Origin of the sequence: Sphingomonas hankookensis (assembly GCF_001619955.1) — a bacterium.
In the GTDB taxonomy this organism is placed as follows: Bacteria; Pseudomonadota; Alphaproteobacteria; order Sphingomonadales; family Sphingomonadaceae; genus Sphingomonas; species Sphingomonas hankookensis_A.
The window spans coordinates 1-110,993 of the sequence record NZ_LQQO01000056.1 but is presented as its reverse complement, the minus strand read 5'-3'; the positions used below and the strand labels follow the sequence as shown (position 1 = coordinate 110,993).

The window sequence follows — 110,993 nt, the reverse complement described above, 5'->3', positions numbered from 1 at the left end:
GTGAGCACGGCCGGACTGTGCCGTGCCGTCCGCTTACCGACAAGGCGTCAGCGCAGCAGGCCGGCGGCGCGCAGGGCCTTTTCGATCGTCGCCTGGACGCCGTTGCCCGGCACCGCCGGAGGTTCCGGCGTCAGGCGCTCGAGCCTGGGCGAGGGTGGCGCGGACGCCTGTGTCGGTTCGGCGGCGACCAGTCCCCAACTGCGCGCGATCTCCAAGGTGCTCGACAGGCCGACGTCGAGCATGAACGGGCCGGTCGCGCCGATGCCGCTGCGGCTGTCGACGGGGACGCCGTGCCCCATGCCGGTGATGCGCCATTCCTCGACCAGGGGATTGCCGTGCGGATCGCACCATGCGCGGTGCGACCAGTTGGGGCCGTTTGCGCCCTTGCGCGGTTCCGCCGGCAGCGCGTGGACGTCACGCCATTGCCGGACCAGCGCGTCGCTGTTGGCGATCACGACGGTCGGGTCGGCGGTGCCATGCCAGATGGCGACGCGCGGCATGCGGGGGCCGGGGGCGATGGCGAGCGTATCGGCGGCGGCGATCCCGCGCATCCGCTCCAGCGCGGCACGGACGCCGAGGGCGGTGCCATAGGGCAGGCCGCCGATGATCGCGCCCGCCGCGAATGTTTCGGGCCAGGTCGCGAGCATCACGGCGGTCATTGCACCGCCCGCCGAGAGGCCGGTGATGAATATGCGGGCCGGGTCGATGGCGTGGGTAGCGACCATGTGCTCGATCATCGCTGCGATCGATTCCGCCTCTCCGCCGGTGCGGGCGATGTCGGCGGATTCGAACCAGTTGAAGCACAGGTTCGGGTTGTTGGCGCGGCGCTGTTCGGGGAGCAGCACGGCAAAGCCTTCGCGGTCGGCCAACGTCGACCAGCCGGTGCCATGATCGTACACCGCCGCATCCTGCGTACAGCCGTGGAGAGCGACCACCAGTGCCGCGCCGGGACGCAGCGTTTCGGGCACATAGGCCCGCGCGCGCAGATTGCCGGGATCGGGGGCAAAGCCGGTCAGGTCGTGCAGCCGGTCGGGAACCGTCGGTCTGCCATGGGCGGCGCGCATCCGCTGCAATTGCTGGATCGTATCGGACAGGGCCGGCATGGCGCGAAACCTCTTCAACCGCGACGTCGATCGGCCGCTGTTGGAGAATGGGGCTTCATGCTGCATTGCACAATGGGTTTCAGGCGAATCCTGCCGGTTGCAGGACCAGACGCACCGTCGACACGGGCGCGCCGGTGGCGAGACAGTCGCCCATTTGCCGCCCGGTCTCCACGAAACCGAGCTTGGCCAGCACGCGGCCGGAGGCGGGGTTCGCTTCGAAATAGCCCGAGGTGATGGTGGACAGGCCGAGCGTGTCGAAGCCGTAGCCGACGACGGCACCGGCGGAGCGGGGCATGATGCCGCGCCCCCAGTGCTCGCGTGCCAGCCAATAGCCGAGTTCCGCCGAGGCCGGATCGTCCCCTGGCGTCAGGCCAACCACGCCGATCAGCGTATCGTCGCCGTCCAGCGTGATCGCCCACACCCATTCGTGCGGCACGACATGGTCGAGGAAGAAGGCGGCGTCGGTCGCGCCATAGGGATGCGGCACCCGCGCCAGCCGCCGGGCGATCTCCGCATCGCCGCAGATGCGGACGATGGCATCGCTGTCGCGTGGCTCCGGACGGCGCAGGATGAGCGGCGGGGCATGGAGGACGGGGCGATCGAACGGGCGCGTCATGGCCGACATCGTACCGGACCGGACGGCGGGCCGCCAGCGCGGCGAAATATCGATATGTGACGATCCAATGGTCGGGGAGAGAGGATTCGAACCTCCGGCCCCTGCCTCCCGAAGGCAGTGCTCTACCAGGCTGAGCTACTCCCCGACGGAGTATCGGCCGGGCCGTTCGGGGCGCCTGCCGTTGCTTGGAGGCGCGCCTATAGCGCTCGGATTCGGGGTCCGCAAGCGGGATTCGTATGTCGTGCTGTTTGGCTTTGGCGGGGAAGCTGCTAGGGGCGCTGCAATCCTACTCTTTTCGAATGTGTGACCGTGGCCACTCCGCTCGACAAACTGCGTAATTTCTCGATCATCGCCCATATCGACCATGGCAAGTCGACGCTGGCCGACCGGCTGATCCAGCGGACCGGCGGCCTCGCCGAGCGCGAGATGTCGGCACAGGTGCTCGACAATATGGATATCGAGAAGGAACGCGGCATCACCATCAAGGCGCAGACCGTGCGCCTCGAATGGAAGGGCCATGTCCTGAACCTGATGGACACGCCGGGGCATGTCGACTTCGCCTATGAAGTGTCGCGGAGCCTTGCGGCGTGCGAGGGCGCGCTGCTGGTGGTCGATGCGGCGCAGGGAGTCGAGGCGCAGACGCTGGCGAACGTCTATCAGTCGATCGAGCATGACCATGAGATCATTCCGGTCATCAACAAGATCGACCTGCCCGCCGCCGAACCGGAACGGGTAAAGACCGAGATCGAGGATATCATCGGCATCGACACGTCGAACGCCGTGCTGGCATCGGCCAAGTCGGGCATCGGCATCGACGAGATCCTCGACGCGATCGTGGCGCATATCCCGCCGCCCAAGGGCGATATCAATGCGCCGCTCAAGGCGATGCTGGTCGATAGCTGGTACGACCCGTATCTGGGCGTGGTCATTCTGATCCGCGTGATCGACGGGTCGATCCGCAAGGGCCAGCAGATCAAGTTCATGAATGCCGACACGACGCACCTGGTCGACCGGGTCGGCGCGTTCCGGCCGAAGATCGAGCAGCTGCCCGACCTGGGGCCGGGCGAGATCGGCTTCATCACCGCGCAGATCAAGGAAGTGGCGCAGACGATGGTCGGCGACACGATCACCGACGCCAAGCGCCCGACCGCCGAACCCCTGCCGGGGTTCAAGGAAGTGCAGTCGGTGGTGTTCTGCGGCCTGTTCCCGGTCGATGCCGCCGATTTCGACAAGTTGCGCGAATCGATCAGCAAGCTGCGGCTGAACGATGCCAGCTTCACCTTCGAGATGGAAAGCTCGGCGGCGTTGGGCTTCGGCTTCCGCTGCGGGTTCCTGGGGCTGCTGCATCTGGAGATCATCCAGGAGCGGCTGACGCGCGAATACGACCTCGACCTCATCACCACCGCGCCGTCGGTGGTGTACCAGATCGAGCTGACCCATCCCGATCCGGCGGGCATCACGCAGATCGACCTGCACAATCCGGCCGACATGCCCGACGTCAACAAGATCAAGACGATCAGCGAGCCGTGGATCCAGGCGACGATCTATGTCCCCGACGAGTATCTGGGCGGTATCCTGAAGCTGTGCCAGGACCGGCGCGGCATCCAGATGAACCTGACCTATGTCGGCGGACGCGCGCAGGCGGTGTACGAACTGCCGCTCAACGAGGTCGTGTTCGACTTCTACGACCGGCTGAAGTCGCTGTCGAAGGGCTATGCCAGCTTCGATTACGAACAGATCGGCTATCGCGAGGGCGACCTCGTCAAGATGAGCATCCTGGTGAATGAAGAGCCGGTCGACGCGCTGTCGATGATCGTCCACCGCAGCACCGCCGAGACGCGCGGGCGCGGCATGGTGGAGCGGTTGAAGGAACTGATCCCGCGCCACCTGTTCAAGATCCCGATCCAGGCGGCGATCGGCGGAAAGGTGATCGCGCGCGAGACGATCAGCGCGATGCGCAAGGACGTGACCGCCAAATGCTATGGCGGCGACGCCAGCCGCAAGCGCAAGCTGTTGGACAAGCAGAAGAAGGGCAAGGCGAAGATGCGCGAATACGGGTCGGTCAGCATCCCGCAGGAAGCCTTCATCGCCGCGCTGCGCATGGGTGACGACAACTGAGGCGACAGCGGCGCGGAACCGGCGCCGTTCGTCCAAACGAAAAGGGCCGGCGCTATGGCAAGCGCCGGCCCTTTTTGTGTCGGGAAGCGACGCCCTTAGGCGAGGATGCGCATCACCATCTGAACGGTCAGCGCGACACCCGCCCAGCCCAGCGCGGTCATGCCGGCGAGGGTGACGATCGTCGTACGACCCGAATACTTGCTGTGCATCCTCTCAACCCTCCTGTTTTTCTCTTGCGACAAACTGTCCCAAAAAAACGACGATTGCAAATTTATGAAAGGCGCAAATCGGACGAAACCTGCTGCGATCAGGCCATATTTCGTCACAATTCCGGAAGCGTTGCTGCGGTGCAAAATCGTTGATGTGGAGGGCATTGTTCTAAAATGGTACAAATGCCGACAGGTCATTTCGCAGCTGCGATGTTGCGTTTTCCGTACGGGACGAGCCGAAACTATTTTTTCACGGCAGTCAGGAAACTGACAGAATCGGCGCTCCGCCAGCCGATCTGCGCACGGAATCGTGGGAATCGGGAAGTCGGTCAGGAACTTCCGGGCACTACGAGGGTTGGGCGCTAAGGAAAATTTTATCCATAGCAGGAGCAGCCGATGGCCGAATCCGATTCGAATCCCGCCGCCGCCGCGACCGAGCGGATGCGTGTCGCCGGCAGCGCGATGACCGAGCAGGGATCGCAGCTCGGCCTGACCATCTTGTCGCAGGCGGAAGCGAATACGCAGGAGGCATTCCGCGCGATGCGCGCGGCGGCGCAGGCCAGCGACCTGAACGAGGTGATGCGCATCCAGTCGGACTATCTGCGCGACCAGGGCGCACGATCGATGGCCCAGGCGCGCGAAGTGAGCGAGATGATCGCCAATTTCGGCCGCAACGCCATCGGGCAGATGACCGGGCGCAATTGATCGCCGGCCCCGGGCGGGCGGTGTGATGAAGGGGGGACGATGATCCGGCGATTGGTATTCGCGCTGGCGGGCCTGTTGCTCGCCGCGCCGGCGAGCGCGCAGTCGCGCCCGCCGATCGTGCTGGCGGCCGCCAGCCTGCAGGAATCGATGAACGCCGCCGCCGATGCCTGGGCAAAGCGCGGCCATGTCCGCCCGACGCTGTCCTTCGCCGCCAGTTCGGCGCTGGCGCGGCAGGCGGCGGCGGGGGCGCCCGCCGACCTGTTCATGTCGGCCGATGTCGAATGGATGGACGATCTCGACCGGCGCGGGCTGTTGGCGAAGGGCAGCCGGGTCAATCTGCTGGGCAACCGGCTGGTGCTGATCGCACCGGTCGACAGCCGGGTGCGCGTGACCTTGCGGCCGGGCGTCGATCTGCGCCCGGCGCTCAGCGGCGGGCGGCTGGCGATGGCCGATCCCGATGCGGTGCCCGCCGGACGCTATGGCAAGGCGGCGCTGACCCGGTTGCGGGCATGGGACGGCGTGGCGCCGTCGGTGGTGCGGGCGGAGAATGTCCGGGCGGCGCTGGCGCTGGTCGAACGCGGTGCGGCACCGCTCGGCATTGTGTACGCGACCGATGCGAAGGCGTCGACCAAGGTGCGCGTGGTCGGCGTGTTCCCGGCCGCCAGCCATCCGCCGATCACCTATCCCATCGCCCGGCTGAAGGCTTCGCAGAATGTCGAGGGCGAGCGGTTCCGCCGCTTTCTGGTCAGCCCGGCCGGCAAGGCGATCTTCGTTCGGTACGGATTCAGCCCGCGCTGATGCCGGATGGCGCCGAATGGGCGATCGTCCTGCTGTCGCTCAAGATCGGTGGCGTGGCGATGCTGGCGGCATTGCCGGTCGCCTATGCGCTCGCCTGGGTGCTGGCGCGGGGGCGGTTTCCGGGCAAGGTGCTGATCGACGGGATCGTCCATCTGCCGCTGGTGCTGCCGCCGGTCGTCACCGGTTGGCTGCTGCTGCTGGCGTTCGCGCCGGCCGGACCGGTCGGCCGGTGGCTGGAGGCGTGGTTCGGGGTCAGCGTGCTGTTCCGCTGGAGCGGGGCGGCGATCGCGGCGGCGGTGATGGCGCTGCCGCTGATGGTACGCGCCATCCGCCTGTCGATCGAGGGCGTCGATCGGCGGCTGGAAAGCGTGGCGCGGACGCTGGGCGCCAGTCGGGCGCGGGTGTTCTGGAGCGTGACCGCGCCGCTCAGCCTGCCCGGCGTGCTGGCGGGAATGGTGCTGGGGTTCGCCCGCGCGCTGGGCGAGTTCGGCGCGACGATCACCTTCGTATCGAACGTGCCGGGCGAGACCGCGACGCTGCCGCTGGCGATCTATAGCGCGTTGCAGGTGCCGGGCGGCGAGGCGAGCGTCGTGCGGCTGGCCGTCATGTCGGTCGCGCTGTCGCTGATCGCGCTGGTCGTGTCGGAATGGCTGGTGCGGCGGGGCGGGCGGAGGGTCCATGTCCTTTGACATCGACGTGACCGTCCGGCTGGGCGAGGCGGTGGTCGGTGCGGTCGTGCCCGACGACGGACAGGATAGCGGGCTGACGGTGTTGTTCGGCCCGTCGGGCGTGGGCAAGTCGAGCGTGCTGAACATGGTCGCCGGGCTGCTGCGACCGGCGGCGGGCCATGTCCGGGTCGGCGGCGTCACGCTGTTCGATGCGGCGGCGGGGATCGACGTGCCGGTGCCGGTGCGGCGCTGCGGCTATGTGTTTCAGGAGCCGCGGCTGTTCCCGCACCGCCGGGTCGCGGCCAATCTACGCTATGGCATGGGGCGCGGCGCGCCGCCGATCGGCTATGACGACATGGTCGCGCTGCTCGGGTTGAAGGACTTGCTTCACCGCTGGCCGGCGACGCTGTCGGGGGGTGAGGCGAAGCGGGTGGCGATCGGGCGGGCGCTGCTGTCGGGCGCGCGGTTCCTGTTGATGGACGAGCCGCTCGCCTCGCTCGACCGGGCGCGGCGCGAGGAGGTGATGGCGACGATCGAGCGGCTGCGCGACGCGCTGCGCCTGCCGATCCTGTACGTCACCCACGATGCGGCGGAGGCAGAGCGGCTGGCGACACGGATCGTCGCGATGTGACCATCATGCCGCCGCAATCCCGAAGCGATATCGCATCCGTAACGATCGGGAGTGCGGTGATGCGGTTGGTGATGGCGGGCATGGCGTTGTCGGTAGCGGCTCCGGCGACGGCGCAGGACGTCCAGCCGGACGGTCCCGATATCGTCGTCACCGCCGGCAAGCCGCTGAAGCTGGATGCGAAGGTGTTGCGCGCGGGGCAGCGCCGCTTTGCCGAGGATCGCGCGATGCTGTCGCCCGAGGGAAGCCTGCGGTTCGAACTGTGGCGCGGCGGGCGGCGGATACCGGCGGGGATGGTGCCGATCGTGCTGAGCGACGGCAAGGGGCACGACCTGCCGGTCACGATCGACGGCGACGGGCGGATGGTGTTCGCGAGCCTTCCCGAGGGGCGCTGGTTCCTGACCGCACCGGCGCAATCGCAGGGGATGCATCTGCGGCCGATCGTGCTGTCGCGCGGCACCACGACCGAGGACCGGCGGCTGGGCGATATCCGGGCGCAATGCCATGTGATGATATCGATGGGAAAGGCGCAGGCCACGCTGCTGGAATGGCCGCTGATCGGCCTGTTCGAGGCGGTCGGCGCCTGCGAAAGCAAACGGTTCCATATGTTCCATCAGGCCGAGCATCCGATCGCCAGCGCGAAGGCGATGACACCGCACGGCGAACGGGAACTGCGCCTTTCCGAAAAGGGTACGTCCTATGTGCCGCCCATGTCCGATCGGACGCTCGGCAACGATGTGCGGGTGCGGATCGCCTATCGCTGATCGTCGCTGCCGGGCATCGGCACGCGGGCGCTTTGCCCGCCGCGGGTGAAATAGGCGGCGTCGATGGCGAGGCTGCGCAACTGCCAGCCGTCGATGCTGTCGCCCGGCGACAGGGTGCGGGTGCCGTCGCTACCGCGGACCATTGCCACCGCGTCGCGACCGAGGCGACCGACCACGCCCAGCAGCTCCGGCGTATCGGCGGGGAGCGCGTCGGTGGCGGGCGGCGCGAACAGCGTGCGGGCAAAGGCGGCACGGAGCGGCGGCGGGGGCGCGGGGGCGGCGAGCGGGGCGAGCGCATTCGTCGGCGAAGCGGTCGGAGCCGGTTCGCGCAGCAGCCAGAGCGGCACGGTCAGCGCGACCAGCGCCGCGCCGGCCAGGAGTGCGTGCTGGCGCAGGGTCAGCCCCGCCATGGTGCCACCAGCGTCGCATCGAGCCGCACGCCGCCCGGCGCACTGGTCAGCCGCCATGCCCGCATCCGGATCGCCGGGTGCGTGCGCTCCAGCGTATCGGCAAAGGCGACCACCGCCTTCTCGGTGCCCGACGCGCGGAGGGACAGTTGGGTGAGCGGTGCGGGCGCGGCGGGATCGGGGGCGAGCGTTTCGATCAACACCCCGCCGCGGGCGGCATCGGCACGGACCAGTGCGCCGAGGCGCGCGCGGGCGTCGGCGGCGCTGTCGGCCGGGAAAGCGGAGTCGGCGGTGGCGAGCGGCGGGATGGTGGCGCCTGCGTCGATCCGGGCGGCATTGCGCGCGGCGCGGGCGGCGGCGAGGTCGCCCAGCGCGCCATAGGCGGGGATGGCGAGCAATGCGGCGACGCCGGCTGCGATCAGCGGCAGGCGCGGAGTCATGGGCGCTGCTCCAGCGTGACGCGCATCCGCCCGTCACCATCGGCGCGCGCCTGCGCGGTGGCGCGCAGGCCGGTGAGGACCGGATCGCGCCGTAGCGCGGCGAGCAACCGGTCGGGATCGGGGGCGGCGACCTCGATCGCGATCATGCCGGCCGCATTCCGCTCCGCCCGCAGCAGCGCGGCATCCGGTGGCAGGGCGCGGGCGAGCGATTCGAGCGTGGTGCCAAGCGGCGCCCCGCGCCATGCCTGTTGCAGCAGGGCGCGCGTCTGCTGGGCCGCCGCCTGTTCCGCCATCACCGGGGCGGCGCGGCGGGCGATGGCGCGGCCTTCGTCCTGCGCCCGTGCCGTCAGTATCGCCGCGCCGCCCCAGGTGATGAGCGGGGTGGCGACGATCGCGACGGCGAGCAGGGCGGACACGCGGTCGATCGGCGGGCGGGGTGCGCGCGGGGCAGGGGGCGCGGGGGGCGGTGTCGGATCGCGCCGGGCCGCCTCCACCGCGCGATCGAACAGGCTGGGCCGGATCGGCGCGCTGTCATTGGCGGGGCGGGGGTCGGCGGCCATGCCCTGTCCCTACGCCCGCCGTCGCATGCGGCACAAGCCAGTCATCATATTGTCGTCGTTTCGCCATGCCGCTTTCATCGAACCGCAACCGCCCTGTCGCAGCGATGCGCCAACGACAGCCGCAGGGAGGGTGCCGGCACGGTCGGCGTCCAACGAAGCGGGGAATCTCCATGGCGAACAACGACCTGACCATCGGTTATGACGATGGCGATATCGAAACCAATCCGAGCACCGGGCCGAGCCTGCAGGACCTGGTCGACCAGCGTTATTCGCGGCGCCAGGCGCTGCGCGGCGGCGCGTCGACTGCGGCGGTCGCCGTGTTCGGCGGATCGCTGCTCGCCGCATGCGACGACAAGGTCCAGGGCATCGACAATACGCCGCCGGTCGTCGGCGGCACCTCGACCGGCGCGACCAGCGCGGGCCGGGTCGTCACGCTGACCGGGACCGCGACCGACGACAATGCGATCGTCAGCCAGACCTTTACCCAGGTGTCGGGCCCGACCGTCGCCCTGTCGAGCACGACGCCGGGCACCGCGACCTTCATCGCGCCGGCCGTATCGGCGGCGAGCAACCTCGTCTTCCGCTACACCGCGACCGACGTGAAGGGCGCGAGCAGCAGCAGCGACATCACCGTCGCGGTATCGCCGCCGGCGCTGGGCTTCACCGCCGTCGCCAAGAGCCTGGCCGATGTGGTCAGCATCCCGTCGGACTATACCGCGACCGTGGTGTACCGCCTGGGCGATCCGATCAACGCCGCCACGTCGGCCTTTGCCAATAACGGCACCGACAGCGGCTATTCGGCGCGCGCGGGCGATCATCACGACGGCATGAGCTATTTCGGGCTGGCGGCCAGCGGCACCACGCCCGACGCGAACAATTCTACGCGCGGCCTGCTGGTGATGAACCACGAGAATATCTCGGAACAATATCTCCACGTCGCCGGGCAGACGGTGGTCAACGGCGCGCGGCCGACGTCCGAAGTCGTCAAGGAAATGGAATGCCACGGCGTGTCGGTCATTGAGGTGACGCAGAGCTCGGCCGGCTGGAGCTATGTCCAGGGATCGTCGCTGAACCGCCGCATCACCCCCTATACGCCGATGGTGTTCAGCGGCCCGGTGAAGGGCAGCGCGCTGCTGTTCACCGCCTATTCGCCCGACGGCACGGCGGGACGCGGCACGATCAACAACTGCGCCAACGGCCATATGCCGTGGGGCACCTACATGACGTGCGAGGAAAACTGGGCGGGTTATTTCCGGCGCGACAGCGGCGACAATGCGCAGCGCACCGCGCTGGTCGGGGCCAAGTCGACCCAGGCGTTCACCCGCTATGGCCTGTCGCAGCGCAGCGGCAATTACGGCTGGACAACGGCGGCCGAAGCGACCGCCGGCGCGACGCTGATCGGCAAGTTCAACGCGACGATCGACCCGACCAAGCCGGTGAGCGGCACCGGCGATTTCCGCAACGAGCCGAACCAGTACGGCTGGTGCGTCGAGATCGATCCCTATGATCCGACCTCGACCCCGCGCAAGCGCACCGCGCTCGGCCGCATGAACCATGAGGGCTGCTGCCCCGGCCGCGCCATCGCCGGCGTGAAGCCCGCCTTCTACATGGGCGACGACGCGCAGAACGAATATATCTACAAGTTCGTGTCGAACACGGCCTGGGTCGCGGCGGATGCGACCGCCAGCAACCGGCTGGCCATCGGCGACAAATATCTTGATTCGGGCACGCTGTACGTCGCCAGGTTCAATGCCGATGGTTCGGGCGAGTGGATCGCGCTGGTGTTCGGGCAGAACGGCCTGACCGCCGGCAACGCGCTCTATCCCTTCGCCGATCAGGCCGATGTGCTGACCCATTGCCGTCTGGCGGGCGATGCGGTGGGCGCCACCCGGATGGACCGTCCGGAATGGACCGCGGTCAATCCGGCGACCGGCGAGATGTACTGCACGCTGACCAACAACTCGTCGCGCTCGCCGGCGCAGGTCGATGCCGCCAACCCGCGGTCCTATATCGACCCGAAGGTCAACAGCACGTCGCGTTCGACCGGCAACGCCAACGGCCATATCATCCGCCTGCGCGAAGCCGGCGACACGACCGAGGCGACGCGCTTCACCTGGGACGTCTATGCCTTCGGTGCGGGATCGGACCTCGACCCGACCAACATCAACCTGTCGGGCCTCGACGCCACCAACGACTTTTCCAGCCCCGACGGGCTGTGGTTCGGCAAGCCGTCGAACGCGTCGGGCCAGGTCACGCCGGTGCTGTGGATCCAGACCGATGACGGCGCGTACACCGACGTCACCAACTGCATGATGCTGGCGGCGATGCCGGGCAGCGTCGGCGATGGCGGCACGCGCACCATCACCAATACCGGCGTGTCGGCGACCAGCACCGCGACGACCCGCATCGGCAAGGCGCCGGGCACCGCGCTGCGCCGCTTTCTGGTCGGACCGGTCCAGTGCGAGATCACCGGCATCGAATCGACGCCGGACGGCCGGTCGCTGTTCGTCAACATCCAGCATCCGGGCGAAGGCGGCAATTTCGACAAGCCGACGAGCAACTGGCCGGCGCTCCCGACCAGCGGCAGCAGCGTGATCCCCGCGACGTCGGCCGGCACCGCGGGCACCCGTCCGCGTTCGGCGACGATCGTCATCACCAAGAAGGACGGCGGCGTCGTCGCGCTGTAACCGACCTGCCCAGCGCAGTCGGGACGGGCGGTGGTCTGAGGACCGCCGCCCGTTTTGCGTTCAAAGTTCACTAAGTTCACACTCGTGACGTTTTGCGCGTCGGGCGGGTTCTGGTTGGTTGGGTGCGGGCGCGGGCAGGGGATGCATCGTGCCAGCGGCGCGGCGTGTAGGAAAGTCCGGGGGGGCGGGGGCGCGTCTCAACGCCCGGATTTATCCGGGGTCCCGCTTCTTGGCGGCCGAAGAAGGAGAAGCGGGACCCCGGGTCTAGCCCGAGGTGACGGTTGGTGCGGTGGTTCCGCTCAGTAAATTCCGTCGATTTCCATCGTCAGGCGCGGGGCAGGGGGATTAAGGAGCAGGCTGCGCTTGTCGCCCTGCAGCACCTCGTCGCGACGCAGCCGGTCGTAGCGCGCGCGCGCCGCTGCCGACGCATCCGCGCCGTCGCGCAGGATGGTCGGTTTCAGGAACACGAACAGGGTGCGCTTCTGGCGGCTTTCGGTGCGGCCCTTGAACAGTTCGCCGATCACCGGAAGGCTGCCGAGGATCGGCACCTGGCTGCGGAGCCGCTGATAATCGTCGCTGGTCAGGCCGCCGAGCACGATCGTCTGGCCATTGTCGGCTAGGACGGTGGTGTTGGCTGAGCGCTTGTTGGTGATGATGTCGGCCGCACCACTGACCTGGGTCGGGGCGATAGAGGATGCTTCTTGGCTCACCTCCAGCCGGATCGTGTCGCCGGCATTGATGCGCGGCAGGACGCGGAGGGTAATGCCGACGTCCTTGCGTTCGATGGTGGTGTAGGGGTTGGCGGTGCCGTTGCCGGTCAGGATCGAACCCGTCACGAACGGCACTTCCTGCGCCACGACGAACTCGCCGAGCTTGTTGTCGAGCACGGTGATTTGCGGGGTCGAAAGGAGATTGGCCTTGGTCGAGGTGCTGAGTGCCTGCACGAGGATCGAGAAATCGTTGCCGATGCCGATATTGGCGGAGAGGCCGCCGCTCAGTAGGCCGGCGGCGGGTACGCCCAGCACGCCGAGGATCCGGCCGAGCGATGCGCCGCCATTGTCGAACGATGTGCCGGCGCCGCTCACCTGCGTCAGTGCTGCGCCCGCCGTACCGATCTGCACCGCCAGTTGTTCGGCGTCCTGCCCGGTGATCTCCGCGATCGCGGCTTCGATCAGCACCTGCGGGCGGCGGACGTCGAGGTCGGGGATCAGGCGTTCGATCTGGGCGATGGCGGTCGGCGTGCCGCGTACGACGACGGCGTTGATGTCGGGCGCGGGCTGGACGGTGATGTCGGGAGTGGTGAAGCCCTGCGCCGGGGTCGTCTGCTGATTCTGGCCGACGGTGCTGATGCTGCCGCCAACCCCGGTGGCGCCCAGGCCACCCGCGGCACCGGCCAGCGCGCCGGCATTGGTGCCGCCGCTGGCGATCAGGCCCGACAGCGCCTGCCCGGCATTGTTACGCTGGCTGACGGTCGAGAGGCTGCGCGCGACCGGATTCGTCGCCGACTGCTGCTGGCCGAGAATGCCGCGCAACACGTCGGTCACGCTTTCGGCATCGGCGAAGTTCAGGCGGAAGACGCGGGTCGACATGGTCGCGCTGCCGCCGCGTGCGTCGAGCGACTGGGCGATGCGGCGCGCCTCCGCGACGCTGGCGGGCGTACCGCGCACGAGGATGGTGTTGCTGCGCGGATCGCCCGCGACGCGCGCGCCGCCTTCGCCCAGCACCGCCTGCATCGCGGTGGCGATGTCGGCGGCGTTGCCGTTGGTCAGCGTGATGGTGGCGAAGGTCGATCCGCCGCCGCCGTCGAGCGACCGGGCCAGCGCCTCGATCCGGCGGACATTGTCGGCATAGTCGGTGACGACGATCGCATTGGGCTGGGTCAGCGGCTCGACGCTGCCGAAGCTGGCGACCAACGGCCGCACGATCCGCGCGGCATCGGCCGAGGGGACGTTCGAGAGGCGCACCATCCGCGTGGTCAGTTCCTGCCCGCCGACGCCGCGCGTGCGCACCCCGCCGTCGCGCACCGCATTGGCCTGCGGAATGATGCGCCATGCCGATCCGGAGCGGACGGCGGCGAAGCCGTTGGCGCGCAGCACCGACTGGAACAGCTCCCACACGCCCGCCGGGGACAGCGGTTCGGCGGAGGTGACGGTCACCTGCCCCTTGACGCTAGGGTCGAGGATCAGCGTGCGGCCGGTGATGCGGCTGATCTGATCGGCGACGTCGGCGATCTCCACGCCGCGCATGTTGACGACGATGTCGGCGGCCTGGGTCTGAGCGATAGCCGGCGACAGGCTGGTTGCGGCGAGCGCGAGGGAGAGGAAGGCGGAGGCGAAGCGGTGGCGCACGGGGAAGACCCTAACGGATGGGAATGGAGACGGTGATCGGCTTGCCGTCGCGAAGGATGGTGACCTGCGCCTGCCCCGATGCGGCGGCGCTGGCGATGGCCGCATTGACCGCCGACGGGTCGGTCATGGCGGCGCCGTTGACCGACTGGACGACATCGCCCTGCCGCATGCCCGGCGGGGCGTTGGCGCCGATGGCATAGCCGCCCGCGACCGGCGTGGCGTTGAGGCGCGAGAGGACCGCCTGCGCCGATGGCGGCGGCGGGGCGGCGGCGGCGGGTGCGGGCGGGGCGAGCGGCTGTCCGGGCGCAGGCGCGGGGGCGGTGCCCGGCGTCGGCGTCGCCTGACCGAAGGGATCGGGGAAGGCGAGATATTCCAGCCGCCCGCCATTGTTCAGGATGATGCGGTCGCGGCGGATTTCGGTCACCTGCGCGCCAGCCAGCGCGTCGCCGACCTTGTACGGCTTGGCCGGTTCGTTGCCGAGCGACACGAACGAGATCGACAGTTCGGCCGGGCGGGCGAAGACGACGCCCTTCAGGATCGCCTGAATGCCGGTCGGCGAGGTCGCATCGGCGGCGGTCGGGCTGCCGAAGGGCGACCAGGCGATGGCCGGGCCGCTGTCGACCGTCACCGCACGGGCGCGCGCTTCGGAAGGCACGGTGATCGCGCCGGTATCGGCGTGGCCCGCGATCCGCCAGACGAGGCCGGCGAGCGCGAAGGCGACCGACACGATCGCGGCGGCGGCGAGCCAGTCGACCCAGCGTTCGCGGAAGCGAAGGCGTTCGACGACGATCATGCCGCGTCCTTGCGCAGGAAGCCGTCGAGCCGGGCCATGGGCGCAGCTTCGCCGACGGGGGCGACGGTGATCGTCACCCGGTCGAGCGCGGGGTCGCTGGTCGCGGTCCGGTTCACGCCCACGCTCCATTGCCGCCCCAGCATGTCCACCGTTTCCCCATTCGCCTCCGGCGTCCCCACTTCCAGATCGGCCAGCCGGTTTTCGGCGACCCACATCGCGATCGCGCGCCGTTCGACGCCACGGGTCGAATCGATGTGCTGCTCGACCGCGCCGATCAGCCCTACCGTGGCGATCGCCAATACCGCCAGCGCCACCATTGCCTCGATCAAAGAAAAGCCGGCTTGTGGTTCCTCCCCGCTGCGCGGGGAGGGGGACCGGCCGCACGCCGGTGGAGGGGCGTCGCGGCGCAACGCGACGGTTACGCGGGCGGACACCCCCCTCCACCATGCTGCGCATGGTCCACCTCCCCGCGGAGCGGGGAGGATCATGGGGTCACCTTCGTGGCGCGGGCGGTCACGCCGTCATACTGCACCCGCCAAGTCTGGTCGCCGCCGGTCACCGTCGCGCCGAGCGGTTGCCCGGTGCCGTCGACGCCCAGGATCACCGGTGGCGCGGTGTCGAGTGCCATGACCATGCCGCCTGGCAGGGTATGGAATGCCAGCGCGTCGTCGGTGATCGGCGTCAGCCCGCGCGGGCCGACCCGGGCGAAGCCATAGCCATGGGTGTCGGTGGTCAGCGCGATGAGCTGGTCGCCGAGCATCGCATCGTCCGCCGCCGCTTGCAGCCGGACGGCGAGGCGGCGGGCTTCCGCTTCAACGTTCGGCGCGCGGGTGGCACTGCCGATGCCGAGGCTGACCGCCCCCGCCGCTACGCCGATGATGGCGAGGACGATCAGCATTTCGATCAGGGTCATGCCGGATTCGGAATCACGGTCCGTCACGCCCGCGCAGGCGGGGGGCCATACACACCGACCGTGCGACTCTATCGCAGGCGTCGGCGGCAATGGATTCCCGCCTGCGCGGGAATGACGGAGGAAGGACTGACTCAGCGGGTCGTCCCGTCGATATCGGCGTCCAGCCCCTCGCCACCCGGCTTGCCGTCCTTGCCGAGCGATTTGATCGTAAAGCGCCCGCCGGTCGATTCGTAGACGTACGGATTGCCCCATGGGTCCTGCGGCATCTGCGACAGATAGCCGTCGGGCGGATAGGCGCCGGGGACGGGCGGCTGTGTCGGTTTCTCGACCAATGCCTTCAGCCCCTGTGTCGTCGTCGGGTAATCGCCATTGTCCAGCCGGTACATTTTGAGCGCGGCGGAAATCGACTTGATGTCGGTGCCGGCGGTCGTCACCCGCGCCTGATCGGGGCGGTTGATGACGTTGGGCACGATCAGCGCGGCGACCAGCGCGATGATCGCCAGCACGACGATCATTTCGACCAATGTCAGCCCCGCCTCGCGGTCGGGGACAGAAACCTTGCGGGCGGCGGGGTTCGCGGCCAAGGTGTCACGAAACTTTCGGAATAAGATGCGCATCCACGCCCCAATGCGTCCACACGATGAAGCCATTGTGACAATCGAACCCGCCCCCGCCGGTCCGGCCGCCGGCGTGTGGGCTGTCGCGGGCGGCGAAGCCATATTAGTCGATGGGACGGTGGCGGCAACAACCTTGCTCGTGCCGTCCGAATCGGTCCTTCTCCTCGCCGTCGACCTGCCGCTGCCCAACCGGGCGAAACGGCTGGCGGCGTTGCCCTTTGCGATCGAGGACCGGATCGCCGACCCGATCGACGCGGTGCATCTGGCGCTCGGCGATGCGGCCGGCGACAAGCGCTATCTGGTGGCGGTGGTCCGGCATGGGGTGATGGCCGAATGGCTCGCGTTCGCTGAGGCGGCGGGTATCGCCGGGGCGGCGTTCGTGCCCGATGCGCTGATGCTGCCGGTGCCGGTCGAGGGGTGGAGCGTCGATGTGACGGCCGGGCGCGCGCTGGTCCGCGCCGCCGACGGCACCGGATTCGCGCTGCCGCTCACCATGCTGGTGGCGGCATGGGAGGCGGCGGGGCGGCCGAAGGTGGCGGCGTCGGGCGATCCCTTGCCCGAAGCGATGGCGGGGGATGGCGCGGCCTTTCCGCTTGCCTCGCTGGCCGACCGGGTCGCGGCGGCGCCGATCGATTTGCGGCAGGGGGCCTATGCCCGCCGCCGGACGGCATGGCCGAGCACGACGCGCAAGGTCGCGATGATCCTTGGGCTGGCAGCGCTGGCGCATGGCGTGATCGCGGTGGCGGATACGCTGATGCTGCAACGGATCGCCGAGCGGCGTTACGACGCGCTGCAGCAGCTGGTCGCGACGACCGCGCCGGCGGTGCCGACCGGGGGCGATGATTTCATGGTGCGGGTCGCCGACCTGCTGCCGCGCCCGACCGGCACCAACCGCTTCGTGCCCTTGCTGTCGCGCGTCGGCGGGGCGCTCAGCCCGATCGGGCCGGTGCTGGTGGTGCGGAGCATGAATTTCGAAGGAAATGCGCTGACCATCGACTGTGAATCGCCCGAAACCGGCATGGCCGACCGGGTCCGCGCCGCCCTGTCCGCAGCGGGCGTCGCGGCGCAGGTCGTCGTGGCCCCCGGCGGAACGCTGCGCATCGTGGCGCGCGGCGCATGATCGTGCTGCTCAAACGCAACGCCCGGATCGAGGCGGCGCTGGGTCGCTTCGACAGCTGGTGGCAGGGGCTGTCGACGCGCGAGCGGGTGCTGGTCGGGACGCTGGCGGCGCTGCTGGCCGGGGTCGTGCTGGTCTATGGCGTGGTGAAGCCGGTGCAGGCGGCGCGGGCGCAGGCGCGAGCCGATATTCGCCAGGCCGAGACGCTGATGGCGCGGGTGCGCGCCGCCGGGCGGCTGGAAAGCGCGCCGCAAACGATCGCCGCCGGGCCACCGCAGGCCGTCATCAGTTCGACCGCCGCGACCGCCGGGTTGCAGCCGGTCGTGGCGGAGGCGAACGGTGCGATCACTGCGACGCTGACCGATTCGCCCTATCCGGCGGTGGTGACATGGCTGAGTTCGGTCGCGTCGACCAGCACCATCGGCGTGCGGCGGGTGTCGATGCAACGCGGCGCGACGTCGGGCCGGGTCAATGCGAGCGTGGAGTTCCAGCCGTGACCGACACGCTGCTCCATGCCGAACCGATGCGGCTGCCCTATGGCTATGCGCGCAAGGGCGGCGTGCTGATCCGGCTGGGCAAGGCGGGCATGGAATGCGTCCACCGCGCCGACGCGACGCTGGACGCGATGCTGGAGGTGCAGCGGGTCGCGCCGGGCATCCCGTTCGTGGCGCTGGACGACGGTGCGTTCGATGCGGCGTTGCAGGCGAGCTATGGCGGCAGCGCATCGACCGCCGCCGACATCGAACTGGCCGAAACCGATCTCGCGGCACTGGCCGACAGCGCCGCAGCGGTCGACGACCTGCTCGACGCGCGCGACGACTCGCCGGTCATTCGCCTGATCAATGCGCTGCTGCTGGAGGCGATCAAGGAAGGCGCGTCGGACGTGCATGTCGAGACGCAGGAGAAGCGCCTGGTCGTCCGTTTCCGCATCGACGGCGTGCTGCGCGATATCGTCGAGCCGCCCCGCGCGCTCGCCCCGCTGCTGGTCAGCCGGATCAAGGTCATGGCGAAGCTCGATATTGCCGAGCGCCGCACGCCGCAGGACGGCCGCGTGACGCTGCGCATCGGCGGGCATGACGTCGACGCCCGCGTGTCGACCATGCCGACGCAGCATGGCGAGCGGGTAGTGCTGCGCCTGCTCGAACGCGGGGGTATGATGCTCGACCTCGCCGGCCTTGGCATGTCGGAGCGCGACGAGAGCGTGTTCGCACGGTTGCTCGAACGGCCGCACGGGTTGCTGCTGGTGACCGGGCCGACCGGTTCGGGCAAGACGACGACGCTCTATACCGCGCTGACCCGGCTGAACGATCGTCGCCGCAACGTGATGACGGTCGAGGACCCGATCGAATATGAGCTGGCCGGCATCGCGCAGACCCAGGTCAATCCGCGCACCGACATGACGTTTGCGCGGGGACTGCGCGCGATCCTGCGGCAGGACCCCGACGTCATTATGGTCGGCGAGATTCGCGATCAGGAAACGGCGCAGACGGCGGTGCGGTCGTCGATGACCGGGCATTTCGTGCTGTCGACGCTGCACACCAACACCGCGATCGGATCGGTCACGCGGCTGATCGACATGGGGGTCGAACGCTATCTGCTGGCACCGATGCTGGTCGGGCTGGTCGCGCAGCGGCTGGTGCGGCGGTTGTGCGTCGAATGCCGCTGGCAGGATCGCGCGACCGAGGCGGACAGCGTGCTGCTGGGCGGGGCGATCAAGCCGGGCAAGAAATTGTGGCGCAAGGGCGGCTGCGAGGCGTGCCACCACGAGGGCTATCGCGGGCGTGCCGGGCTGTACGAGGTCGTCGCGGTCGACGACCGGTTGCAGGCGATGATCCATAACGGCGTGGCCGAGGCGGAACTGGAGCGGGCGGCGCGGGTGGATAATCCGGCGTTGCTGGATGATGGCGTGGCGAAGGTGCGGGCCGGGGTGACCACGGTCGAGGAGGTCGCGCGGGTCGTGCGGGATGAGGGGTGATTTCCAACACCCTTAGTCTCACCCGTTTGGTTCGAGTAGCGATCGAGTTTGTCGAGAGCGCGTATCGAGAACGGGGTCCTGCTGGGCAGGAGTTCTCGACGGACGCTTCTCGACAGGCTCGAAGCTGCTCGAACCAAACGGGAATTTTGACGGGGGTAGGCCGGTGACAGCCTACACCTACCGCGCCGCCTCCCGCACCGGCGCCACCGTCAAGGGCGTCATCGAAGCGTCCAGCCCCGCCGCCGCCCGCGCGCTCTTGCGCGAGCGCGGCGAACTTCCGCTGTCGGTCGAGGAAGCGGCGGAAAAAGGTCCGAAGCTCGGCAGTGTCCAGCTGCCCCGGCTGTTCCGGCGCGGCGTGTCGGCCAAGGCGCTGGCGACGCTCACCCGGCAGATCGCGACGCTGGTCGGCTCCGATATCTCGATCGAGGAATCGCTGCGCATCGTCGCGGGGCAGGCGGACAATGCCGCGGTCAATGCGCTGCTGCTCGACGTGCGCGCCGCGATCCTTGACGGGCGCAGCTTCGCGCAGGGGCTGGGGCGGCATCCCAAGGCGTTTCCCGAATTTTACCGCGCGTCGGTGGCGGCGGGGGAACAGTCGGGGCGGTTGCCCGACGTGCTCAACCACCTCGCCAATTTCGTCGAGACCCGGCAGGCCAATGGGCAGAAGATGCAGCTGGCGTTGCTGTACCCGGCGCTGCTGGCCAACGTCAGCTTCGGCATGATGGTGTTGTTGATGGTCTATGTCGTGCCCGACATCGTCCGCGTGTTCGTGTCGCGCGGGGCGGAACTGCCGTTCCTGACGCGAGCGCTGATCGCGCTGTCGGCGTTCATCCAGAAGTACGGGCTGGTCGTCGCGGTCGCGGCGCTGGTGCTGTTCCTGATCGGTGCGCGCTGGTTGCGGGTGCCGGCCAACCGGCTGCGGGTCGACCGGCGGCTGGCGACGCGCCGGCCGTTCCGCCGGTTCAGCCGCCAGCATAATGCGGCGCGCTTTGCGGGCAGTCTCGCCACGCTGGTCGGCAGCGCGGTGCCGCTGGTCGAGGCGCTGCACGCCGCCGCCGCCGTCACCCCCAACCGCTTCGTGCGCGACAAGGCGCTGACCGTCGCGGCGCGGGTGCGCGAAGGCTTGTCCTTGCGCGCGGCGATGGCGGAGGCGGAGATTTTTCCGTCGATGCTGGTGGCGATCGTCGCTTCGGGCGAGACGTCGGGCAAGCTGGCTTCGGCGCTCGACCGCGCGTCGGGCGAATTGGAGCGCGAACTCGACGCGCTGGTCGCGACGCTGGTGGCGCTGGTCGAACCGATGGTGCTGCTGCTGATGGGCGGGCTGGTGCTGATGATGGTGCTGGCGATCCTGCTGCCGATCATCAACCTGAACAATCTGGTGTCGATCTGACAGCCCTATCCCCGTGCAGGCGGGGATCCAGGGTCGCCGGCGCGGCCGTTTGTGGCTCTGGACCCCCGCCTGCGCGGGGGTACGGTTCGCCTTTGGCAGGTGCGCGTGCTACCCGGTGATCGTATAGCAACAAGGAACTGCCATGACCGACCTCGCCCGCATCGTCGCCGAGGTGACGGAGGAGATCACCACCAACGCCGCCGAGATCGAGCAGGCGGCCGATGCCGGTCTCGACTATCCGCCCGACTGGTTCGGCATGGCGGTGGCGACGCCGGATGGTGGGCTGTTCCATGGCGGCTATTCGCATATCCGCTTTCCGGTGCAGAGCATCGCCAAGGTCTTCGCGCTGGAACTGGCGCTGGAGGCGTGCGGGGACAAGGTGTTCAAGCGGGTGGGACGCGAGCCGTCGGGCGATCCGTTCAATTCGATCGTCGACCTCGAACGCAACAAGGGCGTGCCGCGCAATCCGTTCATCAACGCCGGCGCGCTGGTGGTGTGCGACATTCTGGTCGAGCATAAGGGCGACGATGCCTCGGCACGGGCGGTGGTCGAGTTCGTGCGGCGGGAGGCGGGCCTTGGCGAGGTCGTCCTGAACGACGACGTGCTGGAAAGCGGGCGCAAGGGCGGCGACCTGAACCGTGCGATGATGAGCTTTGCCAAGCATCACGGCAATCTGCATTGCGACATCGACGAGGTGATGGAAGCCTATGTCCATCAATGCGCGATCGAGCTAAGCGCGCAGTCGCTGGCGAAGGCGGGGCTGTTCCTGACCCGCACCGCGCGCACCGGCGATGCAGAGGACGACAAGCGCGCCAAGCGGACGCGGCGGTTGCTGTCGCTGATGACGACCAGCGGGCAATATGACGGGTCGGGCGACTTCGCGTACCGCGTCGGGCTGCCGGCGAAGAGCGGCGTGGGTGGCGGTATCCTCGCCATCGTGCCGCAGGTCGCGTCGATCGCGGTGTGGTCGAACAATCTCGACCGGCAGGGAAATTCGATCCTGGGGGTGAGGGCGCTGGAGTTGCTGGCGGACAAGGCGGATTGGTCGGTGTTTGGGTGATCATATCCGTTCGTCCTGAGTAGCCATTGAGCTTGTCGAAAGGGCGTATCGAAGGACCGCGACAGGTACTTCGATACGGGTTTTCGACTTCGCTCGGCCCCTACTCAGCACGAACGGTTGTGTTTACGCTTCCGCCCGTCCGCCCCCCTTCCGTTTGCTTCGAGCGGAGGTTCGAGCCTGCCGAGAACCGTAGTCGAGAAGGGGGTTGTTCCAGGCAACCGGGAGTTCTCGACGGACGCTTCTCGACAGGCTCGAAGCTGCTCGAACCGAACGGGGTAAGGAGCAGGTCAGTTACCCGACTGCGGCCCCAGCAAATCCAGCACCGCTGCGGTCATCGCGATCGTTCCTGTCACGATCGATGGCTCCGGCGCGACCTTGAACAGTGGCGAATGGTGCGACGGCACCGGCGCCCCGCCATTCCGGGCCGCGACGATGTCCGCCATCGGCGTGCCGCCGACCGCGAAATAATAGCCTTTTACCTTGGAATCGGGCTGGACCAGATAGGCGAAGTCCTCCGCGCCCATGCCGGTCTGTTCGAACGGCACGACATTCTTCGGGCCCAGCGTCGCCGCCATCACCGCGTTGAGGCGGCGGGCGAGGGGGCCGTCATTGATCGTGGTCGGCGTGCCCTCGATCACCTTGGCGGTCGGCATCTTGTCGGCGGGCATGCCGTTCAGCGTGCCGATGCCGGTGGTCACACGCTGGATGCCGTCGAGCAGTTGCTTGCGCGTGCCCTCGTCATTGGCGCGGACGGTCACCTGCAATTTGGCCATGTCGCTGATGATGTTGTGCTTCAGCCCGGCATGGAACGAGCCGACGGTGATGACGCCCGGGTCGAGCGGCTGGCGTTCGCGGCTGATCAGGCCCTGCAAAGCGATCACCAGCTGCGACGCCATATAGACCGGGTCCTTGCCGGCATGCGGACTGGCGCCGTGCGCGCCGATGCCGGGGACGTCGATGTCGACCGAGTCCGACGACGAATACTGGATGCCCTCCGACGCCGACACCATCCCCGCCGGCAATCCGGCGGCGACGTGGAAGGCGAGCGCGTAATCGGGCTTGGGAAAGCGACTGTAAAGGCCGTCGGCGAGCATCGCCTTCGCCCCGCCGACGCGTTCCTCGGCAGGCTGGACGATGAAGACGATCGTACCCTTCCACCGGTCCTTCAGCGCCGCCAGCCGGCGGGCGGTGCCGACCATCGCGGTGATATGGGTGTCGTGGCCGCAGGCGTGCATCACCGGTGCCTCGACCCCGTCGACGCCGACCTGTCGCGCCTTGCTGGCATTGGGCAGGCCCGATTTCTCCTCGACCGGCAGGCCGTCCATGTCGGCGCGGACCAGCACGGTCGGCCCGGGGCCGTTCTTCAATACGCCGACGACGCCGGTGCCGCCGATGCCGGTGGTGACCTGCATCCCGGGCACGGCGCGCAGCTCGGTCGCCATGCGTTCGGCGGTCTTCACCTCCTTGAACGACAATTCCGGATTGCGGTGGAACCAGTCCCACATGCTGCCCAGCGACACCTTGTAATCGGCGCGCACCGCTGGGGCCCAATCGGGTTCGGCCATGGCCGGCGTCGTGGCGAACAGGCAGGCGGCGGTGGCGATCAGTTTGCGCATGGTTCGGGTCCCCTTTGGGGCGTCAAGCTATCGGGTTCGGGGCGGGTGTCGAGAGGGTTTCGGTTCGGGCGAAGGTTGCGAAGAAGAAGGTCGTTTTCGCGCGGAGGCGCGGAGGCGCGGAGCAGGTTTCGTGACCGGCCAGCGCTTGTCCCGCCCCGAACGTCACCCCAGCGCAGGCTGGGGTCTCCTGGTTGTGAAGCGCGCGCCTCGCCGCGCAGATGCCAGCCTTCGCTGGCATGACGATATCCGGCGTTCGGCGGCGCAACGAGGGACGGTTCCACCAGCGCAACCCCTCCGCGTCTCCGCGCCTCTGCGCGAACCAGTTCCTTCTTCTTCGCGCCGTCGTGTGAATCGCAAAACCGGCCACCCCGAATGTTGCCGTCCCGTTCTGCGACACCCATATTCGGACCCATGGCGATCATGATCCGCACCGACCTGTCCGAGCCGGAAACCGGGCAGACCTTCATCCCCCACCGCCCGGCCCGGCCGGAGAAGGTGGATGCGGGCAAACGCTTCGTCATCAAGTCCGATTACCAGCCCGCCGGCGACCAGCCGACCGCGATTCGGGAACTGGTCGCGGCGGCGAAGGGGGGGGAGAAGGATCAGGTGCTGCTTGGCGTTACCGGGTCGGGCAAAACCTTTACCATGGCCAAGACCATCGAGGAATTGCAGCGCCCGGCGCTGATTCTCGCGCCGAACAAGATACTTGCGGCGCAGCTGTACGGGGAAATGAAGTCGTTTTTCCCCGACAATGCCGTCGAATATTTCGTCAGCTATTACGACTATTACCAGCCCGAAGCGTACGTTCCGCGTTCGGACACGTACATCGAGAAGGAAAGCTCGACCAACGAGGCGATCGACCGGATGCGCCACTCGGCCACCCGCTCGCTACTCGAGCGCGACGACGTCATCATCGTCGCGTCGGTGTCGTGCCTGTACGGTATCGGATCGGTCGAAACCTATTCGGCGATGATCTTCGACCTGAAGAAGGGCGATGTCGTCGACCAGCGCGAGATCGTGCGCAAGCTGGTCGCGCTGCAATACAAGCGCAACGACGCCGCGTTCCAGCGCGGCAATTTCCGCGTGCGCGGCGACAGCCTAGAGCTGTTCCCGTCGCACTATGAGGACAGCGCGTGGCGTATCACCTTTTTCGGGGACGATATCGAGGAGATTACCGAGTTCGACCCGCTGACGGGCAAGAAGATCGCCAATCTCAATTCGATCCGCGTCTATGCGAACTCGCACTATGTCACCCCCGGCCCGACGCTGAAACAGGCGGCGGAGGCGATCAAGCATGAGCTGGCCGAGCGGCTGAAGGAACTAGTGACGGAGGGCAAGCTGCTGGAGGCGCAGCGGCTGGAACAGCGCACCAATTTCGACCTGGAGATGATCGCCGCCACCGGTAGCTGCGCGGGGATCGAGAATTACAGCCGCTTCCTGACCGGCCGCCTGCCGGGCGAGCCGCCGCCCACTTTGTTCGAATATCTGCCCGAGAACGCGCTGCTGTTCGTCGATGAAAGCCACCAGACGATCGCCCAGATCAACGGCATGTCGCGCGGCGACCATCGCCGCAAGATCACGCTGGCCGAGTACGGATTCCGCCTGCCCAGCGCGATCGACAACCGCCCCTTGCGCTTCAACGAATGGGACGCGATGCGCCCGCAGACGGTGTGCGTGTCGGCGACGCCGGGCGATTGGGAAATGGAGCAGACCGGCGGCGTGTTCAGCGAACAGGTCATCCGCCCGACCGGGCTGATCGATCCGCCGATCACGATCCGCCCGGTCGAGGAACAGGTCGACGACCTGATCCACGAGGCGAAGGAGACGGCGAAGCTCGGCTATCGCACGCTGGTCACGACCCTCACCAAGCGCATGGCCGAGGATCTGACCGAGTTCATGCATGAGGCGGGCCTGAAGGTCCGTTACATGCACTCGGACGTCGAGACGCTGGAGCGTATCGAGCTGATCCGCGATTTGCGGATGGGGGTGTACGACGTGCTGGTCGGCATCAACCTGCTGCGCGAGGGCCTCGACATTCCCGAATGCGGGCTGGTCGCGATCCTCGATGCCGACAAGGAAGGGTTCCTGCGCTCCGAAACCTCGCTGATCCAGACGATCGGCCGCGCGGCGCGCAACGTCGACGGGCGGGTGATCCTCTATGCCGACCGCATCACCGGCAGCATGGAGCGCGCCATCGCCGAGACCGATCGCCGTCGCGAAAAGCAGCGGGCGTATAACGAGGCGCACGGCATCACGCCGACCACGATCAAGCGCCAGATCGGCGACATCATCGCCGACGTCGCGTCGCGCGATCAGGTGACGGTGGAGATCGACGAAGAACGGCCGCATATGGTCGGCCATAACCTGCGGTCCTATATCGAAAGCCTCGAAAAGCAGATGCGCGAGGCGGCGGCGAACCTGGAGTTCGAGACTGCCGGGCGGCTGCGCGACGAAATCCGTGCGCTCGAAAGCGAGGAACTCGGCCTGCCGGCGAGCGAGCACAAGGCGCCGGTCATGGGGCGGTCGAACGAGGGCAAGCCGGGGACGCGCAAGACGCGCTATGGCAAGCAGAAGGCGATGCGGATGGCCGGCGGGGGCGGGCGGCGGCGGTAGTTCGCCTGTCGTTCGCGCGAAGTCGGGAATCCATAAACGTCGTCGTAGCGGCTGGAATCGCAATGCCAGCGCATCTGGCCACCCGCCTTCGCCGGGGTGACGACGGAGCAACTGTCCTCATCCCGGCGAAGGCCGGGATCCATTGTGTCGGGTGTTCTCGGCTCCATCGCGACGTTCCGTGACCATGGATTCCGGCTTTCGCCGGAATGACGAAGGGGACGAAGGACGGCGCAGGGCGGCCCCATCCCCGGTTGAGGCTGCCGCCCGCATCGCCCATAAGGGGGGCATGCGTATCCTGTTCCCCCTTTCCGCCGTCATCCTGCTGGCCGGGTGTGTACCGCCCGGTGCGCCGCCCGGGACCGAAGAGGTGCCGGCGCCCGCACAACGTCCGGTGCCGGTCCGGCCGACTCCGGTGGCACCGGTCGCCGACTGGCGCGACCTGCCGCGTACGCCGGGCGACTGGCAATATCGGGGCTTAAGCGGCGGATCGGCGGCGAGCTATGGCGTGCGCGGTGCCGCGCCGCTGGCGACGCTGACCTGCGACCGGGGGGCGGGTCAGGTGACGATGCTCTTTGCCACCGCGCGCCCCGTCGCCGGCCCCGTCACGATCCGCACGACCAGCACACAGCGGACACTGAACGTCCAGCTGATGGCGGGCGGGGTCGGGGTGGCGCTGCCCGCCAGCGACCGGTTGCTCGACGCGATCGGGTTCAGCCGGGGGCGGTTCGTGGTCGAAGGGACGCCGGTCGGGCGCCTGGTCCTGCCCGCCTGGGCCGAGGTGCTGCGCGTGACCGAGGATTGCCGCCGCTGATGCGGGGGCGGGCGCTGGTCGCGCTGCTGGCGCTGGCAGGCTGTTCGAGCGAACCGCCGCCGCCTGCGCCCAAGCCCACTGCCCGCGCGACACCCGCACCCCGCCCGACTCCGTCGCCGCGTGTGCTCAGGCCCGGGCAGTTGCCGACGCCCGAACTGGACGGGGCGGTGTCAGTGACCGGAACGTGGTCGGCGAAGCCCGGCGCGGCGACCTTTTCCGACGAGCAAGGCATCGTCTTCGCGATTCGCTGCGACCGGTCGGGCCGGCAAATCCTGCTTTCGCGCGGCCCCTTCGAGGGCGATTCGATCCGCCTGTTCACCGATGACGCCGCTGCGACCTTTCCGGCACAGATGGTCGACGGCGCGTTGGAGGCGGCGGTCAGCACCGGCCAGACCTTCCTCGACGCGCTGGCCAAGGCGGAGCGGTTCGGGATCACGTCGGGCAAGACCCCGGTGCTGCAGGTGCCCGGCAACAAGGCGATCGGTGCGGTGGTGCGGGGATGTCGCCCGGCGGGGCGCTGAACGCGGCCCGGGCGGTCGAGTATGGCGGAAACATCGTGCAATACAAGTCTTGTACGCAGGCCGCGGATGCCCCACGTTCGGGATGCGCACCGGTCGGTGCGTAACGGCTTTAACTAGCGAAAGGAGGTGATCCGATGTCTCATGGTTCAGCAATGGGGTCGGTTCAGTTCGTTCGGGAGACGCGCCGCTAAAGCGGGTCGGCCGCGTGCGGGGGGTATCCTCCCCCAGTCAACGCCGTGGCCCCATGCAAGCGGCTCGCATGGTCTCCCGGGCTGGAGCTTCCGGCCGCTGACCATGCTTGAGGTCGCCGGGCGTCGAGAGACCCCGGCGGCCTCTTTCATATTTGGGCGCGGGCGATCGTAACGGTCGCGACCGACCAACGACAGGTGGTTACCGTTCTCGTCATCCCGGACTTGATTCGGGGGGCCGCTGTATCGCCGACGTCGCAGAAGAAGCGGGACCCCGGATTAAGTCCGGGGTGACGGTGGAGCGGTTTTCCCGACGTCCCACAGACGTCGCCCCAGCGAAGGCTGGGGCCTCGAGCGGCTCTTGTCCCGTACGGTCATGGGGAGATTTGCCGGGGCGGGCCGGCGACGGTTACTTCGCCAGCACCCGATGCCCCGCCGCGAGGGTGATCGCCACCAGCGACCCGCCGACGATATTGCCCGCCGTCGCCAGTAACAGATTGCCGAGCAGCGGCCCGACCGGCACCGCCGCATGGTCCAGCGCCCAGGCGATCGGCAGCAGCGTCATGTTCGCCACCGAATGTTCGAACCCCGCCGCGACGAACAGCGTGACCGGGCCGATCACGGCGGCGATCTTGCCCGCGACGGTCTTGGCCCCCGTCGCCATCCAGACCGCGAGGCAGACCAGCATGTTGGCGAGCACGCCCGATGCGAGGAGTTCGCCCCAGTCCTTCGCCAGCTTGGTATCGGCGGTCTTCAGCGCCGCCTGTGCGACCGCGCCGTCGATCGCCTGCGGAGCGCCCGATGCGACGAACAATGCCGCGATGGCGAGGCTGCCGATCAGGTTCGCGACCCACACCACGCTCCAGTCGCGCAGCGTCTCGCCGATGCCCAGCCGATCCTGCGCGGCGGGCAGGACCAGCATCGTGTTGCCGGTGAACAGCTGCGTGCCCGTGACCATCACCAGCATCAGCCCGACCGAAAAGGCGATGCCCGACAGCAATCGCGTCCCGCCACCCGGCGTCATCCCGGCCTGCGCGACCAGATAGCCGATCGCACCGAAGCCGATCTGCGCCCCCGCCGCGATGCCCAGCAGGACCATCGCGCCGAGCGGCGGGCTGGTCTTGGCCAGCATGGCGTCGTCGACGCTGTCGGCCAGCGTGTCGGCGGTTGCGTCGTCCTGCGCCATGGCATGTCCTCTCCTGTTATCCAGCGGACAACGACCGGACGCCGCGCCGGCTCCGGATCAGCGCAGCAGCGGCATCACATCGACGATGCGGACGTCGTGCATCTGGTGCAGATACGCCTCCAGATACGGCTTGTGCGACGCGCCGACGATGACCAGCGCGCGCATCCCCGGCGCCTCGCCCAGCATGTCGCGGATGTTGGCGGCCATGCGCAGGTTGCGGGTTTCCCAATAGGCGACATATTGCCGGCCGAAACGCTGGGGGGAGGGTTCCTCCAGCGCGGCGCCGAAGTCGCTGTCGAACGCGATCTGCCCCTGACCTGGCGCGTTATAGCCGCGATAGGTGGTCAGCACGCCTGCGCTCGTGGCCAAATCGCCCTGCATCGCGTCGATCGCCGCCATCCGCCGCTTGAGCACCGGATTGTCCCATGCGGCTTGCATCGCCTTGCCATAGGCGGCTTCCTCCGCCTTCGGCATCGCGCGATCGGCGCTATGGTCGTCCATCGCATAGACGCGCTGGAGGCCGAGCCGCACGGCCAGTCGTGCCGCGATCATCAGGCTTTCGTCGCGGCGGGTCTCCAAGGTGGTCAGTCGCGCGACCAGCACGGCGTCCAGCCCGTCGCCGGCCTTGCGCTCGGCGACCGGCAGCCGCAGCCACTGCACCAGCGCCGATGCCGGTTCGCCGCCGGCGAGGAACAAGGCCGCCAGCTTGCGCCGGTCGGCCGGCCTGGGCGTGGCCGGCAACGTCGCCAGCAACGCTTCGAACTCCGCATTGGCGGCGGGCACATCGAGCCCCGTCGCGGCTCTGGCCGGTGCCGGGTCCCAGCAATAGTCCGGCACGGTATCGGCATAGCGATAGGGGTAGCGGCGCAGTTGATCGCATTGCGCGCCTGACAGCGCCTCGATCGCAATCGCCTGCGGCTTCCACGCCGCCAGCCGGTCGAGCAGCGGGGCGAGCGCCTCCGGGCGGAACCGGTCGGGCAGTTGCGACAGATGCGGCGAGCCGAGCACCATGACGTCGTTGGCCGGGCCGGAGCGTGGCCCCTTGTGCGCCGATGGGTCAAAGTCGGTGCGATAGGTCTGGGCGGCCGCCGGCGCGGCGAGCAGCAGGAGCGCGAACAGGATGCGGTGCATGGGTCCCCCTTGGTTCGCGGCAGGGTAGGACGCGCGCGCGGGGGAGGGAAGGTGGCGCCGAACCACCGTCACCCCGGACTTGATCCGGGGTCCCGCTTCTTCTTCACGGCGGCAGGAAAGAAGCGGGACCCCGGGGCAGGCCCGGGGTGACGTGTTGGTGTGTGCGGTGCCTTGCTCCCCAAAACGAAACCGCCGCCCGGTTGCCCGGACGGCGGTTCGTTCAACGCACGAAGACCCGAACGATCAGTCGTTCAGATACTCGCCCGCATCGGCGTCGGTGCCGGTGCCCGAGGGCACGACATCGGCCAGCGGATCGCTGACGCCCTGGCCGTCGCGGGGCGAACGGGCCAGTTCGGCGGCATGTTCTTCCTCGGCCGAGTTCGGCGCGATGAAGCCCGCCAGCGCCCGCTGCTGGGCACGCAGTGCCGCATCGCGCGACGAGGCCGCGACGCGCAGGCGGTTCATGCCGGCACCGGTGCCCGCCGGGATCAGGCGGCCGACGATGACGTTTTCCTTCAGACCGTTCAGGCTGTCGATCTTGCCCTGCACCGATGCTTCGGTGAGGACGCGGGTCGTTTCCTGGAACGATGCGGCCGAGATGAAGCTGCGGGTCTGCAGCGACGCCTTGGTGATGCCGAGCAGCACCGGCTTGCCCTGTGCCGGGGCCAGACCCGGCGCGAGCTTTGCATTGGCTTCGTCCATCTCGTCACGGTCGAGCTGTTCGCCGGCGAGCAGGGTGGTGTCGCCACCGTCGGTGATCTCGACCTTCTGCAGCATCTGACGAACGATCGTCTCGATGTGCTTGTCGTTGATCTTCACGCCCTGCAACCGGTAGACGCCCTGGATTTCGCTGACGAGATATTCGGCCAGCGGCTCGATGCCGAGCGTTTCCAGAATGTCGTGCGGGTTCGGCGAACCCCCGATCAGGTTGTCGCCGCGCTTGACGTAATCGCCTTCCTGAACGTCGATCACCTTCGACTTCGGGATCAGATACTCGACGACCTCGCCGCCATCCTCGGGCTGGATGCCGATCTTGCGCTTCGCCTTGTAATCCTTGCCGAACACGACGCGGCCCGAAACCTTGGCGATGATCGCCGCCTCCTTCGGGATGCGCGCCTCGAACAGCTCGGCGACGCGCGGCAAACCGCCGGTGATGTCGCGGGTCTTGGCCGATTCACGGGCGACACGGGCGAGAACGTCACCCGCCTGTACCTGTGCACCGTCCTCGACCGACAGCACCGCGCCCGGCGCCAGCATGTAGCGCGCGGCCTCGCCCGAATTCGCGTCGAGCAGGGTCATGCGCGGACGCAGATCCTCCTTCGACTTCGACGTCGCGCGATATTCGATGATCTCGCGCTGGGCGATACCGGTCGCTTCGTCGACGCGCTCGGTGACCGTCTTGTTCTCGATCAGGTCGATGAACTTCACGGTACCGGCGGTTTCGGTGATGACCGGGGCGGTGAACGGGTCCCATTCCGCCATGCGGTCGCCCTGCGAAACGATGTGACCATCGTCGAACAGCACATACGCACCATAGGGGATGCGGTGGACCGACAGGTCGCGGCCGTCCATGTCGACGATCGCGATCTCACCCGAACGGCTGAGCACCACCCGGCGCCCGCGCTGATCCTCGATCAGGCGCAGGTCGCGGAACTCGACCGTGCCGTCGACCGGCGCTTCGAGGTTCGACTGTTCGTTCAGCTGTGCCGCACCACCGATGTGGAAGGTACGCATCGTCAGCTGCGTGCCCGGCTCACCGATCGACTGCGCCGCGATGACGCCGACCGCTTCGCCGATGTTCACCGGCGTACCGCGGGCGAGGTCGCGGCCGTAGCAGGTGCCGCAGACGCCGACCTTGGCTTCGCAGACCAGCGGGCTGCGAATCTTCATCGCCTGAAGGCCCATCGCCTCGATCTTCGCGACCATGGCTTCGTCGAGCAGCGTTCCGGTCGGGAACACGACTTCGCCGGTCTTCGGATCGACCACGTCCTCTGCCGTGGTCCGGCCGAGGATGCGTTCGCCGAGCGACGCGATGGTCGCGCCGCCTTCGATGATCGAGCGCATTTCGAGCGCACGCTGGGTACCGCAATCGTCCATGATGACGACGCAGTCCTGCGACACGTCGACGAGACGGCGGGTCAGGTAACCCGAGTTCGCCGTCTTGAGCGCCGTATCCGCAAGGCCCTTGCGGGCGCCGTGGGTCGAGTTGAAATATTCAAGGACGGTCAGGCCTTCCTTGAAGTTCGAGATGATCGGCGTTTCGATGATCTCGCCCGACGGCTTGGCCATCAGCCCGCGCATGCCGGCCAGCTGCTTGATCTGCGCCTGCGAACCGCGGGCACCCGAGTGGGCCATCATGTAGATCGAGTTGATCGGCTTCTCGCGACCCTTCATCGGACCTTCCTCGTAGCGGCGGACCGCCTTGATTTCGTCCATCATGCTGGTCGCGACCTGATCGCCGCAACGGCTCCAGGCGTCGATCACCTTGTTGTACTTTTCCTGCTGCGTGATCAGGCCGTCCTGATACTGCTGCTCGAAGTCCTTCACCTGATCGCGGGTCTCGTCGACCAGCTTGTCCTTGTCCGGCGCGATCAGCATGTCGTCCTTGCCGAACGAGATGCCGGCACGGAACGCGTGGCGGAAGCCCAGCGCCATGATCGCGTCGGCGAACAGCACGGTCTCCTTCTGACCGGTGTGGCGATACACCTCGTCGATGACGTCGCCGACGTCCTTCTTGGTCAGCAGGCGGTTGACCGTGTCGAACGGCACCTTGTGCGACTTCGGCAGGCATTCGCCCAGCAACATGCGACCCGGGGTGGTCTCATAGCGCTTGAGATACTGCTGACCATTCTCGTCGGTTTGCGGAACGCGGCTGACGATCTTGGTGTGCAGCGTGACGGCGCCGGCGTGCAGTGCCTGATGCACCTCCGCCATGTCGCCCAGCAGCATGCCTTCGCCCGGCTCGCCGGTCTTTTCCATCGACAGATAGTAGAGACCCAGCACCATGTCCTGCGACGGCACGATGATCGGCTTGCCGTTGGCGGGCGACAGGATGTTGTTGGTCGACATCATCAGGACGCGCGCTTCCAGCTGCGCTTCGAGCGACAGCGGAACGTGCACGGCCATCTGGTCGCCGTCGAAGTCGGCGTTGAACGCCGAGCAGACCAGCGGGTGCAGCTGGATCGCCTTGCCCTCGATCAGCACCGGCTCGAACGCCTGGATGCCCAGACGGTGCAGCGTCGGCGCGCGGTTCAGCATGACCGGGTGCTCGCGAATGACTTCGTCGAGGATGTCCCAGACTTCCTTGCGTTCCTTCTCGACCCACTTCTTGGCCTGCTTCAGGGTCATCGACAGACCCTTGGCGTCCAGACGCGCGTAGATGAACGGCTTGAACAGCTCGAGCGCCATCTTCTTCGGCAGGCCGCACTGGTGCAGCTTGAGTTCCGGGCCGGTCACGATGACCGAACGACCCGAATAGTCGACGCGCTTGCCGAGCAGGTTCTGGCGGAAGCGGCCCTGCTTGCCCTTCAGCATGTCGGACAGCGACTTCAGCGGACGCTTGTTGGCGCCGGTGATCGTGCGGCCGCGACGGCCGTTGTCGAACAGCGCGTCGACCGCTTCCTGCAACATGCGCTTTTCGTTGCGGACGATGATGTCCGGCGCGCGCAGTTCCATCAGCCGCTTCAGGCGGTTGTTGCGGTTGATGACGCGGCGGTACAGGTCGTTCAGGTCCGACGTCGCGAAGCGGCCGCCGTCGAGCGGCACCAGCGGACGCAGTTCGGGCGGAATGACCGGCACGACGTCGAGGATCATCCATTCGGGACGGTTGCCCGATTCCAGGAAGCTCTCAACGACCTTCAGCCGCTTGATGATCTTCTTGGGCTTCAGTTCCGACTTGGTGACGGCCAGCTCTTCGAGCAGGTCCCGCTTTTCACCCTCGAGGTCGAGGTCGATCAGCATCTGCTTGACCGCTTCGGCGCCGATCCCGGCCGAGAACGCGTCCTCGCCATACTGGTCCTGCGCGTCGAGCAGTTCGTCCTCGGTGAGGAGCTGATACTTTTCCAGCGCGGTCAGGCCCGGCTCGATCACGATGTACGATTCGAAGTACAGCACGCGCTCGAGCTGCTTGAGCTGCATGTCGAGCAGCAGGCCGATGCGCGACGGCAGCGACTTCAGGAACCAGATGTGCGCGACCGGGGCGGCCAGTTCGATATGGCCCATCCGCTCACGGCGGACCTTCGACACCGTGACTTCGACACCGCACTTTTCGCAGACGATGCCCTTGTACTTCATGCGCTTGTACTTGCCGCACAGGCATTCGTAATCCTTGATCGGACCGAAGATGCGCGCGCAGAACAGGCCGTCACGTTCCGGCTTGAACGTGCGATAGTTGATCGTCTCAGGCTTCTTGATCTCGCCGAACGACCACGAGCGGATGCGCTCCGGCGAGGCGATGCCGATCTGGATCTGGTCGAAGGTCTCCGGTTTGGCCACCGGGTTCGCGAAATTGGTCAGTTCGTTCATGATCTTACCTCATAGCCCTCTCTCCTTCAGGGGAGAGGGTTGGGAGAGGGGAAGTGCGGAGAGGGTAGCGGGCTGGACTGCCCCTCTCCCCGACCCTCTCCCCGCGAGCGGGGAGAGGGAGAAGGTCGCTTATTCCGCCGCCTCGGCCAGTCCGTCATTCTCCTCCAGGCTGCTCAACTCGATGTTGAGGCCCAGCGAGCGCATTTCCTTGACCAGCACGTTGAAGCTCTCGGGGATGCCGGCCTCGAAGGTGTCGTCGCCCTTGACGATCGCTTCATAGACCTTGGTGCGGCCGACCACGTCGTCGGACTTCACCGTCAGCATTTCCTGGAGCGTGTAGGCGGCGCCATAGGCTTGGAGCGCCCACACTTCCATTTCCCCGAAGCGCTGGCCACCGAACTGCGCCTTGCCGCCCAGCGGCTGCTGGGTGACGAGGCTGTACGGCCCGATCGAACGCGCGTGGATCTTGTCGTCGACCAGATGGTGCAGCTTCAGCATGTAGATGATGCCGACGGTGACCATCCGGTCGAACTGGTCGCCGGTCCGCCCGTCGAACAGCACCGACTGACCCGAGCTGTGCAGCCCGGCCAGCTGCAGCATGTCCGACACGTCGCTCTCACGCGCGCCGTCGAACACCGGGGTGCCCATCGGAACGCCCGTGCTGATGTTCTGGACCAGCTCGGCCAGCTGCTCGTTCGAACGCGTGTCGAGGTCCTCGGCATAGTGATCGCCGTAGATCTCCTTCAGGCGATCCTTGACCGCCGCCGGCATTTCGCCCGCGACCGCATCCGGGTTCGCCTCGCGCCAGTCGCGCAGCGACCGTGCGACCTGCATACCCAGGTTGCGCGCCGCCCAGCCAAGGTGCGTTTCGAAGATCTGCCCGACGTTCATGCGCGACGGCACGCCCAGCGGGTTCAGCACCAGGTCGACCGGCGTTCCGTCTTCGAGGAACGGCATGTCTTCCTGCGGCAGGATGCGCGAGATGACACCCTTGTTGCCGTGACGGCCGGCCATCTTGTCGCCCGGCTGCAGCTTGCGCTTCACCGCGACGAAGACCTTGACCATCTTGAGCACGCCCGGCGGCAGCTCGTCGCCACGCTCCAGCTTCTCGCGGCGGTCGTGGAACTTGTCGGTGATACGCTTCACCGCCTCGTCATACTGCGCCTTGATCGCTTCGAGATTGCCCTGCGCCGCGTCGTCGGCGACGGCGAAGCGCCACCACTCATGCTTTTCGACGCTGTCGAGCAGGTCGCGGTCGATGACCACGCCCTTCTTGACGCCCTTGGGCGCGGCCGTCGCGGTCTGCCCTTCGAGCATCTCGCGCAGGCGCGACCACGTCGCACGGTTGAGGATGCCGCGCTCGTCGTCCGAGTCCTTCTTCAGGCGCTCGATCTCCTCGCGCTCGATCGCCATCGCGCGCTCGTCCTTGTCGATGCCGTGACGGTTGAAGACGCGGACGTCGACGACCGTACCCGACACGCCCGGCGGCAGGCGCAGCGAGGTATCGCGCACGTCGCTGGCCTTTTCACCGAAGATCGCGCGCAGGAGCTTTTCCTCCGGCGTCATCGGCGATTCGCCCTTGGGCGTGATCTTGCCGGCGAGAATGTCGCCCGGCTCGACCTCGGCACCGATATAGACGATGCCCGCCTCGTCGAGGTTGCGCAGCGCTTCTTCACCCACGTTGGGAATGTCGCGGGTGATGTCTTCCGGCCCGAGCTTGGTGTCGCGGGCCATCACCTCGAACTCGTCGATATGGATCGACGTGAACACGTCGTCCTTCACGATCCGCTCGCTGATGAGGATCGAGTCCTCATAATTGTAGCCGTTCCACGGCATGAACGCGACGAGCGCGTTGCGGCCCAGCGCCAGTTCGCCGAATTCGGTCGACGGGCCGTCGGCGATGACTTCGCCCGCCTTCACCACGTCGCCCACCTTCACCAGCGGACGCTGGTTGATGCAGGTCGACTGGTTCGAACGCTGGAACTTCATCAGCGTGTAGATGTCGACGCCGCTCTCGGTCGCATCGACCTCACCGGTCGCGCGGATCACGATGCGGGCCGCATCGACCTGATCGACCACGCCCGCCCGCTTGGCCGAGATCGCCGCGCCCGAATCGCGCGCCACGGTCTCTTCCATGCCGGTGCCGACGAACGGCGCTTCCGCCTTCACCAGCGGCACCGCCTGACGCTGCATGTTCGAACCCATCAGCGCGCGGTTGGCGTCGTCGTTTTCCAGGAACGGAATGAGCGACGCGGCGACCGACACCAGCTGCTTCGGGGACACGTCCATCAGCGTGACGTTCTCGGGCAGCGCCATCAGGAATTCGCCGGCCTGACGTGCCGACACCAGTTCCTCGGCGAAGCTGCCGTCGTCGTTCAGCGCGGCCGACGCCTGCGCGACGGTGTGCTTCTGCTCTTCCATCGCCGACAGATACACGACCTCGTCCGAGACCTTGCCGTCGATGATGCGACGATAGGGGGTCTCGATGAAGCCGTACTTGTTGACGCGGCTGAAGGTAGCCAGCGAGTTGATCAGACCGATGTTCGGGCCTTCCGGCGTTTCGATCGGGCAGATGCGGCCATAGTGCGTCGGGTGAACGTCGCGGACCTCGAAGCCGGCGCGCTCACGCGTCAGACCACCCGGCCCGAGCGCCGAGACGCGACGCTTGTGCGTCACTTCGGACAGCGGGTTGGTCTGGTCCATGAACTGCGACAGCTGCGACGAGCCGAAGAATTCGCGCACCGCGGCGACCGCCGGCTTCGCGTTGATGAGGTCGTTCGGCATGACCGTCGATACGTCGACCGACGACATGCGCTCTTTGACCGCACGCTCCATGCGCAGCAGCCCGACGCGATACTGGTTCTCCAGCAGCTCGCCGACCGAACGCACGCGGCGGTTGCCGAGATTGTCGATATCGTCGACTTCGCCCTTGCCGTCCTTCAGGTCGACCAGCGTCTTGACCACAGCCAGAATGTCCTCGCTGCGTAGCGTGGTCACCGTGTCCGGCGTGTCGAGGTCGAGCCGCATGTTCAGCTTGACGCGGCCGACGGCCGACAGGTCGTAGCGCTCGGGATCGAAGAACAGCCCTGCGAACAGCGCTTCGGCGGTTTCCAGCGTCGGCGGTTCGCCGGGGCGCATCACGCGATAGATGTCCGACAGCGCCTGTTCGCGCTCCTCGGCCTTGTCGACGTTCAGCGTGTTGCGGATCCACGGACCGGTCGACACATGGTCGATGTCGAGCAGTTCGATCCGCTCGATGCCGGCCTGGTCGAGCAGTTCGAGATTCTCGGGCGAAACCTCGTCACCGGCTTCGATATAGATCTGGCCGGTCTGTTCGTTGATCAGGTCATAGGCGCTGTAGCGGCCGAAGATTTCCTCGGTCGGGATCAGCAGGTCGGCCAGCCCGTCCTTGCCCGCCTTGTTGGCGAGGCGCGGCGAAATCTTGGTGCCGGCCGGGAACACGACTTCGCCGGTGTTGGCGTCGACGATGTCGAACGCCGGCTTCTGGCCACGCCAGTTTTCCGGCGCATACGGAATGCGCCAGCCGCCTTCGCCACGGACGAAGGTCACGCGGTTGTAGAAGTGGTTGAGAATGTCCTCGCCCGTCATGCCCAGCGCATAGAGCAGCGACGTCACCGGCAACTTGCGCTTGCGGTCGATGCGGACGTTGACGATGTCCTTGGCGTCGAATTCGAAATCGAGCCACGACCCGCGATACGGGATCACGCGCGCGGCAAAGAGATACTTGCCGCTGGCGTGGGTCTTGCCGCGGTCATGGTCGAACAGCACGCCCGGCGAACGGTGCATCTGCGACACGATCACGCGCTCGGTGCCGTTGATGAAGAAGGTGCCGTTCTCGGTCATGAGCGGCATGTCGCCCATGTAGACGTCCTGCTCCTTGATATCGAGGACCGAGCGGGCCTCGGTATCGGCGTCGACCTCGAACACGATCAGGCGCAGCGTGACGCGCATCGGTGCCGCATAGGTGATGCCGCGCTGACGGCATTCCTCGACGTCGAACTTGGGATCTTCCAGTTCGTAGGTGACGAAGTCCAGCTCGGCGGTGCCGGCGAAGTCGCGGATCGGGAATACCGACCGCAGCGTCTTCTCAAGCCCGGAAACATAGCCGATCGACGGGTCGCTGCGCAGGAACTGTTCGTAGCTCTCGCGCTGAACCTCGATCAGGTTCGGCATCTGCACCACTTCGTGGATGTCGCCGAACACCTTGCGGATGCGGCGCTTGTGCGTGCCGGTTGCGGTTGCCTTGGTCGCCATGGGGTCGTGGGCCTCGCTTGCAGTCAAATCTCGTGCCCGGTGGCCACCGGGCTGGCGTGCAAACAGGACGACGAAAGCCGCGTCACCCACCGGGGGCCGCAGCTGATCGAGCGTCCTGGAATGGCGACAGGCCCATACATGCAATGCGCTGCGCGACGACGCATTCTTTCCCGGTCCTGAAGCAAGCCAGCCATATAGAAGCCGGGGCGGGGCCTGTCAACGCGGTGGAACTTTTTGGGTAGTGTCTCAGTTTGAAAATCGATGTTGATCCGGTGGCATCCGGCACTCGTCTCCTGTATGCTTAGCACATGTGCCGAACAGTGATGTCGAGCGCCAGAATCTCATGGTTCGCAGGCTCATGCGCTGGTTCATCCGCGTCGCCTACGCATTCTCCAAAAAGTTCGACAACCACGTCCATGCGTCGTCGCTCTACTTCGTGTTCTACAACTTCGGCCGCATCCATAAGACCCGGCGCATGTCGTCCGCGATTGCCGTTGGTCTAACTGACCGCCTGTAGTCGTCGGACGATGTAATCGCGCGGATTGACGTGGACGCACCACCGCCTAACTGTCGAGGGCGATGCAAGAAGCGGGGATTGGCGGTATGAAGCCCGGCCGGGTCAAAGCCGACCTAGAGCGCCGTCTAGGGCGTTCGCTTACGGAAGAGGAAGACAAAGTCCTTCGCGGGCAACGCATCTATGGCGTAACGGCCGGACGGTCTGCGAAGGAAACAGGACGAGCGATGCGGAAGGCCGTTTTGAGCTGTCGAAATCAAAGCTGAGGCACTATCGAACCATTCTCTCGGTTGGGCGCGCATTCGGCTCGCTTCGTCGTATCCGGGGCCAGGGCAGGCTGACGCGGAGGCAAAAACCCCGGTTGAGGGCTGTCATGCAGTTCCACCTTCCGCTCGCGGCGCTCGTCGCGATCCTCGCCGTGCCCGCCGCCGCGCAGCAGACGTCGCCCGGCGGGTCGATCCCGATCTACGACATCACGCCGCAGGCGGTGCCGACTCCGTCGCCCACGCCGACCGCGTCGCCGACTCCGCGCGCGACGCCCACGCCGACGCCGCGCCCGACCGCAGCCGCCGCACCCCGGCCGGTCGCGATCCCGACCCCACGCGCGACCGCCACGCCCGCCGCGCCGCGCCCGACGCCCAGCCCCACGCCCGCGCCCACTCCGCAGGCGGAGCCGGTGCCGGCTGCCGAGCCGACCTATGTCGGGCAACCGGTCCTGCCGCTGCCGACGCCCGAGCCATCGGCACAGCCGGCACCGGCACCGACTCCGTCGCCCGAGGCGACACTGGCCGCGCCGGCGTCGACGGCCGACACGGTGCCGTGGTGGCTGTGGTTCCTCGGCGGTGTCGCCGTGGCGAGTGGCGTCGCCTTCGCGCTGAGCCGTCGCCGCAACGCGGCCGAGCCACACTACGAGCCGGCGCCGTTGGTGCCGGAACCGCCCGCGCCGCCGCCCGTGCCACCGGTTCCGGTCACCCCGGCGCCGCAACCCGTCCGCCCGCCCGTCGCCCCCGCTGCTCCGGTGACGCCGCCCACGCCGGTCGCACCGACGCCCGGACCGTTCCTCGAATTTCAGCTCGCACCGCTCAGGGTCGGGCTGGAGGGGGATCGTGCGCTGCTCGATTTCGACCTGACCGTCGGCAATCCGGCATCGATGGCGGTGGCGGAGGTCCGCATCGCCACGCTGCTGATCACCGCCAATGCGCAGCAGGACGAACAGATCGCGGCATTCTTCTCCGACGCCGACAAGCGCGGGCTCGACCCGTTCCCGCTGGGGGGCGGCGAACGTCGCCATCTGGAAGCGACGATGGCGCTGCCGCGCGCGGCGGTGAACATCGTGCAGGCCAACGACCGCGCCTTCTTCGTGCCGATGATCGCGATCGACGCGCGCTATCGCTGGGACGACGGTCGCGAATCGCGCACCACGGCGGCGTTCATGGTCGGTCCGGCCGCGCCGCAGGGCAAGCTTGCCCCGATCTTTGCCGATCGCGGCGACCGCATGGTCGATCGGCTGGAAGTACGATTGCACGGCCAGGTCCGCCGGACGTAAGCCGGATCGCATCGGCTATTGCCGATTATCGATATCCGGCCTAGCGTTCGGTTCAACGGGAGAAGGGGGCGGCATGGTGCGGCGTGACCGGATATTGCGATTCACCGTCGCGGTGCTGCGCGTCCTGCTGGTCCTCAACATCGCCTTTGCGTTCGCGTTCCTGATCGGAACGCTGGCCAGCTTTCCGTTCCACGACCTGCTCGCCGGGCGCATCGCCGTGAAATATCCGGCCGCCGATGTCGAACGGGTCGTCGGCGGCATCCGGGCGCTGCTGTTGCTGGGCGTCGCGGCCTCGGTGCCGGCGCATGTCATCTTTTCGCGGCTGATCGCGATCATCGGCACCGTATTGGCGGGGGAAACCTTCGCGTCGCCCAATGCCCGGCGGGTGCGGGCGATCGGCTGGGCGCTGCTCGCCATCCAGTTGCTCGACGTGCCGCTATGGCTGATCGTGCCGAGCTTTGCCGGCATGAACATCCGGCTCGACGGGTCGTCGGTGTCGATCGGCGGCTGGCTGTCGGTGCTGGTCGCCTTCATCCTCGCCCGCGTGTTCGCCGAAGGGGCGGCGCTGCGCGAAGATCTCGAGGGAACGGTCTGATGGCGGTGCTGGTCCGCCTCGACGAGGTGCTGCAGGCCCGGCGCATGACGCTGACCGAACTGGCGCAGGCGGTCGACATCACGCTCGCCAACCTGTCGATCCTGAAGACGGGCAAGGCGCGTGCGATCCGCTTCACGACGCTGGACGCCATTTGTCGCGTGCTGGAATGCCAGCCGGGCGATATTCTGGTCCATGCCGATACGGGCGAGGAATCCGATACCGACGACTGAACAGCAAAGGGGGGACGGACATGACGGCGTTGATGAAGCGGCTGTTGCTGGGGGCGGCGCTGGCCGCATTGCCGGCGATGGCGACCAGCGCGGCGGCGCAGCAGCGCCCGACCGCCGCAACCGCTGCCGCCGCGCCGGCGAAGCTCGCGATCGACATGCGCTACCTGACGCTGCCCAACGAGCTGCGGGTCGTGCTCTCGCGCGATACGCTGGCCCCGACGGTCACCGTCGGCGTCTATTACGGCATCGGCTTTCGCGTCGAACCGCGCGACCGCACCGGCTTTGCCCATCTGTTCGAACATCTGATGTTCCAGGGGTCGCAGAACGCGCCCAAGGGCGTGTTCATCAGCACGATCAGCAACGCCGGCGGCGTGCTGAACGGATCGACCCGGTTCGACTTCACCAATTATTTCGAGATCGCGCCGTCGAACGCGCTGGAGCGCATCCTGTGGCTGGAGGCCGACCGCATGGCGCGGCCGGTCATCGACGATACGGTGCTGAAGAACCAGCAGGGCGTCGTCGGCAACGAGGTGAAGGTCAACGTCCTCAACCAGCCCTACAGCACCTGGCCATGGATCGACCTGCCGATGCTGGCCAATACCAACTGGTATAACAGCCACAATTTCTACGGCGACCTGAAGGAGATCGAGGCGGCGACCGTCGCCGATGCGAAGCAGTTCCATTCCGCCTTCTACCGCCCGAACAACGCCGTCCTCGTCGTCGCGGGGGACATCGACTATGCGCAGGCCGAGGCGATGGTCCGCAAGCATTTCGGCCCCCTGCAAAAGGGTGCGCCGGTCACGTTGCCCGACCTCAGCGAACCGCGCCAGACGGCCGAGAAGGTGCGCAGCCGCGTCGATGCGCTGGCGCCCAAGCCCGGCTGGGCGGCGGGCTATCACATGCCGCCGCGCGGCACGCCCGAATGGTATGCGATGGGGCTGATCGACCAGATGCTGGTGCAGGGCGACGACAGCCGCCTGGTCCGCAAGCTGAAATCGGAAACCGGCATCACCGGCGACCTGTCGGGCGGGATCAACGCCTATCTGGGCACCATGTATAACTACAACGGCCCGATGCTGTGGGCGTTCAACTTCACCCACGACCCGAAATTCAGCGATGCGCAGATCCGGCAGGCGGTCGATGGCGTGATCGACGGGTTGCGCACCACGCCGGTCACCCAGGCCGAACTGGACCGCGCCCGCACCAAGCTGCGCTCCGACCTCTATTCGTCGGTCGATGGCGGGATGCGGATCGGGCTGATCGACCTGCTCGCCGTCTATGCGCTGTTCGACAATGATCCGCAGGCGGTGAACCGCATCGAATCCGGCTTCGCGAAGGTCACGCCTGCGCTGATCCAGAAGACGGCGGTTGAATATCTGCGCCCCACCAACCGCTCGATCTACACCATCCAACCCGGCACTGCCGCAGCCCAGGGAGCCAAGTGAGATGCGCCGTTCGATCCTTCTCGCCGGCCTCGCGCTGATCGCCGCGCCGCTCGCCGCGCAGACCCAGCCGCCGGCCTTGCCCGCACCGCCGATCGGTGCGCCCAAGCCGTTCAGCGTTCCCGCGTCCGAAAGCTATCAGTTGCCCAACGGCATGGGCGTGACGCTGATCCCCTATGGCAATGCGCCCAAGGTCACGGTCGTGCTGCAGGTCTATGCCGGCAATTTGGAGGAAGGTCGCGATACGTGGCTGGCCGACCTGACCGGCGACATGCTGAAGGAAGGGGCGGGGGCCCGCGACTCCGCGGCGCTCGCCACCGCCGCCGCCGGCATGGGCGGCAATCTCGGCGTGCGGGTAAGCTCGACCGGAACGTCGATCAGCATGAGCGGGCTCAGCGAATTCGCGCCGCAGGCCGTGGCGCTGGTCGGCGATGTCGCGCGGCGCCCGGCCTTTCCGGCCAGCGAGTTCGCGCGGGTCAAGGCGAACAGCGCGCGGTCGCTGGCGCAGATGCTCGCCCAGCCGGGGATGCTGGCCGATTACGCGCTGGCGCGGGCGACCTATGGCGACCATCCCTATGCCCGGACCATGCCGACGCCGGCACAGCTCGACGGCTATACGCTCGACCAGGTGAAGCGCTTCTACGCCACGAATTTCGGGGCGCAGCGCGCGCGGCTCTATATCGCCGGGCGGTTCGATCCGGCGGCGGTCAAGGCCGCGGTCCGCCAAGCGTTCGGTGATTGGCAGAAGGGGCCGGCGCGGCTGTCGCTGGTGCCGACCGCTGCGCCGGGGCCGCGCATGGTGCTGGTCGACCGGCCGGAGGCGCCGCAATCGACGATCCGGCTGAGCTGGCCGGCGCCGCTGGCGGGTAGCGAAGGCGACATTCCGATGCGCGTCGCCAATGCGCTGCTCGGCGGCAGCTTCTCGTCGCGGATCACCCGCAACATTCGCGAGGACAAGGGCTATACCTATTCCCCCGGTTCGGGCATCAGCCAGCGCCCGGGCGACGCCGCCTGGACCTTCGACGCCGATGTGACGACCGCAGTGACCGGCCCGTCGCTGAAGGAAGTGTTCCAGGAAATCCGCACGCTGCAATCGACGCCCCCCGGCGATGCCGAGGCGGCGGGGATGCGCAGCTACAATGCCGGCCTGTTCGTGCTGCGCAGTTCGGACAGTGCGTCGCTGATCGGACAGCTGGCGACGCGCGACGCGCTGGGGCTGCCGGCCGACTGGCTCGACCGCTACGTCCCGGCCACGATGGCGGTGACCGATGCCCAGTTCAGCAGCGCGATCCGGGATGCCCTGCCGCTCGACAAGTTCACGCTGGTCGTGGTCGGGGATCTGGCGAAGGTGAAGCCGCAGCTCGACGCGCTACCCGAACTGAAGGGCGTGCCGGTGCAGACGGTAACGGTGCCCTGATGCGCGCGGCCGGGGCGGTGCGGTCGCCCCGGTTCCGGGAGAATGCCATGCCCCGCTGGATCGCCTTCCTTATCGCCATGACGGCGGCGCCGGCGGCGGCGCAGGTCGTTCCGGCGGGACGACCGGTCGAGATCGGCACCAGCTATCAGATCGCTGCGCCGACGCTGGGCGACGAGCGGCAGGTCAATGTCTGGCTGCCGCCCGGCTACGACCGCTCGCAGGGGCGCTATCCGGTGGTCTATCTGCTCGACGGTGCGGTCGATCAGGATTTCGGGCATGTGGCCGGGCTGGCGAGCCTCGCCTCGCTCAGCTGGACGTTCGGGCCGTTCATCGTAGTCGGAATCCAGACGAAGCAGCGGCGGGCGGAGCTTACCGGGCAACCCGTCGACCCGCGCTACCGCTCCGCCTTTCCCGAAAGCGGCGGGGCGACACGGTTTCGCCGGTTTCTGCGCCAGGACGTCATCCCGTTCGTCGAGGCGCGGTTCCGCACCGATGGGCGGCGGGCGATCATGGGCGAGTCGCTGGCCGGGCTGTTCGTGATCGACACGCTGCTGAACGAGCCGGCGCTGTTCACCGACTATGTCGCGATCAGTCCCAGCCTGTGGTGGGACGATCGGCGGGCGCTGCGAACCGGCCTCTCGGAACGCCTGTCGCGGGCGGCGGGCAAGCGCCTGTTCGTTGCGGTCGCCGACGAAGGCGGGACGATGCAGGATGGAGTCGACCGGTTGCGAGCGGCGGTGGCGGCCTTGCCACCCGGGCGGGTGACGTTGCGCTATGCCGATCACGGCAGGTCGGCGACGCATGGCACCGTGTATCACCGCGCTGCGGAAGAGGCGCTGCGCTGGCTCTATCCCGCCGAGCCCGATGATGCCGGGCCGACGCCGTGGTTCATGATCGAGGGGGCATCGCCGCCAGCTGTCACGGCGCGGTGACGCGGCTGGCCGTTGTTCGCCGACGCCTTGCGCATGGGAGGGGTTGTCGCCGCCGGTTTTGGTGACGGCCGCTGCCGGTTGATCGGCGTGCCGGAGCCTGGGGCGCATCATCAAAAAAGGGGCAGCCCGTTGCCGGACTGCCCCTTTTTCTGGTCGAGCCGGGATGGAAGTGAATTCCATCCCGTCGGTCGGGCCGTTCGGCCCGCCGGCCGGCCTTGTGGGAGTGCGGGGCAGCAGCGCTGCTCCGCCTCTCCGCCTCTCCCACTGCGGCTTACTTGACTTCGACGGTCGCGCCGGCGCCTTCGAGCTGCGCCTTGATCTTGTCGGCTTCGTCCTTCGACACGCCTTCCTTGACGGCCTTCGGAGCGCCTTCGACCAGCGCCTTGGCTTCGGTCAGGCCGAGACCGGTGATGGCGCGGACTTCCTTGATGACGTTGATCTTCTTGCCACCGTCGCCGGTGAGGATCACGTCGAACTCGGTCTTTTCTTCAGCGGCAGGCGCGCCACCGGCGGCGCCACCGGCGGCCGGAGCGGCGGCAACGGCAGCAGCGGCCGAAACGCCCCACTTTTCTTCGAGCAGCTTCGACAGTTCAGCCGCTTCGAGGACGGTCAGCTCGCTCAGCTGTTCGACGATCGCGTTCAGGTCAGCCATGATATTCTCCGTAAATCAGATAGGGTTGTGTTGGTGCAGAAGCGCCCGATCAGGCGGCTTCCTTCTCCGCATATGCCGACAGCACGCGCGCGATCTGGGCCGCGGGTGCCTGCGTGATGGTCGCCAGCTTCGTTGCCGGGGCAACGATGAGGCCGACCAGCTTGGCGCGCAGTTCGTCGAGCGAGGGCAGCGAGGCCAGGGCCTTCACGCCGTCCGCGTCGAGGATCTGGCCGCCCATGGCGCCGCCGACGATCTCGAGCTTGTCGTTCGTCTTGGCGAAGTCGTTGATGATCCGCGCCGCAGCGACGGGATCGGTCGACGTCGCCAGCGCCGTCGGGCCGGTCAGCAGGTCCGACAACACCGCGTACGGCGTGCCTTCCGCTGCGATCCGGGCAAGACGGTTCTTCGAGACCTTGTAGCTCGCGCCGGCTTCGCGCATCTTGTTGCGCAGGGCCGTCGACTGGGCGACGGTCATGCCGAGGTTGCGGGTGACGACCACCACGCCGACCTCGTTGAAGGTGCGGTTCAGCTCGGCGACGGCTTCACTCTTCTGAGTGCGATCCATGCCGTTCTCCTTTACTGGGGCGTCACCCGGCAGAACCGGAAACGCCCGCGAACAATCCGCCCGTCGCGGGTTGCGACGACCGGGGCGAAAGTCCGTGAGGGGCATGGTCGCCATGCGGAGCCCGCGCCGATGCGAGGTAACCCTTCATGGCCGGCCCGTCGTGCCTCGGCACGAACAGGCGGAATAACACATTCCCCGTCTCGGCAGGACATTAAGCGGGGAACCCGCACCTGCTGTCTCGGACGGACGTCGCACACAGGACGAATCCCCATGCGACGGCTGGCCGCGCGCTTACGCGTGGCGACCGACCAAGTCAAGCGTGCGAAGCGGCTTGACCCCGCCGCATCTCGCTTCATTAGTCAGATAATTCTGGAGGGGCCATGCCGCGTACGACACTGGAAATCTGCATCGACAGCGTCGCGGGGTGCGGTGCCGCGATCGCGGGCGGGGCGGACCGGATCGAACTATGCGGGGCGTTGTCGGTCGGGGGACTGACGCCTTCGGCAGGGCTGGTGGCGGAGGTCCTGCATCTGGCCGGAGCGGCCGGCGTGCGGGTACATGCGATGGTCCGGCCGCGCGCGGGGGACTTCGCCTATGACGCGCGGGAGCTCTCGACCGCCATTTCCGAGGGGAAGGCGCTGATCCTCGCGGGCGTCGACGGGCTGGTATTCGGTGCCGCACGCCACGGTAGCCTCGATCGCGACGCGCTGACATCGTGGATCAACGCGATGCGGGCGGTGCGCGCCGATATCGACCTGACCCTGCACCGTGCGGTCGATCTGCTCGCCGATCCGGTCGCGGCGGTCGAACAGGCCATTACATTGGGATTTCAGCGTATCCTGACTTCCGGTGGCGCAGTCCGCGCCATCGATGGCGCAGGGATGATCCGGGCGATGCGCGAGCAGGCGGCGGGACGGATTGCGGTGATGCCGGGATCGGGCGTCCGGCCCGACAATGTTGCGACGCTTCTGGCTGCAACCGGGGCGGAGGAGGTCCATGCCTCCGCCAGCGCCCCGGTCGTGCAGGACGATCCGCGCGTGCAGGCGCTGGGCTTTGCCGGGCCGGGACTGGCGCGGACCGATGAAGCGATCGTGCGTGCGCTGCGCGCGGCGATCGACGCCTGACGGGGGAGGGAAAGAATGAACTTCGTGCCGATCGATCGCCGGACGCTGCTGGCGGGAACTGCGGGGACGCTCGCGACGGCCGGGCTGCCGCTGTCGGCACGGGCGGCGCGGCGCGATGCGGAGCCGAGCGGACTGCTGCACGGTCTGTCGCCGCGCCCGGGCCTGCCCGAACGGTTGCCGGCCGAGGACCCGTCGCGCACCCTGCTGTCGCACGGCTGGTTGTTCCACGAAGGCGATATCGTGCCGCCCGCGCCGCAGACGCATGACGAGACCTATACCAATGCCAAGGCCGGCAATGCGCGCGGCGCGGCGGCGATGGATTATGACGATACCGACTGGGCACAGGTCAGCGTGCCGCACGACTGGGCATCGGCGCAGGGCTTTGTCGAGACGGCGAATGTCGCGCAGGGGTATCGCCCGCGCGGGATCGGCTGGTATCGGCGCACGCTGCGGCTGGAGCCGGAAGACCGGGGCAGGAAGCTCGAACTCCATTTCGGGGCGATCGCGACCGCCGCGACGATCTGGATCAACGGCAGCGTCGTCGCGCGCAACTTCTCCGGCTACAACGCGATCACCATCGACCTGACGCCGTTCGCGCGGTTCGGGGACGAACTGAACGTCATCGCCATCCGGGTCGATGCCACGGCGATGGAGGGTTGGTGGTATGAAGGTGCTGGCCTGTACCGCCATGTCTGGCTCGCGAAGCGGTCGCCGGTATCGATCGCGACGGATGGCGTGCATTGCGACCCGCGCCTCGGCAGCGACGGGCGTTGGACGGTGCCGGTGTCGGTCGCGCTGGAGAGTATCGCGCGTGCGCCTGCGACCGCGACCATCATGGTCGACCTGCTCGACCCCACGGGCAAGGTCGTCGCCAGCGCGCGCGGACAGGCGCAGTTGCAACCGCTGGGCGGGGTGGAGGTCAGCCTGTCGCTGCCGGTCGACAACCCGCAGCGCTGGTCGATCGAGCGCCCCACGCTCTACACCGTCCGCGTCACCACCGACGCGCCGGGCGGCGGCGACGAACGGCGCATCGCGATCGGTTTCCGCACGATCCGCTTCGATGCGCAGGCCGGCTTCTTCCTGAACGAGCAGCCGGTGAAGCTGAAGGGCGTATGCCTGCATCAGGATCATGCCGGCGTCGGCGTCGCGGTGCCCGACGCGCTGCTCGCATGGCGGTTGCAACGGATGAAGGATACCGGCGTCAACGCCATCCGCTGTTCGCACAATGCGCAGGCCGACGCCTTCTATCAGCTGTGTGATCGGATGGGGTTCGTCGTGATGGACGAAAATCGCATCTTCAACCCCGCTCCTGAGAATATGGCGCAGCTGGAATGGCTGGTGAGGGCGCATCGCAATCACCCCAGCATCATCCTGTGGTCGGTGTTCAACGAGGAACCGATGCAGGGCACCGAAGCGGGCGTCGAGATGGTGCGGCGGATGGCGGCGCGCGTCCATGCGCTCGACGACAGCCGCCCGGTGACGGCGGCGATGAACGGCAGCTTCTACGATCCCCAGAACGTGTCGAGCGTCGTCGATGTGATGGGGTTCAATTACTATCAGGGCGATTACGACAAGTTCCACGCGCTGAACCCCGCCAAGCCCAGCACGTCGTCGGAAGACACCAGCGCGTTCATGACGCGCGGCGCCTATGCGACCGACAGGGCCGCCCATGTCATGTCGTCGATGGATACCGAGGCGGCGCCATGGGGGGCGACGCATCGCCAGGCCTGGGCGGAGATGGCCAAGCGCCGCTTCATCGCCGGCGGGTTCGTGTGGACCGGGTTCGACTATCATGGTGAGCCGACGCCGTTCACCTGGCCGACCATCGCCAGCTTCTTCGGCATCCTCGACCTGTGCGGCTTCCCCAAGACCGCGTACGACATTCATCGCGCCCACTGGATCGACGACCAGCCGGTGGTCGGCATCGCGCCGCACTGGACCTGGCCGGGCAAGGAGGGGCAGCCGGTCGAGCTGCTCGTCACCAGCAATGCCGAGCGGGTGCGGGTGGTGCTGAACGGGCGGATGATCGGCGAGCAGGCGGTCGACCGGATCATGGGGAATGCCTTCACCGTGCCCTATGTGCCGGGGACGCTGGAGGCGGTGGCGCTGAAGGGCGGGCGCGAGGTCGCGCGGGCGGTGCATGAGACGGCGGGGGCGGCGGTCGCGCTGCGGCTGACGCCGGCGCGGCGGCAGATGCTGGGCGATAACGAGGACGTCGTGCCGGTCACGATCGATGCGGTCGACGCCAAGGGGCGGCATGTCCCGACCGAAAACCGGATGACACGCTTTACGATCGATGGCGCAACGCTGATCGGCGTCGGCAACGGCGATCCGAACAGCCATGAGAGTGAGAAGGCGCCCGAACGCTCGCTGTTCAACGGCCTGGCGCAGATGCTGGTGCAGGCGGGCGAGGGGCGTGGGCGGGGGACAATCGTCGCCACCGCCGACGGGCTGCGGCCGGCGCGGCTGGTGATCGACCGGGTGGCCGCGACCCCGCGGGCGCAGGTCGAGGTGACGCCGCCGGGTGCGTTCATCCTCGGCTGGCGACGGTCGAAGTCGTTCGCGACCGCGCCCGATCCGGGCATGACCCCGCCGGTGAACGACAATAACAGCTGGGACTTCACCCGCAGCGGCACGCCTGCTGCGCCGGAGAGCGGGCCGTCGTTCCGTTTGTACCGCGCGGTGTTGCCCGAGCGGCGGCGGGTGATGGCGCAGGGCGGGACGCTGAGCTTCGCGCAGGTCGAGGGGCGGGCGAGCGTCTATGTCGACGGGCGGCAGGTCGGGGCGAAGACCGACCCGGCGGCCGGTGCGCTGGTGGTGCCGGTGCCGGCCGGAGCGAAGGGGGTGGCGGTGCTGATCGAGGCGGTGCCGGGTGCGCGGTCTGGGATTACCGGGGCGGTGCGGCTGGTGCCGAAGGGGTAGGGCGCCCTACCTCCCGTTATCCCCTCCCCCCGTTCGGTTCGAGCAGCTTCGAGCTTGTCGAGAAGCGTCCGTCGAGAACTCCCCGTTTGGGGCAGCCCTTCTCGACTTCAGTTCTCGACAGGCTCGAACCTGCGCTCGAAGCAAACGGGGGGATGGGGGCGGGGAAAGGGCAGAGCCTACCTTACCGGAACGCCCCAATCTCCGCGACCGCGATCGCCGGGGCGGGCACCGCCGGCTGGGGGAAGGCGAAGCGCAGGTAGCGGGCCGGTCGTGCTGTCGTGAACGGCAGCCGCTGGGTCGCCCGCGCGTAATTGATGTTCTGGAACTCGCCTTCGCCGCCCGGCGTCCACGTCCTGCCGTCGACGCTGGTTTCGACGCGATATTTCATCGGTGGCGCAGCGTTCGGATCGACATGGCGGGTCGGCGTCAGGGTGAAGCCGGCCAGCGTTTCGCTGCGGCCCATGTCGATCGTCAGCGATGCGGGCGCGGGGCTGGTCCAGGCGGTGCGTGGGCTGTCGTCGAGGATGGCTTCACCGCCGGGCGCGCTGGCGGCGGTGACCTTCCAGCCGGCGCGGTCGACGATGCTGGCGTCGGTGACCTTCAGCGGCGGCAGGTCGACCGGCGCGACCGAGCGGAACAGCGCGAATTCGCGGAGTGCAGGACCGGCTTCGGCGGCGACGGTGCGGAATCGCACGCGGCGCGGGGTGATCGGGGCGGGCAGGCGGACGAGGCGCTGCGGTCCGACCATGTCCTTCTCCGCCACCGTGGTCCAGCTATCGCCGCCGTCCGACACGTCGATGGCGAAGCGGGTGACGCGCAGGCCGAGCGGGAGCCATTCCTGCAACCGCACCGTGTCGAAGCTGCGGCCGGGTGGTAGGTCGAGGATAATGCTGGCGTTTTTTGCCTCGGGCGGGGCGAGCCAGAAGGTGTCGAGCCGGCCGTCATTGACGTTGCGGGCGGAATTGCCGGGCAGGTCGGCGCTGGCGGTCGCGACCGCGCCATCGGCCCGATTGTTGGCGAAGGTTGCGCGCAACGCGTTGCCGAAGGCGGTCAGGCTGGCGACGTCGCGGTCATGGATGCGGCCGCGGCGGTCGGGGGGGAGGTTCAGGTGGAAGGTGGTGCCATGGCCGACCGATTGATCGTACATCTCCATGATTTTGCTGGGTAATTTTACCTTTGCGTCCTCATCGGCATGGTAGAACCAGCCCGGCCGGATCGAGACGTTGGTCTCCGCCGGCCACCAGAGTTCGGCGCCGCGCACGCCGGTGTTGCCCTTTGCCTGATCATAGGGTTCGTTGGGCATGGTCGGCCAGCAGGGGTCGGCGGCGTGGCCGTCTTCGTTGCCGACCCAGCGGATGTCGGCGCCCAAGGGATCGAAGGTGCAGGCATCGGGTTGCAGGTCGTGGACCAGCTTCACGATCGACGGCCAGTTATAGTATTGAACCGCATCGATTTTCCGCGTCTCGCGCGCGCCGCCATAATAGCCGTCGCCGCCGTTCGCGCCGTCGAACCACACTTCGAACAGCTTGCCATAGCGGGTGCACAATTCGGTCAGCTGCGCGCGGTAATAGGTGATGTAGCTGGGCGTGCCATAGTCCGCGCGGTTGCGGTCCCAGGGTGACAGATACACGCCGAAGTTGATCCCGCCGCGCCGGCACGCCGCCTCCAGCTCGCCGACGATGTCGCCTTTCCCCTGTTTATAGGGGGAATTGCGGATGCAGTGTTCGGTCAACATCGTCGGCCACAGGCAGAAGCCGTCATGATGCTTGGCGGTCAGGATCAGCCCGGTCAGCGCGCCCGCCTTGGCCGCCGCCACGATCTGGTCGGGGTCGAAATCGGTCGGGTTGAACAGCTTCGGGTCTTCGTCGCCGTAACCCCATTCCTTGTCGGTGAAGGTGTTGATCGAGAAATGGACGAAGCCGTACTGGCGATGGTCGTGCCATTTCAGCTGGCGCGGCGACGGCGTGGCACCCCAGGGGGCCGGCGTCTCGGGCGGCACCGGCACGATGCTGTTGTAGCGGGTGCAGGCGGTCGCCCCGGCGATCAGGCTGCTGCCCATCAGGGTGCGGCGGGAAAACTTCATTGCTCTGCTCCGGGATCGGTGGGTGCGAAAGGTTCGGGGATCAGCCAGGTCTGCGCGATCTGATGACCGCGCCCGCCGCCGCCGATGCCCGGCGGGCGGTGCCATTCGAGGGTCAGCGCGCCATCGGCGGTGAGCGATGGCGGGATGGCGGTTTCGACGGTCTCGCGGTCGCCCTGTCGTGCGCGAAAGCCGTGGAGTTCGACGCCGCCGCCGGTCAGGCGCATCGGCAGGGCATAATCCTCGCCCGCCCAGCGCGCGATCAGACGGTAGCGGCGACCCCGCTCCAGCCCGGTATAGCGCAGCCGCACCGGGGTTTCGTACAGCCCCTCCGCATAGCTCAAATCCGCCATGCGCCAGCCCTGGTCGGGGATATGGTCGGCGACGCCGTCGATGGCACTTTCCATCGATTGCGGGTCGGCATCGAAGCCGGGGCCGCGCACCAGATGCGGTTCGGCGGTCGGATCGCCGAGATCGTCGTACAGCGCCATGTCGCGGGTGCGCCAGGGGTCGCCGATCGCGTAGAGGCGGGCGGCGGCGTCGGGACGGGTGAGTGCCTCGGCCATCTCCGCCTCTACCACGGTGCGATCGTTGAGCTGGATGTCGGCACGGTCGAGATTGGCGCCGCGTTCCCAATGGGAGGCCCCATAGCGCGGGACCGACAGCTGCATGCGGGCGCGCGTCCAGAGCCGGTCGGCGATGGCGGTCAGGTCGGCACGCAGCGGGGCGACGATCGCCGGTTCGGGCCGGGCATAGGCGAAGCGCGCGGCGGCGACGGTGGCCTCTGCACCGATCGCCGGGGCCTGTCGCAGCGTCCAGCGTGCTTCGCTTTCATTGGCCTTGGCGGCGATCAGCCGGTGGCGGACCAGCGCGTCATAGGTGGCGCGGTAGCGGTAGAGATCGATGCGCCAGTCGGCCCAGGGGGCGGGGCGCAGGTCGGCGACCAGCCGCGCGGTGGCGTCGATCCCGGCATTGGCCGACGGGTCGCCGCGCCAATTGCCCTCCAGCGCCTCCGGCACGGCGACGAAGGCCATGTCGCCGATGAACATCCGCGCGTAGTCGGCGGCGATGTCGGATGCTGGCGTGGCGGGATGCCAGCCGAGGCGGAACCACTGGGTCACGTTCCAGTCGTCATTGACCCCTTCGCTATAGGTTACGAAGCCGCGCGTGGCCGGCGCGAGATAGGCGAAGATGCGGGTCGTGGCGGCAGGGCGCGGGTTTACGGGCTCGCGCCCTTGCGTGAGCGCGAAGGCCGGATGCCAGTCGGGAATCGGGAATTGCGCGTGCATGGTGTGCGCGGTGTCGGGATAGGTTTCGATCGGGTATCGCCCGGCGATGCGCGCGCGATGCGCCTCGATCCCGTCGCGGGTCTGCGGGCCGACGAAGATGGCGCTGAGCCAGCGCGGGTTTTTGGCGAGTTGTGCGTGGAAGGCGTCGAGCCCGGCGGCGTCGAACCCCTGGGTCGACAGCAGGACTTCGGCTTTCGCGAAACGCTGGCGGAGGGCGGTGGCGATGCGCTGCGCGAGTGGGAACAGCCGGTCGGGCGCGGTATGGCCGGGATCGCCGCCGGGGATGTAGAGCGCGTCGAGCGCGGGGAGCTTGGCGGCCAGCGCGGTGAAGTCGGCGACCTCCGCATCGGCGCTGCCCGGTTTGCCGTAATCGCGCAGCAGCGGGTAGAAGAGCGCGACGTCGAGGCCGAGGCGGCGGGTGGCGCTCGCGACCGCGATCAGCGTTTCGGTGGCCGGCAGCGGGGAAAGCGGCGAGGTCGCGGCGTCGTCGGATACCGGCGCGACGAACTGGATGCGGTTGCCGCCGAGCAGCGCGAAATCCTCGATCCGGCGGGTCAGCATGGGGACGTCCCAGGCATCGTAGCTGTTGTTCTTGGCGCGGTAACCGATCTGGGTGCCGCGGATCGCCATCGCCGGGGCTTCGGTGACGTAGGGTGGCGCGGTGAGGGTGAGATGATCGAGGTGGCGCAGGAGGTAGCCGGCGGCGTAGAGGCGCGCGCGGGTGGTGGCGGCGCGGATGGTGATCGCGTCGCGGCTGGTGGTGATGGTGAAGGCTTCGGGGGCGAGGCGGGCCGGGGCGAAGCGGATGGTGACCGTCTTTTCCCAGCACACTCCGTATCCCCGCGAAGGCGGGGATCCAGGGTGGGACTCACAGCCGTTCGGTTTGCTTGGCTCTGGACCCCCGCCTGCGCGGGGGTACGGACGTGGTTGTGGTTGTGGTTGTGGTTGTGGTTCGGGCGTAGCCTGACCCGCCAACCCGTCATTCCGGCGAAGGCCGGAATCCATGGTGTCGGGGGCTGTCGCTTCCTGCGCGACCGTTTCCCCATTCATGGATCCCGGCTTGCGCCGGGATGACGGGGGGCAGATAGCGCCGCGTTCCGCCAACCGCTCGCGCAGGACCTGCGCCGCCGGGTCGGTGCCGACGACACAGGCGGCGGCCAGCGGCACCGTCAGCGGCGCGGCGGTGGCGAGGAGCGCGGCGGCGATCATGCGTGGCCGGGGCGGTCCTTCGGGTCGCGCCCGAATGCCTTGTTCGGTTCGGCCGCCATGTCGAACACCAGCCGTCCGCCCCGGACCAGATCGGCATGCGCGATCCAGCTTTTCGTCCACGGACGCCCGTTCCAGGTGACGCTGCGGACATAGGGGCGGTCGGGGGCGTTGCCGCGCGCCTCGACGATCAGCCGTTTGCCGCCGCCGACCTGGACGGTCGCGCGGTCGAACAGCGGGCTGCCCAGCACATAGGTCGCGCTGACCGGATCGACCGGATAGAAGCCCAGTGCCGAGAGCAGATACCATGCGCTCATCTGCCCGCAATCGTCGTTGCCGATGATGCCGTCGGGCCGGTCGTGGTACATTTCGGTCAGCAGGCGGCGGACCATCGCCTGCGTTTTCCACGGGCTTCCGCACCAGGCGTACATGTACGCGACATGGTGACTGGGTTCGTTGCCATGCGCGTACTGGCCGACCAGCCCCGAGATATCGGGCGGGGCGTCGGCGGGGAGTTCGGACGAGGCGGTGAACAGGCCGTCGAGCTTCGCTTCGAACGCGGCATCGCCGCCCATCGCCGCGATCAGGCCGGGAATGTCGTGCTGGTTGAGGAAGGTCGCCTGCCAGCCATTGCTTTCGGTGAAGTCGCGCCATTTCTTCGAGTGGCCGAGCGCATTGGGGGCGTAGGGTTCGGCCCAGCTGCCGTCCGCCATCCGGCCGCGGGCGAAGCCGATCCGCTGGTCGAACACGTTGCGCCAGTTGCCCGAGCGCTTGCGCAGGCGCGCGGCCCCGGCGGAGTCGCCCGCCGCGTCGGCGATGAACGCGCCGGCATAATCGTCGTAGGAAAACTCCAGCGTCTTGGACACGCTTTCGAAGATGCGGTCGGCGGGCGCATAGCCGAGTTCGTCATACGCCTTCACGCCGATGCTGTTGTCGAGATTGGGCGTAGTCCAGTCGAACGAGCGCTTCTTCACCCCGCCCCATGCGGCGGCATAGTCGGCGGCGATGCCTTTCGCGCGCGCTTCGGCGAGGACGGGGACGGCGTGCCAGCCGATCATCGTGCCGGTTTCCACCCCCTGTAGCGGCCAGACGGGCGGGCCGAACGGGCTTTGCTGGGTCTGGCGGATCAGGTCGCGGGTGAAGGCCTGGGTCAGCTTCGGGCGGATCAGCGTCTGGAGCGGGTGGAAGGCGCGATAGGTGTCCCACAGCGAATAGGCGCTATAGGCCGCCTCGCCGCGCGGGACGGTGTGCGTCTGGCGGTCGAGGCCGACATAGCGGCCATCGACGTCGGAGAAGAGCGTCGGGCCGATCGAGGCGTGGTAGAGCGCCGACGCCGCGACCACGCGCTGTTGCTCGGTGCCGCCGTCGAACCGGATCAGGTTGAGTTCGCGCGCCCATGCCGACCGGGCGGCGCGGGCGTAGCGGTCGAAGTCCCAATGCTTCGCTTCGGCGGTCAGATTGGCCTTGGCGCCGCCCAGGTCGACGGCGGAGATGCCGGTGCGGATGACGATCGGCGCGGCGCCCGCGTCGTTATAATGGAGCACTGCCTTCAGGCGCTTGCCGGTGACGCCCTTGTCGCCGGCCGGGGTGTCGTTGTCGCTGAAGAACTCGACGCGATCGGGTTTGCGCGACAGCTGCATCGCGAAGAAGATGCGGCGGCCCTTGGCCCAACGGAACACGCGGCGGGTGCCGGTCAGGGTGCCGTCGGGTTCGAGGGTGAGTGCGGCCTCGTCGATATAGGGGCGCTGGTTCGGACCCTCCAACACGAGGTGCGAGAGGTCGATCAGGATATGGCCGGGGCCGGCGGGGAAGCGGTGGCGCTGGATACCGGTGCGGTCGGTAACGGTCAGCTCGGCACGCACCCCGCTTTCGAGGGTGACGGCGTAATAGCCGGGTTCGGCGACCTCCTGGCTGAACCGCTGGCGATAGCCCTTGTCGGGGTCGTCGAGCGGGCCGCCTTCCAGTAACACGGGCCCGCGTGTCGGCACGACCAGCACGTCGAGCATGTCGCCGATGCCGGTCCCCGACAGGTGGGTGTGGCTGAAGCCGAGGATCGAGCCGTCGTCCTTGTGATAGCCCGAACAGGTCGCCCAGCGCGCGGTGTCGGTGTCGGGCGACAGCTGCACCATCCCGAACGGCATCGTCGCGCCGGGGAAGGTATGGCCGTCGCCGCCGGTGCCGACGAACAGGTTCGGGCGGGCAGGGGGCGGGGTGACGGTCGTCGCCGGCAGCGCGGCGGCGACGGCGAGGCCCGCGCTGCTGCCGAGCAGGGCGCGGCGGGAAAGCGTCGTCATTTCGGCAACTCCTGCGTGCCCGTGATGGTGAAGGCGACCTCCTGTCCGGGGGTGCTGCCCGGCTGGCCGCCGCCGAGGAACAAGCGATAGGCGCCCGGCCGCACCGCGCGGGTGCCGTCGAGCGACACGGTGCTGAGCAGGCGCGGGTCGAGGGTGAAGGTCACGGTCTTTGCCTGACCGGGCTTGAGCGCGACGCGCTGGAAGGCGACGAGGCTGTGGCGCAGGACCGGATCGTTCCATGCGCCGATCCGGTTGAGTGCGGCGGGTGCGATCAGATAGGCTTGCGCGACTTCCTCGCCGCTGCGCTTGCCGGTGTTGGTGATGCGGGCGGTGACGGTAAGTGGCTGACCGGCGGTGAGGGTTGTCGGCGCCTTGGCGTCGGCATAGGCGTAGTCGGTGTAGCTCAGGCCGTGGCCGAAGCCCCAGAGCGGCTGGCCGTCGAAATAGCGATAGGTGCGGCCCTTCATATTGTAATCGACGAAGGCGGGCAGGTCGCTGGTGCGGGCGTAGAAGGTGACGGGCAGGCGGCCCGAGGGGTTGGTCGTGCCGTCGAGGACATCGGCGATGGCGGTGCCGCCGACCTCACCCGGATACCAGCCGGCGACGATCGCATCGGCGTGTTGTTTCGCCCATTCCATCGCGACCGCGCTGCCCGAGAGCAGGACGACGATCAGCGGCTTGCCGGTTGCCTTGACCGCTTCGAGCAGTTGTTGCTGCGCCTGCGGGAGCGCGATGTCGGTGCGGTCGCCGCCCGAGAAGCCGGCGACTTCGAGGCGGAGTGCCTCGCCCTCGACGGCGGGGGACAGGCCGACGAAGGCGATAACGGCATCGGCGGATTGCGCGGCGGCAACGGCTTGTGTGCGCTGCGGATCGGCGGGGGCGATCCAGGTCAGGCGGATGCTGTCGTCGGTGCTGGCATGGATCAGGTCTAGGCGGAAGGCTTTGGGCGACGTGTCGGCGAAGTCGAGCAGCGCCTCCATCCGTTCGGACTTGCTGTCGTTCGCGGCGCCTTCGACGGCGGCGGTGCCGGTGGCGCTGAGCACGTCCTTGCCATCGACCCACAATCTCACCGCGTCGCGGCCCGAGCATTTGTCCCAGCAGCGGTTGATGTCGATGCGCAGCGTGTAGCGGCCCGGCCCCGGCGGGGTCAGCGTGCCGGTCCAGCGCACGCCGTAGTGGTCGACGGGCAGGTTCGCGGCGGGGCTGGTGCGCGCCCAGTTGAAATCGATGGTGCGGTCGGTGCGGGTCAGCACCGGTGTGCCGGTCATCGCCGGGTCTGCGAAGAACTCGGCCTTCAGCCCCGAACCGAACGCCGTCTGCGGGACGGGGAGGGGAACGCCCTCGGCCAGTGTCGACCCTTGCGCATAGGTGACGGCGAAGCGGTCGGTCAGCCCTTTGAGCGGCGTTACCGGGGCGGCGGAGGTGCCGTTGTAATTCGCTTCCAGCACGTCGAGGCTGTCGGCATTGGGGCCGACGACCGCGATCCGGGCGCCGCGCTTCAACGGCAGGACGCCGTTGTTCTGGAGCAGGACCAGCGACTTGCGCGCGGCCTCCAGCGCCAGCGCGCGGTTGGCGGGGGTGTGGAGGGCGCTGGTGGGAATCGAATCCCACCGGCTCTTGGCGCCGAACGCATGGCCGAGGCGCTTGCGAGCTTCGAAGGTGCGGGTGAGCGCGCGGTCGATGACCGCCTGTGTCGTCAGGCCGCGTTCGAGTGCCCTGGGCAGCGCGGCGTAGGCGGTGCCGCAATTGACATCCATACCGGCATTGATCGCGGCGGCGGAGCCGGCGGCATTGTCGAGCGCATAACGCTGATAATGGGCGATGTTGCCAATCGCGTCGCAGTCCGACACGACCAGCCCGTTCCAGCCCCAGTCGCGGCGGATGCGATCGTTGAGCAGCCAGTCGGCGGCACAGACCGGCACGCCGTGGACGCCGTTATAGGCGCACATCACCGACTGCGCCTTCCCCTCGGTCAGCGCGCGACGGAAGGCGGGGAGGTACGTCGCCTCCATGTCATAGGGTGCGGTCTGCACGCTGAACGCGTCTCGGCCCGCCTCCGGCCCGCTATGGGCGACCAGATGCTTGGGCGTGGCGATGACGCGGGGTTGCAGCGGGTCGGGGCCTTGCAGGCCACGGACATAACCGACCGCCAGCGCGCCGGTCAGCACCGGGTCCTCGCCATAGGTTTCCATCCCGCGGCCCCAGCGGGGATCGCGGAAGATGTTGATGTTGGGCGACCAGATGGTCAGCCCCTCGTAGCGCCGCCGGTTCTTGCTCGGCAGGGCGTTGTATTTGGCGCGGGCCTCGGTCGACACGACGGTGCCGATCCGCTCCATCAACGGCGCATCCCACGTCGCGGCGAGGCCGATCGCCTGCGGAAACACGGTGGCGACGCCGTTGCGGGCGAGGCCGTGCAGCGCCTCGTTCCAATAGTCATAGGCGGGCAGGACATCGCCCTGCGCCGGGGCGGTGCTTTGCAGTTGCGCCGCCTTTTCCGCAGGCGTCATCGCCGCGATGGTCGCGGCGATCTGCGGGTCGGGTTCGGCCGTGCCGGCGAGCAGGGCGAGGAGAAGGCTCACTTGGCGGCTCCGAGCGTTTGCAGCCGGAGCGCCTTCTTGAGCGAGCCGGCCGATGCCTTGCCCTCGATCGTCACCGTCGCGCTTTCGCCGGGCAACAGGTCGAGGAAATTGTCCGACGCCTGCACGTCGAGCGTGCCGAAGCCGATCCACAGCGCACGGGCGAGGCGGGTGGCGGTCACGGTCAGCGCCGGCTTGCCATCGACCGTCGACCAGCGGGTGACGAGCCCCGGATCGGGCAGCGTCATGTCCTTTTCGGGCAAGGCGGTCACCAGCGCGCGCGACGCGACCGCGCCGTCGACCAGCAGTTCGACCACGGTCACGCTACGCTTCGGATCGGCGCCCTTGAACAGGTCCGCATCGGTCATCGTCGCGACCTTCGTCGCCGACAGCGCGGGCAACTGGATCGCGGTTTCATGCGCCATCGTCACCTTGCCATCCATGTCCATCGTCCGCATCCGCCAGCGCGCGGTGACGGGAGCAGTCCGGTCGGAGATCAGTGTGATGTCGGTGGTGCCGGTCGGCTTGCGCGCCGCCGAGACGGCGAGCGGGGCGTAGAAGCGACGGGCGGCGAAGTGTAGCGCCTTCCACCGGCCATAATAGTCGATGCTCGACCAGGACGCGCCGGGCCAGACGTCGTTCAGCTGCCAGTAGAGCGAACCGCTGGTGACCGGACGGCAGGCGCGGTGGTGCAATGCGCCCAGCTGGATACCGTCGGCCTGCATCACCTGGCTGAGATAGACGAAATCGGCGAAGTCGCGGGGTTCGCGATAGCGCATGCGGATATAGTCGAGCAGCCGCTGTTGCCCCGCGCCCTTCAGGAACTTCTGGTGCGCGGTCATGACGAGGGAGTCGATCGCGTAGTCCGCAGGCTTCGCGAACTTCGCGATGGTCGCCATGTCGGGCATCGCCTGCAGCCCATATTCCGACATGAAGCGCGGGCAGCTGTCGAGATAGGCGGTGGCGGGCTTCTTGCCGCCCCATACGTCCCAATAATGGCGGTCGCCATTGCCGTCCTGATCGGGCTTGCCCTCGTAATTGGCGCTCGGGCTGCCGGGCCAGTAGGGGACGTCGGCGTCTCGGGCGGAGGCGGCGTCACGCAGCACACGATCGAACAGGATCGCCATGCCGACCCCGACGCGTTCCTGTTCATCGGCCCCGACGCGCTTCTTGAAGGCGGTACGGTCGCTCCACCCCTCCCAGCCCGACAGTACTTCGTTATTGCCCGACCAGAGCACGATCGAGGGATGCGCCTGTACCCGATCGACCTGTTCCTCGGCCTCGATCTTCACCGATTCGCGATAGTCGGGATCATAGGGGGTGATCGCGCCGCCGAACATGAAGTCGGACCAGATCATCAGCCCCAGCCGGTCGGCGGTGTCGAAGAAGCTGTCGGGCAGGTACATGCCGCCGCCCCAGATGCGGATCATGTTCATGTTCGCCGCCTTCGCGTCGCCCATGATCTTCGCCATGTATGCATTGGTGACCCGCGGGCCGAAGCTGTCGAACGGGATCAGGTTCGCGCCCTTGGCGAATACGGGGATGCCATTGATGCGGAACAGCATCCCCCGGCCGATCGCGTCCTTCTCGCGGACCAGTTCGACGGTACGGATGCCGGTCGAGCGCTGCTGGGCGTCGACCAGTTCGCCATCGAGGCGGGTTTCGGTCGCGACGGTGTAGAGCGGCTGCGCGCCATAGCCGGCGGGATACCAGAGCTGCGGGTTGGCGATGGTGAGGGGAACGCTAACCCGGTTCTCGCCCGCCGTCACCGCGACGGTGCGGGTGGCGCGGACCTTGGTGCCGTCGGGGGCGGTGACGATCGCATCGACCTGCACGGTCGCATCGCGATCGGCGATCAGGGTGACGTCGGCGGACAGGCGCGCCTCGACCGCCGTCACCGCCTCCTGCTGGACGCGGAGCGTATCGATGCGGACGTCGTCCCACGCATCGATCCTGACCGGGCCGTTGGGACCGACATTGATGATGCGGGGCCCCCAGTCCCAGCCATAATGATATTTGGGCTTGCGGATATAGGGCGAGGTCTGCCGACCTTCCGGCTCGTCGCCAGCGGTCGAGTCATATTCGCCGGGCAGGGGGTTTTCGAGTCCAGCCACCATCGGCTTCAACACGCCCAGCGGCGATTTGAAGAGGATGCGGATCTCGTTCGCGCCGGCCTTCAGCAGCGGCTTGGCGTCGGCGCGCCAGCGGCGATGTGCATTGTCGGCGGCGAGGAGCTTCTGTCCGTTGACGAACACCTCGGCAAAGGTGTCCAGCCCGTCGAACACCAGATCGACATGCCCGCGCGCCAGCAGCAGCGGCGAGGCGTTGAGCGTGCCTTTATACTCCCAGTCGCTGCGCCCGACCCATTGGATGGTGGCTTCGTTCAGGCCGATGAACGGATCGGGCGTGACCTTCGCCGCGATCAGGTCGGTCTGGACATAGCCCGGCACTTTGGCGGGCAACCAGCGTGCGGCCTTCGGATGCTCCTTCGCCGCGGTATCGCCGGGGGCTAGGCGGACCTGCCAGCCCTTGTCGAGCGTCACCGTCTCGCGCGGGGCGGCCCACAGGGCGGCGGGAGCGGCGGCGAGGAGCAGGAACAGGGCAGGCTTCACTTGGCGCTTTCCAGTTGCAGCGTGTCGACCGTGTAGAAGGGGTCGGACAGCGGGGAGGTGAATTGCAGGCACACGTCCGCATCACCCGGCTGTTTCGCGAAGGTCCCGGTAAAGCTGAACCGGTTGGGCGCGGTATCCGGGTCGGGCAGCGGGAAGGTGGCGGCGATGGTGCCGTCGCAGCCGCCGGTCCGCATCACCAGCTCGCCATGTTCGGTCACCGCGAAATGTTCGCGCAGCGCCTTATAGTCATGGGCGAGGCCATAGTGGCGCGGCAGGCGGGCGACCGTCACCGTGAACGCCTGCGCCACGTCGAGCGGCATCTTCTGCGCCTGGGTACAGGTGTCGAAGATGTTGACGTTGTACGCCGGGGCATCGCCCGACTGGCCCGAGACCAGCGGCACGCGCAGGCCCAGGGCGCCCTTCGGACAGGCGACCATGTCGGCCGTGCCGGTCGCGCGCAGCAGCGCCGGGCGGGTCGCGTCGAAGGCACGGGGGCGGGCGAGGGCGTGGCCGTCGCTGGCGAAGGCGGCGGCAGTGATCGTCTGCCCCGGCTTCACCGCGATCGGGGCGGCATAGGCACGCGAGCGGGCGGTCGGCTGGCTGCCATCGGTGGTGTAGCGGATCGTGCCCGCGCCGGTCTGGGTGGTCAGCGCCAGTTTCGGCGCCTTGCCGCGCAGCACGTCGCCCTTCGATCCATCGAGCGCATAGGTCACGGCGAAGGCCGCGTCGGCGGCGGCGATCCCCTGTCGCTCGTACCGCAGCATCTGCGGCTGGAGGCGTTCGACGAAGCCCTTCCAGTCGCGCTTGTCGCGCGGGCTCCAGGTGAATTCGGCGATCGCGGACAGGCGCGGGAAGGTGGCGTGCTCCTTCTGCTTGGCGGTCGCGAGATATTCGGACCAGGCATTGCCCTGCGCGCCCAGCACATGCGCGGCGGCTTCTGCGGTCACGCCGGGGCGGACCGGTTCATAGCCATAGACCATCTCCAGCGTCTGCAGCCCGATGCGGCCGGGCGGTTCGTCGCCGGCGGTCGACTGGATATTGTCGAGATAGAGGTTGGGGGCAGGCGACATGACCACGTCATGCCCCTTGTTCGCGGCCTCGACCGCGCCCGCCTCGCCGCGCCACGACATGACGGTCGCGCTGGTCGGCACGTCGCCTTCGAGAATCTCGTCCCAGCCGATCAGGCGGCGGCCCTTGGATGCCAGATGCTTGCCAAGCTCGGAGATCATCCAGCCCTGCATCTGGTTCTCGGTCTTCAGGCCCAGCGCCTTCATCTGCGCCTGCACCTCCGGCGAGCGCTGCCACTGGTCCTTGATCGCCTCGTCGCCGCCGACATGGATGAACTGGCCGGGGAAGATGTCGATCAGCTCGTCGAGTACGTTCTTGATGAAGGTCATGCTGCGGGGGCTGGGGGAGAAGAGCCATGGATTGACGCCCCAGTCATGGCCGACCGGCGGGCGGTCGCCGAGCACGCCGACCTCCTCAGGGTACGCCGCGACCGCCGCCTGGGCATGGCCGGGCATGTCGATTTCGGGGACGATGGTGATGCCGCGCTCCGCCGCATAGGCGACCAGCTTGCGCAGCTCGTCCTGCGTATAGAAGCCGCCGACCTTCGGGCCCGGCTGTCCCCCGGCGATGGGCGGCACGCGGAAGCCGCCGATTTCGGTCAGCTTGGGGTAGCGCTTGATCTCGACGCGCCATCCCTGATCGTCCGACAGGTGCATGTGCAGCGTGTTGAGCTTCTGCGCGGCCATGGTGTCGATGACCGGATAGAGCGTATCGATCGGCTGGAACGAACGGGTCACGTCGACCATCAACCCGCGCCAGCGGAAGCGTGGGGCGTCGTTGATGGTGGTCGCGGCGACGCGCACCGGCTTGCCGAACGCGGTGTCGGGGCTGAGCAGCTGGGCGAGCGTCATCGCGCCCCAGATCAGGCCGCGGTCGCCGCTGGCGGCGATGGTGATCGCGCGCGGCGTTACGGTCAGGCGGTACGCTTCGTCACCGGCTATGGCCGCGTCGCGGACGAAGCGGATCGGACCGGTCGTGGCAGGCGTCAGGGTCAGGCCGCGATCGACCTTCACCCGGTCGGCCAGCAGGCGCGCGGCGGTGGCGGCACCCTGGTCGGCGGCCGGGGCGGCGATGCCGGCGCCGTTCGCGATGGTGATCGATCCGCTGGCCGGCGTCATCTGTGCGGGGAGGGGCAGGAGGGGGGCGGTCTGTGCCGATGCCGGGGCAACGATCGCGGTGGCGGCAGCGAGGGCTGCCCAGGTCAGACGGTGCTTCACGCGATACTCCCCTTGGGTTGGCAGGCCGATTCGGCTCTGTCCGAAACTCTAGCGGCCCGAACGAAAAAAGGCCCCGGCAAAGCCGGGGCCTTCACGCGAAACGGAGGGCACGGGCCGCACCCCCCGGATCACCGGCCCCTTACATGCGGAAGGTGGCGTTGAGCGAGAACACGCGGCCGTTCTTGTAGACCGAGGTCGGCGCGTTCGGCGTGCTGCTGTACTGATAGTAGGTTTCGTCGAGCAGGTTCGAAGCCTGTGCCGTGATCGACACGCCTTCGGTCAGCGCATAGCTGATCTGCGCGTCGAGCTGGCGATAGGCGTCGGTATAGTCCTGCGACGACTGGCGGCCGAAGCGGTAGAAATACTTCGAGCGGCGGTTGTAGCTGACCCGCGCCTGGAACGGCCCGTTCTCGTAATAGGGCGAGAGCTGGAGCGTGTGGCGCGACAGGTACGGCAGGCCGGTCGCCAGCGAGGCTTCGGCATCGGCGAAGGTGTAGCTGCCCTGGAAGCCGAAGCCCCAGATCAGGTTGGTGTTGCCCGACAGCGAGAAGCCGGTGACCTGCGCGGTGCCGCCATTGACCGGCCGCGAAACGGCATAGGTCGCGTTGCGGGCGAGCAGGACGTTGAACTGCGTCTCGTTGTTCACCTGGTTGACGGTGTAGTTCGAAATGTCGCGGTAGAAGAATTCGGCCGCCAGGAAGCTGGCCGGCGCGAAATACCATTCCGCCGACAGACCATAGTTGGTGGCTTCATACGGCTTGAGCGCCGGGTTGCCGCCGCTGCCCGACAGCTGGTTGTCGTCGAGCGACAGCGAACCGGCAAGGTCGCTGTAGCGCTGGCGGGCCAGCACCTTCGCCGCCGACGCACGCAGCACCACGTCGTCGCCCGCCTGGTAGATCACGTTGGCCGAGGGCAGCAGGCGGTTATAGTCGTTCTTGACCGGCGTGTAGGTGTAGATCGGGAACAGCTGACCCGCGCGGTTGCTGGCGGTGTAGAACTTCGCTTCGTCGCTGGTGTGGGCGAAGCGGACGCCGACGTTGCCGCGGAACTTGCCGGTTTCGAAATTCGCCTGGGCATAGGCGGCCGCGATCTTTTCGTTCACGCCGAAGAATTCGTTGAACGAGAAGCCGCGATCGATCTGCTTGTTGCCGTACTTGGCCAGCGCGGCGATGATGCCGTCCTTGTCCAGCGTGGCGTAAGGCGTGCCGTTCCCCGACACGCCGAGGCCGTTATAGAGACCGCCCGGCAGCACGTAATAGGGCAGGTCGGCCAGCGTGAAGTTCTGGTTGGTGAAGACGGCGTTGCTGTAGGTCGTCTGCTTGTTGTCGTGGTCGACATAACGGCCGCCGAACAGGATTTCCTTGATCGGACCGAATTCGACCGGGTGCTTGAAGTTGATTTCGGCGAACTTTTCCTGGTCCATCGTGAAGCCCGACTGGAGCGGGATGCCACCGATCTGGCGACCGAAGAACTGCTGCCCGCCGTTGCGGGCCAGATCCTGCGCACCGAGATTTTCGCCGCCGACGGCGGTGAAGTTGCTCAGCCACATCGACGGGTCGCTGGCCGGCTTGGCCCAGTTGACGACGGTGTTCTGGCCGTTGGCGCCCGAGGTGAAGCCCTGCTGCGTACGGAAGTCGAGCAGATATTCGGGGTCCTTGCCGCCGGTCGCCTTGGTGCCGCCGACATTGCCGTTGATCGTCCAGTCGCCGGGCGTCCAGTCGACGAGCAGCGTGACCGAATCGTTCTTCAGGCGGGTGCGGCGATAATTGGTGTCGAGCTGGCCGGTCGCGCCGGCCTGGCCGGTCGGGATGCCGGCGAAGGTCGCCGAGGTGACGAGGCCGTCCGACGACTGTGCCGAGATCAGCCGCGAGCCTTCGAAGCCATAGGTATAGGCCGAGTTCGACACGTTGTCGTAATTGCCGCGGATGAACAGGCCGGTCGCGGTCACGGTCAGGTTGTCGGTCGGACGGGCCTGCACCGCACCCGAGAACCCGATGCGCTCACGTTCCTGCTTGAAGAATTCGCGGGCGAGGAACGAGGCGAAGCGCGCGCTGCTGAAGCTGGCGCGTTCGGCGGCGGTCAGCGCGGTGATGTTCTTGCCGTTGATCGTCGCGGTATTGGGTGCGTTGGCGAGCAGCGCGTCGCCGGTGCGATACCAGTACACCGCCGAACCGGCGCGGCTGAGCTGTTCCTTGTCATAGCTGACCGAGCCGAGGAAGCCGATCGTGTCGTCGGCATTGTGCCAGCTGTACAGCGCCGATCCGCGGAAGCTGCCGCGCTTCGCACGGTCGTTATATTCGCCGCCGGCGGTCGCGGCGATCGTGCCCGACTTCAGGTCGAGCGGCTTGCGGGTGACGACGTCGACGCTGGCGCCGATCGCGCCTTCCTGCAGGCGCGCTTCGGGGGTCTTGTACACGACCGCCTGGCTGATGATCGTCGGCGACAGCAGCGAATAGTTGAAGGTGCGGCTCGACCGGTCGGACGGGTTGCCGCCCCAGTCGGCCGAGGCGACCGAGTGGCCGTCGACGGTCAGGCGGTTCAGCGCCGGCTCGACACCCGCGATCGACAGCTCCTCGCCTTCGCCGAACTGGCGGTCGACCGTCACGCCCGGCAGGCGCGCCAGCGAGTCGGCGACGTTCGCGTCGGGAAACTTGCCGACGTCTTCGGCCGAGATGACGTCGACGATCGACCCGGCGTCACGCTTGGTCGCGATCGAGTCCGCGATCGACTTGCGGATGCCGGTGACGGTGATCGTGTCGGCGTCGTCCGTCGTGGTCGGCGCGGGCGCTTCCTGCGCGAAGGCCGGCGTGGCGAGCGCCACCAACGCGGTGGATGCCAGATATGCGAAACGCGAAAATGCCATGGACCCCTACCCCTTAAATCCGAGCGCGAAAGGCGCTCCCCCGATGTGGCCGCGACGGGCGAGACGACATGCGTCCAGCATTGGACCTATATTGGTTCCATGCAGGCTCGTTTTGGTCGACGGCAATGTGACCAATCGCAATCATAAAATCTACATAAAAATGAAAACAATCTTCACTGGTGAGAAATTTGATCCGATTTGCGTGCAATCGCCGCCTATGGCGAGGTTGTGCGAGTCTTTGACGCAATAAAATTGCTTAATCCAAAACAAAGGCGGGTTCCGTCGGATAGCGCATGGTCCTATGCAAACGACCGCGATGACCGATCCAATTCGCTGGATGATACCGCGAACAGCGGGCTGAATGGCATGATCCGGCCTGCGGAATCGGCATTGCATAGTACCAAAAACATACCTATCAGAGGGGCGTGTCCGCATCGTCCGCCTCCGCCATCGTTCGTTCGTCCGCCCCGGTTAGCGGCGGTACGGCCTTTTCCGAGCGGGTCGGGCAGTTGCGCGGCGATGCCCACGCGCCGCTCTATGTCCAGTTGCAGCAGCTGGTGCGCAGCGCGATCGAGCGGCGGATCCTGTTGCAGGACGACGCCATCCCGCCCGAGCGCGATCTGGCCGCCGAATATGCCGTATCGCGGATCACCGTGCGCAAGGCGATCGAGGGGCTGGCGAACGAGGGGCTGGTGGTGCGTCGGCGGGGCGCGGGCACCTTCGTCGCGGCGCGGGTCGACAAGAGCTTTTCGAAACTGTCGTCCTTCTCGGAGGATATGGTCGCGCGCGGACGGGTGCCGAGCAGCGCATGGGTGGCGAAGTCGGCCGGGCTGGTGACGCCCGAGGAATCGATGTCGCTCGGCCTGTCGCCCGGTACGCCGGTCTATCGGTTCCAGCGCATGCGCTTTGCCGACGATGTGCGGATGGCGGTCGAATATTCGGCGATCGCCGGCCATTGCCTGCCCAGCGTCGATGCGGTCGGCGAGTCGCTCTATGCCGCGCTGGAGGTCACCGGCTGTCGCCCGGTGCGTGCGCTGCAACGGTTGCGCGCCATGGCGTTTCCCGCCGAACAGGCGAAGCGGCTGGGCGTCGAGGTCGGCCATGCCGGGCTGTTCATCGAACGGCGCGGCTTCCTGGCCGATGGCGACACGGTCGAATTCACCCAATCCTATTATCGTGGCGACGCGTACGACGTCGTCGCCGAACTGAACGCAAGCTGATCCGGCGCCGGCCGGGTCCAAGAGGGGGTTCATGACGTCTATCGCCGAAGCCGGGCCGAAGCCGGTCGCAGCCGGGCACACCGCCATGCACCGCGAGGCGGGGGAGGGCGGCGCAGCGGTCGCCCGCTTCCTGTCGCGCAACGCCGACACGCTCGCCGCGCTGGGGCAATCGCTGCGCGCCGACCCGCCGGCGCTGGTCGTGACCTGTGCGCGCGGATCGTCGGACCATGCCGCGACCTATGGCAAATATCTGGTCGAGACATTGTGCGGCGTTCCGGTCGCCTCGGCGGCGCCGTCGGTCGCGTCGGTCTATGCGACGCGGATGGAGCGGATGAACGCGCTGGTGATCGCGGTGTCGCAATCGGGCCGCAGCCCCGACCTGCTGCGCACCGTCGAAAGCTACAAGGCAGCCGGCGCGCGCGTGGTGGCGCTGGTGAATGTCGAGGATTCGCCGCTCGCAGCCCTTGCCGACACGGTGCTGCCGCTGTCGGCGGGGGCGGAGACCTCGGTCGCGGCAACCAAGTCATTCATCACCTCGCTCGCCGGCCTTGCCGCCATCGCCGCGCATTGGAGCGAGGATGCGGCGCTGCTGGCGGCGCTCGATAACCTGCCTGCTCAGTTGGAAGCGGCGTTCGACCTCGACTGGAGCGCAGTCGCCGATACGCTGGTCGATGCGCGCAATCTGTTCGTGATCGGGCGCGGCTACAGCTTCGGCGTGGCGCAGGAGGCGGCGCTGAAGATGAAGGAAACCTCCGCGCTGCATGCCGAGGCATTCAGCAGCGCCGAGGTCCGCCACGGGCCGATGGCGATCATAAACGACGGCTTTCCGCTGCTGGGCTTTGCCACCTCCGACGATGCCGGCGACGATGTCCGGGCGGCGGCGGCGGAGTTTGCCGGGCGTGGTGCGGCGGTGCATCTGGCCGACGCGGCGAGCGACGACAGCCATCCGCCGGCGATCCGCAGCCATCCCGCGATCGAGCCGATCCTGATGATCCAGAGCTTCTATCGCATGGTCAACATGGTGTCGTTGCGGCGCGGGCTGAACCCCGATCAGCCGCCGCACCTGCGCAAGGTAACGGAAACCCGATGAGCAGTTTCGTTGTTCGCGGCGGCCGCGTGCTCGCCGATCATTGTACGCAGGACAGCTGCGCGTTCCGCGTCGAGAACGGCGTCATCGCCGACTTCCATGCCGGTGCCGACGCGGAGGTCATCGACCTCGACGGCGGCTGGCTGGTGCCGGGTTACGTGGATACGCAGGTCAATGGCGGGGGCGGCGTTCTCTTCAACGACCATCCGACGGTCGAGGGCATTCGTGCGATCGGTGCGGCGCATGCGAAGTACGGCACCACCGCCTTCCTGCCGACGCTGATCAGCGATTCGCTGGATATCGTTGCCGCCGGTCTCGACGCGGTCGATGCCGCGATCGAACAGGGGGTGCCGGGCGTCGTCGGCATCCATGTCGAGGGGCCGTTCCTGAACCCGGCGCGCAAGGGGATTCACGACGACAAGCATTTCCGCGCACTGGACGATGCGGCGATCGACCTGCTGACGCGCCCCCGCAAGGGCGTGGTGATGGTCACGCTGGCGCCCGAGCGCAACGACGTTGCCGCGATCGAGCGGCTGGTCGCGGCGGGCGTGATCGTCAGCATTGGCCATAGCGATGCGAGCTACGAACAGGCGCGCGCGGCGATCGATGCCGGTGCGCGCGGCGTCACCCATCTCTACAATGCCATGTCGCCCTTGAAGCATCGCGATCCCGGCGTGGTCGGCGCGGTGCTGGAGGACCGGAATATCTATGCCGGACTGATCGTTGACGGCGCGCATCTGCACCCGGCGGCGATCCGCGTGGCGCTGGCGGCGCGGCCGATCGACCGGTTCATGCTGGTGACCGACGCGATGCCGACCGTCGGCGCGGCGTCGAAGGAATTCGTGCTCAACGGCCAGCCGATCCATGTCGAGAACGGCGTGTGCGTCGATGCCAACGGCACGCTGGCCGGCTGTGACCTCGATATGGCCACCGCGGTCAGGAACACGGTCGAACTGGGTGTCGCGTTCGAGGATGCGGTGGCGATGGCGTCGGCAAACCCGGCCGCCTTCCTGCGCCTGTCGCACCGCATCGGCAGCATCGATGTCGGCCACAGCGCCGATTTCGTCTGGCTCGCCGCCGACCTGAGCGTGCGCGGCACGTGGATCGCGGGCAACCGCATCGTCTGATGATCCGGCCCGGTGAGCGCAGCAGGCGCGGCCGGGCCCTTGACCCAAGGGGGCATTGATGACCGCCATCCAGCTGACCGCGCCGCTTCACGGGTGGGCGGCCGCGCTCGACGATGTGCCCGATGCAGTGTTCGCGGGACGCATGCTGGGCGACGGTGCGGCGATCGATCCGCTGGGCACCACGCTGCATGCGCCCTGCGATGGACAGGTGCTGACGCTGCACGCCGGCGGCCATGCCATCACCCTGCGCGGGGAGGGCGGGGTCGAGCTGCTGATGCATATCGGCATCGACACCGTGCAGCTGGGCGGCAGCGGCTTTACCGCGAAGGTCGCGGTCGGCGACATGGTGACGCGCGGCCAGCCGCTGATCGACTTCGACCTCGACGCCTTGGTGCAGGCCGCGCCGTCGCTGATGACGCCGATCATCGTCACCAATGGCGACGCGTTCCGGATCGTCGATCGCACCGGGGGCCGCGCGGTCGCGGTCGGCGATCCGCTGCTGACGCTGGAGCCGCTGGGTGCGGTAGCGGTCGATACGCAGGCGTCGGGCGGCGAGCGGGTCGTCGCCGATGTCCGCGTGCCGCTGGCACACGGCATCCATGCCCGCCCGGCCGCGCGGATCGGCGAGGTCGCGAAGGGCTTCGCCGCGACCTGCTGGCTGGCGAAGAACGGCACGGAGGCCCGGACATCGGGCGCGGTCGGCCTGCTGGGCCTCGGCATCCGCCATGGCGATACGATCAGCGTCATCGCCAGCGGACCGGATGCGGCACAGGCGGTGACCGCGCTGGTCGACCTGATCGAGGGCGGCATGGGCGAGGGCGTGGGCGAAGTGCCCGCCGCGCCGATCGCCGCCCCGCCGCCCGCCCAGCCCGTCGACCTGCCAGAGGGGCAGCTGGCCGGAACGCTCGCCGCGCCGGGCTTCGCCATCGGCACAGCGCGCTGGCTGCGCGTCGCCGACATTGCCGTGCCGGTCGACGGACAGGGGCCGGGCGTGGAGGCTGCGCGGCTCGACAGCGCGCTGGCGGCGGTGCGCGACCGGTTATCGGCGGAGGACGGCACGCATGCGGGCGCGACGATCCGTGCGGCGCATATCGCGTTCCTCGACGATCCCGAACTGCGCAAGGCCGCCGACCGCGACGTGGGCGCCGGGCGCGACGCCGGCCACGCATGGCGACAGGCGACCCGCGCACAGGCCGAGGTGCTGCGTAGCCTCGGCGATGCGCGGCTGGCCGAACGGGCCGACGATCTGCTCGACCTCGAACGGCAGGTGCTGCGCGAACTGACCGGGGCGGCGGACGATGCGTTGGCGTTCGCGCCGGGCACGATCCTGCTCGCCGACGACCTTTTGCCGTCGCAGGTGATGGCGCTCGATCCCGCCTGCGTGGTCGGCCTGGTGGTCGAGCGGGGCGGCCCGACCTCCCATGTTGCGATCCTTGCGGCGACGATGGGCCTGCCCGCGCTGGTCGCGGTGGGTGCGCCGCTGAACGAGGTGGCGGACGGGGCGACGCTGATCCTAGATGCCGACAATGGCGTCCTGCACGTCGCACCCGACGACGCGACGCTGGCGGAGGCGCGGACGCGGATGGAGCGCCGCGCCGCCGATCGCGCCGCCGCGCTCGCCCAGGCGGCCGAGCATTGCGTCACCGCCGATGGCGTCCGCATCGAAGCCTTTGCCAATCTGGGATCGGTCGAGGATGCGGTCGTCGCCATGGCGAACGGCGCGGAAGGATCGGGGCTGCTGCGCACCGAATTCCTGTTTCTCGAGCGCGATACCGCCCCCGACGCCGCCGAACAGGCCGCACTCTATGGCAACATCGCCGCCACACTGGAGGGGCGGCCGCTGATCGTGCGGCTGCTCGACGTCGGCGGCGACAAGCCGGCCTCCTATCTGCCGATCGCGCCGGAGGAAAATCCGGCGCTCGGCCTGCGCGGCATCCGCGTCGCGTTGGCCATGCCGGACATCCTTGAGGCACAGCTGCGCGGCATCCTGTCGGTGCAGCCGGTCGGGCAATGCCGGATCATGGTGCCGATGGTCGCCAGCGTCGACGAGATTACCGCCGTCCGTGCGGTCGTCGACCGGCTGCGCGTCGAGATGGACATTACGGAGCGGGTCGAGGTCGGCATCATGGTCGAAACCCCGGCGGCGGCGGTCACGTCGGCGACGTTGGCCGCCCATGCCGATTTCCTGTCGATCGGCACCAACGACCTGACCCAATATGCGCTGGCCATGGATCGCGGCAATCCGGCGGTCGCCGGCGGTGTCGACGGCCTCCACCCGGCGGTGCTGCAACTGATCGCGCATACGACCGACGGGGCGAAGCGTCACGGCCGCTGGGTCGGTGTCTGCGGCGGGCTTGCCTCCGACCGGTTGGCGGTGCCGTTGCTGATCGGCCTCGGCATCACCGAATTGTCGGCTTCCCCGCGCTTCGTCCCCGAATTGAAGGCGCTGGTCCGCCGGCTCGATACCGCCGCCTGCCACCGCCTTGCCCTCCGCGCGCTGGCGGCATCGTCGCCGCGTGAGGTCCGCGCCATGGCCCGCGAATTTTGTCAGGAGCTTGCCGCATGAGGTCCGTCGTCGAAGCGTTGCAACCCATCGGCCGCGCGCTGATGCTGCCGATCGCGGTCCTGCCGGTGGCGGGGCTGCTGCTGCGGCTGGGCCAGCCCGACCTGCTCGACATCGGCCTGCTTGCGGCGGCGGGCGATGCGCTCTTCAACAATCTGGGGCTGTTGTTCGCGATCGGCGTCGCTTGCGGCATCGCGCGCGACGGCAACGGCGCGGCGTGTCTTGCCGGGGTCGTCTGCTATCTGGTCGTCAAGAATGGCGGGCCGGTGTTCCTGACCGTGCCGCCGGAGATCACGCGCGGCTTCGACGAAGCGACCGCCGCGACCCTGTCCGCGGCGTGGAAGGTAAAGGCCTTCGCCAAGCTCGACGTGCCGATCGGCATCGTCTCCGGCCTGATCGGCGGCAGTTTCTACAACCGGTTCGCGACGATCAAGGTGCCGGAATATCTCGCCTTCTTCGGCGGTCGCCGTTTCGTGCCGATCGTCAGCGGGCTGGCCGGCATCGCCATCGCCGTGCTGGTGGGGCTGAGCTTTGCGGGGATCAGCGCGGCGCTCGACCTGACCAGTCGCGCCCTGGTGGCATCGGGCAGCATCGGGCTGTTCGGGTTCGGCCTGCTCAACCGGCTGCTGCTGGTGACCGGGCTGCACCATATCCTCAACAATGTCGCATGGTTCGTACTGGGCGACTTCAACGGCACCACCGGCGACCTGCGGCGCTTCTTTGCCGGCGACCCCAATGCCGGTGCGTTCATGGCCGGGTTTTTCCCGATCATGATGTTCGGCCTGCCCGCCGCATGCCTCGCCATGTACCGCTCGGCATTGCCCGACCGGCGCAAGGCGGTGGGCGGCATGCTGCTCAGCCTAGCGTTAACAAGTTTCCTGACCGGTGTGACTGAGCCGATCGAATTCTCCTTCATGTTCCTCGCCCCCGTGCTCTACGCGATCCATGCGGTGCTGACCGGCGTGTCGATGGCGGTGATGGATGCGCTGGGCGTGCGGCTGGGCTTCGGCTTTTCGGCCGGGCTGTTCGACTATGTGCTGAATTATGGAAAGGCGACGCAGCCGCTGCTGCTGCTGCCGATCGGCGCGGTCTATTTCGCGGTCTATTATGGCGTGTTCCGCTTCTTCATCGTCCGGTTCGACCTGAAGACGCCGGGGCGTGACGCCAGCGCCGCGCCGATGGGCGGGGCGCCGGCCGAGGGGGGCGTTCGGGGACGGGCGTTCCTGGCGGCACTGGGCGGCAGCGCGAACCTCGCCAGCATCGGCGCCTGCACGACGCGGCTGCGACTGGTGGTCGCCGATCAGGCATTGGTCGACGAAGCTGCGCTCAAGTCGCTCGGCGCGATGGGCGTGATCCGACCGTCGGACCGGGCGGTGCAGGTGATCGTCGGCCCGATCGCCGATCAGGTGGCGGAGGAAATCCGCGCGGCCGGGGCGGGCGCGCCGATGGCTGCCGTCGCTTTCCCGTCTTCCGAATCGGCGGGGGCCACGGCCGACCTGCCGCCGGCGCTCGTCGCCGCATTGGGCGGGGCAGGGGCGATCCGCGAAGCCCGGACGCTGGCCGGCCGGGTACGCGTCGAACTGCGGGACGCACGCCCGGTCGATGTCGCGACCCTGCCGGGGGTGCGCGGCGCGGCGCAGTTGACCCCGACCACGCTGCACCTGCTGGTTTGAGAACGTTCCCGGTGTGTTGCTCAAATAGCACGCCGGGCAAGCAATACGATCGGCATGGATGAAAAACGGTTTCAGATGATATTGACCTGACTGCTCGCTGGCGGAAAACTGTCTCACAGGTGAAATAATCGCGCCTTGTGACGCGGCACCGACAGGGGGACTACATGAAGCCGATCACCATGCTGCTGACGACATCGTGTCTCGCGACCATGCTGGCGGGAACCGCCCATGCCCAGGTCGTGCCGGTCGAGGCGCTGCCCGACACCAACGCCGCATCTACCACGACCGACGAGGATGCGGACAAGGCGATCGTCGTCACCGGCACGCGCATCGTGCGCCCGAACAACAAATCGGCTGCGCCGATCGCCACCGTCACGTCGCAGGAGATCCAGGCGCAGGGCGCGACCACGATCGAGGAGGTGCTGAACCGCCTGCCGCAGGTCGCGCCGAACGCCGAACAGAATTATGCGGAATCGAGCGGCCGCCAGCGGATCAAGCTGCGCAGCCTCGGCTTCGAACGCACGCTGACGCTGGTCGACGGCCTGCGCCTCGGCATCCAGAACGGCATGGACGTCGGCATCATCCCGGCCTCGCTGGTCGAACGGATCGACGTGCTGAGCGGTGGTGCGTCGTCGGTCTACGGGTCGGACGCGGTGTCGGGCGTCGTCAATTTCATCCTGAAAAAGAATTTCGACGGGGTGGAATTGAACGGCAATTACAGCTTCTACAACCACCAGAACCGCGAAAACCCGGTGACCGACGCGGCGCGTCGCGCCTTTTTCCAGACGCCGCTCGGCATGACGAACGACGGCGCCCGGATGGACGTCACGATGACGGCGGGCAAGTCGTTCCTCGACAACCGCGTCAACCTTACCGGCTTCTTCAGCTACCGCCAGTCGGACCTGCTGCCGCAGGGCGCACGGTCGTGGTCGGCATGCGAAGTGACCCAGCCGACCAAGGACTCGGCGCTCACCTGCACGCGCAGCCAGTATACGCAGGTCGGCACGATCATTCCCGGCAGCGGGGCGAATGCGGGGCGGGTGCTGGTCAACAATCCTAACGGGTCGGGCAATCTTATTCCCTGGGGATCGGTCGCCGGGGCGGCCGCCAATCCATTCGACGAATTCGCCGCGCAGCGTGAGTTCAACCGCATCAACGCCGGCGGCTTCCTGACGATCGACCTGTCGGAGGCGGCCGAAATCTATTCGACCTTCCTCGCCTATCGCGACCGGTCGCAGAACCCGACGCCGCTGCGCGTCTATCCCTCGGGCATCTACGGTTCGACGCCCTATCAGGTGAATTGCAACAACCCGTTCCTGTCGGCGTCGCAGGGGCAGACCCTGTGCGGCGGCGCGGCCGGCACCAACACGCTGGTGCCGTTCAACCTGCTCTATCGCTTCGACGGACTGCCGCCGGCGTACAACAAGTTCGAGAACCTCGGCTACCGCGTCACCGGCGGCATTCGCGGCAAGGTGCTGAAGGCGTGGAACTACGACATTGCCGGCGTCTATTCCGCCAACCGGTCGACCGACAGCTACCCGCCCTTCCCGAACGAGGACCGGCTGCGCCAGTCGCTGATCGTCGATAACGTGGGCGGCGTGCCGACCTGCCGGACCGGGGGCGCCGCCTGCGTGCCGTTCAACCCGTTCCGGCCGTACAACAACGCCGCAGCCTTCGTCGATTCGGTCTATGAAAGCGTCGACGGTCGCCAGATCAGCAAGCCCAGCATGTGGCAGGTGCTCGGCACGGTGTCGGGCGATCTCGGCGAATATGGCATCAAGTCGCCGTTCGCCGATCAGGGGGTGGCGATCGCCGCCGGCGTCGAGTTCCGCGCCGAACGCTTCATCTCGACCGCCGATGCGCAGTTCCGCCTGACCAATGGCGGCACCGACGCGCGCTTCACCCAGAATGTCGTCGAAGGCAACGTCGAAGCGCAGCTGCCGCTGGTCGAGGACCAGAGCTGGACCCAATTGCTGCAGGTCAACCTCGGCTATCGCAAGTCGAAGTACAACCGGCTCGACGGCGCGTTCGACACGTGGAAGGTCGAGGGCCTGTGGGCGCCGATCGACGACATCACCCTGCGCGGATCGATCAACAAGGCGCAGGCCGCGCCGTCGCTGATCCAGGCGGTGCAGGCGAGCAACATCAACTATGTGACGGTCGGATCGCGCAACGATCCGTGCGCCACCACCCCCGATCCGCAGAATCCGGGTCGCTTCCTGGCGCCGACCGCCAGCATCGAAGCGTGCCGTGCGACCGGCCTGCCCGACAATCTGTACGGCAGCCAGACGCTGAACTGCCCGGACGCGCTGTGCACGATCCGCAACGGCGGGTTCAACCTGACGCCGGAAACCGCGTACACCAAGACGTTCGGCGTCGTGCTGCGTCCGCGCTTCCTGCCGGGGCTGACCGTCTCGATCGACCGGTTCCTGATCGATCTGAACGATTCGATCAGCTATTTCAGCGCGGGCGATTTCGTGAACGGCTGCGTACAGACGCAGAACCCCTATTATTGCCGCGGCATCGTGCGCAATCCGGGCAGCTACACGCTGTTCAGTCCGGCGGCGAGCAACCCGACGACCGGGTTCATCATCCAGGGCACCAGCAACGGGTATAAGAGCGACTCGCACGGCTGGGATTTCCAGGGGCAGTATGCGCTGAACCTCGACACGGCCGGACGGCTCGACCTGAGCTTCAACGGGACGCTGATGACGTCGATCGGCAGCCAGGAATCGCCGACCGTCACCGCACGCCAGTGCGTCGGCTATTATGGTCCGTTCTGCGGCGAAGGCTTCCCGAAATGGGTGCACGGCCTGCGCACGACCTGGTCGACGCAGGACAATGTCGTGAACATCTCGCTCAACTGGCGCCATCAGGGGCCGATGACGATCACGTTCAATGCGGACGCGGACACCGGCATTCCGTACGGCCCGGCGAACCGTCGTTCGACCTACAACCGGATCGAGGCCTATGATTATTTCGATCTGGCGACGACGTTCAACGTGGCCAAGCGCTTCGTCCTGCGCCTCGCGGTCAACAACCTGTTCGACCGCGATCCGCCGCTGATCCCGAACTCGCGGTCGGAGCTGGGGCTGCTGCGCAACAACACGGTGTTCCGCTACGACCTGCTGGGTCGTCAGATCGTGGCCGGCGCGACCGTCCGCTTCTGATCCCGGCGAACGGACAGGAAAATAGGCCCGCTCCCATGATGGGGGCGGGCCGTTTTCGGTTCAGCCCTTTCGCAGGCTGGCCGATGGCAGCACGGTGCTGCGCCCGTCGTCGCCGGTGACGGCATAGGTGAAGCCGGGCAGGATCGCGAAGGCGCCGACCTGTCCGTTCCGGTCCATCGCAAGGAAGCCGACCTGTACCCCGTCGAGCGCCGACCCGCGTAAGCGGGCGATATGCTCGACTGCCTCGCGACACGCGTTCATCGGCGTCATGCCCGCGCGCAGCGACGATACGACGCGGGCGGTGCCGGCGATACGGGTGACTTCCTCACCCAGGCCGGTGGCGGTGGCTGCACCCACGCCCGCCTCGACGAACAGGCCGCTGCCGACCTGCGGGGAATCACCCACCCGGCCGTGCAGCTTGAACGCCATGCCCGATGTCGTGCAGGCACCCGCCAGCTCGCCGTTTGGCGCGCGGGCGATCATGCCGATCGTGTCATGGTCGAGCGGCCCGCCCAGCGGCGCGCGCGCATTCTCGCTATTGGCGACGGGCTGGTATTTCGATGTCTTCAGCCATTTGCGCCATTCGGCCTCGGCCTCCGGCGTCAGCAGCTTTTCGGCGGTGAAGCCATTGGCCAGCGCGAACTGCCGTGCGCCGTCCCCGACCAGGAAGGTGTGCGGCGTGCGCTCCATTACCGCGCGCGCGACCGAGATCGGGTGGGCGATGTCCTCCATCGCCGCGACCGCGCCGACATGGCCCTTGTCGTCCATGATGACCGCGTCCAGCGTCACCCGGCCGTCGCGGTCGGGATAGCCACCCTTGCCGACCGAATGGTTGGTCAGGTCGGCCTCGGGCACTTTCGCGCCGGCCTCCAGCGCGTCGATCAGGCTGCCGCCGCTCCTGAACCGCGCGACCGCCGCATCGTTGGCGGCGGCGCCGAAGTCCCAGGTCGAGGCGACCCGCAGCGTCGAGGTCGCGCGGGGCTGCGCGGGCAGGCGGGCCGCGCCGGTCGCGGCGGCGAGGCCGGCGATGGCGGTGCGGCGGGTGATGGTCGGCATGAAGCGCCCTCTTTTCACTGGTGATGCGCGGTTGTGCGCACTCCCGGCGAAACGGGCAAGGGGATCAGACGGCGATCTCGCGCAGCACCGCGTCGAGCACCGGAATCCCCGCCGGGGTCAGCGCCAGCCGGTCGCCGTCGCGGACCAGCAACCCCTGTCGCGCCAAGAGCGATACCGCATCCGGCCGCACGACCGCATCGATCGGACGCTGGCCCAGGCGCGCGATCCGGGCGAGATCGACGCCCTCGCGCATCCTGAGGCCCATCACCAGCGCCTCGGTCACGCGCTCGTCGGGGGTCAGCGCATCCTCCCGCTCGATCCCGTGACCGTTGCGCTCGACCGCGGCGATCCAGTTCTCCGGCTTCTTGCGGCGCACGGTTGCGAGGCCGGAGCGCCGCCCATGCGCGCCGGGACCGATCCCGGCATAGTCGCGATAGCGCCAATAGGTCAGGTTGTGGCGGCTCTCCGCCCCCGGCCGGGCATGGTTCGACACCTCGTACAGCGGCAGGCCGGCGGCAGCGGTCATCGCCTGCGTCGTTTCGAACAGGTCGGCGGACAGGTCGGCATCGGGCAGCGTCAACTGCCCCTTGGCCGCCAGCGTCGCGAAGCGGGTGCCCGGCTCGATGGTCAGCTGGTAGAGCGACAGATGCTCGGTCCCGAACGACAGCGCGCGGGCGAGTTCCGCCTCCCATGCGGGCAGCGACTGGCCCGGCCGGGCATAGATCAGGTCGAAGCTGACCCGTGCGAAATGTCGCTGCGCCACGCCCAGCGCCGCCAGCGCTTCGTCGACGCCATGGGCGCGTTCGAGGAACGCCAGCGCATCGTCGTGCAGCGCCTGCACGCCCAGCGACACGCGATTGACCCCGGCGGCGGCGATGTCGGCAAAGCGCGCCGCTTCGACCGAGGACGGGTTCGCCTCCAGCGTGATTTCGATTTCGTCGGTCGGCGGCCAATAGCCGCACGCCGCCTCGATCACCGCCGCCACCGTCGCAGGCGGCATCAGCGACGGGGTGCCGCCCCCGAAGAAGATCGATGCCAGCCGCCGGCCGGGCAGGGCGGCCGCCTCATGCGCCAGATCGGCCAGCAGCGCCTGCATCCATGCCGCCTGGTCCACGCTCTCGCGAACATGGCTGTTGAAGTCGCAATAGGGGCATTTCGACACGCAGAACGGCCAATGGACGTACAGTGCGAGGGGTGCTTGGTCGGGCTGCATCGCCGTCCCATATGGGCGCGATGCGAGCGATACAAATGCTGATGGCGGCGCTGTTGCTCGGCGCCTGTTCCGCCGGACCCAATCACGTGCCCGAGCGGGTGGTCGAACCCCGTGCGTTCGACGGCAGCGCGCCGCGCGGGCCGGCGCTGCTGCGCCAGGCGATGGAGGCCGGGCATCGCGCCGCGCGGGCGCAGGCGGGCCTGCCGCCGCTTGCCTGGGACCCGGCGCTGGCGCGCGATGCGCAGGCCTATGCCGACACGCTCGCCACGACCCGCCGTTTCGAACATTCGCCGCAACCGCGCGGGGTGCCCGAACAGGGCGAGAATCTGTGGACCGGCACGCGCGGCGCCTATCGCTATGCAGAAATGGTCGGGCATTGGGTCGCGGAAAAGCGCGACTATGTCCCCGGCATCCTGCCGGCGGTGTCGCGCACCGGCCGGTTCGAGGATGTCGGCCATTATACCCAGATCATGTGGCGCGCGACCCAGCGGTTCGGCTGTGCCGAGGCGAGCAGCGCGAAGGACGACTATATCGTCTGCCGCTATGTCCCGGCCGGCAATTATGTCGGGCAGCGCGCCTTCTGATCCGCGTCAGGGATTGCGGACGACCGCCAGCTTGTTGCCCGCCGGATCGCGGAGATAGGCGGCATACCAGTTGGGGCCGTAGGCGGGGCGTGGCCCCGGCGGACCTTCGTCGCTGCCGCCCTGTGCCATCGCGGCGGCGTGGAAGGCGTGAACCTCCTCCCGGCTGTCGACGAAGAAGCCGATCATCGCGCCGTTGCCGGGCGTGGCGGGGCCGCCGTCGAACGGCGTGGCGGCCCACAGGACGAAGCCTTCCCCGCTGCCGCCCTTCGAATAGCCGCGCCAGCCGGGGAAATCGGCATGGCTGCTCCACCCGATCGTGGCCAGCACCGCGTCGTAGAATGCATGGGACACCGCCGGGTCGACCACGCCGACCGTCGCATATACGCTCATCGTCCATCCTCCCGTTATTATGCGGGCAGGATAGACTTGTTACGCGAACGTATCAAGAACGAATGTGGATCATCCGCGCGCGCCGGCGATCATCTTCGCGGCGATATGGCGTACCGCATCGTCATTCTTGTCGCCGCCATGGGTCGGGTCGCCCAGCTTGTCGAGGCTGGCCTCCAGCGAGTCGAGCAGGCCCGGATGCTGCTGTTCGACATAGCGCATCGTCCAGAACAGGAGATGCTCGACCGCGATCTCGCGGTGGCGGGTTTCGGTGATCGCGTCGGACATCGGATTTCCTTTCGGGGCGTCCAATGTTCGGGGCGGGGCGGGCGTTCCAGCCTTGCGGTAATCAGGCTGTTTGTACCCCCGCGCAGGCGGGGGTCCAGAGCCATGGACGTCGTCCTCTGTTACCCTGGACCCCCGCCTGCGCAGGGGTACGGTTCGGATGACATCAAAACACCGCCTTCACCAGCTGCGCGAACGCATCGGCGCGGTGGCTGATCGCATGCTTGTGGTCGGGATCGATCTCGCCATAGCTCTGGTCCATGCCGTCCTGGACGAACATCGGGTCGTAGCCGAAGCCATGGTCCCCGCGCGGCGGCCATACCAGCTGTCCGTCGACGCGGCCCTCGAACCATTCGACGTGCCCGTCGGGCCATGCCAGCGCCAGCGCGCAGACGAAATGCGCGGCGCGGCTGTGCTCCGGCCCGGTCGCCTGCATCCGTTCCTCGACCAGCCGCATCGCCGCGTCGAAATCCTTCGACGGGCCGGCCCAGCGGGCGGAAAAGATGCCCGGATCGCCGTTCAGCGCCTCGACGCACAGGCCGCTATCGTCGGCGAGCGCGGGCAGGCCCGACAGGTCGGCGGCCTGCAACGCCTTCAGCTCGGCATTGGCGACGAAGGTCGTGCCGGTTTCCTCCGGTTCGGGCAGGTCGAGTTCGCCGGCCGAAATCGGGGTGACGCCGTACGGGCCGAGCAGTGCCGCGATCTCGCGGATCTTGCCCGGATTGTGGCTGGCGATGACGAGCTTGCCGGGGGTCAGCTTGCGGATCGCCTGCGGCTCCTTGCCCTCGCCGCTCATCGACCGGTCGCCCGCAGTTGTTCGGCGAAAATGCGCCCGCAGCCGATGCGGGCGAGGCGCAGCAGACGCAGCAGCGCCTCCTCGTCATAGCACGCCCCTTCGGCGGTCGCCTGTACCTCGGCGATGTTGTTGTCGCTGGTCAGCACGAAGTTCGCATCGGCATCGGCGGCCGAATCCTCGATATAGTCGAGGTCGAGCACCGGCGTGCCCTGATGAATGCCGCAGCTGACCGCGGCGACCTGGCGGCTGATCGGATCGACTTCCAGCTTGCCTTCGCGCAGGAGGCCATCGACCGCGAGGCGCAGCGCCACCCATGCGCCGGAGATCGAGGCGGTGCGGGTGCCGCCATCGGCCTGGATCACGTCGCAGTCGAGCGTGATCTGCCGTTCGCCCAGCGCCTTCAGGTCGACGACCGCGCGCAGCGAACGCCCGATCAGCCGCTGGATCTCCTGCGTGCGGCCCGACTGCTTGCCCTTGGCCGCCTCACGGCTGCCGCGGGTATGGGTGGCGCGGGGCAGCATGCCGTATTCGGCCGTGACCCAGCCTTCGCCCTTGCCGCGCAGCCACGGCGGTAGCCGCTCTTCCAGCGAGGCGGTGACCAGCACCTTGGTATCGCCGAAGCCGATCAGGCACGAACCCTCCGCATGGCGGGTGAAGTTCGTTTCGATCGTGATGGCACGCATTTCGTCGGGGGTGCGGCCGGATGGGCGCATGGGAGTCTCCTGAAATTTCCTCAGCCCTAGCCGTCCGTTCATCGCCGCGCCAGCCACGGCGCGTTAGGCAAAGGGAACGGGGTCGCAACGAATGGCCCCGGAACAGGGAGCGACTGATGCGAAAAATGGCGCTGGCGATACTGCCGATGCTGGGCGGGTGCGTGATGGCGGGCGGCAATACGACCACCCAAACGGCCCCGGTGGCGATCGAGCGCGAGACGATCAGCTATGAAACCTCGCGCTGTTTTGGGACCTGTCCGGTCTACCGCGTTACGGTCCAGCCCGATGGGACCGGTGTGTTCGAAGGGCGCCAGTTCACGAAGGTCGTCGGCACCCGCAACTTCCGCGCCACCCCGGCGCAATATCGTGCCTTCGCCGCGAAGCTGCAGCCCTATCGTCCGCAAGGCGAGCAACTGATCCAGCCGGGCCAGCCGGGATGCGGGCAGGTGGCGACCGACATGCCCTCGGTCGATATCCGCTGGAACGAGCCCTCGGGCGCGTCGCAGCATCTGTCGCTCTATTATGGTTGCCGGATGCACGATCAGGCGATGAACGAAGCGCTGCGCTCGGCCCCGAACGAGCTGCCGATCCGCGAGTTCATCGAGGCGCCGTAAGCTCCTCCCCATGAATGGGGAGGAACCGGGTTCCGCTCGCGGCTTCGTCGCCCTACATTCCCCCCATGGCCCAACCGATCCATGAACTGACCGACCGCGCACGCGACGTGTTTCGGATCGTGGTCGACAGCTATCTCGCCACCGGGGCGCCGGTCGGATCGCGCACCATCGCGCAGCTTTCGGGTTTGAACCTCTCCCCCGCCTCGATCCGCGGCGTGATGCAGGACCTCGAGGAGGCCGGGCTGCTCGCCGCGCCGCATGTCAGTGCGGGACGGATGCCGACCGAAACGGGCCTCCGCCTGTTCGTCGACGGCATGATGCATGCGATGGAGCCATCGGCGCAGGAGCGCGCGACCATCGCCGCGCAGGCGGACAGTGCGGGGCCGGTCGAGGAAGCGCTGGCCGGCACCGCCGCTGCGCTCTCCGGCCTGTCGGCGAGTGCCGGCGTCGTGCTGGTGCCCAAGCGCGAGCCGGTGCTGCGGCAGGTATCGTTCGTGCCGCTGTCGGGCACGCGCGCTCTGGCGGTGCTGGTCGGTGCCGACGGTTCGGTCGAGAACCGCGTGCTGGAAACGCCGGGTGCCAGTCCGGCCGCGCTGGTCGAGGCGGGCAACTACCTGACCGCACGGCTGTCGGGTTTGACGCTCAGCGAGGCGCGATCCCGCATCCTGCGCGAGATCGGGCAGGAACGCGCCGAACTGGATGCCGCCGCCCGTGCGCTGGTCGAACGCGGGCTCGTCATGTGGAGCGAGGATGGCGATCACCGCCCGGTGCTGATCGTGCGCGGGCAGGCGCGGCTGATCGACGATGCCGCCAGCCACGACCTCGACCGGGTGCGCCAGCTGCTGGATGAACTGGAGGGCAAGGAAGAGATCGCCCGGCTGCTCGAATCGGCGCAGGATGGCGATGCCGCACGCATCTTCATCGGGTCCGAGAACAAACTATTCGCATTGACCGGATCGTCGGTGATCGCCAAGCCGGTCCGCGCGCTGGACGGGCGCGTCGTCGGCGTCGTCGGCGTGATCGGGCCTGTCCGGTTGAACTATGCCCGTGTCGTGCCCATGGTGGATTTCACCGCAGCGACGCTCGCGCGCCTGCTGGGCTGACCAGACGAAGAAGAGACCGGAATGAACGACATCCCCGCCAACGACGATACGAACGACCTGCGCGAAGCCACCGCAGAGGCCGCCCCCGAAGTCGCCGAAGCGGATCGCCATGCCGAACTGGAGGCGAAGCTCGCCGATGCGCAGGCCGAGGTGCTCTATGCCCGTGCCGACCTGCAGAATGTCCGCCGCCGCGCCGAAAAGGAAGTGGCCGACGCCCGCGCCTATGCCGCGACCGCGTTCTCGCGCGACATCCTGTCGGTCGCCGACAATCTGTCGCGCGCCTTGTCGGCGATCCCCGACGACCTGCGCGGCGACGACCGGCTGAAGGGCCTGATCACCGGCTTGGAAGCGACTGGCCGCGAGCTGGAAAGCGTGTTCGGCCGTCACGGCATTACCAAGCTGGTATCGGTCGGCGAACCGCTCGACCCGAACAAACATCAGGCGATGTTCGAAGTGCCGTCGGCCGATGCGAAGCCCGGCACGGTCGTGCAGGAAATCCAGACCGGCTACATGATCCGCGACCGGCTGCTGCGCCCGGCGCTGGTCGGCGTGGCCAAGGCGCCGGAGGGCGGGGCCTGAACGACTCGGTCCAGCCCGACCTCGCCACCCCGCCGCGGTTCGAACGCATCGTCCATCCCGAGGCGATCGTCGACCGCGGCGCGTTGAATGCGGCACTTTCGGCACTTTCCGGCGAGGGACAGGACGGCGTGGCGCTGCGGCGCGCGGCGACCGCGGTACTGCGCGACGCCATGGCGCAGGGCCGTGCGGAGATCGAGCGGCGGCTGCGCGCCAATCCCAGCCACGGGCTGGAGACGGCGGCCGCCTATGCCTATCTGACCGATGCGATCCTCGTCGCGCTGATCGGCTTCATCGTCGAGCGCGTCCATCCCAACCACAACCCGACTGCCGCCGAGCGGATGACGCTGATCGCGGTCGGCGGCTATGGCCGGGGTGAGATGGCGCCGCATTCGGACGTCGATATCGGCGTGCTGACCCCGTGGAAGCAGACGCCCTGGTCGGAACAGGTCATCGAATCCACCCTGTACGCGCTATGGGACCTGGGGCTGAAGGTCGGCCATTCGTCGCGCTCGCTCGACGAAATGGTGCGGCAGGCCAAGGGCGACGTGACCGTGCGCACCGCATTGGTCGAGGGGCGCTATGTCTGGGGCGACACCGCGCTCTATGCGGAGGCGGCGCAGCGCTTCAAGACCGAGGTGCAGGAAGGGACCGCTCGCACCTTCATCGCCGAGAAACTGGCCGAACGCGACGCGCGGCACAAGAAGCTGGGCGACACGCGCTATGTCGTCGAACCCAATGTGAAGGAAGGGAAGGGGGGCTTGCGTGACCTGCACGCCCTCTTCTGGATCGGCAAATATGCCTATAACGTCCGCCGCGCCGCCGATCTGGTGCCCGCCGGACTGCTCAGCGCGCCGGAGCTTCGCAAGTTCAACCGGGCCGAGGATTTCCTGTGGGCGGTGCGCTGTCACCTGCACCTTATTACCGGGCGTGCGGAGGAGCGGCTGACCTTCGACGTGCAGACCGAGATCGCGACGCGGATGCGCTATAGCGACCGGGTCGGCAAGTCGCGCGTCGAACGCTTCATGCAATATTATTTCCTGCAGGCGAAGCGAGTCGGCGACCTGACCGGCATGTTCCTCAGCCATCTCGACGAAACCTATGCCGCGCGGGGCAGCCGGTTCGGCTTTCCCCGGCTGCGGCGTCGTCCGCGCCGGCTGCACGGCTTCGTGCTGGATCGGGGGCGGCTGGCGCTGCCCAAGGATGATTTCTTCGCCGAGGACCCGGTTCGCCTGATCGAGATCTTTGCGCTGGCCGATCTGCACGGGCTGGAAATCCATCCGTTGGCGATGCGCGCGGCGTCGCGGGATGCACGACTGGCGGCGCAGGTCCGCTCGCACCCGCGCGCCAACCAGCTGTTCCTCGACGTGCTGACCTCCCCGCGCGATCCCGAGCTGGTGCTGCGCTGGATGAACGAATGCGGCGTGTTCGGCCGCTTCATTCCCGATTTCGGCCGCATCGTCGCGCAGATGCAGTTCGACATGTACCACCATTATACGGTGGACGAGCATACCATCCGCATGATCGGGCTGCTGTCGCAGGTCGAGCGCGGCATCTGTCGCGAAGAGCATCCGCTGGCGACCGCGCTGTTCGGTGGCATCGTCCAGCGCCGCGCGCTGTTCGTCGCGGTGCTGTGCCACGACATCGCCAAGGGGCGCGGTGGCGACCATTCGATCCTGGGCGCGGAGGTCGCCGAGCGGCTGTGCCCACGGCTCGGCCTGACCCCGGCCGAGACCGAGACGGTCGCGTGGCTGGTGCGCTATCACCTGCTGATGTCGGCGACCGCGTTCAAGCGCGATCTGTCGGATTTCAAGACGATCCTCGACTTCACCAGCATCGTCCAGTCGCCGCAGCGGCTGCGCATGCTGCTGGTGCTGACCGTGGTCGATATCCGCGCGGTCGGGCCGGGGACGTGGAACGGGTGGAAGCGGCAGTTGCTCACCACCCTGTTCGAAACCGCCGAGGAGGTGCTGCGCCTCGGCCATAAGCAGCGCGGCCGGGACGAACGCATCGCCGAGAAGCAGGAAACCCTGCGCCGGACGCTGGGTTGGGACAAGGACACGCTGGCCGCCTATGTCCGGCATCTCCCCCCGGCCTATTGGATCGCCGAGCCGGACGACGTCATCGCCGCCAATGCGCGCATGGTCGACCAGTCGGGCGACACCCGCCTGACGATCGATACCAGCGTCGACGAGGATCGCGGCGCGACGCTGGTGACGGTCCATGCCGCCGACCATCCGGGGCTGTTCTATCGCATCGCCGGCGCGATCCATGCGGCGGGTGGCAACATCATCGACGCGCGCATCCACACGACCCGCACCGGCATGGCGCTCGACAATTTCCTCGTCCAGAATCCGCTCGGCGGGCCGTTCGACGAAGCCGGGCAGTTGCAGCGGCTCAAGACCGCGATCGCCGACGCGCTGGCCAACCGCATGAAGCTGAACGACCGGCTGGCGGCCAAGCCGCTGTCGCGGCCGCGTGCCGAGGCGTTCCCGATCGAACCGAACGTGTTGATCGACAATGCGGCGTCGAACCGCTTCACCGTGATCGAGGTCAATGCCCGCGACCGGCCGGCACTGCTCCATCACCTGGCACAGGCGCTGTTCCAGTCGAAGGTGACGCTGCATTCGGCGCATGTCGCGACCTATGGCGAGCGTGCGGTCGATACCTTCTATGTCACCGACCTGACCGGCGACCGCATCACGGGCCAGCTGCGGCTGAAATCGCTTGAGCGGCGAATGCTGGACGCGGCGGCGGGCAAGGAATTTGCCGGCTTCGTGTAATTCCTTGTAGGTCGGTATGGATTAGGCTAGCTTCCGTCGCATGGACTTCCTGATCCTGCTGTTCCTTGCAGCTGCCGTCGTGATGGTGATCGCTGCCATCGCCGCTACCGCCAACCCTCGGACCCGGCGTCGAACCGATGGGGGTGTCGACGGAACAGGATGGTTCGATTTTGGGGACAGCGGCGGGTCATCGGACTGCGGCAGCAGCGATGGCGGCGGTTGCGATGGCGGGGGCGGCGGCGACTGACCCGTCGCCGCATCCCAATCACGCTCTCTGACGGACCCGAGCGCCGCAGGACAACTCGGCGCGGATCGCCGCCACTTCCTCCAGCAACCGGTTGATCTGTGCTTCGGCGCGCAGGTTGGTTTCATAATCCATCCGCGCCTCCAGCCGGTCCTTCGCCGCCTGCCGGTTCTGGCTCATCATGATGATCGGCGCCTGCAACGCTGCCAGCATCGACAGCATCAGGTTGAGGAAGATGAACGGGAACGGGTCGAACGCCCCCGTGCCGAGGATGATGGTGTTGAGCACCGACCATCCGACTAGGAACAGGCAGAAGGCGGTGATGAAGCCCCACGACCCACCGATCGCCGCGACGCGGTCGGCCAGGCGTTCGCCCAGCGTCATCGTATCGTCGAACGCGGTGTTGGGATCGCGCACCGAACCGGTGCGGCGGAAGGGTTCGGTCAGGAACCGGATGGTGGTGTTCATGCTATGCACCTCGCGCGATGCGACCGGCCGCGCCGGCCGATCCCCCGCGAGGCGCCCCAACGATCAGGCGATACGCGGTGACGGCCGGTGCGGCTCGGTCGATCGACTGGAATCGTTGTTGGACATGGACCCTGTCTCGGGACGTTGGCGGAAAGGGACGGTCGGATCGTCCGAGCGCGCGGATGCGCCTGTCGGGCGAGTCGGTCAAGGCGGAGAAACATGAAAAAGCCGTCATGTTCGCGGAGGGAACATGACGGCTTTTGGTGTCGGCAAACTTGCCCTGTTCGTCACTCCCGCGGAGGCGGGAGTCCATGAACGCTATCATCGCGGCTCCTGCCGAACCGTTGGCGTGTATGGATTCCCGCCTTCGCGAGAATGACGAGTGGAGAAACGTGCCCCGCCGTTACTTCGGTGCCAGCACCATCAGCATCTGGCGGCCTTCCATGCGCGGATAGGCTTCGACCTTGGCGATTTCCTGCGTCGCTTCGGCGACACGCTGCAACACCGCCATGCCGAGCTGGCCGTGGCTCAGCTCACGACCGCGGAAGCGCATCGTGACCTTCACCTTGTCGCCCTCGGTGATGAACTGCTCGACCTTCTTCATCTTCGTATCATAGTCATGATCGTCGATGTTCGGACGCATCTTGATCTCCTTGATCTCCTGCGTCTTCTGGGTCTTGCGGGCGAGGTTCGCCTTCTTCTGCGCCTCGTACTTGAACTTGCCCACGTCGAGGAACTTCGCGACGGGCGGGTCGGCGTTCGGCGACACTTCGACCAGATCGAGCCCGACCTCGGCCGCCTGCGCGATCGCTTCGCGCGTGTACATGACACCCAGATTCTCGCCCTCGTGATCGATCACGCGGACCTTCGGGCTCTGGATGAACTCATTGAATCGGGGGCCGTTCATCGGCGGCGGCGCATTCGGGCGACGCATCATGGGCGGACGGATAGGTGCTGCTCCTGTAGTTGTCGAAAGTCCTATATAATCAATCTTGCGCGGTTACGAAAGGTTCCGCGCAAGATCGGGGGCAAGTGCCTCTGCCTTCAGCATCGCGACCAGCTTGTCGAGGCCGATGACCTGCTGCCCCTGGCTGCCGAGGCGACGCAGCGCCACGGTGCGCTCCTCCGCCTCGCGCTTGCCGACGACGACCAGCGCCGGAACCTTGGCGAGCGAATGTTCGCGCACCTTGTAGTTGATCTTTTCGTTGCGCAGATCGGTTTCGACGCGGATTCCGGCGGCCTTGAGCGCTGCGGCGACCTCGTTCGCGTAATCGTCGGCGTCCGAAACGATCGTCGCGACCACCGCCTGCACCGGCGACAGCCACATCGGCATTCGCCCGGCATGATGTTCGATCAGGATGCCGAGGAAGCGTTCGAACGTGCCGAGGATCGCGCGGTGGAGCATCACCGGGCGGTGGCGGTTGCCGTCCTCACCCACATAGGTCGCATCGAGTCGTTCGGGCAGCACGCGGTCCGACTGGATCGTGCCGACCTGCCACGTCCGCCCGATCGCGTCGGTCAGGTGGAATTCCAGCTTCGGCGCATAGAAGGCGCCTTCACCCGGCAGTTCCTCGAACTTGTCCTTGATGTCCTGCGACAGGTTCGACGACAGCACCGCCTCGCGCAGCTCCGCCTCGGCCTTGTCCCACATCGCGTCCGACCCGAAGCGCTTCTCGGGGCGCAGCGCCAGCTTCACCGCATAATCGGTGAAGCCCAGATCCTGATAGACCGAGTCGAGCAGTTCGCAGAAGTCGCGGACTTCCTCGATCAGCTGGTCCTCACGACAGAAGATGTGCGCGTCGTCCTGCGTGAACTGGCGGACGCGCATGATGCCGTGCAGCGCGCCATGCGGTTCGTTGCGGTGGCAGCAGCCGAATTCGGCCATGCGGATTGGCAGGTCGCGATACGACTTGATCCCCTGGCGAAAGATCAGGACGTGCGCCGGGCAGTTCATCGGCTTCAACGCCATCATGTCGGCATCGGCGCTGACGATCGCGCCCTCGTCCTCGGTATTCGGGATTTCGTCGGGCACCACGAACATATTCTCGCGATATTTGCCCCAATGGCCCGACTGTTCCCATTGCCGCGCATCCATCAACTGCGGCGTCTTCACTTCCTGATAGTCGTGGGCGTCCAGCCGGCGGCGCATATACGCCTCCAGCTGCCGCCACATCATATAGCCGTTGGGGTGCCAGAACACCGACCCCTGCGCTTCGGACTGGAGGTGGAACAGGTCCATCTCCGCGCCCAGCTTGCGATGGTCGCGCTTGGCCGCTTCCTCCAGCCGGGTGAGATGCGCGTCGAGCTGCTTCTTCGACAGCCAGCCGGTGCCGTAGATGCGGCTGAGCATCGCATTCTTCTGGTCGCCGCGCCAATAGGCGCCCGACACGCGGGTCAACTTGAACGCCGCCGGATCGAGCTTGGCCGTCGATTCGAGGTGCGGACCGCGACACATGTCGAGCCATTCGCCCTGGCGATAGATGGTCAGTTCCTCGCCCTCGGGCAGTTCGGCGGCCCATTCGGCCTTGAACGTCTCGCCCTGTGCGGTCCAGCGGTCGATCAGCTGCTGGCGCGTGACGACCTCGCGTTCGAACTTTTCGCCCTTCGCGATGATCTTGCGCATCTCCGCCTCGATCAGCGGCAGGTCCTCGTCGGTGAACATGCCGCGGCCGGGGGCAGGGGCGAAGTCGTAATAGAAGCCGTCGTCTGTCGCCGGACCGAAGGTGATCTGCGTGCCCGGATACAGCGTCTGCACCGCTTCGGCGAGGACGTGGGCGAAGTCATGGCGGTGGAGTTCCAGCGCGTCCGCTTCGTCCTTCGCCGTCACGAGCGCCAGCGAGGCGTCGCCGTCGAACGGCCGGTTCAGGTCGCGCACCTGCCCGTCGACCCGCGCGGCGATCGCCGCCTTGCGCAAGCCCGGCGAGATCGCGGCGGCGATGTCTGCGGGAGTAGTGCCCGGCATCACCTCACGGACGGCACCGTCGGGAAGGGTGATGCGGAACATTGCGGACATGAAGGAACACCTGGAATGTCGGAGGATAAACGCCTGTCGGTTAGCCGCTGGGCGCGGGGAGGGCAAGGACACGCGCTTGTCCGTTGCCGACGTCGTCCTTCCGGCGAAGGCAGGAATCCATGGATGCGGGCCGGCCGCGTAGAGTCGTGAACACCCGACACAATGGATTCCGGCCTTCGCCGGAATGACGACCAGGGTGGGCGGTGCTACTCCACCGCCGCGCCTGAGTCGGTATAGGTGATCCGGATCCGCACCCAGCTGCCGATCAGCGGCTTGCCGCCGACGCGCGGGGGCAGGATGCGGAACTGCCACGCCGCCTGCCGCACCGCGCCGGCCAACCCCGATCCGCGCGCCGACTGGCCGATCTCCCGGCAGTCGGTCACCTGGTTGTTGGGGATGGTGCGGCAGGCGACCTCGCCCCAGCCGGGTCGTGCGTTGCGGGGGAGATAGGTCGACAGCTCGGCATGGGTCGGGCGGCGATACCAGTCGGCGGCGTAGAGCCGCTCGCCACCGCCGCTGCCGCCGCCGGCATCGGTATCCGCATCGCCGTCGCCGCTGTCACCCGCCGCATCGCTGCGTCCGGCGCCTTCGCCGATGCTGCGGGTGCCGGGCGTGATCGCGGCACGGGCGAACTCGCGGCCGGTCATTGGAATGACCTTCGACCAGACATCGTTCGACGGCGTGGCTGGCACGGGGGGTGGGGGCGTTACGTCGGGCGGCGGCGCGACGGCGGTGACCGGCGGGGCGGTGCTGGCGCTACCGGCAGCCGCCTTGCGCTGTACCTGCCTGGCGGGCGCGGCAGCCGGGGCGACCTGATCGGCGGGCAGCATGTCGACGATCAGCGGCGATTTCTCGCCGGGCGGCGGAGACATCATCGTCGGTGCGATGCGCAGCAACAGCCACAGGATAGCGACATGGATCGCCACCACCAGCGCCAGCGTGGCGATGCGGCGCTGCAGCGGAACCGGGCGACGCGCGGAGAACCGTTCCTGATACATTGTCGACGCCACGCGCCGCCCCTAGCGCACAAGGCAGCCGAGCGCGATGGGAAAGACGCGAGGTTTGCGATGTCAGGAAGGTGGAGCGGGTGAAGGGAATTGGATTGCAACCATAGTGGTTGTAACCCACGAGAATCGTTGCGGGGGTGATCTTTTTGGCTAGAACCACGCGATGCCTAATTTCGAGACACACATACTAGCCGTTGCCGATGGTAGTTGGGATCGGTTCGAACAGGACTGGCGCAATCAGTGCCAAAAGGGCGACAGCGAGTTCGACGAGTATGCGCCGACCAGCCTCCGCCTGTTCAAAGGGGTCGTGGACGGCACGGGCGCCTCGCTTGGTCCGCTGAACACCAGTGTCATTGCCGCATTATGGGACAATGACACCGAGCACTATTACTTGGCGGCCTTGCTCAATCGGGCGGGCCTGCCCGGCTGGGATGGTCGCGTTCTGCGCGTGCGGGAGATGACGGTCTCGCCGTTGATCGATTGCGACATGGCTGCGGTTGCGATGTATCCGGATGTGATCATTGGCACTTTGAACGGCGTGTTCCACCTCGCTGGCACGTCGCTCGGCGCCGATCACATTCACATGAACCTTCGAAGCCCTGCGGATAAAGCTTTCTTTGCTGCGTTTGGAACCGCTTTTGGTGCTTCGGGCGTTGCTACCAAGGTGGAAACCAAAGGTAGCTGGTTGTACGTCACCCTTTAACGTGACGATAACGTTTTACGAGTTACCTGCGGTTACCCACTGTGCAGATGGCTTATTCGTAGTTATATGCGATACAGTCCATCGAGGTTGGAACCCCGGTGGACAGGGAGAAAGTACGATGACCAATCTTGACCCCCGGATGGTGGCAGCCATCAATGCGGCTGTTCATTCGGCAGTAGCAGCGGTGGGTATCGACGGTGTGCGACGTATGTCGATGTTCCCGTCTGCAGCGCGTGCAGAGCAACGTCTCGCCGCGTAATTCCCAACTTCCGGTAACGGACTGAAAGCCCCGTCTTTTGGCGGGGCTTTTTGCGTGCGTTAGGCGCGCTTTTGTAATGTCGTAGCGGTGTGTCCAGCGAGGCCAATAGCTTCCTCGATTCGACCGACAACGTGTACGTCGACGCCGCGGCCGGCTTCCTTCGGCGTCAGGACGACGTGATCGATCAACGCGCGCAAGCGGGGCACCGCTTCCAGCTGGGCGGCGGGATTGCCGTTCAGTGCGTCCTGGAGCGCTTGTACCTGTCGACGGTAATCGTCCGCGATCGTGGGATGCAGGGCGATCACCGGCACGGCGTCGATGCCGGCCAGCTGACTGGCGAAGGCGTCGCGATCGGCGCGCGCCTTTGCCAGCACGTCGCGGATTTCGGCGAACTCGGCGCCGCCGGCCGCAATGGCTTCGACAAGCCGGTCGACCTTCCGCTTTGCTTCGGCATGCCGGCGCTCGATCGACGCGCGTTCGCGTTGTCCCTCACCCGCGAGACGGGCATGTTCGCGATGATACTCGCGGACATATTCCGCGACCAGTTCGGGCGCGAGCAGCTGGTGCTGCAAATGCTCGAGCACCTGACGCTCGTAATTGTCGTTCTTGATCGTGCGGTTGTTGGTGCAGCCGGCGCCATCGTGATGCCGCCCGCACGCCCAGTATTCGCCGGTACGCCGAATCCAGCCCCCGCCGCAGACGCCGCATCGACCGAGGCCGGAGAGCAGGTGCTTCGGCCGGCGCTGATAGGTGCGGTGAACGCCGGCACCTTCGGCGCGAATGGCTTGCACCCGCTGCCACAGCGCATCGTCGACGATGCGCAGATCGGGCGCGGCCTGCTCGATCCATTCGCTTTCAGGGTTCGGGCGGATGATCGTCTTGCGCGTCGTCGGGTTGACGACCTTGCTCGTCCGATTGTGGACAAGCACGCCGGCATACACGCGGTTGTTGAGCATACCGTTCTGGCGCTGCCGATCGCCAAGAATCGTCGTCTGTCGCCATGTCGTGCCGCGCGGGGGAGTGATGCCTTCGGCGTTGAGTGCCTTGGCGATGGCCTGCGGCGCGCGGCCGTCGGCATATTCCCGGAATATCCGGCGGACGATCTCGGCCTGATCTTCGTCGATCTCGCGCAGGCCGCGGACAAGCTCCCCGCGTTCGTCGAGGCGGTTGGCGCGGCGGTAGCCGTAGGCGATGCCGGCAGGCGCGCGGCCTTGCTTGATCGTGCCGCGCTGACCTCGCTTGATGCGCGCGCCGAGATCCTTGCGGAACCGGGCGTCCATCAATCCCTTGATCGTCCCGGTGATGTCGTCGACCTCGCCGTCCATCAACGTGAACAGGCGCGCGCCGACGAACTGGAGCCGTTCGCGGATCGCGAATGCGTCGCCCTGGTGCCGGGCGACCCGGTCGGTCGATTCAGTCAGCACCTGATCGACGCCGCCGGCTTCCACGCGCGCCATCATGGCGTTCAGGCCGGGACGCTGCGCGCCTTCGATGCCGGCGGCCCCGCTGATCGCATAGTCGGTATAGACCTCGACGATCGTCCAGCCTTCGCGATCGGCGCGTTCGCGACACACGGCGATCTGATCCTCGATCGACCGCGCGTTCTGCAGCTGGCTAGAATAGCGGGCGTAGATTACCGTCCGCACGGGGACTTTCCTTTTGTCGGGCGGCTGCAATGTCACGCGCAACCGACGCGCGCGCAAGGGCGCGGACGAAATCAACCAACTCCGGCGCTGGCTTGGTGATCGACTTCATGGCGCGCGTCCAGCGCGGGCAGCGGCGTTGACGTGCGCTACGTCGATGATGCTGCTGATGTGATCGGCCGGCCGGGCGTGCCACGCCAGCGCGGCGACTGCTTCGGCGAATCGGGCGGCGTCCAGATCCTCCGGGTTGCGTTCGGCGAGCAGCCAGGCGCGATCGGCCGCGGCGGTGAGGTCCGTCCGCAACTCGTGCGGGTAGCAGCCTTCAGTACCGCGGCTCTCGATCCATGCCGTTTCGGCATCGTAGGGTGACTTACCCGCAACGACGCTGTCCCAGAGAGTGACCAACGCCCGAGCGATGCGCAGGCGAGCGGCGGCCTCCGCCTGGGTCAGCCGGCCCTTTTCTACCCACGCCGCGTCGCCGGCCTCGCGCTGGGCGAGGACGCGGCGCGCAGCTGCGGCTAGGCTGGTCCAGTCAGAGGCCATTGCGGGAATCATTCGGCCGGTTGTGCGGACTTGGCGGCGGGCAGGGGTGCCGGCCGGGTGGGTTCCATCCAGTCGGGACGCCAGTTGGAGATCTCGGCCGCATCATCGGCGCTGATGGCGAGCAGCTTCAGCACCGCCTCGCTGGCGCCGACGTAGCCCTCGATGCAAGCGGCGTGGATCTTCGCACACTCGGCCGCGCTGTCCTTCGACTTCACGCGCTCCGCCAGTTCGGTTTGTCCCCAGTCCTGGAGGATCCGCACGCGCGTCTTGTGGGTCAGCAGCTCGAAGAACGCCTGATCCATTTCGACCAAGGAATGCCATGGCGCAGCGCCTTCCGCCTCTGCCATGTAGTCGGCCGAGATATGCTCGATGAACCGCGGCACCTCCGGGTCACCGTAGAAGCTGTCAGCGGCGCGAACGGCCCAGCCTGCGACCAAGGCAGTGGCAGGTTCGAGGATGCGATCGCGGTCCATTCGGAACCGAGCAAAGCCGTCGATCGGATCGGGCATCGTGAACGCCGGGTGAGCGGACAGGATCGCGTGCTGATGCTTCAGCGTCGACGCTCGGGTCACGGTGTCCGCAATGTCACGCTGCTTTTTCGGAGGCGATCCCGTCCCCGTCATCTGGCAGGCTGGAGTTTCGATGCCTTGCGGTACGCCGTCGAAGTACTCGCTACCGCCGAACCCTTTCTTTGGGGCCAGTATGGTGCGGGCTTGCGTGAAAATTAGGAGATCAAGCGCCAACACCGGGTCGCCGAACAACTGGTCGCGGAAGAGGTCGCGCCGAATGATGCAGGCGGCGCCGGCAGTATCCTTGACCAGCCCCATGGCCTCGCGCCGCTTCTGCGCGTCACTCTTGGGGTTCGGCGTACTGGTGTCGGCGGCCTTCGGGTCCGCTGCCTGCGCGCCGCCCTTCGCCGCCTTGTCGCGATACCACAGGTCGAATGTCAGGTACGCGCCGTTGTCGCTGTTCGCCTTCAGCGTCGTCGTGACGACGATCGCGCCTTTCTTCGGCAGCACGATGACGGTGTCGGAATGCCCGATGTCCGCGCCGGCAGGTTCGACCTTCGGCGTGCGGATCCGCAGTTCGTCGTCGGTGTGACGATAGCCGTACTGCATGGTTTGGGGCGGTTCGCTGACGAACGCGATGTCGAGATCCGCCAAGCCCCATGCGCCGTCGGTCTTTATCATGCGGCCGTTGCGCTTCAGCCGGTAGGAGAACTGCGATTGCAGTTCCTTCACGCGTGCATGGTAGAGACGCTTCAGTATCTCCGGGTTCATGATGCGGCCGGCGCCGCGCTCGAACAAATCCTCTTCGTAGATGCCGCCTTCGGCTTCGTACTGGATGCGGCCGACCAGATCGAACATCGCGCGTTCGTCCTGGTCCATCGCGCCCATGAGGCGCTTGATGGCGGCCGGCCCGCGCTGGTGTTCGTACTGGATGCCGTCGATCTCGCCGAGTACCCGGTCCTGCAGGTCGTGATCCTCGGTCGCGGCGAATGCCTGTGCCTGGGCATCGGTCAGCGTGCCGGCGCGGTACGCTTCCATGACCTTGTGCGAGAGGTTGGCGATGCGGAGGATCCGGGCGGTGCGCTGCGCGTCGTAGCCGAACATTGCCCCTATCTCGGCAGGGGTCGCGTCGGGCTTCTGGCGGCGGATCGTGGCGAAGGCGTCGTAGATCTCGACGGGCGCCATCTGCTGGCGGGCATAGTTCTCGGCCAGCGATACCTCGGTCGCCTCCGCTTCGTCCTGGACGACGATGACGGTCACCGGTGCGTCGGCCGCCAGCTTGCCGGCGTCGACCAGCAAGCGCAGCGCGGCGAGGCGCCGCCGGCCTGCATAGACCGGTTGCGACGCCCCCTTGCGCTTCGGCTTCCCGACGATCGGCGGCGCCAACAGGCCAATGCTCTCGATCGAGGCAGCAAGGGCGGTCAGTTCCTTATCGATGGCGAGATCATCGGCCGACCGGACGTTCATGCCCGAATAGGTCAGGCGATCGAGCGCGACCTGCTCGACGGGGCGGTTGCGGTTGACGGTGGTGGTCATTGGTCACCTCGCAGAATCGAAACGGTTGCGGCGGCGATGGCGAGCAGCAGCAGCGACCCGCACGCGACGACGATGCGCCATAGGCTGGGGCGCTGGAGGGTGGGGCGGTGCATCATGCTTCCCCCGTCACGGCGCCCAGGATCGCGGTGTAGGCGATCAGCAGGATTACGACGGCGATCGCGATGGCGGTGCGACGCGCGACCCGGGAGAGATCGGCGCGGGTCATACCCCGACCGTCCATTCCGGCCCGTGGCGCAGCATGCGGGCGATGCGGCCGCGCTGGGGGACTATCGCCGCGACGATCGTCGTGACGGCGATGGCTGCGGCGCTGGCGAACAGCGCGCTGGTGGCGACGGCCATCATTCCGCGCGCCATTCGGCGAGGGCGCGGACCGGGCCGACGCCGATCGCGCTGCGAGCATCGTGGATCGACACTAACAGCACATCGCGACCGTAGCGCGCGCGGGCGTCCGCTTTGGTCGCATCGGTCAGGACCATCGTACCTGGGCTGACGCGGCATTTGCCGGGTACGCCGCTGAGGTCGAGGATCCGCGCGCACTCGTAACGCTTGCGCAGCTGCTCGGCGTGGAAAGTTTTCCCGCTTGCGCGAGGGCCGTAGATCACGACCGACGGTTTCGCCGGCACGGCCACGCCCGGTTCGTCCGCGACACGGACATCGCGCATCATGGGGAAGTGAAGGAACGGAGGCCGGGCTGCGGCGCTACCGGCCGGCGGCAAGGGAAAGTGATGGTAGGGCGGTCGCACCGCGCCGTCGGCATTGGCGGCGTGGAGCACGGCGGCTTCGGCCATGGCGAGCATTGCCCGTGCCTGTGTCGCCAATTCCTCGGCGGTCGTCACCGAAGTGCCGACCTGCCGGCCAGTGTGATCGAAGTAGCGGATCGAGATTGCAGCGCTCGTGCCGTCGGCTTTCGCCAGCGGGACCATCGTAGCGCGTAGGTCGGTGATGAACGCGGTTTGCATCGCAGCCTCCATCGCCGCGACATGCGGCGGATGGGCTACGTATTACCCACTACGGGTAATTGTCAAACATCATTTACCCGCAATGGGTCAAACCGGTCTAACGACCTCTATGATCCTACCCACAACCGTGAACGGTTCGCTGCCGATCACGATGTCCGTGTGGGTATCGTTGGTCGAGCAGGGGACTAGCCGCGCTGGGCTGGCGCGGAAGCGTTTGGCGGTCGTTTCGTTCTGACCGTTCACCACGACGTACACCTTGCCGTCGATCAGATCGACTTGGTCGGGGTCGACCAGTGCATAGCCGGACTCGTCGATCAGGAGGTTCATGCTGTCGCCCCGTGGCTTCAACGCGAACACCCTCGGACCGCCACTGGTCGTCGGCACAAAGCCGTCGGGCCGTTCGATCGCTTCCGTAAGATTTCCGCAGGAAACCTCGCCGATAATTGGCACCCACCGAACGGTCCGGGTCTGGCCGGCGTCCATGAAAAGTTCGTAGGGTTCGACGCCCAGGTGTGGCGCGAGCCGCTGTGCCCAGTGATCGGACAAACGGCGCTCGCCCGTTTCCAGCTTGTTGATCTGGGTCGCGCCAGTTCCTGCCAACGCCGCGAGTGCCGCGCGGGTCAGCTGTTTCTCTTCTCGAAGGGTGCGGATGCGATTTGCCATGCGGCCTTTTACCCGAACAGGGTAAATCGCGGGACTGTGGATGCGGGTAACATTGGGTATTGACCTATTTACCCATTGTGGGTCAGAAGACCCGTCATGCAACTGCACGATCATCTCAAATCGACCGGCGAAAGCGTGGACGATTTCGCAAATCGGATCGGAGAGGCAATCTCGACGATACGGAAAATCGCGTACCGGCAGCGGCAACCTTCTCTGCCGTTGGCGGTGAAGATCGAACGGGCGACGGATGGTGTCGTTACCAGTGCCGATATGCTGCTCGATGCATCGGCCGAGGTGGCGGCATGAACGCTGCGCTGGTCATTCTCGCAGCCGCGATCGTCGTGCCCATCGCCGTCATAGAGTGTCGGCGCAAATGGGCCGACTGGCGGTTCGTGCGCCGCGTCCGCGGCCATGATCAGGTTTGTGGGTGCAGGTCCAATCATGAGAATGGAGCTATCCGATGACCGCCGGAATCGTCCCCCCGGCTTTCGTCCCGCTGACGGAAGACGACGCCCGCGAATTGACCCGCAATTTGCTGGTCCCTCTGTGTCAGAACCTTGGACCATTGCGTGTCAGCAAGGTTCTGGGTTGCGATGAAAAGACCGTGCGCAACGCGCGAGATGAAACGTCGACACTACGGATCGACCTTTTGATCAACGCCCTTGGCCTCAATCCAGAGGCGCTGGACGGGTTTCTTCTCCGGGCCGGTCGGCGTTCGGTGCCGATCGAGTGCGTGGGTGCGGCGGACGGCGATGCACTCTGCAACCTGCTGAAGGTGTCGCACCTGCTGAGTATGGCCTTCTCCGACCAAAGCACCCCCGGCGCGCTGGATGACGCAGAGTTGATGGCGATCCCGGCTGACGCGCTGGACGCCTGCGCTCGTGCGATCACCGCAATGCAAACACGACAGAGCGCGGTTCGCGCGGGGAGGAAGTGATGGGTAAGCTGTTCCTGCCAGCTAAGGTGCCAAACGAAGGCGCGCGGCGTCTGGCGGCGTGGTTCCTTTCGCGGCCGGCAATCCGGGCGCGTTCTGCATTGGCCTCGGTCGGCATCGATTTCGGCAAGCTGGATCGGATGGTCACCGGCGAACTGCTGCCGGGAGCCGACGAACGTTTTGCGATCACACTGGCGACCGGTGACGCGGTGACGGTCCGCGACTGGTCCGTCGCCCCGCGCGGGCGATGGGGTGATCCGGTGCCGGCACGGAAGATGCGGCGGGCGGCGTGATCGACGAAACGCCCGGTGTCATCGCGGAGCCGGACCGCATCGACGCATGGATGGAGATCGCCCGTACCGGCGATCGCTTCGTCTATGCGTCGCGCCAGTTCCTGCCGACCGGGTGTCGCACCGGCAAGCATATGCGTCTGTTGGCGGAGCGCGGCCTCGTCACGCTGTCGCAGGCGCGATCGACGCTGAACGCCGATTTCTTCAATTACGTCGCCCAGCGGACGGCCAAACCGACCGCGTTGACCCGACCGACCCGGACCATGCTCGTGCTGGCCGAGCCGGCGCTGTCGCAGGACGAAGCGGCGATCACCGACGCGCTCCTGCCGGTGCTGTCGCGGTTCGCGCATCATGGGCGGCCGTGCCCGACCGATCGCCAGCTGGCGGCGCGGGCGAAGCTGACACCGGAGCAGGTCCGGGACGGGCTGGTCGCGATGGCGGCGGCGCACCTGATCCGCATCCAGAAAGTATCGGCGCCGACACAGCGCCGGATCATCATCGTGGCCACCGGCCAGATCACGGGAATTGCAGCATGACGAAGAAGGCATCCGGCGCTTCCGCGACCCGGTCGTTCGAGATCGACGCGCCCAGCCTGCGGGCCGGGCTGAAGGATGTGGGGGACATCGTCGAGAAGCGCACCACGATCCCGCTGCTGTCGAACGTGCTGATGACGGTATCGCCCACGGCGCTGGTGCTGAGCGGCACCGACCTGGACAGCTGGGGCGAACGCCATGTCACGCTTGACGGCGATGCCGATCCGATGCGGATCACCGTCCATGCCGGCACGCTCGCCAAGATCGCCGACAAGCTGACGGCCAGCGACCGGGTGCGCCTGGCGCTGACCGATGGCAAGCTGACGGTCAGCGCCGGCCGGTCGCGGTTCACCTTGCCGACGTTGCCCGCGGACGATTTCCCGAACGCACCCGACAAGGCTTGGGACAGTGAGTTCGAGATTCCGGCGATCAATCTGGGCGCGGCCTTGTCCACCGTGGCGTTCGCCACCTCGACGGACGAGACGCGCTACTATCTGGGCGGCGTGCTGGTTCACGCGCAGCACGGGGACCTTCGGTTTGCTGCCACGGACGGGCATCGGCTCGCGCGCGGCATCGTCGCGTTGCCCGACGGTGCCGCTACGCTGCCGGACATCATCGTCCCGTCGAAGGTTGTCAAGGTGCTGACAACCTTGCTCGGTCGCTATGAGGGGCAGGTAACCGTCCGTGCCTGTTCGTCGGCCGTCGCCTTTGAAATCGGCGAGACGACGCTGCAAGCCAAGGTCATCGACGGCACGTTCCCGGATTATGCGCGGGTGATTCCGACGCAGTATGACGGTCTGCTGAAGGTCGATCGGGAAACCCTGGTTGCGGCGGTCAACCGCGTGACGACGGTATCGAGCGACAAGGTTCGCGCAGTGAAATTGAGCATCCGGCACGACGCGATCGCGCTGTCGGTGTCCAGCCCCGAGCATGGCACGGGCGACGAAGAGATCCCGTGCGAATGGTCGGGGTCGCCGCTGACGATCGGGTTCAATTCCCGGTATCTGCTCGAAATTATGGCGCACATGACCGCGATCGAGGTCGAGGCGACATTCACCGATCCGAAGGGCCCGGTGCTGTGGCGCGATCGTGAGGGGTCGCCAGCAACCTTCGTCATCATGCCGATGCAGGTCTGACGATGTCCGATGTCGTCGACCTGGCCGCGCAGATCGAAGCGGATCGCATCGCGCGGGGCGTCGCTGCTGCCGCGCAGCCGATCGCCCTCGGCGTGCCGGGCGAGTGCGACGGATGCGAGTGGTGGATGCCCCGACTCGTCGGCGGGCTGTGTCCCTATTGCCGCGACGGTCGCCCGCGCCCCGCAGACTGGGAACCCCCGGTCCCCCCAAATTCCCCGTCGGCGCCGGCTGCGCCCGCTATCAGCAAGGAACCTGCACCGATGTCCGCAAAATCCATCCAGCTTCCCGCCGCTGCGCAGAGCGCCATTCGCAAGGTTACCGAACTTGCGGCGGCGAAAGGCATGTCGATCGGTCAGGCGGCGGCCGAACTGATCGATCGCGAGATCGCCCCGCCGGCCGCCGAAGCGCCGACCGTGGTTGCACGGACGCTCGGCGTGCCCGAGTTGCTCGATCAGCTGCGCGCGGCGTTCGACGATCGCCCGGATCATTCGGCCGAACTGGCCGCGATGACCGAGCGCGCGACAGCGGCCGAAACCCGCGCAGCCGCGGCCGAGGAAAAGCTCGCCCAGTTCAAGGCACTGCTCGCCTGACATCAACCCCGCGCTTCCGCGCGAACAGGGGACCGATACCGTGTCGTCCAATTCCACGCTGTCGCCCATGGGGCAGGCGGCGATTGCTTTCGCGCGTCGGGGGTGGTTCGTCTTCCCGTGCAACGTCCAGAACGGCCGCCCGCTTGTTGGTGGCGATCGCGACGACGACGGCAATGTCATCAAGAACAGCGGTGGCCTGCACAAGGCCACGCGCGACGAAGCGCAGATCGAGGCGTGGTGGCGGCGTTGGCCGGTCGCCCAGATCGGGCTGCATTCGGGCGTCAGCGGCCTGCTGCACCTCGACTTCGATCCGCGCGTCGACGAAACCGTCGACCCGGAGACGGGCGAAGTCCTGGCCGATACGTGGACGGTCGACCGGCTGAAGGCGGCGCTGCTCGCCCAGATGGGCGAGGCGCTGCCGGCGACGCTCACGTCGGTTACGCCGTCGGGCGGGGAACATCACTGGTTCCGGATGCCGGCGGGCGAGCCGATCGGCAACCGTGGCAACCTGCCCAAGCATATCGATGTGCGGGGGCAGGGCGGGTACATCATCGCGCCACCATCCGAACGAATCGGCGACCTCGCGCAAGGGGGCAAAAAGATCCCATGGGCGCGGGCTGGCGCCGGTTGAGGCAGACTGACCTTCCCGCTTTGTCGTGAAGGAGGTTGCCCGTGCCCGTGTCCGTCTCATGCCATGATCATGCCCAGTCAGGCAAGCTGGCTGGTCAACAGCGACGTGATGCCGACGCTGATGGACCTGAAGAACAGCGCCGGCCTGCCGCTGTGGTTCGGCAACTATCAGGAGTCGCCGGGTGGCACGCTGCTGGGTCGGCCGGTCGTGTTCAACGAACACAGCCGCAGCGTCGGCCAGCTGGGCGACATCCAGTTCGTCAACCCGAACGGGTACGAGGCGTTCCGCAAGCAGAACGGTGTCAGCTTCGCCGATTCGATCCACCTCTATTTCGACTACAACATCCGCGCGTTCCGCTGGGTGTTCCGCATCGGCGGTCAGCCGGTGCTGTCGAAGCCGGTCCAGCCCGCCAATGGCGGTACGACCAAGTCGCACTTCGTCGCGCTCGCCGAGCGCGCCTGATCCTCGACACCGGACCCGCGCCATCGCGCGGGGCCGGGCGATGGTTCGCCCGGCAGCTTAGGAGACAAGACGATGATGGGTAATCTGGACCCCAGCGCCCGTGTGGCGATGGTCGGGGTCATTCCGGCGCAGCAAGCGGCGGTCGGCGCGATCAGTTCGGGCTGGGTCGATATGCGCAACGCCTTCGAGATGCTGGCGACGCTGAACATCGGCGTGATCGGTGCCGCCGGCACGATCGACGCGCGGATCGAGCAGGCGACCGATGTCAACGGCACGGGCGCGAAGCCGGTCGCGGGCCTTGCCGTTGCCCAGATCGTGAAGGCGGGCGGTGACAACCGTCAAGCCGCGATCAACCTGCGGCAGGAGGATATGGACAAGAACGCGGGCTATCGGTTCGCGCGGATCACGGTGACCGTGGGCGGTGCCGCATCCTTCCTGTCCGCCATGCTGGTTGCGTTCGACCTGCGCTATGGCGCGGGCGGTGCCAACCAGCTTTCCAGCGTCGCACAGACGGTCAGCTAAGGAGGGCGACCATGATCAAGTTCCTTCAGGACTATACCACCAAGTCGGCCCCGGCGGAGGTGTTCAAGGTCGATCAGGAAGTCGAGCGTTCGCCCGAAAGCGAACTGTACTTCGTCCGCCTGGGCGTCGCCGGCTTTCTGGTCGATGGCAAGGTTCTCAACGAGGACTATGAGCCGATCGTGCGCGAGCCGGTCGCGATCGTCGTCACGACCGATCGCCGCTTCGCGGACACCGGTCGCGGTGGCGAGGTCATCGGCCTCGACGCTCCGGCCCGCGCATCGAGCGGTCCGGGCACGGCTGCCGTGTTTGCCGGCCAGCCCGACAGCATCGGCTTGAGCGAAACCGAGGTGGCGCAGCTGCGCGCCGATCTGGCCCATGCGATCGACCGGGAGAATCACGGCACCGGTCGTATCGACGAACTGACCGAGGAACTGGAGACGGTGCGGGCGAACCTCGCCACCATCACCACCGATCGCGACAAGCTGACCGGCGATCTGACGGCGCTCCAGAATGACCTTCAGACCGCACGGACCGACCTGACGGCGGTGGAAGGTCTGCGGGCCGAAAACGTCGATCTGGCGGCGCAGCTGAAGGGCGCCAACGCCTCGCTGGAAAAGGCCGAGGCGCGGGTGGCCGAACTGGAAGCGGCGGCGGCGAAGTCGACGACTTCGCGCGCGAAGTAAGGGGTCGGGGCGGTGGTCACCATCACGGCAGCCGCCCCGATCGACGGGCCGGCGGTGTTGCCCGACGCGCTGATCAACCAGTATGTGAAGCCCGGCGAAGGGCAGGAATTGCTGGTCGACAGCCTGCGCCTGACGGCGCTGATGTGGGTCGAGCAGCATACCGGGCACTCCCTAGCCCGGCGGCAGTGGACGGCGGTTTTCAACCGTTTCGACGGCGCATTATGGCTGAAACGCCAGCCAGTGCGTTCTGTCGCTTCGGTCGCCTACACCGATACCGGCGATCAGCCTGCAACTGTACGGGTCAGGTGGGATCGAAACGGCCGGGTGTTGCCGGTGCAGGAACCGCGGTGGCCTGTGGCCTGCGGACCGATCACCGTGACGTTCGACGCCGGATACGATGATGTCGCTACCGAAGCGCCGGGCCTTCAAGTTGCTGCCCTGATGATGATCAAGCATCTCTTCGATGGTGGATCGGTCGACGACGTGCCGGCGACGGTCACGGCACTGCTCGACGCCCAGTACCGCACTCCGGTTGCCGGCTGATGCCCCGTATCGACGCCCGCGAACTGGATCGATTGATCCACATCGAACGCCTTGGCGAACCGCACCACGACGGCGTGCAGAATGTGCCGGGAGCGTTCAGTCTGCATTGGAAAAGGTACGCAAAATACATCGGCTCGCCCGGGGGGGAGCGCTATGTGAATGCTGAAACGGCAGCTTCGGCGCCGGGTCTGTTTCGTGTTCGCTGGGACATCGCACTGGATCCTGACAGTCCCTCCGGGGTCAGCGTCAAGGATCGCATCCGGCATCCGGCAAGGCCTGATGGGACGCTGTACGAGATCGTATCGATCCAGCCCTATGGCCGGCGGGTCGGCATCGATATCGGCGTCGTGCGGGTCGTGTCCTGATGGGCAAGGCGGGATCGTTCGGAACCACGGGATTCCGGCAGCTTGACCGCAAGCTGGCGCGGCTTGCCCAGGCAACGCCGCGGCGGAAGGTCGACGGGGTGTTGAGGGTCGCCGCGACCGTGATCGCGGACGAACAGCGGCGATTGATCCGCGTCGTGACGGGGCGGCACCGCCGGACCATCACCGTAACCAATGCTTCGGGTTTCACGATCGACGGCATGGGGCCGCGCGATGTGTCGATATTCATCGGCCCGCGTCGCGGCGGCGCAGGATCGACGATGCACCTGCTGGAGTGGGGTACGTCACATTCGGCCGCGCATCCGTTCGCGCGACCGTCGATTGACAACAAGGGCGACGAAGCGATCGGTATCGTCGTCGCTGGGTTGCGCGCCCTGGTGCAGGAGGCTTCGCGATGACCTTCGAAGCCGCGCTCGCAAATAGGCTGCTTTCTGCCGCCGTCATCACCGATGCGGTCGGTTCTCGGGTCGATTGGATGCGGCGCGTCCAAGGCGCAGCGCTGCCGGCGATCACGCTCCAGACGATTTCCGACCGACGCGACCAGCATATGACCGGTTTCCATCCCGCGGTGACGCGGGTCCAGATTGATCTGTGGACGGCATCGTTCGCGGCGTCGCTGCCTTTGCGCGAAGCCATCCTAGCTGTGCTGGTGCCGGCCGCCACGGTCGACGGCATCCGGTTCCAGCGCGGGCAAGGCGTGTCGGTTCGTGCCGATCACGAGACCGCCGCCGATGGCACCGATCTGTATCGCCAGATCATCGACATTCTTTTCACGCACAACGGTTAACCGCAGGAGCACATCATGGCCGACGCAAATGGCAACAGCGAAGCCCAGATCGGGTGGGGCAGCGAATTCTGGCTGGCGAATGCCGCCGGGGTGCTGACCGAGCTGGACGAAGTGACGGAAATTCCGCTCGCCGAAGAGACGGCGGACGATGTCGAGGTGACGCACTTCAAGTCGCCCGGTCGGCGCAAGGAATACAAGGCCGGCCTGATCGAACCGGGCGAAGGCACGTTGATGGTCAATTACATCCCCGGATCGCCGACCGACGTGCTGCTGCGCGCCGCGCACAACGACGGCAAGACGCGGGCGTACAAGGCGATCATTCCCGATGGTGACGGCACTTGGGAGGTGACCGGCTTCCTGATCGTCAAGAGCCGTGCGCGCGCGGTGCCGATCGGCGACCGCATGACGCAGTCGATCAGCGTGCGCTTCACCGGCGCGACCGGCGAAGCGGCGGGCGCATAATGCGCGGCGAGGTTCCTTTCGAGGCGCTGGGCGGGCGCTGGACGCTGTTCATCGGGACGGCGGCCCAGTGCGCGCTGGAGCAGGAGCATGACAAGGGGTTCTTCGCGATCCTGCAGGACGCGATGCCTTCGGTCGGGCTGGGCGATGTCGAGGACAAGGCGAAGATGGCGAAGGCGGCGCGCGATCTGCGGATCGGCACGCTGCGCAGCTTCGCGCTGCATGGGCTTGCCAAGTATCACTGCGGCCTGACGGTCGATCAGGTCGACGAAATCATCGACGATCTGGGGTTCAAGCGGTTCGGCGAAATCATCGGCACCGCCATCGCCGCCGCCGCCGATCGGGTGACCGAGGAGGGCGAGAAAGCGCCGGGAAAGCCCCGGACCCGTACGCGCCGACCGACTGGGAAGCACTAGAACGCGCGTGGGCGGCGGCGGGGTTTTCGCCGTCGACCTTCTGGGATCAATGTCAGGCGACGTACGGGGCGGCGATGCGCGGCGCGGGGGATGCGCTGAAGCGCGATCGGGAGCGGGTGTTGTTCGGGGCTTGGGCGACCGAGCGGTTCGCCCGCGAGGAGAAGCTGCGGGGGTTCCCGCACTATGCCAAGTCGATGCTCGCGCAGGAGAAGCGGACGCGGCAAACGCCAAGGGAGTTGCTGGCTACGTTCGAAGCCATTCGCGCTTCGGGTGTACCGATGACGATTCGGCGAGTAGGCTAGGCCCTCTAGAAGGGGAGCTAGCTATGTCTGCAAGTTGGTTGGCGCTTGCGCTTGTTCAAACTACACCGGCTTCGGCCCAGCAATTCAATCTAGAATGCACTGGAACACAGCAAGTAATCGAGCAAGAATTGCTTTCGAATGAGACGACGCCATTCAAGAGAACATTCAGGGTCGATCTTCAAAAGAAAAAGATTTGTGCAGATTCCTGTCCGGATATCGCGGACCTATTCTCTGTAACGGATGAAGCTATAATTCTCGAAGAGTCTGTTACAGAGCCAGCGCCGGGGCAGGCGATGAAGATAAATCAAATAAATCGCAAGAATGGTGCTTACTCGATGCTGTATAGCAAGCGAGGATCGATGCTGAACGTAAAGGCTGTTTGTGAAGTTCGCAAATTCACGGGTTTGCCAGAGATAAAGACTCTATTTTGAACGGAGTGAATGCTCAACTAATCGGCGAACGGCTTCGGCCCGCGATGTGATGTCAGGGTTCTTCTCGATCCATAGGTCTAGTTTCGCAAGTTCCGCAGGTGGGAATCGCACGTTAACGGGGGTGGAGCCAACTTTGGGCCTTCCGATCTTTCTGGCGTCAGATATTGACATGACGCCTTTCTAGCGCCAGAAAGGCGGGCGTGACAAGGTGCTACCAACACCATGCACGCCCTAACCCATCGCACGGAGCGACCCATGCAACAGGCTGATACGGCGGGTAGCACCCGCGACGCGAACTCGTCACCGGGAAATCGCCGGAGAATTTCCACCACAACCGTTCATCTCGACCTGCATCCCGGCAGTCCGTTGATTGCTCAGCATCTGGTTTCCCCACTGGAACGGCGGATCGAGGAAATAGACAATCGCATCGACGATCTGATGGCCGTCGTAGCGCTGCTGAGCGGTCTGGACGAACTCGACAAATATGTATCGCGGGCGCTGGGGCATATCTGGCAGTCGCTGGACGATCTGCGGGCGCTGACCTCGCCGGTTGCTCTGTCGGGGATCGCGGCATGAGCGCCGTGGCATTGCAGAGCTTCGGCTTCGGCGATCAGCTGGTTCGCGCTGTCGATCGTGGTGGCGTCGCCTGGTTCATCGCCGCCGATGTTTGTGCGGCACTGGAGGTCGGAAACGCGGCTCAGGCTGTAAGTCGTTTAGAAGCTGACGAGCGCGACACTATCATTAGTAATGACAGTGTCGGCCGGACCAAGGAAATGGTCATCATATCGGAGTCCGGCGTGTACGCGCTGGTGTTCACGAGCCGGAAGGAAGCCGCCAAGCGCTTCCGCCGCTGGGTGACACAGGAAGTCCTGCCGGCGATCCGTACCACCGGCCGCTACGAGATCGCGAACGACCCGATCGCGCCGGAGGCGGCCGAACCGCTGGCCGACGAAACCGAACGGCTGCGGCTGCAACTGAACCTGGTGCGCGAAGCCCGGATCGCGTTCGGCACGCGCGGTGCGCGGCGGGCATGGGCGATTGCCGGTCTGCCCGATCTGGGGCTGGCGGAGGCCGCGCCGATCTTGTCGGTCGGGGTGGCGGTGATCGGTCGGCTGCATCAGTCGGTCGCCGACTGGCTGGATGCGCGTACGGAGGCCGCGCCGGGACACCGGGTGTCGGCGATGGTGCTGTATCGCGACTATCTGGATTGGGCGAAGGGCGAGAGCGTTAGCCCGAATGAGGTCGTTTCGCTGACCGCGTTCGGCAAGACGCTGACGCATTGTGGCCTTGGCAGCATTCGGGCCAATGTCGTCTATCGCATCGGCATAAGGCTGATCGACTGACCTGCGGCGATGGGGGTCATTTAAACTGACCCCCATCGCAGCGTCACCTGCCCCGCGATGGCGGCGGGGGCGGCGGAGGCGGCGGGGGTGGCGGCGGAGGGGGTG

The 110,993-nt window shown here is 67.2% G+C and carries 98 protein-coding genes and 1 tRNA gene; 58 read left to right on the top strand and 41 right to left on the bottom strand.

What is annotated here, in order from left to right:
• Window positions 1-47: 47 nt before the first annotated feature.
• From AVT10_RS15975 to AVT10_RS15965, 3 genes are all read right to left on the bottom strand, one after another.
• Window positions 48-1,103 carry an extracellular catalytic domain type 1 short-chain-length polyhydroxyalkanoate depolymerase gene (locus tag AVT10_RS15975; RefSeq protein WP_066693719.1) on the bottom strand — a complete coding sequence of 352 codons (1,056 nt, stop codon included), beginning with the start codon at window positions 1,101-1,103 and terminating at the stop codon, window positions 48-50.
• 79 nt (window positions 1,104-1,182) lie between these two features.
• Window positions 1,183-1,719, bottom strand: coding sequence for a GNAT family N-acetyltransferase (locus tag AVT10_RS15970; RefSeq protein ID WP_232308054.1), 537 nt, complete (start codon window positions 1,717-1,719; stop codon window positions 1,183-1,185).
• A 68-nt stretch (window positions 1,720-1,787) separates the two neighbouring features.
• Window positions 1,788-1,864: transfer RNA gene (locus AVT10_RS15965), tRNA-Pro, on the bottom strand.
• Window positions 1,865-2,028: 164 nt separating this feature from the next.
• Between AVT10_RS15965 and lepA the strand changes: the two genes are divergently transcribed.
• From lepA to AVT10_RS15935, 6 genes are all read left to right on the top strand, one after another.
• Window positions 2,029-3,837, top strand: a complete 1,809-nt coding sequence (gene lepA / locus AVT10_RS15960) for a translation elongation factor 4 (RefSeq protein ID WP_066693741.1) — start codon at window positions 2,029-2,031, stop codon at window positions 3,835-3,837.
• Between the two features lie 605 nt (window positions 3,838-4,442).
• Window positions 4,443-4,751 carry a phasin family protein gene (locus AVT10_RS15955; protein ID WP_066693708.1) on the top strand — a complete coding sequence of 103 codons (309 nt, stop codon included), beginning with the start codon at window positions 4,443-4,445 and terminating at the stop codon, window positions 4,749-4,751.
• 39 nt (window positions 4,752-4,790) lie between these two features.
• Window positions 4,791-5,549, top strand: a complete 759-nt coding sequence (gene modA, locus AVT10_RS15950) for a molybdate ABC transporter substrate-binding protein (RefSeq protein ID WP_066693706.1) — start codon at window positions 4,791-4,793, stop codon at window positions 5,547-5,549.
• Window positions 5,549-6,238 carry a molybdate ABC transporter permease subunit gene (modB, locus tag AVT10_RS15945; protein WP_066693703.1) on the top strand — a complete coding sequence of 230 codons (690 nt, stop codon included), beginning with the start codon at window positions 5,549-5,551 and terminating at the stop codon, window positions 6,236-6,238. Before modA ends, modB begins: the two co-directional genes overlap by 1 nt.
• Entirely contained in the window at window positions 6,228-6,848 is a 621-nt protein-coding gene (locus tag AVT10_RS15940) for an ATP-binding cassette domain-containing protein (protein ID WP_066693701.1), read from the top strand. The genes modB and AVT10_RS15940 overlap by 11 nt, the downstream gene beginning before the upstream one ends.
• Before the next feature lie 56 nt (window positions 6,849-6,904).
• Window positions 6,905-7,609 carry a hypothetical protein gene (locus tag AVT10_RS15935; protein WP_157092796.1) on the top strand — a complete coding sequence of 235 codons (705 nt, stop codon included), beginning with the start codon at window positions 6,905-6,907 and terminating at the stop codon, window positions 7,607-7,609.
• Here the strand turns inward: AVT10_RS15935 and AVT10_RS15930 are convergent.
• The 3 genes from AVT10_RS15930 to AVT10_RS15920 are packed head-to-tail and all read right to left on the bottom strand — an operon-like array spanning window position 7,600 to window position 9,016.
• On the bottom strand, window positions 7,600-8,019 hold the full coding sequence (locus tag AVT10_RS15930) for a hypothetical protein (protein WP_066693694.1): 420 nt from the start codon (window positions 8,017-8,019) through the stop codon (window positions 7,600-7,602). The genes AVT10_RS15935 and AVT10_RS15930 overlap by 10 nt on opposite strands.
• Window positions 8,007-8,456, bottom strand: coding sequence for a hypothetical protein (locus tag AVT10_RS15925; protein WP_066693692.1), 450 nt, complete (start codon window positions 8,454-8,456; stop codon window positions 8,007-8,009). The genes AVT10_RS15930 and AVT10_RS15925 overlap by 13 nt, the downstream gene beginning before the upstream one ends.
• The gene (locus AVT10_RS15920) at window positions 8,453-9,016 is read right to left on the bottom strand and encodes a hypothetical protein (RefSeq protein WP_066693690.1); all 564 of its coding nucleotides are present in this window, start codon (window positions 9,014-9,016) and stop codon (window positions 8,453-8,455) included. Before AVT10_RS15920 ends, AVT10_RS15925 begins: the two co-directional genes overlap by 4 nt.
• A gap of 170 nt (window positions 9,017-9,186) precedes the next feature.
• Here AVT10_RS15920 and AVT10_RS15915 point away from each other — a divergent pair, with 170 nt between their 5' ends.
• Complete coding sequence (locus tag AVT10_RS15915; RefSeq protein WP_066693688.1) at window positions 9,187-11,703, top strand: PhoX family protein; 2,517 nt, start codon at window positions 9,187-9,189, stop codon at window positions 11,701-11,703.
• Between the two features lie 299 nt (window positions 11,704-12,002).
• Here the strand turns inward: AVT10_RS15915 and gspD are convergent, their stop codons facing one another.
• The 5 genes from gspD to gspG all read right to left on the bottom strand — a co-directional run bounded on the left by gspD (window position 12,003) and on the right by gspG (window position 16,341).
• On the bottom strand, window positions 12,003-14,051 hold the full coding sequence (gene gspD, locus AVT10_RS15910) for a type II secretion system secretin GspD (protein WP_066693686.1): 2,049 nt from the start codon (window positions 14,049-14,051) through the stop codon (window positions 12,003-12,005).
• Between the two features lie 10 nt (window positions 14,052-14,061).
• Window positions 14,062-14,844: a type II secretion system protein N gene (locus tag AVT10_RS15905; RefSeq protein WP_066693683.1), complete on the bottom strand. Its 783-nt coding sequence runs from the start codon at window positions 14,842-14,844 to the stop codon at window positions 14,062-14,064.
• Window positions 14,841-15,254: a type II secretion system minor pseudopilin GspI gene (gene gspI / locus AVT10_RS15900; RefSeq protein WP_420038518.1), complete on the bottom strand. Its 414-nt coding sequence runs from the start codon at window positions 15,252-15,254 to the stop codon at window positions 14,841-14,843. Before gspI ends, AVT10_RS15905 begins: the two co-directional genes overlap by 4 nt.
• 74 nt (window positions 15,255-15,328) lie before the next feature.
• Window positions 15,329-15,784 (bottom strand): prepilin-type N-terminal cleavage/methylation domain-containing protein, encoded by a 456-nt coding sequence (locus AVT10_RS15895; protein ID WP_269746919.1) that lies wholly within the window; start codon window positions 15,782-15,784, stop codon window positions 15,329-15,331.
• A 104-nt stretch (window positions 15,785-15,888) separates the two neighbouring features.
• Entirely contained in the window at window positions 15,889-16,341 is a 453-nt protein-coding gene (gspG, locus tag AVT10_RS15890) for a type II secretion system major pseudopilin GspG (protein ID WP_269746918.1), read from the bottom strand.
• 67 nt (window positions 16,342-16,408) lie between these two features.
• Between gspG and gspL the strand changes: the two genes are divergently transcribed.
• The 5 genes from gspL to glsA all read left to right on the top strand — a co-directional run bounded on the left by gspL (window position 16,409) and on the right by glsA (window position 21,916).
• Window positions 16,409-17,494: a type II secretion system protein GspL gene (gspL, locus tag AVT10_RS15885; RefSeq protein WP_232308052.1), complete on the top strand. Its 1,086-nt coding sequence runs from the start codon at window positions 16,409-16,411 to the stop codon at window positions 17,492-17,494.
• Complete coding sequence (gene gspM, locus AVT10_RS15880) at window positions 17,491-17,988, top strand: type II secretion system protein GspM (RefSeq protein ID WP_066693674.1); 498 nt, start codon at window positions 17,491-17,493, stop codon at window positions 17,986-17,988. The genes gspL and gspM overlap by 4 nt, the downstream gene beginning before the upstream one ends.
• Window positions 17,985-19,466: a GspE/PulE family protein gene (locus tag AVT10_RS15875; protein ID WP_420038517.1), complete on the top strand. Its 1,482-nt coding sequence runs from the start codon at window positions 17,985-17,987 to the stop codon at window positions 19,464-19,466. The genes gspM and AVT10_RS15875 overlap by 4 nt, the downstream gene beginning before the upstream one ends.
• 163 nt (window positions 19,467-19,629) lie before the next feature.
• Window positions 19,630-20,856 carry a type II secretion system F family protein gene (locus AVT10_RS15870; RefSeq protein WP_066693671.1) on the top strand — a complete coding sequence of 409 codons (1,227 nt, stop codon included), beginning with the start codon at window positions 19,630-19,632 and terminating at the stop codon, window positions 20,854-20,856.
• A gap of 142 nt (window positions 20,857-20,998) precedes the next feature.
• Window positions 20,999-21,916, top strand: a complete 918-nt coding sequence (glsA, locus tag AVT10_RS15865) for a glutaminase A (RefSeq protein ID WP_066693667.1) — start codon at window positions 20,999-21,001, stop codon at window positions 21,914-21,916.
• A gap of 287 nt (window positions 21,917-22,203) precedes the next feature.
• Here glsA and AVT10_RS15860 read toward each other — a convergent pair whose 3' ends face one another.
• Window positions 22,204-23,532, bottom strand: coding sequence for an amidohydrolase (locus tag AVT10_RS15860; RefSeq protein WP_066693663.1), 1,329 nt, complete (start codon window positions 23,530-23,532; stop codon window positions 22,204-22,206).
• A gap of 411 nt (window positions 23,533-23,943) precedes the next feature.
• Here AVT10_RS15860 and uvrB point away from each other — a divergent pair, with 411 nt between their 5' ends.
• The 3 genes from uvrB (at window position 23,944) to AVT10_RS15845 (ending at window position 27,477) form a co-directional block, all read left to right on the top strand.
• Entirely contained in the window at window positions 23,944-26,145 is a 2,202-nt protein-coding gene (gene uvrB, locus AVT10_RS15855; RefSeq protein ID WP_066693660.1) for an excinuclease ABC subunit UvrB, read from the top strand.
• A gap of 286 nt (window positions 26,146-26,431) precedes the next feature.
• A complete protein-coding gene (locus AVT10_RS15850) occupies window positions 26,432-26,956 on the top strand; it encodes a hypothetical protein (RefSeq protein ID WP_066693654.1) in 525 nt (174 codons plus the stop codon).
• Window positions 26,956-27,477 carry a hypothetical protein gene (locus tag AVT10_RS15845; protein WP_066693652.1) on the top strand — a complete coding sequence of 174 codons (522 nt, stop codon included), beginning with the start codon at window positions 26,956-26,958 and terminating at the stop codon, window positions 27,475-27,477. Before AVT10_RS15850 ends, AVT10_RS15845 begins: the two co-directional genes overlap by 1 nt.
• A gap of 597 nt (window positions 27,478-28,074) precedes the next feature.
• Here AVT10_RS15845 and AVT10_RS15840 read toward each other — a convergent pair.
• From AVT10_RS15840 to rpoB, 4 genes are all read right to left on the bottom strand, one after another.
• The gene (locus AVT10_RS15840) at window positions 28,075-28,851 is read right to left on the bottom strand and encodes a formate/nitrite transporter family protein (protein WP_066693649.1); all 777 of its coding nucleotides are present in this window, start codon (window positions 28,849-28,851) and stop codon (window positions 28,075-28,077) included.
• A 57-nt stretch (window positions 28,852-28,908) separates the two neighbouring features.
• The gene (locus AVT10_RS15835; protein ID WP_066693646.1) at window positions 28,909-29,982 is read right to left on the bottom strand and encodes a DUF5694 domain-containing protein; all 1,074 of its coding nucleotides are present in this window, start codon (window positions 29,980-29,982) and stop codon (window positions 28,909-28,911) included.
• A gap of 243 nt (window positions 29,983-30,225) precedes the next feature.
• The gene (gene rpoC / locus AVT10_RS15830; RefSeq protein WP_066693644.1) at window positions 30,226-34,506 is read right to left on the bottom strand and encodes a DNA-directed RNA polymerase subunit beta'; all 4,281 of its coding nucleotides are present in this window, start codon (window positions 34,504-34,506) and stop codon (window positions 30,226-30,228) included.
• Between the two features lie 129 nt (window positions 34,507-34,635).
• On the bottom strand, window positions 34,636-38,781 hold the full coding sequence (gene rpoB / locus AVT10_RS15825; RefSeq protein WP_066693643.1) for a DNA-directed RNA polymerase subunit beta: 4,146 nt from the start codon (window positions 38,779-38,781) through the stop codon (window positions 34,636-34,638).
• 310 nt (window positions 38,782-39,091) lie between these two features.
• Here rpoB and AVT10_RS18410 point away from each other — a divergent pair, with 310 nt between their 5' ends.
• From AVT10_RS18410 to AVT10_RS15795, 7 genes are all read left to right on the top strand, one after another.
• The gene (locus AVT10_RS18410) at window positions 39,092-39,298 is read left to right on the top strand and encodes a hypothetical protein (protein WP_126014109.1); all 207 of its coding nucleotides are present in this window, start codon (window positions 39,092-39,094) and stop codon (window positions 39,296-39,298) included.
• A gap of 370 nt (window positions 39,299-39,668) precedes the next feature.
• Complete coding sequence (locus AVT10_RS15820; RefSeq protein WP_066693641.1) at window positions 39,669-40,841, top strand: hypothetical protein; 1,173 nt, start codon at window positions 39,669-39,671, stop codon at window positions 40,839-40,841.
• 73 nt (window positions 40,842-40,914) lie between these two features.
• Window positions 40,915-41,436, top strand: coding sequence for a DUF2975 domain-containing protein (locus AVT10_RS15815; RefSeq protein WP_066693630.1), 522 nt, complete (start codon window positions 40,915-40,917; stop codon window positions 41,434-41,436).
• Complete coding sequence (locus AVT10_RS15810) at window positions 41,436-41,666, top strand: helix-turn-helix domain-containing protein (protein ID WP_055789110.1); 231 nt, start codon at window positions 41,436-41,438, stop codon at window positions 41,664-41,666. The genes AVT10_RS15815 and AVT10_RS15810 overlap by 1 nt, the downstream gene beginning before the upstream one ends.
• Before the next feature lie 20 nt (window positions 41,667-41,686).
• The gene (locus AVT10_RS15805; RefSeq protein ID WP_198158615.1) at window positions 41,687-43,111 is read left to right on the top strand and encodes a M16 family metallopeptidase; all 1,425 of its coding nucleotides are present in this window, start codon (window positions 41,687-41,689) and stop codon (window positions 43,109-43,111) included.
• Window position 43,112: 1 nt separating this feature from the next.
• Window positions 43,113-44,525, top strand: a complete 1,413-nt coding sequence (locus AVT10_RS15800) for a M16 family metallopeptidase (RefSeq protein ID WP_066693628.1) — start codon at window positions 43,113-43,115, stop codon at window positions 44,523-44,525.
• A gap of 47 nt (window positions 44,526-44,572) precedes the next feature.
• Complete coding sequence (locus tag AVT10_RS15795) at window positions 44,573-45,457, top strand: alpha/beta hydrolase (RefSeq protein ID WP_164523866.1); 885 nt, start codon at window positions 44,573-44,575, stop codon at window positions 45,455-45,457.
• Between the two features lie 271 nt (window positions 45,458-45,728).
• Here the strand turns inward: AVT10_RS15795 and rplL are convergent, their stop codons facing one another.
• Entirely contained in the window at window positions 45,729-46,109 is a 381-nt protein-coding gene (gene rplL, locus AVT10_RS15790; protein ID WP_066693624.1) for a 50S ribosomal protein L7/L12, read from the bottom strand.
• Window positions 46,110-46,158: 49 nt separating this feature from the next.
• Window positions 46,159-46,674: a 50S ribosomal protein L10 gene (gene rplJ, locus AVT10_RS15785; protein ID WP_066693622.1), complete on the bottom strand. Its 516-nt coding sequence runs from the start codon at window positions 46,672-46,674 to the stop codon at window positions 46,159-46,161.
• Between the two features lie 380 nt (window positions 46,675-47,054).
• On the opposite strand from rplJ, the gene AVT10_RS15780 reads away from it, so the two are divergent.
• Entirely contained in the window at window positions 47,055-47,798 is a 744-nt protein-coding gene (locus tag AVT10_RS15780) for a copper homeostasis protein CutC (protein WP_066693618.1), read from the top strand.
• Between the two features lie 15 nt (window positions 47,799-47,813).
• Window positions 47,814-50,720 (top strand): beta-galactosidase GalA, encoded by a 2,907-nt coding sequence (gene galA / locus AVT10_RS15775; RefSeq protein WP_198158614.1) that lies wholly within the window; start codon window positions 47,814-47,816, stop codon window positions 50,718-50,720.
• Between the two features lie 181 nt (window positions 50,721-50,901).
• Here galA and AVT10_RS15770 read toward each other — a convergent pair whose 3' ends face one another.
• The 7 genes from AVT10_RS15770 to AVT10_RS15740 all read right to left on the bottom strand — a co-directional run bounded on the left by AVT10_RS15770 (window position 50,902) and on the right by AVT10_RS15740 (window position 67,925).
• Window positions 50,902-52,803, bottom strand: a complete 1,902-nt coding sequence (locus AVT10_RS15770) for an alpha-L-fucosidase (RefSeq protein ID WP_066693614.1) — start codon at window positions 52,801-52,803, stop codon at window positions 50,902-50,904.
• Window positions 52,800-54,920 (bottom strand): hypothetical protein, encoded by a 2,121-nt coding sequence (locus tag AVT10_RS15765; RefSeq protein ID WP_066693612.1) that lies wholly within the window; start codon window positions 54,918-54,920, stop codon window positions 52,800-52,802. The genes AVT10_RS15770 and AVT10_RS15765 overlap by 4 nt, the downstream gene beginning before the upstream one ends.
• A gap of 374 nt (window positions 54,921-55,294) precedes the next feature.
• Entirely contained in the window at window positions 55,295-57,589 is a 2,295-nt protein-coding gene (locus AVT10_RS15760; protein ID WP_066693611.1) for a GH92 family glycosyl hydrolase, read from the bottom strand.
• Window positions 57,586-60,168 (bottom strand): glycoside hydrolase family 3 C-terminal domain-containing protein, encoded by a 2,583-nt coding sequence (locus tag AVT10_RS15755; RefSeq protein WP_066693609.1) that lies wholly within the window; start codon window positions 60,166-60,168, stop codon window positions 57,586-57,588. The genes AVT10_RS15760 and AVT10_RS15755 overlap by 4 nt, the downstream gene beginning before the upstream one ends.
• Complete coding sequence (locus AVT10_RS15750) at window positions 60,165-62,777, bottom strand: beta-mannosidase (RefSeq protein ID WP_066693607.1); 2,613 nt, start codon at window positions 62,775-62,777, stop codon at window positions 60,165-60,167. Before AVT10_RS15750 ends, AVT10_RS15755 begins: the two co-directional genes overlap by 4 nt.
• The gene (locus tag AVT10_RS15745; protein ID WP_084401793.1) at window positions 62,774-65,062 is read right to left on the bottom strand and encodes a beta-N-acetylhexosaminidase; all 2,289 of its coding nucleotides are present in this window, start codon (window positions 65,060-65,062) and stop codon (window positions 62,774-62,776) included. The genes AVT10_RS15750 and AVT10_RS15745 overlap by 4 nt, the downstream gene beginning before the upstream one ends.
• Before the next feature lie 139 nt (window positions 65,063-65,201).
• Window positions 65,202-67,925, bottom strand: a complete 2,724-nt coding sequence (locus AVT10_RS15740) for a TonB-dependent receptor (RefSeq protein ID WP_066693601.1) — start codon at window positions 67,923-67,925, stop codon at window positions 65,202-65,204.
• 509 nt (window positions 67,926-68,434) lie between these two features.
• Here AVT10_RS15740 and AVT10_RS15735 point away from each other — a divergent pair.
• The 6 genes from AVT10_RS15735 (at window position 68,435) to AVT10_RS15710 (ending at window position 78,765) form a co-directional block, all read left to right on the top strand.
• Window positions 68,435-69,145: a GntR family transcriptional regulator gene (locus AVT10_RS15735; protein ID WP_232308055.1), complete on the top strand. Its 711-nt coding sequence runs from the start codon at window positions 68,435-68,437 to the stop codon at window positions 69,143-69,145.
• A gap of 31 nt (window positions 69,146-69,176) precedes the next feature.
• Window positions 69,177-70,235, top strand: coding sequence for an SIS domain-containing protein (locus AVT10_RS15730; RefSeq protein WP_066693599.1), 1,059 nt, complete (start codon window positions 69,177-69,179; stop codon window positions 70,233-70,235).
• Entirely contained in the window at window positions 70,232-71,359 is a 1,128-nt protein-coding gene (nagA, locus tag AVT10_RS15725; RefSeq protein ID WP_066693596.1) for an N-acetylglucosamine-6-phosphate deacetylase, read from the top strand. The genes AVT10_RS15730 and nagA overlap by 4 nt, the downstream gene beginning before the upstream one ends.
• Before the next feature lie 58 nt (window positions 71,360-71,417).
• Window positions 71,418-73,925, top strand: a complete 2,508-nt coding sequence (gene ptsP / locus AVT10_RS15720; RefSeq protein ID WP_066693593.1) for a phosphoenolpyruvate--protein phosphotransferase — start codon at window positions 71,418-71,420, stop codon at window positions 73,923-73,925.
• On the top strand, window positions 73,922-75,595 hold the full coding sequence (nagE, locus tag AVT10_RS15715; RefSeq protein ID WP_066693588.1) for an N-acetylglucosamine-specific PTS transporter subunit IIBC: 1,674 nt from the start codon (window positions 73,922-73,924) through the stop codon (window positions 75,593-75,595). Before ptsP ends, nagE begins: the two co-directional genes overlap by 4 nt.
• Before the next feature lie 164 nt (window positions 75,596-75,759).
• On the top strand, window positions 75,760-78,765 hold the full coding sequence (locus tag AVT10_RS15710) for a TonB-dependent receptor domain-containing protein (protein ID WP_232308051.1): 3,006 nt from the start codon (window positions 75,760-75,762) through the stop codon (window positions 78,763-78,765).
• Between the two features lie 60 nt (window positions 78,766-78,825).
• On the opposite strand, the gene AVT10_RS15705 is transcribed toward AVT10_RS15710, so the two are convergent.
• Both AVT10_RS15705 and hemW read right to left on the bottom strand, forming a co-directional pair.
• Window positions 78,826-79,821, bottom strand: a complete 996-nt coding sequence (locus AVT10_RS15705; protein ID WP_066693586.1) for a N(4)-(beta-N-acetylglucosaminyl)-L-asparaginase — start codon at window positions 79,819-79,821, stop codon at window positions 78,826-78,828.
• A gap of 64 nt (window positions 79,822-79,885) precedes the next feature.
• On the bottom strand, window positions 79,886-81,034 hold the full coding sequence (gene hemW / locus AVT10_RS15700; protein WP_066693584.1) for a radical SAM family heme chaperone HemW: 1,149 nt from the start codon (window positions 81,032-81,034) through the stop codon (window positions 79,886-79,888).
• 20 nt (window positions 81,035-81,054) lie between these two features.
• Here hemW and AVT10_RS15695 point away from each other — a divergent pair, with 20 nt between their 5' ends.
• Window positions 81,055-81,618, top strand: a complete 564-nt coding sequence (locus AVT10_RS15695) for a CAP domain-containing protein (protein ID WP_332307360.1) — start codon at window positions 81,055-81,057, stop codon at window positions 81,616-81,618.
• Between the two features lie 6 nt (window positions 81,619-81,624).
• Here the strand turns inward: AVT10_RS15695 and AVT10_RS15690 are convergent, their stop codons facing one another.
• From AVT10_RS15690 to rph, 4 genes are all read right to left on the bottom strand, one after another.
• Entirely contained in the window at window positions 81,625-82,008 is a 384-nt protein-coding gene (locus tag AVT10_RS15690; RefSeq protein ID WP_066693580.1) for a VOC family protein, read from the bottom strand.
• Window positions 82,009-82,077: 69 nt separating this feature from the next.
• Window positions 82,078-82,293, bottom strand: coding sequence for a hypothetical protein (locus AVT10_RS15685; protein WP_198158613.1), 216 nt, complete (start codon window positions 82,291-82,293; stop codon window positions 82,078-82,080).
• A gap of 163 nt (window positions 82,294-82,456) precedes the next feature.
• On the bottom strand, window positions 82,457-83,086 hold the full coding sequence (rdgB, locus tag AVT10_RS15680; RefSeq protein WP_066693578.1) for an RdgB/HAM1 family non-canonical purine NTP pyrophosphatase: 630 nt from the start codon (window positions 83,084-83,086) through the stop codon (window positions 82,457-82,459).
• The gene (gene rph / locus AVT10_RS15675; protein ID WP_066693575.1) at window positions 83,083-83,799 is read right to left on the bottom strand and encodes a ribonuclease PH; all 717 of its coding nucleotides are present in this window, start codon (window positions 83,797-83,799) and stop codon (window positions 83,083-83,085) included. The genes rdgB and rph overlap by 4 nt, the downstream gene beginning before the upstream one ends.
• Before the next feature lie 116 nt (window positions 83,800-83,915).
• On the opposite strand from rph, the gene AVT10_RS15670 reads away from it, so the two are divergent.
• From AVT10_RS15670 to AVT10_RS15650, 5 genes are all read left to right on the top strand, one after another.
• The gene (locus tag AVT10_RS15670; protein ID WP_084401791.1) at window positions 83,916-84,413 is read left to right on the top strand and encodes a DUF6438 domain-containing protein; all 498 of its coding nucleotides are present in this window, start codon (window positions 83,916-83,918) and stop codon (window positions 84,411-84,413) included.
• A gap of 65 nt (window positions 84,414-84,478) precedes the next feature.
• The gene (gene hrcA, locus AVT10_RS15665) at window positions 84,479-85,516 is read left to right on the top strand and encodes a heat-inducible transcriptional repressor HrcA (RefSeq protein ID WP_066693566.1); all 1,038 of its coding nucleotides are present in this window, start codon (window positions 84,479-84,481) and stop codon (window positions 85,514-85,516) included.
• 21 nt (window positions 85,517-85,537) lie between these two features.
• Window positions 85,538-86,095, top strand: coding sequence for a nucleotide exchange factor GrpE (locus AVT10_RS15660; RefSeq protein ID WP_066693564.1), 558 nt, complete (start codon window positions 85,538-85,540; stop codon window positions 86,093-86,095).
• 83 nt (window positions 86,096-86,178) lie between these two features.
• Window positions 86,179-88,875: a [protein-PII] uridylyltransferase gene (locus tag AVT10_RS15655; RefSeq protein ID WP_232308050.1), complete on the top strand. Its 2,697-nt coding sequence runs from the start codon at window positions 86,179-86,181 to the stop codon at window positions 88,873-88,875.
• 40 nt (window positions 88,876-88,915) lie between these two features.
• Window positions 88,916-89,122, top strand: coding sequence for a hypothetical protein (locus AVT10_RS15650; protein ID WP_066693560.1), 207 nt, complete (start codon window positions 88,916-88,918; stop codon window positions 89,120-89,122).
• A gap of 18 nt (window positions 89,123-89,140) precedes the next feature.
• On the opposite strand, the gene AVT10_RS15645 is transcribed toward AVT10_RS15650, so the two are convergent.
• From AVT10_RS15645 to AVT10_RS15630, 4 genes are all read right to left on the bottom strand, one after another.
• Window positions 89,141-89,587 carry a DUF1003 domain-containing protein gene (locus AVT10_RS15645; protein ID WP_066693721.1) on the bottom strand — a complete coding sequence of 149 codons (447 nt, stop codon included), beginning with the start codon at window positions 89,585-89,587 and terminating at the stop codon, window positions 89,141-89,143.
• A gap of 403 nt (window positions 89,588-89,990) precedes the next feature.
• Window positions 89,991-90,524, bottom strand: a complete 534-nt coding sequence (gene infC / locus AVT10_RS15640; protein ID WP_066693558.1) for a translation initiation factor IF-3 — start codon at window positions 90,522-90,524, stop codon at window positions 89,991-89,993.
• 63 nt (window positions 90,525-90,587) lie between these two features.
• A complete protein-coding gene (gene thrS / locus AVT10_RS15635; RefSeq protein WP_066693555.1) occupies window positions 90,588-92,600 on the bottom strand; it encodes a threonine--tRNA ligase in 2,013 nt (670 codons plus the stop codon).
• A 206-nt stretch (window positions 92,601-92,806) separates the two neighbouring features.
• Window positions 92,807-93,610, bottom strand: coding sequence for a hypothetical protein (locus tag AVT10_RS15630; protein WP_232308049.1), 804 nt, complete (start codon window positions 93,608-93,610; stop codon window positions 92,807-92,809).
• Between the two features lie 160 nt (window positions 93,611-93,770).
• On the opposite strand from AVT10_RS15630, the gene AVT10_RS15625 reads away from it, so the two are divergent.
• Together AVT10_RS15625 and AVT10_RS18405 are read left to right on the top strand one after the other, a co-directional pair.
• Window positions 93,771-94,310 carry a hypothetical protein gene (locus tag AVT10_RS15625; protein ID WP_066693551.1) on the top strand — a complete coding sequence of 180 codons (540 nt, stop codon included), beginning with the start codon at window positions 93,771-93,773 and terminating at the stop codon, window positions 94,308-94,310.
• A gap of 118 nt (window positions 94,311-94,428) precedes the next feature.
• Window positions 94,429-94,569 carry a hypothetical protein gene (locus tag AVT10_RS18405; protein ID WP_157092794.1) on the top strand — a complete coding sequence of 47 codons (141 nt, stop codon included), beginning with the start codon at window positions 94,429-94,431 and terminating at the stop codon, window positions 94,567-94,569.
• Window positions 94,570-94,628: 59 nt separating this feature from the next.
• Here the strand turns inward: AVT10_RS18405 and AVT10_RS15620 are convergent, their stop codons facing one another.
• From AVT10_RS15620 to AVT10_RS15600, 6 genes are all read right to left on the bottom strand, one after another.
• Window positions 94,629-96,215 carry a recombinase family protein gene (locus tag AVT10_RS15620; RefSeq protein WP_066693549.1) on the bottom strand — a complete coding sequence of 529 codons (1,587 nt, stop codon included), beginning with the start codon at window positions 96,213-96,215 and terminating at the stop codon, window positions 94,629-94,631.
• 105 nt (window positions 96,216-96,320) lie between these two features.
• Window positions 96,321-96,767 (bottom strand): hypothetical protein, encoded by a 447-nt coding sequence (locus tag AVT10_RS15615; RefSeq protein ID WP_157092793.1) that lies wholly within the window; start codon window positions 96,765-96,767, stop codon window positions 96,321-96,323.
• On the bottom strand, window positions 96,764-98,800 hold the full coding sequence (locus AVT10_RS15610) for a ParB/RepB/Spo0J family partition protein (protein WP_066693544.1): 2,037 nt from the start codon (window positions 98,798-98,800) through the stop codon (window positions 96,764-96,766). Before AVT10_RS15610 ends, AVT10_RS15615 begins: the two co-directional genes overlap by 4 nt.
• A gap of 222 nt (window positions 98,801-99,022) precedes the next feature.
• A complete protein-coding gene (locus AVT10_RS18400; RefSeq protein WP_157092792.1) occupies window positions 99,023-99,163 on the bottom strand; it encodes a hypothetical protein in 141 nt (46 codons plus the stop codon).
• The gene (locus AVT10_RS15605; RefSeq protein WP_157092791.1) at window positions 99,160-99,780 is read right to left on the bottom strand and encodes a hypothetical protein; all 621 of its coding nucleotides are present in this window, start codon (window positions 99,778-99,780) and stop codon (window positions 99,160-99,162) included. The genes AVT10_RS18400 and AVT10_RS15605 overlap by 4 nt, the downstream gene beginning before the upstream one ends.
• Window positions 99,781-99,867: 87 nt before the next feature.
• Complete coding sequence (locus AVT10_RS15600; RefSeq protein ID WP_066693539.1) at window positions 99,868-100,443, bottom strand: S24 family peptidase; 576 nt, start codon at window positions 100,441-100,443, stop codon at window positions 99,868-99,870.
• 96 nt (window positions 100,444-100,539) lie between these two features.
• On the opposite strand from AVT10_RS15600, the gene AVT10_RS18620 reads away from it, so the two are divergent.
• From AVT10_RS18620 to AVT10_RS15505, 20 genes are all read left to right on the top strand, one after another.
• A complete protein-coding gene (locus tag AVT10_RS18620) occupies window positions 100,540-100,749 on the top strand; it encodes a helix-turn-helix domain-containing protein (protein WP_066693537.1) in 210 nt (69 codons plus the stop codon).
• Between the two features lie 154 nt (window positions 100,750-100,903).
• The gene (locus AVT10_RS15590; protein WP_066693529.1) at window positions 100,904-101,380 is read left to right on the top strand and encodes a hypothetical protein; all 477 of its coding nucleotides are present in this window, start codon (window positions 100,904-100,906) and stop codon (window positions 101,378-101,380) included.
• Window positions 101,380-101,670 (top strand): hypothetical protein, encoded by a 291-nt coding sequence (locus AVT10_RS15585; RefSeq protein ID WP_066693527.1) that lies wholly within the window; start codon window positions 101,380-101,382, stop codon window positions 101,668-101,670. The genes AVT10_RS15590 and AVT10_RS15585 overlap by 1 nt, the downstream gene beginning before the upstream one ends.
• On the top strand, window positions 101,667-102,203 hold the full coding sequence (locus tag AVT10_RS18615) for a hypothetical protein (protein WP_066693525.1): 537 nt from the start codon (window positions 101,667-101,669) through the stop codon (window positions 102,201-102,203). Before AVT10_RS15585 ends, AVT10_RS18615 begins: the two co-directional genes overlap by 4 nt.
• A complete protein-coding gene (gene dnaN / locus AVT10_RS15575) occupies window positions 102,200-103,336 on the top strand; it encodes a DNA polymerase III subunit beta (RefSeq protein ID WP_066693523.1) in 1,137 nt (378 codons plus the stop codon). Before AVT10_RS18615 ends, dnaN begins: the two co-directional genes overlap by 4 nt.
• A 260-nt stretch (window positions 103,337-103,596) precedes the next feature.
• Window positions 103,597-103,926 (top strand): hypothetical protein, encoded by a 330-nt coding sequence (locus AVT10_RS18390; protein ID WP_157092789.1) that lies wholly within the window; start codon window positions 103,597-103,599, stop codon window positions 103,924-103,926.
• Between the two features lie 40 nt (window positions 103,927-103,966).
• On the top strand, window positions 103,967-104,557 hold the full coding sequence (locus AVT10_RS15565; RefSeq protein WP_157092788.1) for a bifunctional DNA primase/polymerase: 591 nt from the start codon (window positions 103,967-103,969) through the stop codon (window positions 104,555-104,557).
• 69 nt (window positions 104,558-104,626) lie between these two features.
• Entirely contained in the window at window positions 104,627-105,019 is a 393-nt protein-coding gene (locus AVT10_RS15560) for a phage major capsid protein (protein ID WP_232308048.1), read from the top strand.
• A 72-nt stretch (window positions 105,020-105,091) separates the two neighbouring features.
• Window positions 105,092-105,541, top strand: a complete 450-nt coding sequence (locus AVT10_RS15555; RefSeq protein WP_066693516.1) for a hypothetical protein — start codon at window positions 105,092-105,094, stop codon at window positions 105,539-105,541.
• 11 nt (window positions 105,542-105,552) lie between these two features.
• Window positions 105,553-106,224, top strand: coding sequence for a hypothetical protein (locus AVT10_RS15550; RefSeq protein WP_066693515.1), 672 nt, complete (start codon window positions 105,553-105,555; stop codon window positions 106,222-106,224).
• A 12-nt stretch (window positions 106,225-106,236) separates the two neighbouring features.
• Window positions 106,237-106,767, top strand: a complete 531-nt coding sequence (locus AVT10_RS15545) for a head-tail connector protein (RefSeq protein ID WP_066693514.1) — start codon at window positions 106,237-106,239, stop codon at window positions 106,765-106,767.
• A complete protein-coding gene (locus tag AVT10_RS15540) occupies window positions 106,767-107,132 on the top strand; it encodes a phage head completion protein (protein WP_066693513.1) in 366 nt (121 codons plus the stop codon). The genes AVT10_RS15545 and AVT10_RS15540 overlap by 1 nt, the downstream gene beginning before the upstream one ends.
• Window positions 107,132-107,548, top strand: coding sequence for an HK97-gp10 family putative phage morphogenesis protein (locus AVT10_RS15535; protein ID WP_066693510.1), 417 nt, complete (start codon window positions 107,132-107,134; stop codon window positions 107,546-107,548). Before AVT10_RS15540 ends, AVT10_RS15535 begins: the two co-directional genes overlap by 1 nt.
• Entirely contained in the window at window positions 107,545-107,937 is a 393-nt protein-coding gene (gp17, locus tag AVT10_RS15530) for a tail completion protein gp17 (RefSeq protein WP_066693507.1), read from the top strand. The genes AVT10_RS15535 and gp17 overlap by 4 nt, the downstream gene beginning before the upstream one ends.
• Window positions 107,938-107,952: 15 nt before the next feature.
• Window positions 107,953-108,399, top strand: coding sequence for a phage tail tube protein (locus tag AVT10_RS15525; RefSeq protein WP_066693504.1), 447 nt, complete (start codon window positions 107,953-107,955; stop codon window positions 108,397-108,399).
• Window positions 108,399-108,812: a hypothetical protein gene (locus AVT10_RS15520; protein WP_066693502.1), complete on the top strand. Its 414-nt coding sequence runs from the start codon at window positions 108,399-108,401 to the stop codon at window positions 108,810-108,812. The genes AVT10_RS15525 and AVT10_RS15520 overlap by 1 nt, the downstream gene beginning before the upstream one ends.
• A gap of 74 nt (window positions 108,813-108,886) precedes the next feature.
• The gene (locus AVT10_RS15515; protein ID WP_066693500.1) at window positions 108,887-109,114 is read left to right on the top strand and encodes a hypothetical protein; all 228 of its coding nucleotides are present in this window, start codon (window positions 108,887-108,889) and stop codon (window positions 109,112-109,114) included.
• Between the two features lie 23 nt (window positions 109,115-109,137).
• Window positions 109,138-109,545, top strand: coding sequence for a hypothetical protein (locus tag AVT10_RS18385; RefSeq protein WP_157092787.1), 408 nt, complete (start codon window positions 109,138-109,140; stop codon window positions 109,543-109,545).
• A 255-nt stretch (window positions 109,546-109,800) separates the two neighbouring features.
• Entirely contained in the window at window positions 109,801-110,121 is a 321-nt protein-coding gene (locus tag AVT10_RS15510) for a hypothetical protein (RefSeq protein WP_157092786.1), read from the top strand.
• Entirely contained in the window at window positions 110,118-110,888 is a 771-nt protein-coding gene (locus AVT10_RS15505; RefSeq protein WP_084401787.1) for a BRO family protein, read from the top strand. Before AVT10_RS15510 ends, AVT10_RS15505 begins: the two co-directional genes overlap by 4 nt.
• Window positions 110,889-110,993: the final 105 nt, after the last annotated feature.

Bases quoted from the DNA above. Each gene is read 5' to 3' on its own strand.
- AVT10_RS15975 (WP_066693719.1), bottom strand. From the start codon at position 1,103: ATGCCGGCCCTGTCCGATACGATCCAGCAATTGCAGCGGATGCGCGCC.
- AVT10_RS15970 (WP_232308054.1), bottom strand. From the start codon at position 1,719: ATGACGCGCCCGTTCGATCGCCCCGTCCTCCATGCCCCGCCGCTCATC.
- AVT10_RS15955 (WP_066693708.1), top strand. From the start codon at position 4,443: ATGGCCGAATCCGATTCGAATCCCGCCGCCGCCGCGACCGAGCGGATG.
- modA (WP_066693706.1), top strand. From the start codon at position 4,791: ATGATCCGGCGATTGGTATTCGCGCTGGCGGGCCTGTTGCTCGCCGCG.
- modB (WP_066693703.1), top strand. From the start codon at position 5,549: ATGCCGGATGGCGCCGAATGGGCGATCGTCCTGCTGTCGCTCAAGATC.
- AVT10_RS15940 (WP_066693701.1), top strand. From the start codon at position 6,228: ATGTCCTTTGACATCGACGTGACCGTCCGGCTGGGCGAGGCGGTGGTC.
- AVT10_RS15930 (WP_066693694.1), bottom strand. From the start codon at position 8,019: ATGGCGGGGCTGACCCTGCGCCAGCACGCACTCCTGGCCGGCGCGGCG.
- AVT10_RS15925 (WP_066693692.1), bottom strand. From the start codon at position 8,456: ATGACTCCGCGCCTGCCGCTGATCGCAGCCGGCGTCGCCGCATTGCTC.
- AVT10_RS15920 (WP_066693690.1), bottom strand. From the start codon at position 9,016: ATGGCCGCCGACCCCCGCCCCGCCAATGACAGCGCGCCGATCCGGCCC.
- AVT10_RS15915 (WP_066693688.1), top strand. From the start codon at position 9,187: ATGGCGAACAACGACCTGACCATCGGTTATGACGATGGCGATATCGAA.
- AVT10_RS15905 (WP_066693683.1), bottom strand. From the start codon at position 14,844: ATGATCGTCGTCGAACGCCTTCGCTTCCGCGAACGCTGGGTCGACTGG.
- gspM (WP_066693674.1), top strand. From the start codon at position 17,491: ATGATCGTGCTGCTCAAACGCAACGCCCGGATCGAGGCGGCGCTGGGT.
- glsA (WP_066693667.1), top strand. From the start codon at position 20,999: ATGACCGACCTCGCCCGCATCGTCGCCGAGGTGACGGAGGAGATCACC.
- AVT10_RS15860 (WP_066693663.1), bottom strand. From the start codon at position 23,532: ATGCGCAAACTGATCGCCACCGCCGCCTGCCTGTTCGCCACGACGCCG.
- uvrB (WP_066693660.1), top strand. From the start codon at position 23,944: ATGGCGATCATGATCCGCACCGACCTGTCCGAGCCGGAAACCGGGCAG.
- AVT10_RS15850 (WP_066693654.1), top strand. From the start codon at position 26,432: ATGCGTATCCTGTTCCCCCTTTCCGCCGTCATCCTGCTGGCCGGGTGT.
- AVT10_RS15845 (WP_066693652.1), top strand. From the start codon at position 26,956: ATGCGGGGGCGGGCGCTGGTCGCGCTGCTGGCGCTGGCAGGCTGTTCG.
- AVT10_RS15840 (WP_066693649.1), bottom strand. From the start codon at position 28,851: ATGGCGCAGGACGACGCAACCGCCGACACGCTGGCCGACAGCGTCGAC.
- AVT10_RS15835 (WP_066693646.1), bottom strand. From the start codon at position 29,982: ATGCACCGCATCCTGTTCGCGCTCCTGCTGCTCGCCGCGCCGGCGGCC.
- rpoC (WP_066693644.1), bottom strand. From the start codon at position 34,506: ATGAACGAACTGACCAATTTCGCGAACCCGGTGGCCAAACCGGAGACC.
- rpoB (WP_066693643.1), bottom strand. From the start codon at position 38,781: ATGGCGACCAAGGCAACCGCAACCGGCACGCACAAGCGCCGCATCCGC.
- AVT10_RS15820 (WP_066693641.1), top strand. From the start codon at position 39,669: ATGCAGTTCCACCTTCCGCTCGCGGCGCTCGTCGCGATCCTCGCCGTG.
- AVT10_RS15815 (WP_066693630.1), top strand. From the start codon at position 40,915: ATGGTGCGGCGTGACCGGATATTGCGATTCACCGTCGCGGTGCTGCGC.
- AVT10_RS15810 (WP_055789110.1), top strand. From the start codon at position 41,436: ATGGCGGTGCTGGTCCGCCTCGACGAGGTGCTGCAGGCCCGGCGCATG.
- AVT10_RS15805 (WP_198158615.1), top strand. From the start codon at position 41,687: ATGACGGCGTTGATGAAGCGGCTGTTGCTGGGGGCGGCGCTGGCCGCA.
- AVT10_RS15800 (WP_066693628.1), top strand. From the start codon at position 43,113: ATGCGCCGTTCGATCCTTCTCGCCGGCCTCGCGCTGATCGCCGCGCCG.
- AVT10_RS15795 (WP_164523866.1), top strand. From the start codon at position 44,573: ATGCCCCGCTGGATCGCCTTCCTTATCGCCATGACGGCGGCGCCGGCG.
- rplL (WP_066693624.1), bottom strand. From the start codon at position 46,109: ATGGCTGACCTGAACGCGATCGTCGAACAGCTGAGCGAGCTGACCGTC.
- rplJ (WP_066693622.1), bottom strand. From the start codon at position 46,674: ATGGATCGCACTCAGAAGAGTGAAGCCGTCGCCGAGCTGAACCGCACC.
- AVT10_RS15780 (WP_066693618.1), top strand. From the start codon at position 47,055: ATGCCGCGTACGACACTGGAAATCTGCATCGACAGCGTCGCGGGGTGC.
- galA (WP_198158614.1), top strand. From the start codon at position 47,814: ATGAACTTCGTGCCGATCGATCGCCGGACGCTGCTGGCGGGAACTGCG.
- AVT10_RS15770 (WP_066693614.1), bottom strand. From the start codon at position 52,803: ATGAAGTTTTCCCGCCGCACCCTGATGGGCAGCAGCCTGATCGCCGGG.
- AVT10_RS15760 (WP_066693611.1), bottom strand. From the start codon at position 57,589: ATGACGACGCTTTCCCGCCGCGCCCTGCTCGGCAGCAGCGCGGGCCTC.
- AVT10_RS15740 (WP_066693601.1), bottom strand. From the start codon at position 67,925: ATGGCATTTTCGCGTTTCGCATATCTGGCATCCACCGCGTTGGTGGCG.
- AVT10_RS15730 (WP_066693599.1), top strand. From the start codon at position 69,177: ATGACGTCTATCGCCGAAGCCGGGCCGAAGCCGGTCGCAGCCGGGCAC.
- nagA (WP_066693596.1), top strand. From the start codon at position 70,232: ATGAGCAGTTTCGTTGTTCGCGGCGGCCGCGTGCTCGCCGATCATTGT.
- ptsP (WP_066693593.1), top strand. From the start codon at position 71,418: ATGACCGCCATCCAGCTGACCGCGCCGCTTCACGGGTGGGCGGCCGCG.
- nagE (WP_066693588.1), top strand. From the start codon at position 73,922: ATGAGGTCCGTCGTCGAAGCGTTGCAACCCATCGGCCGCGCGCTGATG.
- AVT10_RS15710 (WP_232308051.1), top strand. From the start codon at position 75,760: ATGAAGCCGATCACCATGCTGCTGACGACATCGTGTCTCGCGACCATG.
- AVT10_RS15705 (WP_066693586.1), bottom strand. From the start codon at position 79,821: ATGCCGACCATCACCCGCCGCACCGCCATCGCCGGCCTCGCCGCCGCG.
- hemW (WP_066693584.1), bottom strand. From the start codon at position 81,034: ATGCAGCCCGACCAAGCACCCCTCGCACTGTACGTCCATTGGCCGTTC.
- AVT10_RS15695 (WP_332307360.1), top strand. From the start codon at position 81,055: ATGCGAGCGATACAAATGCTGATGGCGGCGCTGTTGCTCGGCGCCTGT.
- AVT10_RS15690 (WP_066693580.1), bottom strand. From the start codon at position 82,008: ATGAGCGTATATGCGACGGTCGGCGTGGTCGACCCGGCGGTGTCCCAT.
- AVT10_RS15685 (WP_198158613.1), bottom strand. From the start codon at position 82,293: ATGTCCGACGCGATCACCGAAACCCGCCACCGCGAGATCGCGGTCGAG.
- rdgB (WP_066693578.1), bottom strand. From the start codon at position 83,086: ATGAGCGGCGAGGGCAAGGAGCCGCAGGCGATCCGCAAGCTGACCCCC.
- rph (WP_066693575.1), bottom strand. From the start codon at position 83,799: ATGCGCCCATCCGGCCGCACCCCCGACGAAATGCGTGCCATCACGATC.
- AVT10_RS15670 (WP_084401791.1), top strand. From the start codon at position 83,916: ATGCGAAAAATGGCGCTGGCGATACTGCCGATGCTGGGCGGGTGCGTG.
- hrcA (WP_066693566.1), top strand. From the start codon at position 84,479: ATGGCCCAACCGATCCATGAACTGACCGACCGCGCACGCGACGTGTTT.
- AVT10_RS15660 (WP_066693564.1), top strand. From the start codon at position 85,538: ATGAACGACATCCCCGCCAACGACGATACGAACGACCTGCGCGAAGCC.
- AVT10_RS15650 (WP_066693560.1), top strand. From the start codon at position 88,916: ATGGACTTCCTGATCCTGCTGTTCCTTGCAGCTGCCGTCGTGATGGTG.
- AVT10_RS15645 (WP_066693721.1), bottom strand. From the start codon at position 89,587: ATGAACACCACCATCCGGTTCCTGACCGAACCCTTCCGCCGCACCGGT.
- infC (WP_066693558.1), bottom strand. From the start codon at position 90,524: ATGATGCGTCGCCCGAATGCGCCGCCGCCGATGAACGGCCCCCGATTC.
- thrS (WP_066693555.1), bottom strand. From the start codon at position 92,600: ATGTCCGCAATGTTCCGCATCACCCTTCCCGACGGTGCCGTCCGTGAG.
- AVT10_RS15625 (WP_066693551.1), top strand. From the start codon at position 93,771: ATGCCTAATTTCGAGACACACATACTAGCCGTTGCCGATGGTAGTTGG.
- AVT10_RS18405 (WP_157092794.1), top strand. From the start codon at position 94,429: ATGACCAATCTTGACCCCCGGATGGTGGCAGCCATCAATGCGGCTGTT.
- AVT10_RS15615 (WP_157092793.1), bottom strand. From the start codon at position 96,767: ATGATTCCCGCAATGGCCTCTGACTGGACCAGCCTAGCCGCAGCTGCG.
- AVT10_RS15610 (WP_066693544.1), bottom strand. From the start codon at position 98,800: ATGACCACCACCGTCAACCGCAACCGCCCCGTCGAGCAGGTCGCGCTC.
- AVT10_RS18400 (WP_157092792.1), bottom strand. From the start codon at position 99,163: ATGATGGCCGTCGCCACCAGCGCGCTGTTCGCCAGCGCCGCAGCCATC.
- AVT10_RS15605 (WP_157092791.1), bottom strand. From the start codon at position 99,780: ATGCAAACCGCGTTCATCACCGACCTACGCGCTACGATGGTCCCGCTG.
- AVT10_RS15600 (WP_066693539.1), bottom strand. From the start codon at position 100,443: ATGGCAAATCGCATCCGCACCCTTCGAGAAGAGAAACAGCTGACCCGC.
- AVT10_RS18620 (WP_066693537.1), top strand. From the start codon at position 100,540: ATGCAACTGCACGATCATCTCAAATCGACCGGCGAAAGCGTGGACGAT.
- AVT10_RS15590 (WP_066693529.1), top strand. From the start codon at position 100,904: ATGACCGCCGGAATCGTCCCCCCGGCTTTCGTCCCGCTGACGGAAGAC.
- AVT10_RS15585 (WP_066693527.1), top strand. From the start codon at position 101,380: ATGGGTAAGCTGTTCCTGCCAGCTAAGGTGCCAAACGAAGGCGCGCGG.
- dnaN (WP_066693523.1), top strand. From the start codon at position 102,200: ATGACGAAGAAGGCATCCGGCGCTTCCGCGACCCGGTCGTTCGAGATC.
- AVT10_RS18390 (WP_157092789.1), top strand. From the start codon at position 103,597: ATGTCCGCAAAATCCATCCAGCTTCCCGCCGCTGCGCAGAGCGCCATT.
- AVT10_RS15560 (WP_232308048.1), top strand. From the start codon at position 104,627: ATGCCCAGTCAGGCAAGCTGGCTGGTCAACAGCGACGTGATGCCGACG.
- AVT10_RS15555 (WP_066693516.1), top strand. From the start codon at position 105,092: ATGATGGGTAATCTGGACCCCAGCGCCCGTGTGGCGATGGTCGGGGTC.
- AVT10_RS15550 (WP_066693515.1), top strand. From the start codon at position 105,553: ATGATCAAGTTCCTTCAGGACTATACCACCAAGTCGGCCCCGGCGGAG.
- AVT10_RS15540 (WP_066693513.1), top strand. From the start codon at position 106,767: ATGCCCCGTATCGACGCCCGCGAACTGGATCGATTGATCCACATCGAA.
- AVT10_RS15535 (WP_066693510.1), top strand. From the start codon at position 107,132: ATGGGCAAGGCGGGATCGTTCGGAACCACGGGATTCCGGCAGCTTGAC.
- gp17 (WP_066693507.1), top strand. From the start codon at position 107,545: ATGACCTTCGAAGCCGCGCTCGCAAATAGGCTGCTTTCTGCCGCCGTC.
- AVT10_RS15525 (WP_066693504.1), top strand. From the start codon at position 107,953: ATGGCCGACGCAAATGGCAACAGCGAAGCCCAGATCGGGTGGGGCAGC.
- AVT10_RS15520 (WP_066693502.1), top strand. From the start codon at position 108,399: ATGCGCGGCGAGGTTCCTTTCGAGGCGCTGGGCGGGCGCTGGACGCTG.
- AVT10_RS15515 (WP_066693500.1), top strand. From the start codon at position 108,887: ATGCGCGGCGCGGGGGATGCGCTGAAGCGCGATCGGGAGCGGGTGTTG.
- AVT10_RS18385 (WP_157092787.1), top strand. From the start codon at position 109,138: ATGTCTGCAAGTTGGTTGGCGCTTGCGCTTGTTCAAACTACACCGGCT.
- AVT10_RS15510 (WP_157092786.1), top strand. From the start codon at position 109,801: ATGCAACAGGCTGATACGGCGGGTAGCACCCGCGACGCGAACTCGTCA.
- AVT10_RS15505 (WP_084401787.1), top strand. From the start codon at position 110,118: ATGAGCGCCGTGGCATTGCAGAGCTTCGGCTTCGGCGATCAGCTGGTT.